Source organism: Ewingella sp. C233, from assembly GCF_055407225.1.
This window is the reverse complement of record NZ_JBUZRI010000008.1, coordinates 1-90,739: the sequence shown is the minus strand read 5'-3', so window position 1 is coordinate 90,739 and position 90,739 is coordinate 1. Positions and strand designations below refer to the sequence as shown.

At 44.9% G+C, this 90,739-nt stretch carries 90 protein-coding genes and 3 pseudogenes; 54 read left to right on the top strand and 39 right to left on the bottom strand.

Translation table 11 applies throughout. From position 1 onward, the window contains the following. Positions 1-216 precede the first annotated feature (216 nt). Positions 217-660, bottom strand: a complete 444-nt coding sequence (locus ACZRKO_RS21985) for an antirestriction protein (protein WP_414058648.1) — start codon at positions 658-660, stop codon at positions 217-219. Positions 661-1,152: 492 nt separating this feature from the next. Between ACZRKO_RS21985 and ACZRKO_RS21980 the strand changes: the two genes are divergently transcribed. Continuing rightward, a complete protein-coding gene (locus tag ACZRKO_RS21980; RefSeq protein ID WP_463739285.1) occupies positions 1,153-1,401 on the top strand; it encodes a hypothetical protein in 249 nt (82 codons plus the stop codon). Here ACZRKO_RS21980 and ACZRKO_RS21975 read toward each other — a convergent pair. The 10 genes from ACZRKO_RS21975 to ACZRKO_RS21930 all read right to left on the bottom strand — a co-directional run bounded on the left by ACZRKO_RS21975 (position 1,372) and on the right by ACZRKO_RS21930 (position 7,570). Next, positions 1,372-1,773 (bottom strand): type II TA system antitoxin MqsA family protein, encoded by a 402-nt coding sequence (locus ACZRKO_RS21975; RefSeq protein ID WP_013578313.1) that lies wholly within the window; start codon positions 1,771-1,773, stop codon positions 1,372-1,374. The two genes, ACZRKO_RS21980 and ACZRKO_RS21975, sit on opposite strands and share 30 nt — an antisense overlap. Before the next feature lies 1 nt (position 1,774). After that, complete coding sequence (locus ACZRKO_RS21970) at positions 1,775-2,071, bottom strand: type II toxin-antitoxin system MqsR family toxin (protein ID WP_013578314.1); 297 nt, start codon at positions 2,069-2,071, stop codon at positions 1,775-1,777. 94 nt (positions 2,072-2,165) lie between these two features. After that, the gene (locus tag ACZRKO_RS21965; protein ID WP_221298301.1) at positions 2,166-2,615 is read right to left on the bottom strand and encodes a hypothetical protein; all 450 of its coding nucleotides are present in this window, start codon (positions 2,613-2,615) and stop codon (positions 2,166-2,168) included. Between the two features lie 5 nt (positions 2,616-2,620). Next, positions 2,621-2,926, bottom strand: a complete 306-nt coding sequence (locus tag ACZRKO_RS21960; RefSeq protein WP_183850747.1) for a hypothetical protein — start codon at positions 2,924-2,926, stop codon at positions 2,621-2,623. A gap of 2 nt (positions 2,927-2,928) precedes the next feature. Then, positions 2,929-3,171 (bottom strand): DUF905 family protein, encoded by a 243-nt coding sequence (locus ACZRKO_RS21955; RefSeq protein ID WP_414058647.1) that lies wholly within the window; start codon positions 3,169-3,171, stop codon positions 2,929-2,931. An 817-nt stretch (positions 3,172-3,988) separates the two neighbouring features. Beyond that, positions 3,989-4,189, bottom strand: coding sequence for a hypothetical protein (locus tag ACZRKO_RS21950; RefSeq protein WP_413536331.1), 201 nt, complete (start codon positions 4,187-4,189; stop codon positions 3,989-3,991). Between the two features lie 42 nt (positions 4,190-4,231). After that, positions 4,232-4,735: an antirestriction protein ArdA gene (locus tag ACZRKO_RS21945; RefSeq protein ID WP_414058646.1), complete on the bottom strand. Its 504-nt coding sequence runs from the start codon at positions 4,733-4,735 to the stop codon at positions 4,232-4,234. Positions 4,736-5,142: 407 nt separating this feature from the next. Further along, positions 5,143-5,613 (bottom strand): hypothetical protein, encoded by a 471-nt coding sequence (locus ACZRKO_RS21940; protein ID WP_413531323.1) that lies wholly within the window; start codon positions 5,611-5,613, stop codon positions 5,143-5,145. Positions 5,614-5,831: 218 nt separating this feature from the next. After that, positions 5,832-5,966, bottom strand: a complete 135-nt coding sequence (locus ACZRKO_RS21935; protein WP_413531324.1) for a hypothetical protein — start codon at positions 5,964-5,966, stop codon at positions 5,832-5,834. Positions 5,967-7,138: 1,172 nt separating this feature from the next. Continuing rightward, a complete protein-coding gene (locus tag ACZRKO_RS21930; protein WP_119823513.1) occupies positions 7,139-7,570 on the bottom strand; it encodes a hypothetical protein in 432 nt (143 codons plus the stop codon). Between the two features lie 422 nt (positions 7,571-7,992). Here ACZRKO_RS21930 and ACZRKO_RS21925 point away from each other — a divergent pair, with 422 nt between their 5' ends. Further along, entirely contained in the window at positions 7,993-8,421 is a 429-nt protein-coding gene (locus ACZRKO_RS21925; RefSeq protein WP_119823517.1) for a helix-turn-helix domain-containing protein, read from the top strand. Between the two features lie 309 nt (positions 8,422-8,730). Here the strand turns inward: ACZRKO_RS21925 and ACZRKO_RS21920 are convergent, their stop codons facing one another. Together ACZRKO_RS21920 and ACZRKO_RS21915 are read right to left on the bottom strand one after the other, a co-directional pair. Next, entirely contained in the window at positions 8,731-9,066 is a 336-nt protein-coding gene (locus tag ACZRKO_RS21920) for an FxLYD domain-containing protein (RefSeq protein ID WP_119823519.1), read from the bottom strand. Between the two features lie 252 nt (positions 9,067-9,318). Continuing rightward, positions 9,319-9,618: a hypothetical protein gene (locus ACZRKO_RS21915; protein ID WP_119823521.1), complete on the bottom strand. Its 300-nt coding sequence runs from the start codon at positions 9,616-9,618 to the stop codon at positions 9,319-9,321. Positions 9,619-9,834: 216 nt separating this feature from the next. Between ACZRKO_RS21915 and ACZRKO_RS21910 the strand changes: the two genes are divergently transcribed. Further along, positions 9,835-10,275: a hypothetical protein gene (locus tag ACZRKO_RS21910; RefSeq protein ID WP_119823523.1), complete on the top strand. Its 441-nt coding sequence runs from the start codon at positions 9,835-9,837 to the stop codon at positions 10,273-10,275. Between the two features lie 24 nt (positions 10,276-10,299). Here ACZRKO_RS21910 and ACZRKO_RS21905 read toward each other — a convergent pair whose 3' ends face one another. Beyond that, positions 10,300-10,830, bottom strand: coding sequence for a hypothetical protein (locus tag ACZRKO_RS21905; RefSeq protein WP_119823525.1), 531 nt, complete (start codon positions 10,828-10,830; stop codon positions 10,300-10,302). A gap of 50 nt (positions 10,831-10,880) precedes the next feature. On the opposite strand from ACZRKO_RS21905, the gene ACZRKO_RS21900 reads away from it, so the two are divergent. Then, positions 10,881-11,180 (top strand): hypothetical protein, encoded by a 300-nt coding sequence (locus ACZRKO_RS21900; protein ID WP_119823529.1) that lies wholly within the window; start codon positions 10,881-10,883, stop codon positions 11,178-11,180. Position 11,181: 1 nt separating this feature from the next. On the opposite strand, the gene ACZRKO_RS21895 is transcribed toward ACZRKO_RS21900, so the two are convergent. Genes ACZRKO_RS21895 through ACZRKO_RS21885 form a run of 3 tightly spaced genes read right to left on the bottom strand, consistent with a single transcriptional unit; the run spans position 11,182 to position 13,974 of the window. Further along, positions 11,182-11,898, bottom strand: coding sequence for a hypothetical protein (locus ACZRKO_RS21895; protein WP_414058645.1), 717 nt, complete (start codon positions 11,896-11,898; stop codon positions 11,182-11,184). Between the two features lie 7 nt (positions 11,899-11,905). Further along, positions 11,906-13,108, bottom strand: a complete 1,203-nt coding sequence (locus ACZRKO_RS21890; RefSeq protein WP_414058644.1) for a ParB/RepB/Spo0J family partition protein — start codon at positions 13,106-13,108, stop codon at positions 11,906-11,908. Continuing rightward, positions 13,105-13,974, bottom strand: coding sequence for a ParA family protein (locus ACZRKO_RS21885; protein ID WP_119823535.1), 870 nt, complete (start codon positions 13,972-13,974; stop codon positions 13,105-13,107). Before ACZRKO_RS21885 ends, ACZRKO_RS21890 begins: the two co-directional genes overlap by 4 nt. Positions 13,975-14,221: 247 nt before the next feature. On the opposite strand from ACZRKO_RS21885, the gene ACZRKO_RS21880 reads away from it, so the two are divergent. From ACZRKO_RS21880 to ACZRKO_RS21870, 3 genes are all read left to right on the top strand, one after another. Continuing rightward, positions 14,222-14,521 (top strand): hypothetical protein, encoded by a 300-nt coding sequence (locus tag ACZRKO_RS21880; protein WP_119823538.1) that lies wholly within the window; start codon positions 14,222-14,224, stop codon positions 14,519-14,521. 717 nt (positions 14,522-15,238) lie between these two features. Further along, positions 15,239-16,096 (top strand): RepB family plasmid replication initiator protein, encoded by an 858-nt coding sequence (locus ACZRKO_RS21875; RefSeq protein WP_119823540.1) that lies wholly within the window; start codon positions 15,239-15,241, stop codon positions 16,094-16,096. A gap of 439 nt (positions 16,097-16,535) precedes the next feature. Beyond that, positions 16,536-17,030: a GNAT family N-acetyltransferase gene (locus ACZRKO_RS21870; protein ID WP_119823542.1), complete on the top strand. Its 495-nt coding sequence runs from the start codon at positions 16,536-16,538 to the stop codon at positions 17,028-17,030. Positions 17,031-17,443: 413 nt separating this feature from the next. Here ACZRKO_RS21870 and ACZRKO_RS21865 read toward each other — a convergent pair whose 3' ends face one another. Then, positions 17,444-18,184, bottom strand: a complete 741-nt coding sequence (locus ACZRKO_RS21865) for a hypothetical protein (protein WP_414058643.1) — start codon at positions 18,182-18,184, stop codon at positions 17,444-17,446. A 270-nt stretch (positions 18,185-18,454) separates the two neighbouring features. Here ACZRKO_RS21865 and ACZRKO_RS21860 point away from each other — a divergent pair. Next, positions 18,455-19,629, top strand: a protein-coding gene (locus ACZRKO_RS21860; protein ID WP_112169525.1) for an IS3 family transposase whose coding sequence is annotated in 2 segments (ribosomal slippage) — positions 18,455-18,713 and positions 18,713-19,629 — 1,176 coding nt in all. Because the reading frame shifts where the segments join, the coding sequence is not laid out codon by codon here. A gap of 1,450 nt (positions 19,630-21,079) precedes the next feature. On the opposite strand, the gene ACZRKO_RS21855 is transcribed toward ACZRKO_RS21860, so the two are convergent. Both ACZRKO_RS21855 and ACZRKO_RS21850 read right to left on the bottom strand, forming a co-directional pair. Further along, a complete protein-coding gene (locus ACZRKO_RS21855) occupies positions 21,080-22,132 on the bottom strand; it encodes a hypothetical protein (protein WP_414058642.1) in 1,053 nt (350 codons plus the stop codon). A 209-nt stretch (positions 22,133-22,341) separates the two neighbouring features. Next, on the bottom strand, positions 22,342-22,623 hold the full coding sequence (locus tag ACZRKO_RS21850; protein WP_119823548.1) for a hypothetical protein: 282 nt from the start codon (positions 22,621-22,623) through the stop codon (positions 22,342-22,344). Positions 22,624-22,738: 115 nt separating this feature from the next. Between ACZRKO_RS21850 and ACZRKO_RS21845 the strand changes: the two genes are divergently transcribed. The 26 genes from ACZRKO_RS21845 to ACZRKO_RS21720 all read left to right on the top strand — a co-directional run bounded on the left by ACZRKO_RS21845 (position 22,739) and on the right by ACZRKO_RS21720 (position 48,812). Continuing rightward, complete coding sequence (locus ACZRKO_RS21845; RefSeq protein ID WP_414061937.1) at positions 22,739-23,089, top strand: hypothetical protein; 351 nt, start codon at positions 22,739-22,741, stop codon at positions 23,087-23,089. Between the two features lie 77 nt (positions 23,090-23,166). Next, positions 23,167-23,505, top strand: a complete 339-nt coding sequence (locus ACZRKO_RS21840) for a hypothetical protein (RefSeq protein WP_119823550.1) — start codon at positions 23,167-23,169, stop codon at positions 23,503-23,505. A gap of 542 nt (positions 23,506-24,047) precedes the next feature. Further along, entirely contained in the window at positions 24,048-24,413 is a 366-nt protein-coding gene (locus ACZRKO_RS21835; protein ID WP_414058640.1) for a hypothetical protein, read from the top strand. Beyond that, positions 24,410-25,321, top strand: a complete 912-nt coding sequence (locus tag ACZRKO_RS21830) for a DsbC family protein (RefSeq protein ID WP_414058639.1) — start codon at positions 24,410-24,412, stop codon at positions 25,319-25,321. Before ACZRKO_RS21835 ends, ACZRKO_RS21830 begins: the two co-directional genes overlap by 4 nt. A gap of 15 nt (positions 25,322-25,336) precedes the next feature. Further along, positions 25,337-25,738 (top strand): conjugative transfer protein TraE, encoded by a 402-nt coding sequence (locus ACZRKO_RS21825; RefSeq protein WP_119823553.1) that lies wholly within the window; start codon positions 25,337-25,339, stop codon positions 25,736-25,738. Between the two features lie 12 nt (positions 25,739-25,750). Then, entirely contained in the window at positions 25,751-26,032 is a 282-nt protein-coding gene (locus tag ACZRKO_RS21820) for a hypothetical protein (protein ID WP_119823555.1), read from the top strand. A 3-nt stretch (positions 26,033-26,035) separates the two neighbouring features. Then, positions 26,036-26,665, top strand: a complete 630-nt coding sequence (locus tag ACZRKO_RS21815; RefSeq protein ID WP_413531334.1) for a TraE/TraK family type IV conjugative transfer system protein — start codon at positions 26,036-26,038, stop codon at positions 26,663-26,665. A gap of 3 nt (positions 26,666-26,668) precedes the next feature. Beyond that, the gene (locus ACZRKO_RS21810; RefSeq protein WP_119823559.1) at positions 26,669-27,463 is read left to right on the top strand and encodes a TraK domain-containing protein; all 795 of its coding nucleotides are present in this window, start codon (positions 26,669-26,671) and stop codon (positions 27,461-27,463) included. Then, positions 27,463-28,734, top strand: coding sequence for a TraB/VirB10 family protein (locus ACZRKO_RS21805; RefSeq protein ID WP_414058638.1), 1,272 nt, complete (start codon positions 27,463-27,465; stop codon positions 28,732-28,734). Before ACZRKO_RS21810 ends, ACZRKO_RS21805 begins: the two co-directional genes overlap by 1 nt. Further along, entirely contained in the window at positions 28,734-29,243 is a 510-nt protein-coding gene (locus ACZRKO_RS21800; RefSeq protein WP_119823563.1) for a TraV family lipoprotein, read from the top strand. Before ACZRKO_RS21805 ends, ACZRKO_RS21800 begins: the two co-directional genes overlap by 1 nt. A 1-nt stretch (position 29,244) precedes the next feature. Beyond that, positions 29,245-31,785 carry a TraC family protein gene (locus tag ACZRKO_RS21795; RefSeq protein WP_119823565.1) on the top strand — a complete coding sequence of 847 codons (2,541 nt, stop codon included), beginning with the start codon at positions 29,245-29,247 and terminating at the stop codon, positions 31,783-31,785. A gap of 2 nt (positions 31,786-31,787) precedes the next feature. Further along, entirely contained in the window at positions 31,788-33,809 is a 2,022-nt protein-coding gene (locus ACZRKO_RS21790; protein WP_413531335.1) for a conjugal transfer protein TraN, read from the top strand. A gap of 8 nt (positions 33,810-33,817) precedes the next feature. Next, positions 33,818-35,686 (top strand): conjugal transfer protein TraN, encoded by a 1,869-nt coding sequence (gene traN, locus ACZRKO_RS21785; RefSeq protein WP_413531336.1) that lies wholly within the window; start codon positions 33,818-33,820, stop codon positions 35,684-35,686. 159 nt (positions 35,687-35,845) lie between these two features. Further along, positions 35,846-37,438, top strand: coding sequence for a TraU family protein (locus ACZRKO_RS21780; protein ID WP_414058635.1), 1,593 nt, complete (start codon positions 35,846-35,848; stop codon positions 37,436-37,438). Between the two features lie 38 nt (positions 37,439-37,476). After that, the gene (locus ACZRKO_RS21775; RefSeq protein ID WP_414058634.1) at positions 37,477-37,830 is read left to right on the top strand and encodes a hypothetical protein; all 354 of its coding nucleotides are present in this window, start codon (positions 37,477-37,479) and stop codon (positions 37,828-37,830) included. Then, positions 37,823-38,572, top strand: a complete 750-nt coding sequence (locus ACZRKO_RS21770; RefSeq protein WP_119823575.1) for a type-F conjugative transfer system pilin assembly protein TrbC — start codon at positions 37,823-37,825, stop codon at positions 38,570-38,572. The genes ACZRKO_RS21775 and ACZRKO_RS21770 overlap by 8 nt, the downstream gene beginning before the upstream one ends. Continuing rightward, positions 38,572-39,069: a S26 family signal peptidase gene (locus tag ACZRKO_RS21765; RefSeq protein WP_414058633.1), complete on the top strand. Its 498-nt coding sequence runs from the start codon at positions 38,572-38,574 to the stop codon at positions 39,067-39,069. The genes ACZRKO_RS21770 and ACZRKO_RS21765 overlap by 1 nt, the downstream gene beginning before the upstream one ends. 48 nt (positions 39,070-39,117) lie before the next feature. Continuing rightward, positions 39,118-39,942, top strand: coding sequence for a conjugal transfer protein TraF (locus ACZRKO_RS21760; protein ID WP_413531338.1), 825 nt, complete (start codon positions 39,118-39,120; stop codon positions 39,940-39,942). Further along, on the top strand, positions 39,939-40,427 hold the full coding sequence (gene traF / locus ACZRKO_RS21755; protein WP_119823581.1) for a conjugal transfer protein TraF: 489 nt from the start codon (positions 39,939-39,941) through the stop codon (positions 40,425-40,427). Before ACZRKO_RS21760 ends, traF begins: the two co-directional genes overlap by 4 nt. Positions 40,428-40,439: 12 nt before the next feature. After that, complete coding sequence (locus ACZRKO_RS21750; protein ID WP_414058632.1) at positions 40,440-41,828, top strand: conjugal transfer protein TraH; 1,389 nt, start codon at positions 40,440-40,442, stop codon at positions 41,826-41,828. Beyond that, positions 41,828-46,138, top strand: coding sequence for a conjugal transfer protein TraG N-terminal domain-containing protein (locus tag ACZRKO_RS21745; RefSeq protein ID WP_463739284.1), 4,311 nt, complete (start codon positions 41,828-41,830; stop codon positions 46,136-46,138). Before ACZRKO_RS21750 ends, ACZRKO_RS21745 begins: the two co-directional genes overlap by 1 nt. Before the next feature lie 66 nt (positions 46,139-46,204). Beyond that, positions 46,205-46,462, top strand: a complete 258-nt coding sequence (locus ACZRKO_RS21740) for a hypothetical protein (protein ID WP_414064223.1) — start codon at positions 46,205-46,207, stop codon at positions 46,460-46,462. A gap of 82 nt (positions 46,463-46,544) precedes the next feature. Next, complete coding sequence (locus tag ACZRKO_RS21735; RefSeq protein ID WP_119823587.1) at positions 46,545-46,889, top strand: hypothetical protein; 345 nt, start codon at positions 46,545-46,547, stop codon at positions 46,887-46,889. After that, positions 46,886-47,395 carry a hypothetical protein gene (locus tag ACZRKO_RS21730; protein ID WP_414058629.1) on the top strand — a complete coding sequence of 170 codons (510 nt, stop codon included), beginning with the start codon at positions 46,886-46,888 and terminating at the stop codon, positions 47,393-47,395. The genes ACZRKO_RS21735 and ACZRKO_RS21730 overlap by 4 nt, the downstream gene beginning before the upstream one ends. A 164-nt stretch (positions 47,396-47,559) precedes the next feature. Then, positions 47,560-48,345, top strand: coding sequence for a hypothetical protein (locus tag ACZRKO_RS21725; protein ID WP_414058628.1), 786 nt, complete (start codon positions 47,560-47,562; stop codon positions 48,343-48,345). 98 nt (positions 48,346-48,443) lie between these two features. Further along, positions 48,444-48,812, top strand: coding sequence for a hypothetical protein (locus ACZRKO_RS21720; RefSeq protein ID WP_119823593.1), 369 nt, complete (start codon positions 48,444-48,446; stop codon positions 48,810-48,812). Positions 48,813-49,005: 193 nt separating this feature from the next. Here the strand turns inward: ACZRKO_RS21720 and dnaB are convergent, their stop codons facing one another. Beyond that, complete coding sequence (dnaB, locus tag ACZRKO_RS21715) at positions 49,006-50,349, bottom strand: replicative DNA helicase (RefSeq protein ID WP_119823649.1); 1,344 nt, start codon at positions 50,347-50,349, stop codon at positions 49,006-49,008. 344 nt (positions 50,350-50,693) lie between these two features. On the opposite strand from dnaB, the gene umuD reads away from it, so the two are divergent. The 4 genes and pseudogenes from umuD to ACZRKO_RS21695 all read left to right on the top strand — a co-directional run bounded on the left by umuD (position 50,694) and on the right by ACZRKO_RS21695 (position 53,735). Further along, positions 50,694-51,113: a translesion error-prone DNA polymerase V autoproteolytic subunit gene (gene umuD, locus ACZRKO_RS21710; protein WP_119823651.1), complete on the top strand. Its 420-nt coding sequence runs from the start codon at positions 50,694-50,696 to the stop codon at positions 51,111-51,113. 6 nt (positions 51,114-51,119) lie between these two features. Continuing rightward, positions 51,120-51,221: pseudogene (locus ACZRKO_RS21705) on the top strand (Y-family DNA polymerase); the annotation flags it as partial. A 384-nt stretch (positions 51,222-51,605) separates the two neighbouring features. After that, entirely contained in the window at positions 51,606-52,346 is a 741-nt protein-coding gene (locus ACZRKO_RS21700; RefSeq protein WP_413531347.1) for an SDR family oxidoreductase, read from the top strand. Positions 52,347-52,982: 636 nt separating this feature from the next. Continuing rightward, the gene (locus ACZRKO_RS21695) at positions 52,983-53,735 is read left to right on the top strand and encodes an alpha/beta fold hydrolase (RefSeq protein ID WP_413531348.1); all 753 of its coding nucleotides are present in this window, start codon (positions 52,983-52,985) and stop codon (positions 53,733-53,735) included. A 205-nt stretch (positions 53,736-53,940) separates the two neighbouring features. Here ACZRKO_RS21695 and ACZRKO_RS21690 read toward each other — a convergent pair whose 3' ends face one another. The 4 genes from ACZRKO_RS21690 to ACZRKO_RS21675 form a co-directional block, all read right to left on the bottom strand. Continuing rightward, entirely contained in the window at positions 53,941-57,024 is a 3,084-nt protein-coding gene (locus ACZRKO_RS21690) for an efflux RND transporter permease subunit (protein WP_413531349.1), read from the bottom strand. Continuing rightward, positions 57,021-58,160: an efflux RND transporter periplasmic adaptor subunit gene (locus tag ACZRKO_RS21685; RefSeq protein ID WP_413531350.1), complete on the bottom strand. Its 1,140-nt coding sequence runs from the start codon at positions 58,158-58,160 to the stop codon at positions 57,021-57,023. The genes ACZRKO_RS21690 and ACZRKO_RS21685 overlap by 4 nt, the downstream gene beginning before the upstream one ends. Positions 58,161-58,269: 109 nt before the next feature. Beyond that, positions 58,270-59,439, bottom strand: coding sequence for a sensor histidine kinase (locus tag ACZRKO_RS21680; RefSeq protein ID WP_463739283.1), 1,170 nt, complete (start codon positions 59,437-59,439; stop codon positions 58,270-58,272). Continuing rightward, positions 59,436-60,143: a response regulator gene (locus ACZRKO_RS21675; RefSeq protein ID WP_413531370.1), complete on the bottom strand. Its 708-nt coding sequence runs from the start codon at positions 60,141-60,143 to the stop codon at positions 59,436-59,438. The genes ACZRKO_RS21680 and ACZRKO_RS21675 overlap by 4 nt, the downstream gene beginning before the upstream one ends. 124 nt (positions 60,144-60,267) lie before the next feature. Here ACZRKO_RS21675 and ACZRKO_RS21670 point away from each other — a divergent pair, with 124 nt between their 5' ends. Genes ACZRKO_RS21670 through ACZRKO_RS21660 form a run of 3 tightly spaced genes read left to right on the top strand, consistent with a single transcriptional unit; the run spans position 60,268 to position 62,428 of the window. Further along, positions 60,268-61,056, top strand: coding sequence for a MipA/OmpV family protein (locus ACZRKO_RS21670; protein ID WP_414058626.1), 789 nt, complete (start codon positions 60,268-60,270; stop codon positions 61,054-61,056). A 34-nt stretch (positions 61,057-61,090) separates the two neighbouring features. Further along, complete coding sequence (locus tag ACZRKO_RS21665; RefSeq protein WP_413531353.1) at positions 61,091-61,978, top strand: ATP-grasp fold amidoligase family protein; 888 nt, start codon at positions 61,091-61,093, stop codon at positions 61,976-61,978. A gap of 39 nt (positions 61,979-62,017) precedes the next feature. Beyond that, complete coding sequence (locus ACZRKO_RS21660) at positions 62,018-62,428, top strand: helix-turn-helix domain-containing protein (protein WP_413531354.1); 411 nt, start codon at positions 62,018-62,020, stop codon at positions 62,426-62,428. Positions 62,429-62,581: 153 nt separating this feature from the next. Here the strand turns inward: ACZRKO_RS21660 and ACZRKO_RS21655 are convergent, their stop codons facing one another. Beyond that, the gene (locus tag ACZRKO_RS21655) at positions 62,582-63,472 is read right to left on the bottom strand and encodes a GNAT family N-acetyltransferase (protein WP_413531355.1); all 891 of its coding nucleotides are present in this window, start codon (positions 63,470-63,472) and stop codon (positions 62,582-62,584) included. A gap of 317 nt (positions 63,473-63,789) precedes the next feature. Between ACZRKO_RS21655 and ACZRKO_RS21650 the strand changes: the two are divergent. Further along, positions 63,790-64,143 (top strand): annotated as a pseudogene (locus ACZRKO_RS21650) (DMT family transporter); the annotation flags it as partial. Positions 64,144-64,149: 6 nt separating this feature from the next. Continuing rightward, positions 64,150-64,695, top strand: a complete 546-nt coding sequence (locus ACZRKO_RS21645) for a TetR/AcrR family transcriptional regulator (protein ID WP_413531356.1) — start codon at positions 64,150-64,152, stop codon at positions 64,693-64,695. A gap of 417 nt (positions 64,696-65,112) precedes the next feature. Here ACZRKO_RS21645 and ACZRKO_RS21640 read toward each other — a convergent pair whose 3' ends face one another. Then, entirely contained in the window at positions 65,113-65,484 is a 372-nt protein-coding gene (locus tag ACZRKO_RS21640) for a VOC family protein (RefSeq protein WP_413531357.1), read from the bottom strand. A 285-nt stretch (positions 65,485-65,769) separates the two neighbouring features. Here ACZRKO_RS21640 and ACZRKO_RS21635 point away from each other — a divergent pair, with 285 nt between their 5' ends. The 3 genes and pseudogenes from ACZRKO_RS21635 to ACZRKO_RS21625 form a co-directional block, all read left to right on the top strand. Further along, complete coding sequence (locus ACZRKO_RS21635) at positions 65,770-66,390, top strand: Y-family DNA polymerase (protein WP_414058675.1); 621 nt, start codon at positions 65,770-65,772, stop codon at positions 66,388-66,390. A gap of 75 nt (positions 66,391-66,465) precedes the next feature. After that, positions 66,466-66,834 (top strand): hypothetical protein, encoded by a 369-nt coding sequence (locus ACZRKO_RS21630; RefSeq protein WP_032242306.1) that lies wholly within the window; start codon positions 66,466-66,468, stop codon positions 66,832-66,834. A 234-nt stretch (positions 66,835-67,068) separates the two neighbouring features. Next, positions 67,069-67,668, top strand: a pseudogene (locus ACZRKO_RS21625) (DinB/UmuC family translesion DNA polymerase); the annotation flags it as partial. 71 nt (positions 67,669-67,739) lie between these two features. Here ACZRKO_RS21625 and ACZRKO_RS21620 read toward each other — a convergent pair. After that, entirely contained in the window at positions 67,740-68,537 is a 798-nt protein-coding gene (locus tag ACZRKO_RS21620) for a hypothetical protein (RefSeq protein WP_414058674.1), read from the bottom strand. Positions 68,538-68,984: 447 nt separating this feature from the next. Here ACZRKO_RS21620 and ACZRKO_RS21615 point away from each other — a divergent pair, with 447 nt between their 5' ends. Beyond that, positions 68,985-69,620, top strand: coding sequence for a DUF6904 family protein (locus ACZRKO_RS21615; RefSeq protein WP_414058673.1), 636 nt, complete (start codon positions 68,985-68,987; stop codon positions 69,618-69,620). Between the two features lie 44 nt (positions 69,621-69,664). Here the strand turns inward: ACZRKO_RS21615 and ACZRKO_RS21610 are convergent, their stop codons facing one another. The 5 genes from ACZRKO_RS21610 to ACZRKO_RS21590 all read right to left on the bottom strand — a co-directional run bounded on the left by ACZRKO_RS21610 (position 69,665) and on the right by ACZRKO_RS21590 (position 75,493). Beyond that, a complete protein-coding gene (locus ACZRKO_RS21610; RefSeq protein WP_414058672.1) occupies positions 69,665-71,068 on the bottom strand; it encodes an ISNCY family transposase in 1,404 nt (467 codons plus the stop codon). Between the two features lie 279 nt (positions 71,069-71,347). Continuing rightward, positions 71,348-72,706, bottom strand: a complete 1,359-nt coding sequence (locus ACZRKO_RS21605) for a HEPN/Toprim-associated domain-containing protein (RefSeq protein WP_414058671.1) — start codon at positions 72,704-72,706, stop codon at positions 71,348-71,350. 76 nt (positions 72,707-72,782) lie between these two features. Further along, positions 72,783-73,898, bottom strand: a complete 1,116-nt coding sequence (locus ACZRKO_RS21600) for a hypothetical protein (protein WP_414058670.1) — start codon at positions 73,896-73,898, stop codon at positions 72,783-72,785. 108 nt (positions 73,899-74,006) lie between these two features. Beyond that, positions 74,007-74,249 (bottom strand): hypothetical protein, encoded by a 243-nt coding sequence (locus ACZRKO_RS21595; RefSeq protein ID WP_414058669.1) that lies wholly within the window; start codon positions 74,247-74,249, stop codon positions 74,007-74,009. Positions 74,250-74,389: 140 nt separating this feature from the next. Beyond that, positions 74,390-75,493: a hypothetical protein gene (locus ACZRKO_RS21590; RefSeq protein WP_414058668.1), complete on the bottom strand. Its 1,104-nt coding sequence runs from the start codon at positions 75,491-75,493 to the stop codon at positions 74,390-74,392. A 782-nt stretch (positions 75,494-76,275) separates the two neighbouring features. Between ACZRKO_RS21590 and ACZRKO_RS21585 the strand changes: the two genes are divergently transcribed. Continuing rightward, positions 76,276-77,049: a tyrosine-type recombinase/integrase gene (locus ACZRKO_RS21585; RefSeq protein ID WP_414058667.1), complete on the top strand. Its 774-nt coding sequence runs from the start codon at positions 76,276-76,278 to the stop codon at positions 77,047-77,049. 104 nt (positions 77,050-77,153) lie between these two features. On the opposite strand, the gene ACZRKO_RS21580 is transcribed toward ACZRKO_RS21585, so the two are convergent. The 3 genes from ACZRKO_RS21580 to ACZRKO_RS21570 form a co-directional block, all read right to left on the bottom strand. Further along, on the bottom strand, positions 77,154-78,086 hold the full coding sequence (locus tag ACZRKO_RS21580) for a hypothetical protein (protein WP_414058666.1): 933 nt from the start codon (positions 78,084-78,086) through the stop codon (positions 77,154-77,156). A 572-nt stretch (positions 78,087-78,658) separates the two neighbouring features. Further along, positions 78,659-79,081, bottom strand: a complete 423-nt coding sequence (locus ACZRKO_RS21575) for an H-NS family histone-like protein (RefSeq protein WP_119823616.1) — start codon at positions 79,079-79,081, stop codon at positions 78,659-78,661. Positions 79,082-79,084: 3 nt separating this feature from the next. Next, positions 79,085-79,513, bottom strand: coding sequence for a hypothetical protein (locus tag ACZRKO_RS21570; RefSeq protein ID WP_119823618.1), 429 nt, complete (start codon positions 79,511-79,513; stop codon positions 79,085-79,087). Positions 79,514-79,645: 132 nt separating this feature from the next. Here ACZRKO_RS21570 and ACZRKO_RS21565 point away from each other — a divergent pair, with 132 nt between their 5' ends. The 3 genes from ACZRKO_RS21565 to ACZRKO_RS21555 all read left to right on the top strand — a co-directional run bounded on the left by ACZRKO_RS21565 (position 79,646) and on the right by ACZRKO_RS21555 (position 81,529). Continuing rightward, positions 79,646-80,344 carry a transglycosylase SLT domain-containing protein gene (locus tag ACZRKO_RS21565; RefSeq protein WP_413531365.1) on the top strand — a complete coding sequence of 233 codons (699 nt, stop codon included), beginning with the start codon at positions 79,646-79,648 and terminating at the stop codon, positions 80,342-80,344. A gap of 364 nt (positions 80,345-80,708) precedes the next feature. Continuing rightward, on the top strand, positions 80,709-81,002 hold the full coding sequence (locus ACZRKO_RS21560) for a hypothetical protein (protein ID WP_414058665.1): 294 nt from the start codon (positions 80,709-80,711) through the stop codon (positions 81,000-81,002). Beyond that, positions 81,002-81,529: a restriction endonuclease gene (locus ACZRKO_RS21555; RefSeq protein ID WP_414058664.1), complete on the top strand. Its 528-nt coding sequence runs from the start codon at positions 81,002-81,004 to the stop codon at positions 81,527-81,529. The genes ACZRKO_RS21560 and ACZRKO_RS21555 overlap by 1 nt, the downstream gene beginning before the upstream one ends. 83 nt (positions 81,530-81,612) lie before the next feature. Here the strand turns inward: ACZRKO_RS21555 and mobF are convergent, their stop codons facing one another. From mobF to ACZRKO_RS21540, 3 genes are read right to left on the bottom strand one after another with little or no spacing between them, the layout of a single operon-like run. Next, the gene (mobF, locus tag ACZRKO_RS21550) at positions 81,613-86,703 is read right to left on the bottom strand and encodes a MobF family relaxase (protein WP_414058663.1); all 5,091 of its coding nucleotides are present in this window, start codon (positions 86,701-86,703) and stop codon (positions 81,613-81,615) included. A 5-nt stretch (positions 86,704-86,708) separates the two neighbouring features. Further along, complete coding sequence (locus ACZRKO_RS21545) at positions 86,709-88,916, bottom strand: type IV secretion system DNA-binding domain-containing protein (protein ID WP_414058662.1); 2,208 nt, start codon at positions 88,914-88,916, stop codon at positions 86,709-86,711. 2 nt (positions 88,917-88,918) lie between these two features. Beyond that, positions 88,919-89,269 carry a hypothetical protein gene (locus ACZRKO_RS21540; protein WP_413531368.1) on the bottom strand — a complete coding sequence of 117 codons (351 nt, stop codon included), beginning with the start codon at positions 89,267-89,269 and terminating at the stop codon, positions 88,919-88,921. Between the two features lie 542 nt (positions 89,270-89,811). Between ACZRKO_RS21540 and ACZRKO_RS21535 the strand changes: the two genes are divergently transcribed. Genes ACZRKO_RS21535 through ACZRKO_RS21525 form a run of 3 tightly spaced genes read left to right on the top strand, consistent with a single transcriptional unit; the run spans position 89,812 to position 90,399 of the window. Further along, positions 89,812-89,988: a hypothetical protein gene (locus ACZRKO_RS21535; RefSeq protein WP_463739282.1), complete on the top strand. Its 177-nt coding sequence runs from the start codon at positions 89,812-89,814 to the stop codon at positions 89,986-89,988. Positions 89,989-90,046: 58 nt separating this feature from the next. After that, positions 90,047-90,223 (top strand): hypothetical protein, encoded by a 177-nt coding sequence (locus ACZRKO_RS21530; protein ID WP_414058660.1) that lies wholly within the window; start codon positions 90,047-90,049, stop codon positions 90,221-90,223. Continuing rightward, positions 90,223-90,399 carry a hypothetical protein gene (locus ACZRKO_RS21525; protein ID WP_414058659.1) on the top strand — a complete coding sequence of 59 codons (177 nt, stop codon included), beginning with the start codon at positions 90,223-90,225 and terminating at the stop codon, positions 90,397-90,399. The genes ACZRKO_RS21530 and ACZRKO_RS21525 overlap by 1 nt, the downstream gene beginning before the upstream one ends. Positions 90,400-90,739: the final 340 nt, after the last annotated feature.

Here is a 90,739-nt window from a genome sequence, read left to right as displayed (position 1 = left end):
ACCAGGAAGAAGAGAAAAAGCCCGGAGAGGAAGAGACAGTAAGGGAAGAGAGAGACAAGCCCCCGACACATACCGGAGAAGAGGGGCGGCGCAGCCGCCTTCTGTCTCAGGAACTGGCGGGCGCAGCCCGCTGGGGGTTTTTAAGCGCGGCCTGAGCCTTTAGTGATCACCTGCGTTTGAAACTGCCGCCCCGCGCGGGACGGCAACCCTACGAAATCAGTCAATTGCCCCGAAAATGCTGCATCCCTCTGCGTGCTCCCCTGCGAATTCGCGCAGCTTGTAATAATGACGGGTCAGCGTTTCCTGTAATGCGTCATCACCTTTTTCATAACAATGATGAATTAATGCGTTAAGCGCATACATTGTTGCAATGATCCCCGCTGCATCACCTGAAACACTTCCTTGGTAGTAGTTCGATATCACCGCCAGTTCGATAGGTTCATCAACTTGCGGTGCGAGATAGTGACCGCCACCTGACAAGTTATAAAACTGCCAATATGCGCCTTCGTAGTTCTCGCTGTTCTTCTTGAGCCAGTTATAGGCAATCTGTTCACCTTGCATAAACAGGCGACCAAACAGCGCAGGGAGAAACGCCAGACGACGGTTTTCTGACACCAGTGATGCGGTGATCGTACTGTCCTCAAATACTGTGCATGACATGTCAATGCCACATCTTTCGGAAGATTCAGGAGCGGCGGTTTTGACGTTTTGTGTGTGCATTCTTCAAGTCCCCTTCAGGTTAAATGTCATCTCTCGGTGAGTTCTTTCGCGGCAAAGGGCGAAGTAGCAACGGCGCGCGTGGGAACGCAAGGGCGCCGCAGGCGTTCATTTCACCCTTGCGTTAACCTGGGTGACGGTGCTACACCCAGCCCTCCGCGTAAGGGCTTAACGTGAGATGGATAACCGCACCCGGCAGAATGCACACACCCGACGGCGAGGAACGAGGCGGCGACCTTAGCGGCCGGTTTACCGGCCAGTGTCAGTGCGGCGGCGAAGCCGGCTGCGGGGGTTGACCTGGCCGTTGCCATCAGACCCTAGCCGTCAGGCCGGAACCCCGGAGGGATTCCGCGAAGCTTACCGGCTTGCCGGTTAGCGCAGTCGGGCTCGACGACCGGCCGCAGGTCGGGAGCCGAAGGGGGCCATGCCCTGGGTGTGGAATTTATTGGGGTAACAGCATCGCTGGCTATCGATGACCAGGAAGAAGAGAAAAAGCCCGGAGAGGAAGAGACAGTAAGGGAAGAGAGAGACAAGCCCCCGACACATACCGGAGAAGAGGGGCGGCGCAGCCGCCGCCTGTCTCAGGAACTGGCGGGCGTAGCCCGCTGGGGTGTTTTAAGCGCGGCAAAAGTCAGGGAGCGCCCCCCTGCCCACTTATGCCTGTTTGCGCACTTCATCCAATAACTCGGGATGGTGATCGAGTACGCGCAGGAGTTTGATAATAGAAGGGTGTGGCTGTGCCTTACCCTTTTCATAACGCGAAAAGGCATTCACGCCCCCGCCAAAAATCTCGCTGGCCTCTTTCTGCGTGAGTTCAAGTTTTTTACGCACCTGAATGATGTACTCAGGTTCGATGGTTTCCGCGATGACTTTGGCCTTAAATGACTTCACCTTTGCCATGTAGGCCATAGACTGCTCACGATCCATCACGACTTCACCACACGCCGGACAGTGGTCACCTTCTGCCTCGATAACTGTTTTACGGCCACGGAATGAGTAAGGGACTTTTTTGATACCAAACTCAAGTTCTGCACCGCCACAAACGGAACATTTCATATTACTTCTCCTTGAATGAGACGATCAAAACACCGTTACTGACCGTTAGTTTTAGATATACGTCACCACACGACAACTTCGGGCGGTATACGTCCTGCCAGACAGTATGATCATTATAGGTGGTCATACTTTTAAAAAAATCAGCTGCCGTTAATCCCAGGATCGCACTGCACATATCATCAAATGTCAGCCCTAAATCATCCGCGCCGTTGAGCGCCGTATTGGTCGCTTTCACCTTCCCTGCTGCAACAAGTCCCTGAACGATATGAAGGCGCGTATGTGGAGTTCTCTTTTCCATGTTCACTCGGATTATTGGTTTTTGAGAGGTAATTATAACCTCAAAGGTTAGTTTAGACTACAAATATAACCTTTGAGGTTAGTTTCAGGTGACACTATCCCCAGCGTGGTTCGACGTGGTTCGCCTTCATTGCATTTATACGCCGCACGGCTAACAGAGCCATCATCTCGCATTCTGCGAGTGATTCGGCATCATGCAGTGGCTGCACGCCCGCAAAATCTGACGACTCGGCAACGCGGGAATACAGCGAAAATGCGTGAACCCGCTCAGGCTCCGTTATGCTTTCTTCTAACGTGAATGTTTCTACATACTCGCCGTCATCGTAGATGGGGGCGATCTCCAGCTCGATGGAATGAATATGGTCATCGCCTAACACCGAATTGGTCTGGCAATTCCAGCCAACGGTGGGATCGGCGGATAACTCGTCGATCACCTCCTGTAAAAATGGCAATGCCTCAACGGTCTTAAGCAGGTTTTGCAGGTACTGCGCCGCATGGTTGCTGTAATACGCCACGTCCACCACGCCAAGAGGAACAACGTTCATCGCGTTCACTGTCCGGCCTCCGCTAACAACGTGCGGTCGAGGACATAGGTAAAATGGTCAAAATAATCACAGGCCATCACCGGTCGTCCGTTAACAAACCAGACCAGAATCCACGAAAGAGATTCTTCGCACCTGTACATCTCGGCCTGTGCGCCCGCCGGTAAGAGTCTCGGCTCGAACTTTTGGAAGAATGCCCCGTAGCAGAGGATGTGATAAACCAGATCGCCAAGCTGCGCAGGCGTACAGGTTACGGCCCCCGCTGCGGGAGCCTCAGTGCTGATATTTTGGTTAGAATTTACCGGTGTATTCATGATTAATTCCCCGCCGTCTGATTTTTTACGCCGTAGTTTTTGATGTAACGGTTAAGCCAAAATCCTGCACCGGCCTCGAAATTCCACCCACGCCACACCATCTCGCCCCCCTCGCGCACGACGAGACGAAAATCTTTCCCGTTATCGTCTTCAATCGCAACGTTGCTGTACTGAGACGCAATGGCGGTTGCCTGTTCGCGGGTAAACTCACCCTCCTCCGGTAATACACATTCCTGATCGCACATAAGCCTTTCCTTTTCGTTTGGGGTTACACACATCACCCGTTGAGTTTCTCTTGTCGCGGTTTTGACGTTTGCGGGAACCTGCTGTTTGGTCCCTTCTGGTATGCCATCACCCGTTTGAGACCCCTCGCCGCAAGGGCGTAAACGACACCGGCTGACGAAGATGACCAGGGCGAGCGGATAATTTTTGGAGGACTAACGAAGTGGCCGAGAAAAATTCTCAGCGAGTGTATTTACCCTGGACAGCGAGGAGGACTGTGTCGGTATCAGCCCAGGCGAAGGGACTTAAACGGAAAGAGGATGCCGGAGTACCAATGAGCGGGGATCCGCCGCAACGCCGGAGCGCGACAGCGAAACGGGGGTGCGCCGAAAAGTGCCGGCGGTACTCTCGCCGGTACGGTTAGCGCGCTGGCGTGAGCCAGCTGCCGATGTTGACGTACTCCCTCAGACCCTAGCCGTCAGGCCGGAACCCCGCAGGGATTCCGCGAAGCTTACCGGCTTGCCGGTTAGCGCAGTCGGGCTCGACGACCGGCCGCAGGTCGCGAGCCGAAGGGGGCCGGGGTAGGATTTTATGTCATGACTTTAATCAGCATCGAGAAGATCGGACAACGATAAACCGGCACCGAAACCTTATGCAAAATATTGGTATTAACTGAATGATTTGACCGGCCCGCGACCGTCCATTATTTATCTTCCAATCCATTACAGCGATAGCGGAGACGCGCGGCGCCGAAGGCGCAGAGCGGTCTGCTATCGCCAGGCGAAGCCTGAAAGGGGTTTTAGCCCGTTAACAGGCGGCTCCCCGCCCGTTTCTTACCGCTTACTTATTGAGTTTTTTGATCCCCGCCTGCTGAATAAAGGCACCGCCGAGATAGACCGCGTTCTGATATTTCAGATAAGCACAAATATCGTCCAAAATCTGTGTCGTATTGAGCGGGGATAATCCGGCCTCGCGGCGGCTCGCGTTAATCAACAATTTATAGTGTTTCAGCGTTTCGCGGGTTTCAGATGTCAGTTTCATTTTTTTATCCTTACGGCAGGGTTCCCCCTGCCGGTGAGTGTGTCATTCAGAAAATACGTAGCCGTTTACTAAAACCAGCCCGTTCATGAACAGGTCGCGGCCAAAAGCCTCATAATCGAAATAGCTCAGCAGTGAATCCGGCATATCATTGAGTAAACCCGTTTCATCGGCATAATTGCGCGCGTAGTCTTCCTCACTTTCAGCCTCACCCTGATACGCTTCCTGAAACGCGTCATAATCACAGGCGTTGAAATACTCGGCCCATTCAACAAACGCCTCCCCCTGCCCTTCCTCCTTTGCCTGCCGGTAGGCATCAATAAACGCCCAGTTCACATGATTTTCCGACGCCAGTCCGGACGGGATCCCTTCCCAGTCCTGAAACATCAGCTCCGGGTCTTCTTCATCGGCGTGCAGCTTGCTGCATGCCGCCAAAAAGTCTTGCTCGTCGTCAAACTCGGTCAGATCGAGCCATTTCCCGGCGGCGATGCTGCCGCAGTTGTATTTGTGGTACGTACCGACGTACACGGCTGGTGTGGTTGTGCTCATGTGCCTTTCTCCGCTGGTTGTGGGATCACAGTTCCGGCTTACGCCGTGCCGACACGACAGACGGGCGGAAAGCGGAGGATGCAGGGGCGCTACCGGAGGCCGCAGCGCAAACGAAGGAAGGAGGTGGGCTGAACGGCGGGCGAGTGAATATTGAACGAGCACGCGACGGGAAGACCGCCGAGTGTATGAGTGCGAACGGGTGAGGATAGCGGCGAAGCGCACCCTTGCATACGCAGCGGCCCGTCTACAGTGAAGGCACGGCGTTAGCCGTCGCAGCTCAGGCTATCAGGGGGGCGTTTTTAGCCGGGTTGGTGCGCGGTAGCGTGGCAACCCCAGAAAAAGCGGAGTATCACGACATCCTTATCCGCAGTCCAAAAACTCCCCCCCGTCGCCGGCGGGGAAGCGCTTTATTGTTTGGCCAGCTCGGCGGCGTAACGGAGAGAGTCCCAGTTGTAACCAATACTGGCATCGTGATTATCGGTGGCGATCTCCATTGCCCGGTGTATTTCCTCCGACGTTAACGTTTCATCTACTTCAAGAAAGTCATCCTCAAGCCAGAATGTCCCGCAACAGAGCGTATCCGCAGGGTACGCCGACAGCCTGGATATAAAGCCTTCGACCGTCACCTCCCGATGGCTGTAGCCGCTCACTACCGGCGTAAAGATTTCTCCCGCCACGTCACCCCAGCTCCAATCCTGCTGATCCGGACAGGGGCGAGTGACGTCCTGGGCGCAGATGCCCGGCACCTTTTGCAATGCCGTCGCGATCTCATCCAGGGTAATGCGATCACCGCTATCATCTTCACTGCCCAGATAGTAGCCATCCAGGTACAACGCCATCTCGCCGTTATCGAGAATCACTTTTGTGAGTTTGTGCATCAGAATATCTCCGCTTCAACGGCACCATTGCCGTGCCGCCACTAAAGACCGGCGGAAAGCGGAAGATGCAGGGGCGGAACGCAGGCCACAGCGCAGACGTTAACGGGCTGAATGCACCGTTAACGTTGAGAATGGGCGAGTATCCGGCAACGCGCACCCTTGCAGCTGGAGCGGCCGGTCTACAGTGAAGGCACGGCTTTGGTGCTTTCACACTTCAGCTACCTGGCTTTGCCCGCATCCTTTGCGGCCCCGGCGTTGCCGGGAAGTGCCGCGTGGCGGTCACGGAATACATTCGGTGCTGTAGAAAACATGCCCTGCTCTTTGGATATTTTGAGATAGTTCCAAGTAGTCATCGGTGACGACCGTAGTCAGGCTCGACCCACCTGTTGTATGTCTGCAAAATCAAAGATGGGTCTGGGCAACGTATATAAGAAAGCGACCAGCGACCGACACAAGATGTAGGGAATGGTTGGAACAGCCTGCCCTGCTATCCAATATTTACTGCCGGTCAGGTCTCGGGTCCATTTTAGGTGAGTCAACTCCATACGTGGCGGGAATTCTGCTGACGATCACTAACCAGTATATGAATAAAAAAGGGGGGAAAGCGCCTAGGAAATTAGTTGTGAGTTAATACAATAAACGTTTATATAAACATAAATCTAAACACAGTATTTATTGAAAAGGACTATTTTTGAGTCTGGATTTTCGCGTTAGAATTTTTAGTATTAGGTGCCGGCGCGTCTAACATGGAAGATACGGTGGTCACTTAACGTTTGTACCTTGTCTTCCTGCCACCAGTTTGCTCACACCTCGTATTGGGTCCAAAGATTGTAAATCACAGTAGTTATACCATTTCGCAAAGTATGTCGCCTATTCTGCAAAACCAGTTTCGATATCTCGGAATTTTGCAGTTCTCTGGCACGAATTTCTTGATGTAGTTTCCTGCAATCGACTATTGCCTAACTTATTAGTTGAAACTTCTAAAAGTATTATGGTAAGACGCGGCAGGAAATTCACATTACGTGAACTTTATACTGCAACGTTGAAATCAGAGATTTCATTAAGAATCGCTCTAATGCTTGATTCATTTTTTTGCGCATGCACAAATTTGAAAAGCCAATCCACAGTGGTTTTTGCGCATGCGCAAATATCCAAACCACGACACAGCTTTTTTGCGCATGCGCAAATTCTCTAAACCAAAATCATTCAGTACCCAAGAAAAATTAGGACGTCTTTTGCAGGATATTGATTTTTACAGATATTTTCTGATTCGCCGAAAAACTCAAACCATTGTTTTGCTGTCAGTAAGTAATGGAGTTTTAGATAGTTAATCACCTCACGACGTGACAAAATTAGCGGCTGCCCATCATCCCAACACTCCACCTCTTCGTAAACATCTGTGTATTCGTACATTGTTTTCCCCAAAAATTTACCAACCTTATTATGATACTATTTTGTATCATAATAAGGTTTTTTTTAAATCATCACCTTGATCTAATCCTTCCTGTGGCGACTGAATGAACCTTTAGCTTGCCATATCCAACTGTAAAGCCATTGCAAACTTCGACGTGCTCATCCATAGGTCCAATAGTCCAGGACTTTGTACTGCATTGGGGTAGTTGATGAGGCAATTGATCACCGCCTCTTCAATCGTATCGTATTCGCATTCACACAACGCTCCGGCATCCTGGTAGTAATGCGTGTTACGGATAGCATGAGCAGATTGCTTGGGATTAGGTGCAAATACAAATAGGCGTCTACCCGTGGCGAGCTCTAATCCATTGGTGCTTATATAGGTATTGATATGAGCTGATATCTGCTGACAATTCCACATATATATTTCATTATCTATATTATCAATATTTAAATTATTTGATTTGAAAGAAGTGACAAAAGAACCAAATGACCCTAATACGTTATCTCTGAATACTTCAGACAAGTAATCGAACTGCTCCATTTTATTATCCTATTAATTTTAACCAGCGATTAATAGTATCACATACGATTACTATTATTATTTATAAATTCACAAATTGTGAAATTTATTTTTTATTGTTTCAGTTCTGTGTTATACCTATCAGTATTAAACGACTAGGGAATTCATATGATTATACTATCAACCCTTACATTTACTGAATCTTATCAATCACATATAAAACAAAGGGCCGCGATATCGGCTACTTTTCAGCTACTTAAACGGATGAGGAAGGTATGTTCACCAGCAGTTCTGCAACAGGTCTTTCCTGGTTGTCAGTTGTACGACAAAGATACCTCAACTTGGTTGCTTCCTTTTTCCCAAAACTTAATTATTCTCACAGCACAAATAGATTTCGAGAACGAAGTTTTGATCGCCAAAAAAATTGAAGTGAAGAAGGTTGCATGAATACAGAAATCATACAAAAGCTAATTAATAGTCTGGTCACTGAATTACCTTGGCTTATGGGAATAAAAGATAACATCCAATACTCTGAAGCCCTGGAACTGGCTTCAAAACTGATTGGTGAAAAGGGCGACCATAGAATCCTACTCAAACTGGTATCTCAGTCCATTGTCGATTATGAAAAGCAATTGGCAGAAGTTATCCTATTTAATGCTGAGACAGGTGAGATGACCAGCGGCGTTCCGGCATTAAAAGTTTTAATGCAACACTATGGATTGAAAGCTGCTGATCTCCGGGAGGAGCTTGGTGTTGCATCGTTAGTTTCCCAGATTCTGAGTGGACAGCGCGCTCTGACTATCCCACATATCAAAAACTTATCTCAACGCTTTAAAGTTGATCCCATATTTTTCCTCGACCGTGGCCGTTAAACATAACCCTGGAGCCGCCAAGAAATCCTTTCTTAGCGGCCCCAGGGTTGGACAAGCCAACGGCGCGTCAGCATCCCCAGACACCATAGCTATGTACTTCATATGTGGTGGTTTGATGGAGAAACAGGCAGTCATGTACGATGTGAAATGAGCTCACAAAAGCAATCCAGCAACCTGATAGAGGGAAGGGCGCAAAGAGGGAAGCAAGAGAAGGGTGCTGATCCTAAAACTTACTGATCTTACGTCGTTAGATATCAAAAAAAACGGCCCGCTACGGGCCGAATTCTTTCTTATATCTGACTACCAGAGTTAGTCAGCAACGATTTGATCAATTAAATATTTATTAAACGTTTTAGTGGTTGGCGTTTGCCAGTTGGCAGATTGACCAGGCTCAACTGCTTTCACTACCGCTGTAATTGTATCAACAACACGACCGTGCTCATAAACGTTAATGTTGAGCTTTACGTTGTTAAGGGGTTTATCAGTAGTGTTCTTCACCACACCTTTCAGAATATAGAATGGCTGGTTATAGGCTACGGAAACGTTGGACACGGCAATCTCTTTGTCTAAGGCAGATGCAGAGGATGCGGAGGCTGAAAATGCCGTAAGGGCAGCAGCGAAAACCACAGATTTAATAGCGTTCATATAATTCATTCCTTAAATTAGTTTGCGTTAGTACTAACGTAAAAATTGTTATTAATTTATATTCGACATGTGAAGTCTATTTTTTATACAGAATTTGCTTTGTGTAGCTTTATGAAGGCTGTTCCAGGGTACTTGTCTTTAATAAGAATTTTATTATCTATGAATATTTCCTTAAGGTCATCCGAATTTGACTTAAGTTTAATAATTCCTAGTTTTCGCCGAAAACTGCTATAGCAAACATAAGTACGCTCATTATGCATGTATGCCTCCGGCAACAATTCTTGTTGGTAACATGCTGACAAGATGAGCTTTTCTTTGCAGATTCAAGTGGCTTTCATAGCACTGTCTTTCTACCAAACCTTTAGATTTAAGATACGCATAAAATTCTTGAAGGTAACTTTCATCGTTGCATGCGCGTTCGCGTTTGATGATCGCATTTTTAAAATGCTTGTCGAATGACAAAGCATCAGAAATTGTTTTACATTTAATAGCCGCTACTACTCCCGTATTATAAGTTACTTCTACGGTTCTAAATTTAACAATCACTTTCATGATTTTCTCCGGTTGTGGGCGCAATGCCCTTATCTGATATAACCTTAACATAGGTAATATTAACGAACAAGAGAAAATTCACATTTTGTGAAATTGATTTATCTTTTATTATAATGCGTCGCGTTCTCATAAATGAGTTTGGCCGGATCATACGTAGATTAGTGCCATACGCGGGTGATTACTGCTAGTATGTAATTTTAAATCTGGGATACAATAATGAATTATTTTGTTAATGACGTAACTCGTCAACTAACAATTATCAAGGGTCTTACACACGCTGAAGGTTTAATATATGCAGCCTGGGCATCTGAGAACTCTATATCGTCAGTTATCAAGGCAGAAACAGTTTGCTATGAACAGATCTCGGACGGAGAACTTATTCTTTCATATTATGGGTTTAGTATTGATACTCTAATTGAGGCCATTTTTGAACTTGTTCCAGCACGTTCTCAATCTGTCAATAACATCAAACTTTTCAAACTGTTACTGAAAAACCCTGAACTACCAAAATTACAGTGCTGCGTGCTTTCAAATAAACAAGCTACTCATTACAACAGGTTGGGGAGGGCGGTTGGGCATTACTGCCAGCGGGTGGCGGCATTGAGCGGCGGTAGAAATCCAATGAAATTATTGAGGGCTATACGCGGCGATATTTAACCCTCAATAATTGAGTAATAATTTTTACAGGCGTTCAATACGTGTTTCGAAATGATCTAGTCCTGTGCTGATCGTCACGGTGTTATCCGCGAATTTATAGTGAGTGACAAATTGCCCCTGCTGTTTACACAGGTCTCTTTCTGATTGTTGGCGTACACAGCTAGGCGTTTCACTGTAGTCGCGGAACATGTGCCTTGTGACAAGAACAGATAGGTTTAAGCCATCTTCGTCCGACATAGCTATCACTTCCTGGCTGACGCTCACTTTACCTTTCAATGGCAGAACCTTGGTCATGTCTGCCATTGCTAAATGCTTTTCAATAGTTTGAGAGCCTACTTTGTCTGTGATAAAAGAGATCATCTCTTCCAGATACTCAACCTTTACTCGCACTGAAGTGCTGAAGCAGCTGCTTAGTAGGTGTGTAAACGATTCTGGGGAGCGCGGGAGAACATTTATCAATTCCTTTGCAAAATCCCCTAAGTAAAAATATTTCCGTTGGTATGATTCTACATCACAACATACCGTTGGATTATTAACTACTTGTTCTTTCCACATTTTATGCCTCTGAGGTATTATTAATCAGTCATCCATGTGAGGATTTTTATATGAAAAAGTTAACCTTTGCCGAAAAGAAGAAACTCGAAGAAAACCTCAAATATATTGTTCTTCCGACGATCGCACATGCCGATGACTGTATTTGGATCAAATTACAATTGAAAGCTATACATGAGCGTTATCGGCAGGACATTGCCTTTCTTTATGGTAAAATTTTTTTTAAAACGCTTCATGACAGAATGATTCCAGAACTCCAAAGACAAGGTGTTGCCCGAAGTACAACAAACACCTGGTTGCGCACTATAGTGGAATCGGTAAATATCAGCAAAGGAGAAAGTAAAAAAGATTAGCTTATAATGTGAATTTAATATTACCGTTGCTAAGGCGCTCAGTTACTCCAAGATTTGTAAGCTCTTGAATTGTAGTGATTAATTTGCTCAGTAACTCTTGTTCCGTCAATTCATTTTTTGTTATGGAATCAATGTCCTCAAGCGTAAATTCGATATTAGCTTTCAATTTTTCGTCAACAATATTGAATACTTTTAATGATTGACTAATGTCCATATAAATCTGAGGTAGTGTAAAGGAGTCTAATTCATTTCCCTTGGCAAAAATTTCCACCTTCGCGGCTACATTAGGCCAGGAGCAATCTTTATGTTTCTTTCTTAAATTCCCCCGACTTTCATACATAGACCGGAAATGCATTGCCTTTTTAAACCATATCCCTTTTTTGCCCGTATACTTTGGAAGTTGTTCTGAACATGTGCTGCATTCCGCTGTTGCAAATGCCCAGAAAGCCCACTCCTGATCGCTGTAAGGAACTTTCCGATAATGTTCTAACAGTTTCATTGCACTAACAACAGCCCATAAGGGCGTATCTGTAGACCGACCCCATTCTGAAACAGTATTGTTTGCTGGAGGAGTTAACTGTTTCCGCATATCCAAACCTACCGCCGCATGAGTAAGCATCAGTATGGCTTCTGAGCGGGTGATTTCTTTCACCCGCATCATATAGCTTAGAAAAACAGAGATCGGGTAAGCCCGATCTTTGATTAGAAGTGAATACATCAATCCCTCACGAATGGTAACTGACGGACTTGAAAACGAAGTTTTCTGCTGGAACTGCCTTCACTTCACCACCGATTTGAACATAGGCGGTGCCTCCTTTACCCCTTGGGCCTGGAATAGGATTTTCATCTTCAATCTTAGTCACCAAGATGCAACTTTCACCATTAACTTCGCCAAAAATAGTTGCTTTTAGATATGCTTTTTTAGTTTTAGAATTAGTGTCTGGAGTTGTTCTTGTATCTGAATTGTCAGGGTCATTGCCACCTGTTTCTACATTTGTTTCTTGGCTACTTTCAGTGATGTTTTTGGCTGATTCATTCGGTTCTTGCTGGTCAATTCCAAAGCCGGATTCTGACGTGACAACTTCTGAATTTTGCGCATGCGCAATTTCAACATTGTTGGTTACATCAGCAACTACATTCTGGTTCGTTTCTAAACTCGGTGTTGGCGCTGTCGTGGATGGTTTTACTAGCACTGGTTGTTGAGCTAATGTCCCGCTTTTCTTCGCTTTGCGAACGATTGCACGATCCAACTCCGGTAATGCAATTAATTCTCTGAAAAGCTCAATATCGTCGTTATAAATTTCAACCAGATTAGCTAATGTTTCGACGTCTTCCGTTACTCCTGATTTATAAACTTCATTCAGCTCCATCGGCATATCTCGCAGCTTAAGTAGCCGCGACACAGCCGATGCTCCGCCGCTCATTCCAAGACGTTCTGCTATTTCAGCTTGAGTGACTTTAACACCTTCACTTTTGGCTAATTCCATATAGTTTGCGATGAAATTGGCACGGTCTGGCAAAGACATGTTATTACGTTTAATGTTGTTACTACCTTGCTCCCATAGTCTTACATGCTCAGGTTTGTTCTTAAGAGTGGCATCAGGGATAACCTTAAGCATGAAGTCTGGATTTACAAGTGCAGCTTGATTTGCGCACAGTAAGCGTGTTGCACCATGCTGCATTCGGTACCCTTTTTCATCCTTTGGATAGACATGGCAAGGCTCTTGCTGTCCAACAGTCGGGTCAAGGAAGTCTTTCGTAATTGATGCCACTAACAGAGCGTCGAACTCAGTACGCGGATTGCCGTCGGTATAGCACTCTGATGGTTTTACCAAAATAATCTGGCCAGCATTGTTATTTGTTTTTTTAGACGCCAGATTGGAAAGGTTGCTTAAAGATTTACCCAACGGATTGTTTAACTTGTTCATTTCGATACCTCAGTAAAAATATGATCCAAAACCAATTTCATTTCTTTTGCGGCCATTCGGGCATTTCCGTCTTTGTATTTCCACACCGGCTGAGCGTCACTTAGCGCTGCACTAATTGGCGCGCGATAAGGCAGCAGGGGGGTAAGATTTAGATCGAAAGACTTGAGCATTTCATAAAACTCTTTATCCCTCTTGCGCCGCGAATCATATTTATTTGGGACGATAATACAGTCAGGCATTTCGTAGCGTTCGTAGCCATAACTCTCATTGATTGCACTTATAAGAGAATCAGTGATCCCCAATACGTCGGTAACACCGTTCACTGAAATTTTGTTTAACTCACTGACTAAAACGGTAGTCGTCGAGCTCAACAACGTCGCCTGTTGCCTGTTACCTTCACTGGGAGGGGAATCAATAATGATTAGGTCGAACTGCTCACGTAATGTTTTTATTTGTTGTGCCGGATATTCATAGACGCCTTGGTCGAAGGAGATTCCATCGACATCTTTTAGATTGTGATCGGCTGGCAGAAAATAGAAATTTTCATATCCAGGTACCTGATAGATAGGCTTTTGAATACCTTCACTGGTGAACATGTCACTGGCTACGGCATAGTCAGGAAGTTCTGGAGTGGATGTTTCAAAAAATACATCCGTTAAATGTTTATCGAAATCAATCGCTAAAACCTTGAGTTTAAGGTCAACACCATGCCAAATTTCATGAGCTGCGGTAGTTGTTTTCCCTACGCCTCCCTTAGCATTGCCATTGGCAATGACAGGGCATTTTTTACGAATGTTCTCGATGACCTTACGTGAAAGGGTGCTTTTTAACACAGTCTTACGAGTAGTTGGAACTGGCTTTGCCATCTGACAAATCTCCGGTTATGGATTCACTATCCTGCGTCAGGTTCTTACCTGACGACTTAAAATATAACAGATAAGTGTTATACACCCAAGCTATTTCGACCGTAATAGCGTTGTTTTCAGCTTGCCATTTTGCGCATGCGCAAAAAAATTAATCCTCAAAGCGGTTTTAAAATTTTGATTCTACTAACCACTTAATGATACAAATATATATCACATAAATATAACAGTAAAGTGTTACAGGTTCAAAATGATCACATCCAGCAAAAGGCCTGGCAGGCCAAAAGGGAAGAACGCTCCTTTAACATCCAAAGAGCGCTATCAACGGTATACGGAAAAATTAAAAGAATCTGGTGGAAAGACCGTAATCTATCACATAGATGGTAATGAGAATGCTGCATTGAAACAGTTAAGAATAGATTTGAAGATGCCTGATGATACAAGTGAAGTTGAAGTTATCCGGGTCATGCTCATTGTTTTAAGCGGTCGGACTTACATCAGTGGTAAAAGCGATATTACAGCAACTATAGATATCAAAATGCGTTACTAGGTATTCCGTGGCAAACGGCCACCTTCAGAATTCAATGTTTTATTCTGATTTGAAAAAATAATGCCTGCTTATGCAACATGCCAATAACTTTCAGTTGATAGGGCTGTTTTTGCAGCCGGCTTCAGAGTTAAAAATACCACAGTAGGTTAAGCCGGCGGTGACCCGGCTTTGCCGGTTTAGATCCAAAAAGATCCCTCGATCCACCTCCCTCCCTGCTAAGCTATGCTGACTTTCAGCAGACATATTTGTTGATGCGACGTCCAGGTTAGCGAGCTTGCGAGCTGTATCCTGGCGTAAGCGCCGCTTGCGGCGCTGTACGGTCGCTCTAGCTCGGATCCGGGGCCCGCTTGCGGGAGCTACTTAATAGGCGTTTACGCCACAGTAGAGGAGCTGCTTGCAGCGACATCCTTATACAAAGGTTATTTCATAAATAACAGTAGTAAAGTTATACACATATCTACAGGGTGTGACCCCTAAATAATCCTATTAGATCCTTTTTAGATCCCTAACTGATCCCACTCGCCAGAAATCTATAAAAATCATGAAAATACACCACTTTTGGTGTGTCGAAGTGGGCAAATGGTGTGTCGAAGCGGGAATTTGGTGTGTCAAAGTGGGTAAATGGTGTGTAGTATTGGGTAAAACGGTGTGTCAAAGCGGGAGAACTCTCGTTTTATCCACATAAATTCATTACTTATTATACACTTGGATTAGTCTATGACAGATAAGGTTTTTATTGGTGAGGCGATTAATAAAAGAGACGAAACTGTCAACACGAAACTCACAGTTACTAACAGCGCAACTGTACAGCCTGTAGCTCTGATGCGTCTTGATGTATTTGTCCCCGCGAGCAGGCCAGGTAAAGGAGTAAAGACGACAATTGATGCGTCATCAGTTCTATCTGGGCTGGAATTTGCGAAACGGGAAGGTTACGACAACGTAAAAATCACCGGTGAACGGCTTAACATGGCCGTGGATTTCAAGGTCTGGGTGGGTATTATCCAAGCATTTTCTAAGTATGGCCTCAATACAAACACGATTAGCCTACCTTTCAAAGAATTTGCTTCAATGTGTAAGTTCGAATCCAAACGCTTCGATAAACGTCTGCGTGAAAGCATAATGAATTCTCTGACTCGCATTCGAGGTAAGACAATAACTTTCTCGCGGGATAATGCTAAAGGGGCTTCAGTTACAGGGCTACTGAAAACTGGTTCATTTGACGTCGATAAAGACATTATTGAGCTCGAGGCCGACCAACGTTTATGGGAACTCTATGCCGCTGATTATACAGTTCTTCTTCGCTATAAACCCATCAATGCTCTCATGCGGAAAGAAGCTGCCCAGGCACTTTATACCTACATTGAAAGCCTACCAACCAACCCAGTTCCAATCTCCTTCAGTAGAATACGGTCGCGATTAGCGCTGCTTTCTCCTACTAAAGAACAAAATCGAATTATCCGTATTGCACTTGAGCAACTGAAGGAGATCGGCTATCTGGTTTATTCTGAGCAACCCAAGGGGAAAGAGATATTCATCATTGTGCATAGCCGTAACCCCACTCTTAAACCAATCTGAACCCGCTGGTCAGTGAACTGGCCAGCAATAGCAAACTCTTTCTTACTTCCCCGTTCAGCAATATACAGTGCGTAATAGCAATAAAAATGTTCCCACTCTGACACACCTCCACCAATTCCCAGCGGTAGGCGACTATGCAGGAAACTCTGATATTTCTGCAACAGCTTGGAGAGTCAAATAAAGTAGCGATGGAGTGGCCACATCTAAACGACGATTGAGACGCTAAATGCCCAGAGTGACTTGATCAGGGATAGCTGATTGTTTTTTCTGATTCAGACAACTTACTAATAGTAAAAAACCGGATATTTTGGCTGGTTGCAGCTTACCCACTTTTTATGCGGGAATATAAGGTAGGCTTCATCAAAATCCCTACACATTTTAACGGCTTAATGCTTTTATAGGGAGAGAACATATTGGTTTAGTTATGAAAGGGGAAACTATGGGTGATTTATATTCGCGCGCTTTAACCGCACAAGATATGCCGTTTATCATGGACGAATTCGAAGATGGGGCAAGCATGGGCTCTTTCTCGAAAGAATTCTCAAAGGCAGGAGGAAGCAAGATTGTAGAAAAGCAAATCAGGGAGGTGATACGAAAGGGCGAAGCAGGACAATACACTGGGCATTTTTTCTATATCCTCACTCGAGAGTCTAATAAGCAAAGGATTGGCTATATCTGGCTTATGACAGTACCAGATCTGAATGGTCAACCTTGCTTGGAGATAAGGGCTATCGGTATTACTAAAGCTTTTCGCGGTAAGGGATACGCTTCAACGCTACTGTCAGATTGGATTGAAAACAATAGCCATCATCCTATGCAGGCAAAATGCTTGGCTAAATCAAAGCACATGACCGATATGCTACTGCGTCGAGGTTTTACGGTTCTTCAAACGACACCTTCCGGCTCTGTTTTACTTTTCAAGCCCCCGAGATAAATACTGAGTGCGCACACTATATTGCGAGGTTCTGTCACGTATCTGGAGAGGCCAGGAGCAGAAAAAAATGGCCATTACGCCTTGCAGTATAGCAATGAGCTTTTGGCCTAGATGCACTGATTGTGAAGTTGAAGCTGTCATGGCGTTTTAGACCCACTTGTTGGGCTAACTGTTAACTGCCCGCTGTGTTATACCCGCCGTGAAATATTTGACGGTGTTTAGTAACCGATACCCTCCCACTCACACACACCTCCGATGAAATGGTCTGTGGTATGTCTAAACTGGTAACTTCCCACTCTGACACACCCACCTTTAAATACTTTAGTCATAATGAAACTAGCAACTGCCCATTCGAATATGCCCACATCTAAGGGGTTAGAGGTCCAATGGGGCGAAAACCTACGCTAAGTTCATCATGGGCGGGTGAAACGCTTAAGCCTGCTGGCGAACCATTGTGGCTCAATTCCTTTATCTGATTCGTTGGCAAATTCAGGGAAGTTTTGCCAGAAGTTCGTTATAGCATCTGCAATTTCGACAAACTGCGCTTCACTTACCTTCAGTTCATCCGGTCGTGGGCCTATGCGCCCTCTTAGTTTTGGATATGCTGATGGGTAATACTCGGGGTATTTGCTCACCAGGTCCCTATGAGAGCGTCCTTTCCCATGCTTATAAACATTTACCAGCAACTGGCAAGCGTCCAGCTTTACATAGAATGGCTTAGCCTTGATTTTTACCCCTGCCCATTCCAGCAAATCAATCAGCAGCGGAAACTCTACATTCCAGATCAAACCGTCTATCGTAGCCGGTTGCCAGTTCCGAAACTCTATGACCATCTTCTCACGCAAGGCTTTATCAAACTGATGGAACATACCAGCGGTCAAGGCCAAGGTGATGGTGTTATGCATCTCATGTAGGGCTTGGTAATGTGAGATGCCTTCATTAAATGCAGCTTCCGCTGAATCAGCCGGGTCATCCCGCTCGGGGTCAAAATACTGGCCCAACATTTCATAGTGTGCCTGCACCGCCTCGTCAGCCTCACGCGAGATGTCATGAAATTGAGAGAGTAGCCGCTTGCGTGCCTGTAAGACATAGAACTTGTGAGGCTCAAGAATTGTGCGGCTATCAAATTTATCAAACCAGAATGTATACCCCATGATGATTACCCTATGAAATCAATATTCTTTAGGCCAGTACAATACACAACATAAGCCTATCTGGGGCAGAGTATTGGCGAGGCCGACTAACGCTAGCGTAGGCTTTCGCCCCATAGGACCTCAAACCCATCTAAGTATCTTATGGTGTGTCGAAGTAGGCAGATTCCCATTCTGACACACCCATCTTTTAGTATTTTTGTAGTGGCATAGTGAATTTGGCCACCTGAATAGAGGTGATATCATCACCTCATAGTCAAAACAGGTGACATTATGACCGGACGTAACAGACGCAATTTTAGCCCCGAGTTTCGCCTCGAAGCCGCCCAGCTTGTACTCGATCAGCATTACACCGTTGCCGCCGCTGCCACGGCAATGAATGTCGGTAAATCCACGATGGACAAGTGGGTCCGGCAGTTGAAAGAAGAGCGAGGGGGGAAATCACCCATAGCTTCACCAATGACACCTGAGCAGATTGAGATACGTGAGTTGAAGAAAAGACTCCAACGCGTTGAAATGGAAAGGGATATATTAAAAAAGGCTACCGCGCTCTTGATGTCAGACTCCCTGAACAGTTCTCATTAGTTGAGAAACTCAGGGCGCGGTTTCCTGTTGCCGTTGTGTGCAACGTGTTTGGGGTTCATCGCAGCAGCTATAAATACTGGCGGCAGCCAAAGAAGCCTGATGCCGCACGCGTGGCATTACTGGGCCTTGTTCGTGAAAGCTATCGCGAAAGTAATGGTTCCGCAGGTGCACGTAATATTGCCGCGATGGTCACCACCAAAGGCGTAAAACTGAGCCGCTGGCGGGCAACAAAGCTGATGAAAGAACTTAATCTCATCAGCTGTCAGCAGCCTGGCCATCGATATAAGAAGGCGTCTAAGGAACACGTAGAGATACCTAATTATCTGGAACGCCAGTTTGCAGTAACAGAGCCTAATCAGGTCTGGTGCGGTGATGTGACTTATATCTGGACAGGTAAGCGCTGGGCTTATTTAGCCATTGTGCTTGATCTGTTTTCCCGTAAACCGGTTGGCTGGGCGATGTCATTTTTCCCTGATTCCGCACTGACAGGTAAAGCCCTGTCGATGGCCTGGGAAGCACGGGGAAAACCGGCTAATTTACTGTATCACTCGGATCAAGGCAGTCACTATACCAGCAGGAATTTCAGACAGTTACTGTGGAGATATCAGATAAAGCAAAGCCTGAGTCGCCGGGGAAATTGCTGGGATAACAGTCCAATGGAACGGTTCTTCAGAAGCCTGAAAACAGAGTGGGTACCGGATAATGGCTACGCGAATTTTAGCGAAGCCAGCACGGCAATAACGAATTACATCACAGGATATTACAGCCAGCTCAGACCTCATCAATATAATGGTGGTTTGACGCCGAATGAATCAGAACGATTGTTCTGGAAAAACTCTAAAGCTGTGGCCAGTTTTTGTTGACCACTACATTTGTGGTGTGCCGAATCAGGTAATTTCCCACTCTGGCACACCCATTCCTCAATATGCAGTGGTGTGTCTAAGTGGGTATCCTCCCACTCTGACACACCTCTCTCTTAGTATTCTGTGGTGTGTCGTAATCGGTAACTTCAAAATCAACCATACTCTAATCCGAAACGTTCGATAAAACAGATAGGTATCTTTCTGGTCGGATACTTTCTACAAATAGCAACTGAAGGCAATAAGTATCCTACTTGCCTACTGCCAACATGGTGGGTCGTAACAGGCAATCTCCCACTCTGACACACTCTCTTTATGTAAGAGGCAAGGTGTAGTTCCTGACTTTATGCACTTTACCTTGGCTGTAAGCTGCTGTGACTGGGGCAAGCAGCTGCACACCTAATACATACACTAAAACCTTAAAGTAAGTTCGGTGTGTCGAAATGGGAGGTTTCCCACTTTGCCCCACCTTTATTAGCGAGTGGGTCACAACGGGGAAGGGTTGTTGTTGGAAGACTAATGTTCTCCCATACTAAATGTGCCTGACTCGTTTCCAATACTGACACACTGAGGTAGTTTATCTTATGGGTGTGTCAGAACCGGCAACTTCCCAATCTGACACACTGTATTAGACTTACCCGGACATGTTGCACCGGTCGATATTGATACCACGTAGAGAACGCCTTACCGTACCCTCTCTGACATACCGTCTACTGCTTCTGTGATCACACTCAATTTCAACAAAATACATCCGCAACGTTCTTCGGGCATTTTTATGGTGTGTGGAAATGGGGAAAGTTTGAACTCATGGGAAAACGAACGGATGCGTCTGTGACGCATAAAGGCGCAGAACGATAGCAACAGTAGGGTGCAAGGCGTTAATCGCGCCGTAGCCCGCCACAGGCGGTGCAATACCTCATATTGCATCATCACCATCCCGCCCTGCTAAGCCTACGGGCTCGCTGCTTTCATCTTATGGTTAGTTAGCCAGTACGCAGTGGCTGAGCGTAGCGAAGCGTATCTGCGCCTTAGTGGTGCTTGCACCACTTAGGTGGCGTTACTATGTTTATCTGCCTGCCATATATGGCAGGTGCTACCTTTTTCATTTTGCCTATCATCTGAATTTCTGGAATAGGATTGTGCCCGTAGCGTAGCTAGGGTGGTGCTCCAGGCATACCCGGAGGGTTGCCAGAAGTAATCCCTTTTTAAAGGGCTTGTTAAGTTCAGAAACTACGTTCGAATTTAATTGAATTATCAAAAGGAGTTCGAAGCTAACTGCGTAATTAAAATACAGTTTGACGGCGAAAGCGGATAACGAATAAACCATAAGGGCATTAGGGGCGAAAAGTTGAAATGATCTAATTAGAAAATGGTTGCTTTGGGGCCGAAGTGGTTAGGGAATGCAGCACTAAAACCGCCTAGCGGCGGTGATATACACATTACGAACTGTGGGTTAGTGTTGGCCGGCGCGTTCGAGTAGAAGGCTATAGTAACGTTCCTCATCGTCCTGGCGGAGAGACGGGAATTCCCTATCTACATCACTTTGGATCCTCTTAGTCAAAAACGTTGGTGATGACCCACAGGACTCCCATTTAAACCAACGGTATTTGGCACTTCTCTGACGAAGAGGGACAACGACTGATTTTTGCTCAATTGCCCCTGACAGCGCACCAATGATTTCTTGTTTTTCGTTTTGCAGTTCAGGACTGGTGATTTGCCATTTAACTTTTTTCAACAATTTTTTGAGAGCGTGTTTCTTCTCAATACTTAAATTCAGCCGTTCCAAACGTAAAAGATGACGCTCATTACGTTGCTTAAGTGTCTGGGAAAGCCCATTTTTCCTTGCCCATTGCCGGAATCGATTTAAAGAACTGCGAAGTTCATCAATGTTAATACCCTTGGAGGTGAAAAAATCTGTGGTTAAGAAAATTCGAACTGCTTTGTATTGCCCCTTATCTGAGTCCCAGTCGCGATCGACGTATAATTGTTTTAACTCTTCTGTTACTCGTAGTGCGTGGAGTGCGACATCATAAGCAAGACGACCATTTTCATATTTATGAAGCACACCCATTTGGCGGGCGATCTCTTCGAAGGGCACCATAACTTCAAACGGGTATTCGCTCTCCGGGTTAAAATCACAATTCGCGGCAAGCACAAAATGCAGTGCAGTTAATGCCTCACGACTTTCCGACCTGACACTTATGCGCATCGGTTTGGGTTTAAAATCAGGGTCAAATTGGCGAGTAAAGGGGGTGTATCCTCTTTGCCTGAGTAAGATTAGCGCGGCGTTCCTGTTCCAATCATGGGTAGTGATGCAACCGAACAATTTCGAGGCCATACCTTTTGGCGCCGAAACATTACACAACGGTTGGCTACGACGGTGAATTTTAGATTTCCCTTTACGCAGCGAGTTTGACTCACCACGTCGCGAGGAACGGTAAAGAACCGTTTCGGGAAGATTGCAATGATACAAATTTGTATCATCATGATTTACTTGAAGTTTCACGCGTAAGCCTACTATCCGATCCATGAATCGAAAGCAGCGCCGAGGGCTTTATTTTGACCAATATTTTGCTATACTGACCCTGTAAACCACAATGTTGCTTTGTTTGGCGACGAGGACAACGTTGATGGTGCTAAGGTTAGTATGCGGTCGGTGTTCGGCACTGCCGCCTTATTTAGACCCCGGTTATCGCAAGATAACCGGGGTTTTTTCTATTTATCCTTTACAACTTTTACTTCAGCACAGAGAAGCCTGTCATAGCCGGGGAATCTACTATCCAAAAAGCGGATAACCGACCCTCTCGAACTAAAGCAACGAACCTTTCGTTTTTCTTGCTGAGTATGCGTTGTAACCAACTGCGCAACATCGCCGCAGCGGGTTAAAAATTCCAGGGTGTAAGGCCGGTTAGAATCTGTATCAAATGCTATCTGGATACCAGATAGGAAGTTCTCGCTCGCCAGCTTTACAGCTGTGTCAAGTCTCCAATCGTACATAAACCAGTCCCTTACATTTCAAAACGTTTTTCAGAATACTATATTAATATTACATAGGGTAGCAGTTGGATTAAAAAGTGGTAAAATTTAGATCCAGGCAGAAAGGATGATCATCGTGAAAGACAAGTTGCAAGGGGTGAGGGGGTACAAGCAGATCTCCTTGAAAAGATTTAGTAGAACTATATCGCACAACCTGAAGCTGTTGGCTCTTTCCCGTGGCCAGAACCTCTATGAGTTGCATGATCAGATTGTTGGTGAATTTGTGTGTAGCGAAGCTAACTTGATCAAACCCATAGTAAATGAGACGTATTCTTACAACGTTTTCATAGGGCCAGAGGCTCAGGAACTTGCGACAAGTTTGTCAATGAAGCTAAAAGTTACTGAATCAGAGATTATCTATTCAGCTTTAGTCTCCTTTGCCGATAAATTACTGCTGAATCACTCTTTAGCAGCACTAAAAAAGTGAAATTAGCTAAGAGTCTTATTGTGAATCCGAGTGTTTCACTATAGAACCATCACAACAACTATAAATGGGTTAGCGGAATGTCAAAGAATCCATCCAAGAATCCTTCAGATTGGAAATTCAAGCGGTTTAGGATTGAGCCTGAACTAATATCTCAGATCGAGAATCTGGCCAATGTCCGGGGCGAACAAAAAGGAGATATTATTGCCGAAACTATGGAGTGGTTTATCAAAAATCGCTCTGATGGTACGATCTCTCCACGTTACTTTGCGAGCCCTAATGAAGCACCTTACACGGGCATTTGGGTTACCCCGGATACCGCAAAAAAAATTGATAGCATGGCGCAGACAGATAGCCAAAACTCTAACAGAGTTATTTACACAGCTATCGCAAGGTACATCGACAAAGACAAAACCTGATTTTAACCGCTCAAACGAGCGGTTTTTTTTCGTACTTTCCTGTAACCGAAGAAACGGAAGGGATCCTTCCCTAACGTTTCTTCGGTTGGACAAGCCACCGGCGCGTCAGCATTTCCTGAGTTATGCCAAACTGAAATCTTTTTGCCGTATTTCGTGCTTAACGAGATCAGGGGCGTTACTGATTTAGCTCTTCAAAAATTGACAACGCTGGACAATTCAGTTTTGAATTTCGAACGCTACATCTAAATAGCCTAGGTAAGTTAGTTACGATCGCTTTGATGATTAGTGACCCTCATTCAAATTAACCGCCTTCTCTGTTTACTTTCGATATTTCCTGCTAAGACCATCCCTGAGTAATCAAGCCGAATAAATGTCGCGTTTAAAATTCATTAAGTCATTGTTTATTAGGTATTTATTGAAAAGCCATCGTGTTCCCAACTAAGAAATTAATTTTTATCTAACCATTTATTGATTGATTTCAAATTCCGTTTATAATCCCTTCATGATACAAGTTTGTATCATGATAAAGAGATAATCAGCCGATGAAGATTAACAAGATTATGGCTTCGCTAATCGCAGTCATGGGGTCACAACTGTGTTCTCAGATTGCCCTGGCTGACCAGATTATTCAAAAACCATACGGTGCCTTTTATATCGTCAATGACCATGACGCGGAGCAAATTTTTGACCGCAATAATTTTGGCTTTTTTGTGATCCCTCCATCGGTTGATACACGTCCTGTTATCAAGCCGATGCGTAAGACCAAAAAACATAATGTTAAGAAACTGGCATCGAAGAAAACAGAACAATGTCCGCCTACAAATTGTCCTGTTAAACCACTTAAGCCCGTTACGACTGTAGAACCTGCCGAATCAATATTTTTAAGACTGGAGAGTATGAAAAAATGACTTTTAACAAGTGCCTTATCGCCGCAGCAATTGCCTTCGGCCTGACAGTAAATCTTGCGCATGCGCAAAATGACATCCCAAAAACTGATGTGTCAGCAAAGACAGAATCTGCTAAAGCGGTCGGCATTAATAAAGAACCTTTATCTAGTTCAGTTGATTTGAAAAAAGCGCAGGACCAACTGGCCACATCATTCAATGGCATGAGTGTTACCGGCTTTCATGAATCGCCAATTCCAGGTGTTTATGAAGTTAAAACAGGCGGGAATATTATCTATTTCCATCCTGGTCAAGACGGTAAGAAGGGTGTGTTGTTGTTTGGGGAGATGTACGACTCAACCGGCACAAATCTGACAGAACTCAGCAAAATGGGCAGTCTAAGTGACACGTTGAAATCAGTTCCTTTGGATACTGCTATCACTATCGGTCCTAAAAACGCTCCAATTTTTTATGAGTTTACCGATCCTGACTGCCCGTACTGCCATGCATATGACCAATGGATTAAAGAGTATTCAAAGACACACCCCGTCCAGCGAAAGCTGATTTTCATGGTAAATCCTGGGCACCCTCTGGCACGCGCCAAAATCGAGCACGTAATTTGTTCTAAAGATAAAGATGAAGCCGTGCGCTACGTCTATTCAGAAGAGCTCCCACACAACCCGGACAGTGCAGATGCGATGCAAATGGCTAAGCAGAAAGCACTAAAGACTTGTAAGGAAGCAGACCAGGTAATCGCAGAGCACGACAAAGTGCTGAAGGCTGTCGGCGTCAATGGTACTCCGTCATTCCTTTTCAATGTTGATACAAAACCTAATCTTATCGTTGGATTCAATCAGCAAAAGATTGCTGACGCCATCACCGAGCTGGAAAAACCCGCAGTAACAAAAGTCGATAAATCATCAACCAAATAAATCATGGAGTCTTATATGCACACAGCTTGCAAAACTAACTTTGCTGCCATTTCTGCCTTAACAGGCGCAGTAGAGAACGATTCAATTTGGGCAAAAGTACGCTCAGAAATGCTCAACAACTCTTTAGCCCGAAAATTAACTGTGGGTTTTGGAACGTTGTCCGCCTTGGCGATGAGTCAGGCCGCTGTAGCATTTGCCGCCCCTTCCACTGGGAGCTTTGCTTACAACATCTATGACATCGCTATCAATAAAGTCGCAAACGGACCAATCGGTTTCGTTGGCGGCGGCTGGTTGATTGCAATGGCCGCAACGAAAATGAATGAAGGATGGGTGCGAGCTCTTCCTTATGCCATCGGTGGTTCATGCCTGATCAAGATTGAAGAACTTACATCTTCATTGGGCGCAATTCTTAATTAATAGGGGGACAGGATGGAATACGGATTTAAAGAAGGGCGCCTATTTAGATATCCACACATGCCGATCCAGATCTTCTGGTTCGACCGTGACGAGTGGCTGATTCTGATCGCGAGTTATCTCGTAAGTATGCAACTAGGTGGTATTACCTGGCTTGTAGTCTTTCCCGTATCCATCCTTTCCATTTCTATTAAACGCACCAAGGGGCGTGGTTTTTTTCGACATACGCTCTATGAGTTTGGGTTAATTGAGATCCACGGTTATCCGAATTCGTCAGCCAAAAAGTTAGAGGAGTAACTAATGTTCAAAAAGGCGAAATCGGCGATGGTAAAACACTCCGGCGAGGCGATGAATAATGAGCAGAAAGACATTGCTGAAAAAAAGCAGACCCGCATCATGCTCATAATTCTTCTTGTTTTATGCGGTCTGATTTACCAGAAAGTCAGCAAATATGCATCACAGCAAACAACAGTTCTCGTTCCCTATGGCGCAAAATCAAGTGACATGCTAATCACCGGTGAGAGTGCATCTACAGGATATGTCCGGCAGCTGGCCCGCCTGATTGTTACCGACTATGGATCTGTATCTAAAGCCAGCGTGGATAATAAATATGCTGAGCTTTTGGGAATAGTCCATATCGACCGCGTTGAGGCAATGCGCGTGAAGCTGAACGAAAAAGCCAAATATTTTAAGCAGTTTAATACAGTGTCGCAAAGCATGGAGATTATGAATGACCAACCCATGACGATAACTGAAAATCCAGAAGGTCGTGATTACAAAACGGATGCAAAAATAATCTATCGTCTGGTCCTCAGTGTTGAGCAAAGAAAGATAGTCGGTGACGTTGCTAAGACACCTGAAACGCTGAAATTATCTATCGATTATACAATTGCAGAAGGCCGATTCTGGATTCTGGATATTAAAGGCTAAAATATGAAAAAGTACATCACTACATTGCTGATACTCGTATCAGCAATGTCAACTGCTGCTGAGAAAAAGACTGTTTCACAAAATGTTCAGCGTGTATTACCTGAAATATCCACGCAAATTGTATTATCTAATCGTGATGTAAACCGTATGGTTTGTGAATCTGGTGAGGCGAGCAAACCTGTTTTCAGTAAAGAGAAACCTGTAACAGTAGAAGTAAGCAAAGACCGTCGTTCATTCTGGGTGAAATTCAAATACCTGGCTGAAGGAGGGGTAAACCATTATTACTCTGAACCAACTGAGTTATATGTAACCTGCGGCACAAGTACGTTCGAATTAATTGCCATCCCTAAATATGAAGATCCCCACAAAATCTTATTAGGTTCCGACACGAAGGACCGTATTAAGGATAATCAATCAATATTTGGTGCTTTGTCATTAGAAGAAGCGGCGGTAACTCTTTCGACGAAAATCATCACGGACGGGGATGCCACAGGTAAAGGGCTACCTGAAAGTTTTCAAGTAGTTCCCGACCGGACTAGCTGGACACGCAGCATTTATGACAATCGTGGCCGACAAATTCCAGTCGAAGTAAGAAAGGAGCGTGATGTTCTGGTTGATGGTACAGGTCTGCGTGGTTCTCAATACACTATTCGCGCTCTTAACTCAGTCCAACTAAACGAGGCTATGTTTTTAAATTCTCAGTTTGGCAGCAACATATTCGCCATTACTGCTGAGAGCTTAGCTTTAAGTGCTGGCCAGCTTACAACTCTAGTTATTATTCATCGGGAGACAATGTAATGAATGATAATAAATTCCCTTTAATTGAAAAATTGAGGGCGTCATTTCATAGGCGCCCATCAGCTGAACAAAAGAAGATTAAAAAATATGGAACCATTGGTTTCACTGCCCTCGTTTTGCTCGGCATCTATTATCTGACAGGTCAGAATGATAAAAAACCTCGAGTGCCTGAAGTTAAACAAGAAGTCACCGCTGATAAAACAGCCGGGCTTATTCAAGACGATATCATTACAACTCTCAACGGGAGAATTGATGAGCAGAACCAAAATATAAAAGGCTCTGTCCAAGATGCTGTCGCTCAAGCATTTAAGGAGGGCAAATTTGGTCTTACTCCGCCACCAGGAGGTATAAACCCAAACGCCCTGAACTCTACTGAATTGACTGCCGGTCCGGAGCAGCCGGTTGGCGCTGCACCAGGTAATGCTCAGGCAAACAACCCTAATGTCACTGACTATCCGGGCATGTCGAACTATCCAGCACCTGCGGGCTACGGCGGCGATAATTCCCGAGCATCACAAAATGCACAAGATTCGCAGCAGGAAGAGAAATCTGTAATTTGGGTAGGCGATATTTCTGAAGGTAACGATGATGTTGGCCTATCCACGCCGGCTACGGATTCTGCTGAAAAAAAGAATACGATCCAGTTGCCGGTTGGATTTATGAAAGCAAAACTCCTGGTCGGCGTTAATGCCCTCACTGGGCAGTATGGTTCCGAAAACCCGCAAACACTTATGTTCCGGGTTCAGGCTCCGGCACAGCTGCCAAATTTCATCAGAATGAATCTCCGTGGTTGCTTCAATATCGCAAACGTCAGCGGCAATCTCAGCTCTGAACGGATCATCGTTCTGCCCGTTTCCATTCATTGCATGACTATGGATGGCAAATACATCGTCGAAGGCAATGTGAAAGGGTTCGTTTCCGATGCTGATGGTAAGCGTGATATGTCGGCACGAGTCGTTTCACGGGCCGGTCGTCTACTTGCAGCCACTGTATTTGCTAAATCAATTGAGGGTTTCGCCAACGTTATTGGCCAACAATCCATTCAGCAAAACACCTCCGCGCTTGGCTCAGTGAACACAATCAAACCTGGTGAAGCAACTCAGAACGCAGCTGCGACGGGCGTAGCCGGTGGTTTTACAGAGGTTTCAAAGTACCTCCTCAACCTTGCACAACAAACCTCACCGGCGCTTGAAACAGGACCCGGTAAAGACGTCATGTTGTTTATTCAAGAAACTGCCGAACTAACCATCCGTGAAGTAAGGATTAAATAATGAAACTACTTAAAATCACACTTATGGCCGTTGCAGTATCCTCGCTGTCTGGCTGTCTGCTTCCATACCACAATGATTTTGCCTGTAAGTTGGAAGACGGTTACGGCAAATGTATTTCTTCTAACGATGCTTACGATGAGGCCACGACTGGTGTCGATAAGGGACATGCAATAACGGAAGATGGTGTGGTCGATGACCCAAAGGGCTCTGCCGCTAAAACAACGGCGGCGGCGGCCCCAACCACTCCTGATCCTGCTTATCAGCAATACAAAGACCGCGTTTACAAAAAAATGGCAAAGCTTATTGAAGAGCCTCAAACACCTGTTGTTCGTCAACCAACGGTCGTTAGAACGCTGATTCTGTCATATTCGCCAAATCTTGATGACCAGACGGCATACATGCCTCGTTATGTATTTACCATGCTTAATGGCCCTAAATTCGTTATGTCTGATTACAAGCTGTCAACGGATGATACACCGCCAGGCTTTCTAATGGGGGGCAGGGGATAATATGTTAAAAGCCCTTTATAAAAGCGTGGAGAAAAACCTTCTATTAAAAAATGAAGTAACACGCTCCGATGTTCTCCAGCTGGCCAAGAGGGATCAACCCAGCGAATATTTACCTTGGCTGGCATTCATGAAACAGCTCCCCGGCCAGGATAGTGACACAAACGCATTCTTAAATTTTGATAATACCATTGGCTGGATCTTTGAACTCAAGCCTCTGGCATTTTTGGGAAACGATAAGTTAGACAAGCTCCACGGTATTGTTCGGGCACAGTTTCCTAAAGGCACGGTTACACAGTGGATTCTGTTCCCGGATCATAACCTTGATGATTCAATCCAAAGGTATCGCGACGCCCGTACAACCGATAACCCTATTACTGCAATGAACGTAGATGCAATGGAGAAATTCCTCCGCGAGGGTACCGATGGTGTTGAGAAAATAGCCAACATTCCAATTAGGAACTTCAGGTTATTTTTCACCATTAAGCACGAACAAATAATTTCGGAAGAACTGCTCGTCACCGTAGAGCAGGGCTTTGACATGGCCGGAATGGAGCCTCGTCGATGGAATGCTGATGACCTCATAAAATGGGGCTCTGAATTCTTTAATGGTACTCCAAGTAAGCGAACTTACGATCCTAGTGTTCAACTTCGTAAACAGATGAACACTTCAAATCTTGATTTCAGCTCAGACGATTCAATTTCGTTTCTTGGCCATCGTCATGGGATCTGTCTTTATCCCAATGTTGTTCCCCAAAAAGACAACACGCCTCTACGAACCAATGAGCTATTCGGTGGTTTCATGGGGACTGAAGATGATATGAAGCAAATCAAATATCCCTTCATGTACACATTGACGGTTATTTATGAAGATCTCAAAAAGAACATCACAGACAAAGCTACGCAGACAATGTTTCAGCGTGTGGGGGCTGGACTCGCGGCATCACTAAATCAACGCATTATTGAATTCTCAATCATGCAGGACAAGATTGCGAAGGGCGCCAAATTTGCTTACATAATGCCGCAATTATGGGTGTTTGCTGATACAGAAAAAGAAGTCCGCGAAGCCGCTGGTCAAGCTAAAAACCTTTGGGAAGGTTTTGATTTTGAGATGATGTATGAAACCTCAATTAAAAAAGTGATGTTTTTTACCGCTCTACCTTTTGGCCTTTACCATATAGATAACAACGTTGAAACTATTGACCGTCACTTTTATCTCGATACGGAAGATATCGCCCGTTTCCTGCCAGTACAGGGGGATTTTCGTGGAGGTGGACGGCCCGTACAATCCTATATAGGTCGAAAGGGCCAAATAATATCTCTGGATATGTTCGACAAGCGTGCGAATGCCCACAATTTCTTTGTCATCGCGGAGACAGGTGGGGGTAAGTCATTCTTGCTGAATGATATGATCGACAATTATGCCTCCATTGGTGCGAAAGTACGAATCGTTGATTTAGGGCGTTCATACGAAAAACAAACTCGTATTCGCAAAGGTCGATTTATCGACTTTAACCTGCAAGAACCTATCTGTATTAATCCCCTGGACTTTATTTATAACGACGAAGAAGACCTGGAAAAAAATATCTCGGCTGCACAGATTGTATTTGCATCCTGCGCTTACTCCTTTACAGGGAAAAGCGTCAGCGAAGTTGAAGCCAATCTTATCGACCACGCCTGCCATGCAGCAATTAAAAGCGGTGACCAGCTGCGCGGTACTGATGCTCTAATCGATTTTTTCAACACTAACAGCATTGCCACTGGTGAGGTTTCGGACAAACTACAAAAACCTCTAGCTGAAATAACCGAATCAGCCCAAAGGCTCGCCTTCCTACTCCATAACTTTAGCCGTGAGGGTGCATTTGGGAAATTCTTTACCGGTAAAACTACATTCAGCATAAAAGATGATGAATTTGTTTGTACCGACATTGAAAAACTGCGCGCTGTAAAGCAACTGTTCTTTCCGATGGTTATGAACCTGATGAATGCGGTAACACAGGATTTGTACCTCTCCGACCGTTCCCGCCCAAGTATCATTTTGTTTGAAGAGATTGCGTCGATTGTTAAAAAGACCGGCAACATTTCGATGGACGGTCTTAGCGCAATGATCGACGAAGGATACCGTCGCGCCCGTAAATATCGCGGATCAATGGGCATTGTGCTCCAGTCACCGCTCGACCTTGAAGCATTACCTGGCTTGGGTCCGGTAGTCAGGGCTAACGCCCAATGGCGGTATTACTTAGCTTCAGCCATGTATGAAGAGGCCGTTAAAAAAGGATTACTTCCAGGCATGACCGACGGTTTCCCACTGAAACTCCTCAGCAGTGTTCGAAACGCCCGCCCACGCTATGGTGAGGTATTTATCGATAGTCCTTTAGGAATGGGGGTAGCACGCCTTTGTGTTGATAAATGGCGTTACTGGATCAACACATCGGACGGTGATGACGTTGCTGCGTTTGACCGGCTTATGCTTCAGGGTATCGAACCTATTGATGCACTGATCCAGCTCTCCGGTGTAAACCCGATGATGAATACAGCGGGGTAAAAATGAACTTACTTAGGCTATTTCTGGGGGCAGCAATGCTCCCTGTTTTTTTTGCGCATGCGCAAAACCCAATCAAACCCAATGTCGCCGATATCTCAAAAAGTAAGGATCTGGCTTCATCCATTAATACCACTGTTCAGGGGCAAACAAACTCCGCTTCCCGACTTAATACCAGTCAAATAAGACCTGCTTCCGGCGATGCCACAATGACGACATATGATGGCAAAACATCCTTTAACGGAAAAGCCGTATGTCAGGGAACATCGGAATTCATGCGAATGCTCGTTCAACCTGCGGCGAATGGTGACCTGAAATTGCTAAATATCATGCAGGATACCGATATGAACGGCAGTCTCAATATGACTTCATCCCCAGGATGGAACATTTCCGTGGTATGCAGCAATGGTTTCCAGACATGTTCAGACGCTAACAATGCTGCTACCTGCAAATCTTGGGCATGGGTTGCAGACGCTCAGACGTATCAACTCGGCCGCAAAAGTGTGGCTATGAGTGATTTAGGGGGCTGCTACTGCATCAATAACAGCTGCGGTAATAATTTGGCCTGGAACAATCTGGGGCAAGTACTGAATGACTTGGGTGGGGGGGCTTCACAAGCACTTTCAAAAGCGAATCCTTGGTTCACGCTAAGCCAAATTAAAGTTGATGGAGTCTCCGCATCTTTCGTCGGGGGTGAAACCGCTTCGTGTTCTATGGGCGATTCAAAAAACTTCTTCGGTACCTCTGACGGTAAGAAGATCTTGAATTACCAGGATAACTATAACGCGATGAAAACCGATGCAGGCGATGCAACGACAACAAGCACAGCTTACAAGATGATCACTAATGGGAGCCTAAATCCAAACGAGCAATCAGACTTTCGTAATTGTGATATCACGCGTTCCGTCGCCCTCAATGAGCCTACCCTCAATGACGTGATCAGCTTTGACGGTGGAGAAGGGACCGTTCAGCAGTGTGGGGCCGATTGCTTACAGCTCGTTCTCGGCAGGTTAGGAGACGACTACTGGAGTGGTACATGTAAATATTTTGAGGTCACATCTAACTTCTTCGTGAAGCAGCCGGACCGTATTGTTAATGCCACTTTGATCAATGCTGTCTTCGATGACTGGATGCAGTTATGGGCGGGAGATAAAGTTGTTTGGTCTGGTCCTTATAATAATTGGAGCGATGCTGGCCCAGTTCCGGGAGCATGTGAATTAGGTAAATCTTGGAACCAGAATCCTAATATGGATTTTAAGCAGTATCTGAATAAAGAAGGTCAAATCTCCTTTAAAATTCGCGTGGAAGTGAGTGGTAAAGGTGAAGGTTATGCACTGGTTAGGATAAAAACAGACCTGTCCTGTAAAGAGGGCAATGAAAATGTCACCAATACCTGTACTGCTTACGAAAATGACCGAGACTGCCAACTAGTCGATGAAACAGTGGATGGAGTTAAAACATTCACCAGCAGCATTAACACCGGTCTAATCCCCCTCGCCCAAACTCAAGTAGTTCAGGGAAACTTCTGCTCAATCGCTGTTAAAAGAGACTGGTTCAAGAAGAAACGCACTTACCGATGCAACACCCGTACTGATAATAACTTCGACAACATAATTGCGCGAAAGGCTTATGTCGATAAGACAGTCACGCCTGGCGATTACAAAGACAAAATGTTTTCGAATGGGAACGTCACTTACGGAGCCGGTGAGTTGTTTTGGCCAGATATGCCAACCGTTGGTCCGTGCGTAAACATGTGCAAAACCCGCAAGCCGAAGATTGCACCCGACATGGCTATCAGCGGCCAAGTGGACAGAAATAATCAGACTGGAGTCACTAAATACGACAACTTCTATTACGAGTGCGGCAGTAACAATCAATGCCCAGCCAGCGCCGGTGAAGAAGTCGTAAAAGCTTGCCAGTGTCTAAATGAATTCGCAGAAGCCGCCGCGATCATGCAAGTCATCCGACAGGGTGGTCAGGACATGATTTGCAGCTCCGGGACTCCAAAAAAACCTGATGGTAAGTGAGAGACATAATGGAATTTATTAAAAAAATAATCAGTGCAATTTTAGTGGTCACGCACTTTGTCATGATTATTGGAGTAATGCCTGTCAGCGCTGCCGTTACACCGTCGCCGAATTACGTTTGTGGCCAAGACTTGAATAACAATGGATATCTCGGGGATGAAGGAGAATATCAGTCATGCAACATGGCAACAATAAAACATACGACGCCTGCTAATACCTCCTGTTTGTCGGGATACACCATGCTATCGACCGGCGCCTGCATGAAATATGACTACGCGCCTTTCGGTAGTCAGTGTCCAAGCGGCTATTTCATTCAGAATGGTCGCTGCCTTCAGGAACAATACCTTTCCCCTACAGCATATTGCCCTTCCGGCTATGTATCGACAGGAAGTGGATGTGCGCGTTACGACTATTCATCTCCGTCACAAAGCTGTCCCGCCGGAGGATTCATTCAAAATGGACGCTGCATAACCCAGTCTGAAATTGCACCATCAATGAACTGTCAGGGAAAGGGGAATGGTGGCATCGTATCTTATGCAGGCCAGCCCGCATGTATGAACCAATTACCTGGCAGCTGTCCCGCCAAAAATTCATCCGTGATCGCCACGCAGAATATCCCGATGCCAGGGGGCGGTGCGTGCATGATTTGGATGTATCCAAACTATATTTGTACCCAGGGTTCGTTAAGCAATGGTACGTGTCTTGTTCAGAACGATCAGGGTGTTCCACAACTCAATTGTCCTGGCGGAACCGTGCTTGAAGGTGGCCAATGTAAAAGAACGGAGAATACCGGATACAACTACCTGTGTAGCGTTGGCACACTTACCAACGGACAATGTAAAGTCGTCAACGACGGTGGGCCTGTACAAGCGGTCTGTCAGGCTGGCTATGTACCTGAAAATGGACAATGCGTTAAATCCACGCAGTCTCCAGTCCAATATAGCTGCACTCAAGGAGCATTGAACGGGACAGCTTGCTTATGGGACACACAAGAGAACTATTGTCCGATAGGTGTTAACAATTCATGCCTTAACAACAATGGGGGAGCCTCCTGCTCTGCAAATAAGTGCATTGATATCAGTACTAATAAACCAGTCGATGAGGGCAATATTGATGGTTCTATGCTGGTAAATGACGGCAAGAAAACCGAAGACGGGGTGTGCTTAGACCAGATTTTAATCTTCAGCGGCCGCGCGCAGGATTGTAAGCTTGCAGGTATCGATACAGCGTATAAAAATTGCTGCAAAAGTGAAGGGAAGGTTTTCACTGATTCTGTAGGCCCCATCAGTACTGTGGCATCTGCTGCCGGTAATATTTCAAAAGTTTACGGCGCGGCTCAAGAAGCATATACCTACTATTCTGTTGCGATGACAGCCACTGGCGATACCGCGGTTGCATCATCTATGGCAGCTCAAGGCTTTGGCAATGCCATGATCGTTGCATTTGACCCTACTACATTAGCAATTTCAGTCGCTATCTACTTTGCGATGCAGTACATGATGAAAGCCTGCGATCAAACCTCGATGGAAACCGCAATGGAGGCAGGTTCTGGGTATTGCCACGAAGTCGGCACTTACTGCAAAAAGAAAATTCCTTTACTCGGGTGTGTACAAAAAGCGACCAGCTACTGTTGCTTTAACTCAAAATTGGCCAGAATAATTCATGAGCAAGGCCGCCCGCAGCTTAAGAACTTCAATGGTTGGGGTGATTCAGGTTCACCACAGTGTAGGGGGTTTTCACCTGATGAGTTCCAAGCTCTTGATTTCGGTGCAATTGACTTAACTGAATATGTAGAAGACATGGTAAAAAATACCACTGATCAAATCCAAAGCAACGTTAATCAAATCACTCAGGATTTTTACGAAAAAACAAATTAAATGACCATGCCAAGGCATGCGCCTTGGCTTTTTTAATTGCTTATTTATCAAATGGATAATGAGATTTAATTTCAGATAAAAAATTAACCAAAATCTAGTGTGTGTCCTAATTAATTATAGTTTATGATACAAATATGTATCGTAACGAATAGACGCACCATGAAGAAATTAATCCCGCTTTTAGCTTCAGCAATACTATCGTTTTCAGCATCCGCTTCCGTCGTTGGTAACACTATCGGCCAGGTTTATGACATCGCTGAGCCTGATGCTTTGTCTGAAATAGAACAACGTGTTCAAGCGGTAGACTGGAATAAGGAACTCAATAAAAACCGTGATTCATGGGGAGCGTTTAAGGGCGTTCCTTTGCCGTATGCCAAAGAAACCCGGACACGAACCTTCGTGCCGTTTTATACCTCTGTTATCGACGTTCCTGATAAGGATGGCCGAATCATTTATCCGAAGGGGTACACCTTCAACCCACTCCAATATGTACATCTCCCACAACGCATTGTGATCATCTCACCTGGCCAGGAAGAATGGTTAAAGGGGAAACTACAAGCTACGGACATGGTGCTCTATACGCACGGGGACGTGACTAAGAAAGGTGAAAACATTGGGCGTCCAGCCTTCATTCTTGATTCAAACCTTCAGAAACGTCTCGATGTAAAAGTGACCCCTACCATTGTTGAACAAGAAGGTGCCCATTTAGTTATTAGTGAATTTGAATGGAATCCTAACCGGTCTACAGCCTTATTACGCTCGATGTCCAAAGACATGTTGTCTGCAACATCTGAGCTGATGACAACTGCTTTCAACGCTGTCATCCCAGCTGCACATGCTGAATGTAAAACCTCATTCTTAAATCCAATCACTGATATTGGGTGGAGCTGCATTTTCCCAATGCGCATTGCCGGCGTACAGATTGTTGGCGGTGAAGAAACGCCAACCAGTGGCAGCAGTCCAGTTTGTATTTGTAAGGGGGGGGCCGTTCCGACCATTGGCTTAAAAACGTCATTCTGGGAACCTAAACGCATTATAGATACGGTTTCAGATCCTTACTGCATGATGCCCTTGGGAACATCATTGAATACTCCAAAACCAGGCACGCTCTCCGGGGCGATGAATGAGAACAACACATCAAAACGAGTATTTCAGCAGACTCATTACTATATTTTCCCGGCCTGGAAAATTTTGAACATGTTCTACGACATTCCCTGCCTGGACGATGAAGGGTATGACGTCGCCATGATGACGGAGATTCTGCCTCAGTGGAATAATGACATTCTCAGCCTGATCATCAATCCTGAAGCGCTGCTTTTCGCGAATCCTATTTCGACCATTACATGTTCAGCCGATGCCGCAGCCGCCTCGTTTGGGATGCCAATCAACGCTCTGTTCTGGTGTATGGGGTCATGGGGGAATGCTTACCCTCTCTCAGGTTCAATCACTTCCACTGACTATGTAGAAGCAAATGCAGGCATAGCAGCCAGAACAATCTACATGATGGGAAGACTAGGTCTTCTTTGGAATACATCTGAGGATGGTTGTTATCGCGAGCTCGCCCCAATTTGGCGAAAAGATCGCTTCAAACTGCAAATGATGCGCCCAACACGTAGCTCAACCTGCCTGCCAATTGGACGAGAAGGATTGCTATGGACCGGTGGCAAGCACGACCCACGCAAAGACAATTTCATGTGGATGATGTTTGAAAAGAAGGATTGCTGTGTTCGCTATAGCGGCTCAGTGCTTTGACATTTTATTGCGCATGCGCAAATTAGAGGACAGGTATTATGGGTTTGCTAAATAAACATTTTTTCTCAGTTCCATTAGTAATGATCATCCTTTTTTATTGGAAGGGTGGTTTGTTCGCGAGTTTATTATTAAAAAGCTCTAACTATATAGATTTTCTTGAGATGAATAAATTAACGCTTGCTTACTACGGCACAGATTTATCTCTCCTGCCATCTTGCATATTACTCATGACCATTTATTTCAGTGCTTATACAGTGGTCATCCTTATTGAATATTCAGTCGAGTTCTACGTTCTTCTAACAAAATCGCCTGCTGCTGATATCAATAATAAAGAAGCCATGAGTGAGGAACTTAAACAGCCTGAAATCAAGGAGGAGACTAAAGATGCGTAACATTCACATTTTCCTCATGGCTATCGTGGCAACTTTCGGCGTGTATGCGGCAGGCAACAACGGCCTGTCAATAAACATAGACAAAGAAATGATGGATGAAGCCACAAAGGTCAATAAAGAAATGTCGCAGGGACTTTCTGAAGACAAGCAGAAAGTTGCAAAACAATTTGCTTCTTCAATTGCTGACTTTTCACGCAGTGCAGCATTTCAACAAAAACAACATGCTGTGAAATCTCAGGTTCTTACTGCAACTGGTTTGAAAGACGAAACAGAAACGAAAAATGGACCGACGCTAGCCGGTAACCAGCTCGTAATGTTTGTATCAAGCAGCATGCCACTGGTTACACTCCGCAACTATGCCCGCGATTTATCAAAGGTCGGGGGAGTAATGGTTATGCGTGGTACCGTCGGTGGAATCAGCAAAATGGTAGATACCGTTACCTTAACCCGTAACGTGTTGAATGCCGATCCTACTTGCGAAGGCGCTAACTGTAAAATGTGGGGAACCGAGATGCTCATCGATCCGATGATATTTCGGATTTATGGAATTCATAAAGTACCAGCGCTTATTTATCAACCTGACATGAATATTCAAAGTTATTGTGATGGCTTGGAAAAAGTCACTAAAGCCTCAAGTGTTGTATATGGAGATGCATCGGTACGAACATTGCTAGAAAGGATGAATGTAATGACTCCAGATGAAAAGGTTAAATCACTTATCTCAACTCTGGAGAATATATAATGAGATTAACTGCCTTATTGAAATTTTCCCGAGCATCACAGGAAACAAAAAAATTATTGCACACCACCACATTGGCTCTCACTCTTGCGGGAGCCTATACCCTATTTACCCATATTTTAGTCCCTGCAACACATAGTGTTCATCCGCTCGTCTTATATCGCACTGGTGATGTTGCGGCAAAGCAAAACCAATATGTGACATTCCTTCGTACCGATGAATATCTGCCTGGCGGCAAAGCTCACCTTGTCAAACGGTTGGGCTGTATTGGAGGGCAATTCCTGAGCAAAACGAGTAATCAGTTCTATTGCGATGGCACAGAAATAGCGCTGGCAATGTTGCGCGATAGCAATGGGAAGAGCCTGCCGCAGTTCAGTTATACCGGCGTTATCCCCACTGACATGGCCTTTGCTGTAGGTGACACGACAGACAGCTATGACAGCCGTTACTGGGGATTATTGAAGATCTCAGATACCGAACGCCTAGTTCCTATCTTCTAAGGTTTTGCGCATGCGCAAAAATGCCAAAATTTCAGTGTAGAGGAGTATATGTACAAGAAATTCATCACGTTGTCCGTAGCGCTGCTGGCTTTTCAAGTATCTGCCAGTGTAAGTGCTGACGACGCAGCTAAAAGTCCAAAACATGGCCTGTTTTGGTATGAAACGCCCGTAAAAACAGAAGATAAAAAGGATGAAAAGTATCCACGACCAACAATACCCACTTCTGAAGAACTTTTTAGTATGCACCCAAAGGAAATCGAGGCGTTGCTGGATAAGACCAGAGACTACGCCATCTTTAAGCTCTCTCCAGATGCTGTTTTAGATTATTACAAAGTACAAGACGCCGCACGACGTAAGTCGGCTGCATTCACCAACTTAACCGGCTATGTCATGCTTGAAAATCCGCAAATGAACTCTGCGCAGGATTACCCTATTACCAATCCAGGAACAGCGGAAAAACAGCGTGAGAAGCAAACTCTCAAATCGCAAAACCTTGTTAAAAATAGAGAAGATTATGCGCTGATCTTCTTTACCGCACCTAATTGTGGCTTCTGCGTACAGCAATCCAAAGTCTTAGAAAGTTTTCAGCGAGATACAAATTGGTATATCAAAGAAATTGATATTACTCGCCAACCTGAAGTCCGTAAGAAATTCAACATCGACCGTCCTCCAGTAACCATTCTCATTAAACGCAATTCAGAGAAAGATAAATGGATGCCTGTATCCGTAGGCGTCGATTCTCTCGATAACCTCAAAACCAGCATTTACAACATGACTCGCGTATTGAGCGGCAATCTTGACCCTCGCCAATTCTTCACTAATGAGCAGCAGCAGGACGGGTTCTTCGACCCATTGAAAGGAGCCAAGAAATGAAGACATTAGCAGCTATATCACTCAGCGTAATGATGCTATTGCCTACTCATTTTGCTTTTGCAGGTGAGGATGTTTCGGCACTGCAAAATCCTGTGCCAAATAATTCCGTGACCGAGGGGTTATTTAAGAATCGTAATAAATTCGCTTTGCTCTTCTTTGTTCAGCCTGGCTGTATTTACTGCGCAAAACAGTTAACCGTTTTGCAAGAATTTCAGAAGATGACTGGCTGGTATATCAAAACCATCGACATTACCGAAAACCCCAACGCCAAAGCGGATTTCAATGTTAGTGGCACACCCGTTCTAGTCCTTATTAAGAAAAACATGCCTCGTAATAAATGGTGGGCTCTCTCTATCGGCTTCTCTCCTTTAGACACCCTCAGTTCTGATGCGTATACGGCGATCAGGATACTTAACGGCCAAATGCCTCAAGGCCATCTTTACGTTCGCAGTCAGGCGAGCGCGACCACTCCTATTACGCAATAGTTGGGTACCCAAATGAAAGATCTCAAAGGTATTTTTATAATTTTCGTGGCGATGCTTTCCCCCGTTACTTCCTATGCTGCCAATTGGGCAGACAAATGGTTTGATAACGCAATTTATGACACGCCAAGTAGTTTCAATAGTCAGACTCGCGGCTATTACACAATGGGGGGCTTTACCGCACGCACTACAACCAGTACCGACTATCCCATTACCATATCACCACCACGACTTTCAGTAGGTTGTGGTGGTATCGATGGATTCTTGGGAGGTTTCTCGTTCCTTGACCCGGATTACCTTGTAGAGAAAGCACAGCGGGCAATGCAAGCAGCTCCTTACGTTGCATTTGATATGGCTCTCAAGACGATGTGCAAAGAGTGTGCAGATACGCTCGGCAAGGTAGAACAGTTGACTAACTTCCTTAACGGAATTCAGCTTAATGAATGTTCACTGGCTAAACCTATAGCGACCGCTGCGATCGAGCGTGACCCAATGGCGCTTCAGGGATTGTGGACTGAGATGACCGGCACAAAAAACCTAGATGAAGCGACAGACCGCATGTGGTCTGACACTACGTCGAAAATTAAAGCAGCGGACGATAAACCAATCGCAGATCTTAAGTCGATGATTTCAGGTTGCCCGGTCGAATTCCGTGATCTGATGCAACACGGCTCCATTGTTCAACGAGCAGCAGCAAAAGTAGGTATGGCCGACTACGCAGATACCATTCGCGGTTACATGGGTGATGTCTGGATAGAGTCGAAAACCACCGACAAGATCCCCGTTGCAACCAGCGTTTCAAGTTGTCCACAGAACAAAAAGTTCAGCTTAGACGACATGCTCAATGGGCGATCTTTTGTAAAGACAATCGATAAGCAGTGTGTTCCATCCGGTGCCCGTCCAGTGCGGACGGTCGTATATCAGAAAATGGAGAGCATTGTCTCTCGGATGAAAAATAATCAGCCTCTTTCAACTGAAAATATCGCATTCATTAATTCTACCAATCTCCCCGTCATGGTGATGTTAAAGCAGGCCGTAGTTACTGGTCAGGAAGAGGTAGTCCTTAACGTATTGTCAGAGCTCGTCGGTTTGTATTACAGCTATTTCATTTTTACTGACCTTTATCGTAATACCGAAAACACCTTCGACAAAGTTAATGAAATGGTTTCTTCTCCGATGTCGGACCCGAATGCAGGTTCGAAGCCTTGTCGTATGGATTTGTTTAAACCTGCGATTGCAAAGTTTGATGACCTGATCCAGCAATCACATACGGCCAGTACCAAAGTAGAAGCCGCATATACCAGCCGCCTTCAGTCCTATGTTCTTAACCAAAACTTTGCTCAGACTTTTGAAAAAATGGAACGTCAGCAAAAAAGTGACAGCGCAGCTGAAGGATTACGCTAATGAATAAAAGAACATTACTCCTACTAAGTTTATTAGTCGTTAGTCCTGCTGCTTTTGCGATGGACGCTGAATACGTTGTAATGGGGGGGTTCACAACCATTGTGAATGCCTTCACGCGTATCAAGTTCATTTTTAATGACAACCAATACCAAGCGTTGGTGACAGCGTTTGTCGTGATGGGGATGATTTCGGCCTTACTCTTAAAATCAGCAAGGGGAGGGCTAGAGTTCCTTGAAACGGGTAAAGGGCAGATGGGCGTCGGTTGGTTGGGCTTTACCATTTTGGGAACAATGATGTATTTCGGATTGGTACAACCAAAAGGGACAATCCATATTTATGACCAAAGCCGTAACCAATACCAGGCTGTGAGCGGAATCCCAGATTTTCTGATCCTTACTGCCGGTGTAACGAACCAAGTCTATCAAGCCGTAGTAGAGATCTCTAATCGGGACACAGCATCTACAACACGTTTCACCGGTGAAGGAACTCCGATCAAGATGTTACTTGGTGTCCTAAACCGGAGCGGGGCGCAATATGACTCGTACTTGCGTGAAAACATTAAATCTATGTGGAATCAGTGTGAACCCATAGCAGAAACACGCGGTTTTGATCCGCGTGTTCTCAAATCGGGTTCTTCTGTTCTTGATGTCATATCCGCATTAAGTCCTTTGCGCAATCAGGCAACTTACACCACTTGGGTAAGCCCTTCAGTTCCTTCTGGAGTGGCTGTTACTTGTGAGCAGGCATATTTGAGCCTACGTAGCGATTTAGGCAATCCTGCTGCATATAGTGCCAGATTGCAGGACGTATGTTCTAAGAACGGATACAACGTGGTTAACGCCTCGCAGCTGGCTGATTGCAAAGGTCGTATGGAGTCTGGTTTCCAAACTATTTTTGGCGCATCTGGGCTTTCCCTTAGTTCTGCAATGAGCAACATCGTGGTTTCTCAGGCTATTACCGATGCCATGATGCAAAATAACCCGGATGTTGCTACGACAATGCTGACGAACCGCGCCATGATTAATGGTGGGATGGCCGATGCACTTACTAATCCTGAGTGGCTAAGTTTCATCATGGCTGGCGTACTCGCAATCATTCTCTGTATTACCCCGATGCTTTTGCTTCTTGTCTTTACCCCCCTAATGATGAAAGCCCTTGTTCTGCTTTTCGGCCTGTGGATCTTTATCACAACCTGGCAAATTGCGGACGCAATGCTACTACAGGCAGGAACAGACGAAATTCTTACAGCAATGAGTGAGATTAAGTCGATGGGTCTCGGTATCGATGCAGTACAGATGGGTCCTTCCGCTGCGATGAAAGCAATGGCCGTAATGGCATCGGCCCGCGAAAGTGCTGTCCAGATAGCAATGTTGGTTGCCGGTATTTGCGGTGTCAGCGCCTTCGGTATTGGTGCGTTAGGTCAGAAGGCAATGGGTCGTCTTGATAAGGTTAACGAGGAAAGTGCCGAAAAGACGCTTACCCAAGAAGGTCGTGGCCACCAGTTAAACAGCATGCGTCAGGGAGCTGCAACCGAGAAAACCTTTGGGGAATTTGGCGGCAATATCGACGCCCTTAGCAACGCCTCCGCCTTCAATGATTCCCGCGATGTATATAACGCGGGCTCTCAGATAAATGCTCTGGGTGGAATGGGCAGTGCAGCCCAACGGACCGGTTCAGTTGATGCTGGCCGCGCGGTGGGTTCAACCAAAGGATATGAAGGCGGTAATGCTGGAAGCGGGTACACGATGGCTGAAAGTACCTCGATGACACAAACGGAAACCGGAGTGGGTGATAGCGCAGGACGTCGCGACTCGGCTGAAGCGCAGAATATGTCTGTTTCGAACCAGATGAGGCTTAATAGTGGTGTCACTAACACAATGCAAACAGCAGATTCTAAATCGAGCCTTGGTATAGCTGGCGGTAATTTGTCAGATCTCAATGATCAGCAAGGCTCCCTTCATAATGTTGAACGCCAAGCTCAGATTGGTGCGGCACAAGGTACTCAACAAGCTGCGGATACGACCGGTAAATCTGTTACGGACTTCTCCAAGGATAGAACCTCAGTAGACGCTACAAATGACCATGCCTCCGGACAGGGACAACTTCAAGCGGCCGGCGGCACACTTAGTGGGCTTCATTCACGTACACAGTCTGTCTCTTCAACTGAAAGCGCCCAACGTAAGGGTAATGCAGACGCCCTTCATATTGCATATGGTTCCAATGCAGGCATTGAGCAAGGCGTGGCCGAAAGCCAAGGTGAGCACTTAACCCAAAATTCTCATGATATGCGTGAGCAGAAAGCAAACGTTAAGGAAATTCAAGCTGCTACAGGTAAAAGCGAAAGCGATTCTCGTGACCTTCTTGCCGCTGGCCGTTCAGCTGAGCAAATGGGTGTTCTGGAGGGAAATGGCTACAGTCCTAAGCAGGTTCAGGAAAATACAGCTTACTCCACTGAAAAAGGTGCTGCGGTCATCGCTGGCGAGCAAACAGCATACAATGAGCGTGGCGTGCAGATGGTCGATACGGCACATCGCCGGGGTGAGATCGAAACTCATCAAGGCATTTCTGACCAAGGCGCATTCAATACTGTAAGCAAAGGGATCGGCGGCGATAAAGCGGCAACTGATGCTAAAGCGGGTGCGAATACAGTTCTGGCCGTCACGAAGCCAGAAGCAGAAAATTTAAGAGACAACCAGTTAATCACTGAAACTCAGGCTGATGCAGTTCCACAAGATGGTGTCGGTGTAGTTCACATGTCTCGACGGGAAGATGCTGAAGGCAATAACATTTCGACTGGTTCACTCCAAACGGGTAATAACACAACCGTAGATAACAGTTGGAGAAATGATAGTGGTCAGACACTCGGCACCGAAATTAGCGCACAGCAGAATCTCCAGGATTACAAATCTGTAGAAGGTCTGATTAACGCGACAGAACGGGCTAATCCTGGCTCGGCTCCATTAGTTGTTGGAGCTGAAGCGGCACGAAGCCTCTCTCCAATTCTTCAACAACATAGTAATTCAACGTCACAGCAAACAATAAGAGGTGGCGTAGACGTGGGTGATGGTGGAGTCATCGGTGGTCTTGGCAAGGTGCTGGGCGTTAAACTAAACGCCGGTGTTGGTGCTGATCATATCAGCGCAGATGGAGAGACTTACAACAAAATTGCTGGAGCATTTAGCCAAAAGGTCGGGCAATTCCAGACAGCAGCCACCAAAGAGGCAGATGTCCGAGGGATGCAAGGTGCCGACCGCGAGGAGTTTATTAATCAGACCACCGCTATCAGGACCTCTGCTCTGTATAACGAAGCATTAGCTGTAACCAAGCAAAATGCTGAATCAGCATCAAGTGGTTCCATCATAAATGATATTAGTACCCCTAAGCCAGTCGGCAGCTCTACCCAGCCGACTCAAGCAGATGAAACTGGCTTCTCACGTAATGGTGTATCAAGTCCTCAAGAAATGGTTGAACAGATGAGAAGACAGCAACATGCCGCTGCATTATCCGAGCAAACAATCAAAACATCCGATAATACGAGTCCGCAAGGGACACCAGCACATATAAGCGCAGCTACGTCAGTTAGTGGAGTGAACCCTGTGTCTGATGGAAGAGGGATGCACAACCAGAACACTACCTCTGAACAAACAGGCCATGTCGGTGACGCGCATACAACTCAAAATTCGCCAGCGACAAGTAATTCAATGACGCCAGGTTATGGCGAAAGTCGAGCTCCGGACTCAGCCTTAAATGAGAGAGGTATACATAACCCGAATGCTACCTCTGAACAAACAGGCCATGTTGGTGACGCACATTTAACTCAAAATTCGCAGGCGACAAGTAATTCTATGACACCAGGTTATGGTGAAAGTCGAGCTCCGGACTCAGCCACAAATGAGAGAGGTATTCATAACACGAATGCTACCTCTGAAAAAACAGGCCATGTCGGTGACGCGCATACAACTCAAAATTCGCAGGCAACAGTAAATTCTATGACGCCAGGATATGGCGAAGGTCGAACTGCGGATTCGAACGTGCATTTCAATGAACATCAAAATACACCTGCTACGCCAGAACAAACAGGATTGAATACAGGAGGGTATTCACAATCGGACAACAGCCAGCAATGGGCAAACCAAAACACGGGGAGAGTAGCAAAATCAGAGAATACAAGCGTTAATCAAGACGAAAGTGTATCTCAACAAGAAGACACTGGGTCTTCGCAGCACCCCCCAATTGCCGGGGGGTTAAGCGGCGCTGGAGTACCTACACAAGGAGGGACAATCGCTAAGGATCCGAAGGTTCCACGTTGAATAAAGGCCAAGGATGGCTTTCAATTTAGGTGGAAAATGTAACAGAAATATGTTATAGATTTGATAGTGGAAAATATCGCCTTAAGTTTTAAAAGGCAAGACAATCAAGGGGAACATATGAAAAAATGGATAACTGGATTTTTTGGCGACCTGCGCACTATATGGCGTGAGTTTCGCAAGGAAATAGATGATGCAAACGTTACTGAAACTGTTAATACAGTTAGTGACGAGCGTCGTAAGCCAGGTGAAGCTTTCGGGCCAGATTACAGCTACACAAAGATAAGTAATCAGCACCGCATTAATAATGGTTGGAAGTTTCCTTAAATTGCGCATGCGCAAAAAGATGCAGCATTAAATCGGCTTTTTTTTGACTTTAAATGATACATATTTGTATCATAGGTGTGATATGAAACCACTAAATGTTTTGTTTTTAATGATCATTACCGCGCCTTGTATTAGCCACGCATTAATCCTTACCCCAGAAGAAACCATTGTCTCGGAGAAAATCCGATATATGCAGGCTGTCAGCGGTACTGACAATTCAAAAATGGCGGCGCTTGTACAGACTGACCAGGCATTTACCCAATGGTGCAACCGCCTATCGACGGTTATGGATCTGAAGAGGATTAGTCGGCAAGAAGGATTTCAAACGCTATATGAGCAAGTTAAGCAGGGCAGAGCACTGGGCATGACCCAAACAAAAGCACTGCTCATCAAAGATAACCCTCTATTTTGTAAGGAAAAGGCATGAGTAATGATGTAATTAACGCGGTCGGAATTTGTGTTTTGGCCGCCTTAGTATGGTATGTGCATATTTATTTACCTCGTAAAAAGCGCAGCGACCCAGGGGAGCTGAAAGTAAAATCAGTAATGGATAACAAAGAGTGCGGATTATATCAGGCGATTAATAACACCTTCGGACGTGATTACATCATTAAAAACAACGTTTGCTTAGATGATGTTATTTACTCTCCTTCTTTAGATAAAAAACAACATTTTAGAAAATACCTACGTGGTCAATCAGTCATGTATTTGATTATTGACTATCAGCTGTCACCCGTTCTAGCTGTAACTTTTACTGAGCCAGATGATGACGTGAAATTACAATACTTGGCTAACGCGGGAATAGGGTGTTGCATCTTCGATAGAGGAGCCTCTGCGGAGTTGATTGAAAAAGAACTGAAATCCGTTCCAACCCTAAATGCAAAGCCAAATAAGGTGGCACCTGTAACACATACTTCTGTAGAACTTGGTTAGTGTACTCCTTAATAGAAATGCCTGGGTGTGTCAGCACCCAGGCATTATGTAGTTTAAGAAATGACATTAAAGTTTATATAAACGATAATTATTTCTTAGGCACAACGATATTGTAGATAGTGGTAACAACTAACATCGTCAACACAAATACAGCCTGCCAGAACATGATTGGATCAGTTTCCATAATCACTCCTTTCTTCAAGTTCAGTTTAATTATACGTTGTTTTTTGAAAACTATCCTGACTCGAAAATGTCGTGTTTTCTTTGCTTGGAATTTCTGGGAATTTCAACCCGGTAAAGCTCGTATAATACGGTTAATCCCGATTAAAAAAGCCCCCAACACGAGTAATGCCAGTCAGTATCGTCAAGCGGTGAAGCAATTTCACACAGAGGACATCAAGCCATCTCGGTATGCCGATTCGATGGCCTCCCAATCTGGTGATGCCATTTTCAATATTCCCAATCAAGTTTATAAAGATAATGCCGATGTATTCTTGAAACTCCTTTCGCTCATGGTGACTATGAACATACGAACTACCGCCAATGCATTTGCGCTTATCCTCTTAGGTCTCTCTTACTCAGCTCTGGCTAATAGCGATCTATGCTCAACAGTTACGTTTGAAGCCTTTGGGGAACCTAAGCAGACTCTCAGAGATTGTGCTGACCCCTATGAATCCTTTTGGGTAGCGTTAACGATTGATGGTAAGCGCTTTATGACCCAAGGATTAGGCTTGGTCGTGCCGCAAACGTCATCTCAACAGCGTGGTGACGAGATGCAATCCTTAACAATTCAGGTCACTAAGAATAATAATGAATATACTGTTCGCTTCCTGCGGGCGATCAATGGTCAATCAATTTACTGGTCTGGTATCATGTTGCCGGGTCATCAACAAGACGTGACCATCAAAGGGCATAAGGTTAATATCCGCTTTGAGCGTCAAAAAAACTGATATTCACCATTGGTACTCGCGACAGAACATTTCTTGTTTGTCGGTGAGTGCCATAAGTTAGAGAACATGATAATAAATATTATTTTAACGGCGAATCTATGAAAATTGTTGGTCTGTTGATTATTGCCTTTAGTTTTATGTCTGGCTCAGCGTATGCAAATGATTTGTCACCATCAGAAGATGCAGCCGTTCAAGTAAGCCAGTTTCTGAATATGCCTGGTGTTGCGGTTGAGTTGGGTGCAGTACCCGGTCATGAAGGGGCAGTTGCTCCTTTAATGCTAGGGGCTGCCCGCAAATTTAACGATCAGGCGAAAGCTCATGGCATGAACTGCGAGCAGGCTGGCCAGACTTATGGTTCTGTCATGAGTAAAATGAACGATGAGAATCCTACGCCTCATGGTGGTATTTTAGGCAGTCTTCTTTCTGCTTACCAAGCGGCAGATTGCAAAGAGCGAATTGTGAAATAAGCAAATAGAAAGGCTCCCGAAGGAGCCTTTCTATTTCGTGCTTAATGCTGGAAATTCTGTAAGGCCGTCACTCGGATGGCCAAAAACGAAGATCTGAAAATCAGGCTTCACTGGTATGCCGAATAGCTCTCCCAACTCAGCGGCTCTCATGCCGGCCGCCATGATCTCGATGTACTCAAAAGTCAGCTTGCCCCTACCCACCGGCATAGTTATCAAACCTAGCCCACTGGCCGTTAAAACAAAGGTTCACTGTACCAATCGGACCGTTACGTTGCTTTCCAAGAATGATCTCGGCTACTCCCTTATTCTCACTTCTTTCGTTGTAGACTTCATCCCTGTAGATGAACAGGATCAGATCAGCATCCTGTTCTATAGAGCCTGACTCGCGCAAATCCGAGTTAAGCGGGCGCTTATCAGCACGCTGTTCTAAAGACCGGTTCAACTGAGATAACGCCACAACTGGTACGTCGAGCTCTTTAGCCAGGGCCTTAAGCGAACGCGAGATTTCTGCGATTTCCAGTGTACGGTTACCTTCAATTTCAGGAACACGCATTAGCTGAAGGTAATCGACCATAATCATGCTAAGCCCTCCATTGTCACGGAAAACACGACGTGCACGACTACGCATTTCAGTCGGAGTTAATCCAGCCGTGTCATCAATGACTATATTATTGCGTTCAGTAAGGACACCGGCGACACCACCAATCCGCCCCCATTCATCGTCGGATAACATACCAGTGCGAATGTGGCTCAGGTCAACCTTACCGAGCGATGCAAACATGCGATTCATTAGCTGGTCTTTAGGCATTTCGAGGCTGAATATCAGTACCGGTTTTTCTTGCGTTATCGAGACGTTCTCACACAGGTTCATTGCGAAAGCTGTTTTTCCCATTGAAGGGCGAGCGGCTACTATGATCAAATCTGAATTCTGTAAGCCTGCTGTTTTCTGATTTAGGTCGAGAAATCCAGTATCAAGGCCGGTTACACCATCATGCGGCTTATCATGCAGCGCTTGCAGTTTTTCAACTGCAATATCGAGAACATCGCGAATACCGACAGGCCCGTTTTTCTTGTCTGACCGCACGGCAGAAATTTCAAATACTCGACGTTCTGCAAGGTCAAGTAACTCACCTGCCGTCAGTCCACGCGGTAAACAAGTTTGTTTGACAATATCGTTAGCCACGAACAAAAGTTCTCTCTTGACCGATGCCTCACGAACAATCATTGCATAAGCGTGAATATTCGCAGCTGAAGGCGTATTTTTAGACAGTTCGGCAAGATAGGCGAACCCACCACTCTGCTCCAACAAACCTTTGCTCTCAAGTGAGTCAGTCAGGGTAACAAGGTCGATCGGAAAATGCCTTGCGATCAAAGCATGCATCTCGTTAAAGATGGTTTTATGAACTCTCGAATGAAAATCACTGACTACCAGCAGCTCTGAGACCGTATCCCAACGCTCATTATCAAGCATCAGTCCACCCAAAACGCTAGATTCAGCTTCATGCGAAAACGGTGTGGATTGAGCCACTACAGACATAGGCAGTGTGTTGGTAAGAGGGCCTTGGTTCACAGTGATACCTGAAGATAAATAGTTGATGGAAGCGATGTATTGAAATATGAAATTGCTTAAAAATTATAGTTATAAAGTTTAAGACAATACATCAGATGATACATATTTGTATCACAAAGCATATAACAGAAATGTGTTACACACAAGAGACCACTGCATAACATCAACAGGAGGAATGGAAAGCAATAGGGAAATTATTTTCACTGATATAACAGCTATCTGCCTTAAATGACCAGGCATAAGCCTTGCCGATAGGAAAAATTGCATACATACTAAATACTGTATATAAGCACAGTAAAGAGACTCCATTCATGAAACTCGAAACATATCTCCCATTAATTGGATCTCGTATAAAGCTGCCACTTTATGGGCACACCTGCCAAGCTGGATTTCCATCCCCAGCACAGGATTATGTAGAGGCGCAGCTCGATCTCAACGAGCTTTGCATTCGTCACCCCGCAGCAAGCTTCTTCGTCAGAGCGGAAGGGGACTCAATGATAGAGTCAGGAATTTTGTCAGGTGACCTTCTCATTGTGGACAAAGCAGAAACCCCAACACACGGTGACATCGTTATTGCAGCAGTAGAAGGCGAGTTCACGGTCAAAAAACTCTGCACACACCCTGTTCTATGCCTGCAACCGATGAATCCTGCATATAAACCTATATTCGTAGAACCTGACGATTTAGAGATTTTTGGCGTCGTTATCCATGCCATTCACACTTTCAGGTAATCCGCTATGTACCTGCTTTGTGATGTAAATGCGATGTACGCTAGCTGTGAGCAGATCTTCAGACCTGACCTGAAGGGTAAGCCGGTCCTCGTCCTTAGTAACAATGATCTGAGTGGTGAGAATCGTTAGTTAATTTGATGCTATTCATGTCAGCAGCTCTGGAGTGTTGTTTGGTCTGCTATGAGCCTTGCATTCATTGGCTTGAGAGACATCCTGGACAATAAGCGTCTCGGTGCCTGCTGAAATTGGCAGATTCATCAGGAAGAACGGGAACAAGTGGGCAAATGTGATTGCGTATTAAGACCATGCCACAATGCTGGGCACAGACCAAAGCGTAGGAACTGCTGAGAACGATTAGCCCGGTGCTTGCGAACCTGGAATGCTTCAGACAAAGTTCGGAAATTATTTTAACAAGACATGACTTGGTTAATTGCGTGATTTTAACTAGAATGTAATACGGTGCATTTCTAAACATCATATTAAGGGCAAGTTATGTTACACGGGAAGAAAATAGTAGTAACCGGCGGCGGACGCCATTTTGGGAGGGCATTATCGATATGGTTTGCCAGAGAAGGCGCTGATGTTTCGCTCTGTAGTCGTAACGTGCAACAGGCCGTGGCAACGGCCAATAAGATCCAGAATGAAGGAGGAATTGCTAGGGCTTATCAATGTGATATCGCCGATATTGTATCTGTGCGACAATTTGCAGCGCTGGTGGTTGCTGACCAAAAGCCTATAGATATCTTAGTGCTAAGCGCGGCCCAATGGCTTGATGGTGCCTTAGCAAGCGGCGAAAGTGATGAAGAGATCTTCAGTACTATAAATTCGGGATTAACAGGATCTGTTTTGCTGACCAAAGCGCTTTTACCTCATATGAATCGAGTTCAAGGCAGCGATATCGTTGCTATAAATTCTTCATGCGGTGTACCTAACTTTACGGAATCAGTAGCTCATCCGGCTTTCTTTGCAGCCAAGCAAGGGCTGGGGGCATTTTGCCATAAAATCTCGAAAACTTTATCAGCTGACAATATTCGCGTTACTTCACTGTATCCACCAGATTTTGAAACCTTGGATATTGATGAAGATATTTCTCTACATGACAGAACGGGGCAGAGTTTGCTCACCGGACAATCCGTATGGCAAACATTGAAATTTGTTGTAACGCAGCCACGCAGTTGTCATATAAGCGCGATTCATTTTCAGGGACCTACTAGGGAAGATTTGATAGCGTAAAGCATGGACTCGATTAACTTAACGTTGTATGCGGATAGCAGGCAACGTATTTTGGTAAGTGAAAAATGTCTCTTCTCCACTATTGTTTCAGAAATTTTCTGAACTTCTTCCCATAAATTAAAATAGCACGATGTAAGCAACATTCTTTTTTAAAACAAAGCGGTCTGACACGACGTAAAGGCAGCTTTGCGCTAGAGGCGGACGTTATGCTTGTGCACAAATTGTCGGACAGTGTCTAGGTAAACTCTTTGGATTCAACGCATTGCCAGTGAAATTAATAGATGACCTACCAAGATTAGATTCACTGGCTATTCGTCATTTCACCGTAATGAGCGTTTAGGATTTTTTCAAAGCCATTTTTAGCACACAAATACCCGTGCAAGAAATTTGGGCAGCGATGACTGATGCAACGGATCGCGAAAAAAATTGTTCAGTCCTAAAGTATAAACTTTCTGGCAACATGCAAGGGTAGGCGTGTTATTAATGTGCGCTAGAGGAAAAGCATAAGCCTATCCAGAGCCTGTAACGAATAAAATTTTCACTCTCTGCTTTTACCAAGACAATGCAATTGTATTTTTATTGGCATGAATAACAGCTCCTAGTACGAATTGTATTTTGACTATAATGAATCAACGGATGGTAAAAATGGTTGACACGCCAATGCGCTCTTTTACATCGTCAATACCAGCTAATCCGCAAGCATGGGTGTTAGTGCATGGGGCATGGCACGGTGGGTGGTGTTGGGATAAGGTGGTTGCATTGCTACAAGCAAGGGCGCTGTTCGCCAGCGCACCAACACTTACCGGTCTGGCTGAGCGTGAGTCAGAACTATCAAGGAGAGTGACGTTAGAGACTCACGTTGAGGATATTGTTAAACATGTTCGCAGCCTACAACGTGCGGATATTACACTCGTTGCACACAGCTATGGGGGATTTCCCGCAACCTTGGCGGCCAAAAAACTAGGAGGTATAGTCAGACACCTTATACTGCTCGATGCTTTCTTACCTATTAATAAGGAGAGAGTCCTTGATCATGCCCCTCAACTAATCGACTCCTACACTGCATCTGTTTTGGCTGATAAGAAATGGCATATTCCACCGCTTCCCTCAGAGATGTTTGGTGTGGACAAAGCTGATCGCATGTGGGTCGATGCGTTACTGACGCCGCAGCCGGTCAACACTTACTTCCATGCTGCGGAGCTACCATTTACCATAGATAAGTTCAGGAAATCTTATATTCGCTGCTTACAGGCACCCGGCGATTTGCTGTCTCGATCACTTGAGCGAATTCATGCAGATTCTTCATGGAAATATTATGAAATCGATGCGCCCCATGACGTGATGATCACAGCCCCAGAACGGCTCGTTAAGCTGCTTTTACAGCTATGAATGCCCCCCTTCTCTCACGAAACTTTTAGTACCGCAGACGCCGATTTTAGATATTTCATCGAATTTCATCAAGTTTGTTCTAATAGTCAATTGCCGCCTTATTCAGCAACTCCTCACCCCAGCAATAAATTAAGAACCTAACTGGGGTGAGGAAAACTCGGAAGTTACTCCATAACCGCCACACCCATTGCCACGTTAAAGATGCTTATGACATTTCTTTGTCCTGAGCATTTTTCCAGCGTTCCGCGGCTTGCATTACCAGGCTCATAGCTGCGGGAAGAACTGTTAATGTAATAAGCGTTGCGATAATAAGCCCCCCTATAATCGCGAGGGCCATAGGTCCCCAGAATACCTGATGGGAAATAGGGAGCATGCCCAGAATCGCTGCACAGGCAGTGAGTACAATGGGGCGAGCTCTATGCTCGGCGGCTGCAACAATCGCGTCGTCGTTAGCCATTCCGTCACCGGCATTCACATCAACCTCATGGATCAGGATCACTGCGTTACGGATAATCATTCCCGCCAGCGCGATCACACCCAGCAGGGCTACAAATCCCATAGGCGTTGCGGTAGGTAACATCGTCAGAACGATGCCAATTAAACCGAACGGAGCCATCAGTAAAGCGAGGAAAATGCGCGAAAAGCGCTGCAGCTGCACCATCAGGAGGATCAACATTGCAAATAGTGTCAGTGGTAACATGGCATAGACAGATTTATTTCCTTTGGCAGACTCTGCAACTGAACCGCCTTCCTCTATAAGATAATCAGGAGGCAGTGAGGCCTGCAAACGGGAAATGACTGGCGAAAGTTGTTGCGACAGCATTTCCGCTCTCATGCCAGGTGCAAAATCGGTTTGTACCGTGATAAAAGGCAGCGTCTGACGACGCCAGATAACTGGATCATCCACGCGCCACTGTGGTTTAGCAATCTGGCCTAAAGGGATTTTCTGCCCTCCTGACGTTGTCAACATTATGTGTGAAATAGTATCAACATCCTGACGCTCTGCGTCATTTGCACGCATAACGATATTAACTAATCGATTATGATCACGAACTGTGGTGACAGTCGTGCCGGAATATAAAGTATTAAGAGTATCGGCAAGACTTTCAGAGGACACACCCACTGCCCGTGCTGCTGTCTGGTTAACCGCCATTGATATTGCACGCTCCGGTTCTCCAGCAGTCAGATTGACTTGTCGTGTTCCCGGATTGTCCCCCAATTTTGCCGCCAGCTCCTGTGCAATCATTTGCACTTTCTCATAGTCAGGGCCACTTACACGGTACTTCAGTGGCCAACCGACGGGCGGACCTAATTCCAGCGGTGATACGCGGGTAGTAATGTCGCTAAAATCCAGCGCCAATACCTTATCAAGTTCATTTTTTAACTGATCGCGTGCTTCAAGATCTTTTGCAACTACTACCAGCTGTGCTGTGTTTTCATTGTCAGTCAGAATATCTAACGGCAGGTAAAAACGTATTGCCCCTCCCCCGACATAGCTGGAGAAGTGATCAACATTTTTATTACCCCGAATGATACTTTCAACCCTCTGTGTTTGACGCAACGTCTCTGTTTGCGAAGCATTTGCGGGGAGGGTTAGGCTAACAAGAAGCTCTGGGCGGTCCGATGCAGGGAAAAACTCGCCTTGCATAAAGGTTGTGGCATACATCGCGAGTGCAAGCATCACGGATGCACTGCCCAATGTTATGAGGCGGTTTCTCAGCGCTAAATGCAAGATCCGGCGGTAAAAACGCTTCACTCTTCCAGGTTCACTGTGTTTGACCTTATGTTTGTCTGACAATAACCAGGTTCCCATGAGTGGTGAGAATAATATAGCCACAACCCATGAACTGAGCAGCGAAATCAGAACGACAGCAAACAGAGAATAACAGTATTCACCGGCGCTTGAAGCCGCAAACCCGACGGGTATGAATCCTGCAATCATGACCAGCGTGCCTGTAAGCATAGGGAAGGCTGTAGTTTCAAAAGCATAGGTGGCAGCTTGCCATCGTGTATCTCCAGCCTCCAGCCGCGAGACCATGGCTTCGACGGTGATCATGGCATCATCCACCAATAATCCGAGGGCAATAATCAAGGCTCCAAGGGATATACGCTGCAGGCCAATATCAGCAATCGTCATGCCTACGAATGTCATCGCCAGTACCAAAGGGATTGCTGCGGCAACAACCAGGCCCGCGCGCGCGCCTAGTGACACAAATGAGACAGCCAATACAATCGCGACAGCCTCCATCAATACCTTCAGAAATCCGCTGACAGCATCCTGGACAACCGCGGACTGATCGGCCACTTTAGTCATCTCAATACCGTAAGGGAGCTGGTTTTGAATGGTGTTCATCTGCTGATTAATCGACTTACCAAAGGCAAGCATATTTCCGGTTGATGCCATAGAAATAGCTAAACCAATCGCGGGTTGGCCATTTACCCGAAAAGCCAGGGCTGGCGGTATCTGTCCTTCTCTGCTTATTGTGGCAATATCGGTCAGCGGAATATAGCGATCCGAAATATGCAGTGTGATCTCTTGCAATGTCTGTTCTGAACTGAGAGCACCGCTGACCCTGAATGAAATATTTTCTTTATCACTGCGTAAAGTACCGGTTGGTATGACTGCATTTTGTGCTTTCAACGCATCGGTCACTTGTTGCAGATCAATGCCCATACCAGCCATCTTGCGCGGTGAAAAAGCAATGACAATCTCTTCTTCTTGAACACCGAGCAAGTTTATCTTGCCAATATCAGGCAGCGACATCAGGCTGCGGCGAATATTTTCAACCCGGTCGCGTAATTCGCGCGCGGTAAAACCTTCAGCAGTAAAACCATAGATCGTGCCAAAAGTATCGGCAAACTCATCATTCACAGTCACGCCCTGTGCCCCTTGGGGCAGCGAAGGGGTAATATCCTGCATCTTTTTACGTACCTGATACCAGATATCCGCAACAGAGTTGGGAGGTGTATCATCCCGAAGGTTGACCATTATTACCGACAGCCCAGCCCGAGTTTCGCTTTGTACATAGTCAAGATAGGGGATCTCCTGAAGTTTCTTCTCTAAAGGATCCGTGAGCAGGTTGACGGTGTCGTGAACATTTGCACCCGGCCACTGGGCAGAAACGACGGCTGTTTTTATCGTAAAAGCCGGGTCCTCATTGCGCGGAAGATTTTCATAACTCATCACCCCTGCGGCCATAATGAGCAACATGAAAAAGATCATCATTTGCTGATGCTTTAGGGCCCACCCGGATAAGTTAAAAGTTTGTTTCAGTGAGGGATGGCTCATTTATCCTGCTCCTTAAAGACCACTTTTTCACCCTGGCGTAATTTACTGACACCCGCAGTGACGACAGCATCACCGGTGTGAATACCCGAGGTGACAAAAATGTTTGCTGTAGTGAATTTAGTGAGCTCAACCTCGCGCAATTGCAGGCGTTGCTGTTTTTTATCCACAACAAATACAGCAGGCTTGCCTGCACTCCGTGTCAATGCGGAAGCGGGTAATACAATCATCTCTTGGTCAGATTGCTTCCATATTCCCTGCACGCTGGCACCAAGAGACAGTGCATCAGGTGGATTGCTCAGAGTGAGGCGAACTCTCCAGGTTCGGGTTTGAGGATCTGCCTGAGGACTGATATCACGAAGGCGCCCTGATGCTTGTACTGTAGGATCGGAGAGTAATGACACCGCGACCGGCGTCGCCCCTAACTTTGCAATGAGTTGTGGTGTAGGTACGTTAAATACAGCGTCACGCACGTTGCTGACGGCAAGAGTCAGCACCGTTTCACCCGTGCCTAATACTTGTCCCGCAGAAGCATTCACGCTGGTGATGATGCCGTCATCAGGTGCAATGAGGTGCGTCCATGCCAAACTTTCCCGGGCATTTTTCAGGCTGGCCTCACTGCTCTGACGACGTGAAAGGGCAGCTTGCCAGTCTGATTGGGCTGTATCAAACTGGGCGCGCGAAATGGCTCCCTTCGGCATGAGGATCCTCATCCTGTTCAGATTTATCGCCGCCACTCTTTCTGCTGCTCGTGCGCTGTCCAGATCGGCACGAGCGCTGTTAAGCTGATTTTGGGAAGTCTCACTTTCCTGAATTGCCAGTATTTGACCTGCTTTGACGCGGTCCCCTACGTCAACACTGCGGCTAAGTAATCTTCCTCCCACTCGAAAGCTCAGCACAACTTCATCATGAGAGCGGATTTCGCCCGTTTGGACATACTGATTGCCGGAATTTGAGGCTTGTGCAATAACATACTTCACAGGTCGTGCGGAGGGGGGGGAATTGTTTTGATCATGGCATGCGACCAGTGTAATCATGACCGGCACAAGCAGTAAAAATGGCCAAAGGGTGCGCCATCTGTGTGTGGCCATCAGATGGTGCATTGCCTGTTTGGCGTAATCGGTGAAAGTTTCTGTCATGACATTAATCCTGAGCGAATAAATGTCTATTGAACCGAGGTTATGTCCAGATTCCCTGTATATTTCATCAAGAGATAATCAAGAGGGTATAAACTTTTAATTAATCTCTTCACTTGTTAGGTAAGAATATCAAAATCAACAGACCGCCTCCGTCAGGAAGCACCGCACTGATTGTACCTCCGTGTGCCACACAAATACCGCGAGCAATCGAAAGACCAAGTCCGCTGCCACCGGAGTGGCGCGCTCTGGAGGAATCAGCCCGTGTAAATCGTTCAAACATCGTTGGAAGAAAGTCCAGCGGGACCCCCGGCCCGTTATCGCGAAAAGCAATGGTCAGCCCCCCTTCACTCTTTTGTAGCGAGATATTCAGATCTTTGCTCTCTGAGGCGTACCGCAATGCGTTCTCCATCAGGATCGTGAAAACCTGACTTAGGCGGAAGGCGTCACCTATATACCAACATGGCAGAACCGGAGACACTGAAATTGACATGCCCGCCGCCTCTGCCTGAGGTTTCAACCAGCCAGCCCGCTCAAGTAGTAATTCAGTAAGATTCATCTTTTTTTTGTTTAAGGTCAGTTGCCCTGCGTTTGCCAGTGATGAAAGGTGCAATTCATCAGTTAAACGACTAAGGTGCTGAAGTTGTTTCATGACCATATTTAGTTGACGAGCATCTGGAACAAAAACACCATCTAGCATCCCCTGCAACCGTCCGATAGCCGCCGTCAAAGGTGACCGGATTTCGTGTGCCATGGCCACATGCGACGCTCGGAGCTCTCGATCGTAACGTTCAAGCTGCTTTGTCATCGCATTAAAATCCTCTGTAAAGTGGATGAGTTCCGCCGGTACTTTTTTAACTATGCTGGCACGCGTACCAAACTCTCCACGAGCTACCGACCTGGCAGCTCTTGCCAGACGGCTAACCTGTGCCGAAAGAGGGCGCGCAGAACGTAATCCCAATACGACAATAAAGGGAATAACAGTCAGAACCATGACGCCAACCATAATCCAGTCAGATGAAGCTATTGTCGGATCGGCGTAACTTACTCCCCAGCCCTCATCCACAATTTGATGAAAGCGTGCCAGATTAAGTTCGGGCTGTTCGCGCAGCAGTGTAAATTCCTCCCTCACCGCTGGTGACATTTGGTGAATTATCCAAATGTTCTGTATGAAATAACGTAGCCACATGCAAAGGGCGATAACAATGACCGACCCTATAGCTAACGTCAGCACTCGGACACTAATCCAACGCCAAAGTGATTGATGCTCTTGTTTTATCATGGTTGTCTAAACCGGTAGCCGATACTGCGCACGTTAATCATCACACCATAAATACCAACGCTTTCAAGCTTCTTCCGAATATTATAGACGTGTGTGTCTACCACACGTTCGAGTGCATCGCTTTCTGGAAGGCATGATTCAAGAAGATATTGCCGTGTAAAAGGACGTGTCGGGGCACGCATCATGAGAATCAGGAGAGAGAATTCTGTCGGCGTAAATTCAATAACCCTCTGGTCACCTTCATTATCCGTCACCTTTGCACACCGCGACTCAGGATTGACCTCAAGACCCTGCCAGCGGAGTAATATATCGGTCTGCATGTTGTGCAGGTTATGGGGGTGGGCTCGCCGCAATACAGCGTGTACGCGCGCCACGACTTCGCTAGGGTTGTAGGGTTTCACCACATAATCATCTGCACCATAGCGCAGGGCGCCGATGCGGTCGGCGGTATCCCCCATGGCAGTCACCATAATGACTGGTATATCGCTTGTACGCCTAAGTGCTGAGAGGACTTCGGTTCCGTTCATGCCAGGTAGCATTACGTCCAGAAGGATCAGGTGGGGCTTCCACTTGTGTAAAATGTCTAACCCTTCCTGGCCGTCGCCGGCGATGACTACCTCAAATTTATCTCTTTCAAGGTAGGCCTTCAAGACATCAGCCGCATCAGCATCATCTTCAATTATAATTACTCGTTTTGTTTGCATTTTTCCAACCTTGACAGTTTCTTCATACATTCCCGGCAGTTTATTGACACTTCGTCTTCATACTGATTGTTCAAGACATGTCATAAATCCCTCCGGGTTAAAAAAGAGATAATAAGGACGTACTATGTTAACCAGAAAAATGCTGCTGAATACAACATGCTTTGCTGTCGCCTGTTTCATGACCTCTGTGATGGCTGACGAATTGAACGATCAACAACCCAGCCTTACAGTGGGCATTGGAGTACAAAATGCTCCTAAGTACAGTGGTTCAGATGATAGTCGCATCCAGTTTGCACCCGTGGTTCAGGCCAGAAATGGGGCGTTCTTCTTTGATTCGCTCAAAGGGGTTGGTTATGACCTACAAAACAGTAAGGGATTATATCTCGAACATACAATCGGATATGGCCTTGGCCGTAAAGACCGGGATTCCTCTTGGCGTGAGGGCTCAGACAAATTAAAAGGTATGGGTAATATCAAAGCGACAATTAATACATCAGTCGCGGTGGGCTGGTATGCATCCAGCTGGTTTTCACTGGAAGGTAAAGCAATTTTGCCACTCACTGATAGCCAGGGAGCGCAATACCAAACGTCGGTAACCTTACTTCCCTGGCAAGACGATAAAGACACTGTTTCATTACAATCAGCGGCATTATTCGGCGATGCTCGCTACATGGAAACGATGTACGGTGTGAATGACAAACAAAGTGAGGCCAATGGCTATGCCAGCTATCAGGCCTCTGGTGGGTTTTATGGCGTTAAAACTGACCTTACGTGGAGTCATCAGTTTTCATCAAACTGGTCCACGGCAGTTAGCGGTGGTTATACGTGGCTGGGCGACCACGCCGCAGACAGCCCGATTGTACAGCGCCGTAATCAGACAACCGTCTCTGCGGGTGTTTTATATACATTCTAGCCATATCTAACTCGCCGATTAAAGTGAGGGACAGATGAAAAAGATGACCTACTTTTTAAAGTCTATCGAATATAAATTAAAATTCCTAAGAACCTTTTTTATAAATGATGTCTATTATCGTAAGAAGAAACACCTACAGGAGTTTGGCGAAACGCCTAATTTCAAAATCCCAAAAAGTCTTAATGAAAAAATAATTCACAGAATGATTTACGATAAAAACCCTTTATTTACACAGTTAGCTGATAAAGTCTCTGTGAGGGATTATGTCAAAGATAAAATTGGGGATTCATATCTCATCCCCCTTTTAGGTGTTTTCGATAGCGCAGAAGAAATTGATTTCAACATGCTCCCAGAGAGATTTGTCATCAAATGCAATCATGACAGCAACAGCAGTATAATTTGCACGGATAAAATATTTTTTAATGAGGATGAGGCAAGGCGAAAGCTGTCATTCTGTCTTTCGAGGAATATGTATTATAATACTCGAGAATGGCATTATAAAAACATAACTCCAAGAATCATCTGTGAAAACTACATTGATGTTTTTTTAGGTAAAGATAGGGCATACATTCCCGAGTGCTTCAGGATACATTGTTTTGCAGGTAAGGCACATATTACGGAGGCCGATTTTACAGACAATAATAAAAATGAATATGTTAATGTGTATGATAAAATGTGGATGCTACTCCCTCTCACTATGGGCTATGAGAATAACTCTCATAATATCCCGGAGCCTTTGTCATACAAAACCATGATTGTATTGGCTGAGAAGTTGTCCGCAGATATTGACTACTGCCGCGTGGACTTCCTTTTAAGCGGAGAGGACGTCTATTTTAGTGAAATAACACTTACGCCTTGTAATGGCCGCATGCATATTAAACCTGAATCTTGGAACTATCTCTTAGGAGAGTTATGGACATAATAATCCACAAAAAATGTTGATGATAGGAGGGGCATAAACATGACTAATAATGAGAAATTTCAGTTATCAATAATAGAAGGTATTTTAACATGGTTGGATAATAATGTTACAGAATGCATAAGCATCCAACATGTATCAAAGTATTCTGGATATTCACAATGGCATCTGCAAAGAATTTTCAAGAAATATACCGGTGTATCGCTTGGCTGTTATGTTAAGAAAAAACAAATGTATTTTGCTGCATTAGATATCCTTGAAACAGATATGGATATTTTACAAGTTGCCATGAAGTACGGTTACGAGTCTCAACAAACCTTCACTCGCGCCTTCAAAGCAAACTTCCTTATTAATCCAGGTCGACTCAGACGACTGGCGTTACATGAAAAAAAAGATTTTAGAAAAAAAATCAGCAGGTACCCTACTGCTTTTTTATCATATAAATATGAATAAAGGGTAACTTATTATCCTTAAAGTATCGGAATTATTTCCTGCATCTTTACTCAGGTGGTAATAGTGAGTGATTATATCCTGTGGGTAGGGAGATAATCACTGGGCTGAAATTATAAAATGAATCATTAGATTTTGTATAAGATAGTTATTTACTCAAAAATATATAACTTTACCCAATGGCACTGCATCACACCAAAGAAGCTTATACTCCCAGTTTTTTTGGTACAATCCAAGGGTGAAAATGCACTCTTTCGATAATGTTCTACTCATTTCCTTAGCAGCATTGATATTTAGCCACATCAAAACACTCCCTGGACTCAGATAATTATATTCGGGGTCAACGCCGCCATTCGGGACGTCAAAGTAGAACCAATTCTGACATTCAGCTTTAATTATAAGATCGAAGGCGCATGGTATAGAATCTTTAATGAAAAGAATATGTCCAAAAATCATGTGCTTGAAGTGTGTCATCAAGTCAAGAAGACTTTCTCTTGTGTAACATCTAACAGTTTCGCCAAATCTCTTTTTGAAAAGCGTAATATAAATGGTAGTCAACTCTTCTGGACTGAATTCTTCCACGCTCCTCACCGTTCCCCCGGCAGCGATAAACTTATTCATCTGATTCCTTCTGTTTTTGGTTGTTTTTTTCGAAAAGGAATCTTTAACGACGCATAATTTATTCTTGCTAAGGAGATTATAAGAAGTGTTCAGCACATTTCTTTTGTTACGCATAGACAATCGGTTAGTATGTAAGGGGAGGAAGCTTTTTACCTCTCGACTTAAAGGTATAAGGACTTCATCATAGGTGATTGGGAATTTTCTCCAAACATCCAAGCCTATTTTCCCCTTATCATTTATATAACAGGCACCAACAATGACACCTCTTATTTCTAAGTGATAGAAAGTACCTTTACAATCGTAGTTTTTAATCATGTGCTCGATCAACGATGGATGCGTATTGATGCCCCCACCGTAGGTTGAGTAAGCTATTTTATAGATATCAAAATTGGATTCCACCCAACCTACTAAATTTTTCTTAAACATATTCCCCTCAATATTACAATTGCAATATCTAGCATAGATTGCTTATACTTTCTAAATTTACACCAAAATCATCAAGGTTATATTTAGGAATTATCAAGATTTGAGTAAGAGCAATGAATCATTGATTTGCCCCGGTGCATTATCTCCTGGCTCAATGTCGATGGTTGACTAAGAAAGGTTATCGGGGAGAGCCTCATTGGTAAATGAGTGCACTATGAGCATGCAAGTTTCATGTGTACAAATTATTATAATCGTGATGATTAATTAATTAGGTATTTACATACCTACCGATAGGTATGTAAAATTGGTTTTTCTCAAAAAAAGGTCTTAAAATGCAATCATTACTCTCCTATCTTGCCCTTGCAGGGGCAATCATTTCAGAGGTATGCGGAACCATGTTTCTCGGGAAATCAGAGCACTTCACGAAACTTTTTCCTTCGTTGATTTGCGTAACATCTTATGCATTGTCTTTCTATCTACTAGCTCAGGCATTGAGAACAGTCCCACTTTCTGTTGCCTATGCTTCATGGGGTGGCCTGGGGATCGTGCTAACGGCTGCACTCAGCGTAGTTTTTTTAAAACAAAGACTGGATTTGATGGCGGTTATTGGCATCAGCTTGATTGTAGCAGGCGTGGTTGTGGTCAACGGTTTTTCAAAAATGGGGCATTAATGTAACATGGCTTCTCACCAAACAAGAAAGCCAGAACATCTTAGGAGCATGCTGCTTTCTAGTGCTATAAGGCTTACTGCAAAGAACGGAGTCGCAGGAATAAGTTTAAGTCATGTCGCTGAGGCTGCGGGTGTCACGAAAGGAGGATTATTTCACCATTTTCCTAATAAAAATGCCCTGATGAAGGAGGTGTTTGATCTGTTATTACTATCATTTGAACGTGAAGTTGATAAACATATCGACGAAGATTCTTTGGTATATGGTTGCTTCACTCGCGCCTATATTAGGGCGGTATTTTCTGAAGCTGGCGGGTCGACACCATGGAAGGCTTTGTCATTCACAATATTTACTGATAGTTCTTTTTCTAAAAAATGGGAACATTGGCTTTCAAAAAAATTAGGTCTACATGGCCAAACAGATAACTCTGACGAACTGGAGATAATCAGACTTGCTGTTGATGGGGTTTGGTATGCTTCGCTATTTTCTAGCGAGAAAAATAAGAAAAGATTTATAATTCTAGAAGAGAAGCTCATTCAAAGGACCTGGCGTTGATTTTTTTAAGAAAAAGAATGTAGTCATGGCAGTTCAAATCATTTAACTATGAACTTCGGATAAATTCTTGACCTTATGTAGCCACGTTTATCATTGAAGTTATTTTTTATGGACATTTATTATCTGTTGCTTGAACTCAGTTCTATTCATCAGAACTGCCACTATTAGTTAATACCCGATAATGGCAAATTTTGGGAAAAAACAGCCAAGTGTATGGGGCGTATTCTGCCATGAAGGAGCAGCAGACATAGTACTAAGAAGAGATTCGTTCAACAGGTACCTGACGCAATTAAATCTGATTTGCACACCTGGGCAAAAGAATGAATAAGAGTTTGCCACCCTATTCGCAAAAATGCTCCGCCTCGCATGTCGGTCGCCATTTGTAGGCGACCGGTTCGAGTATAAAACTGATCTTAATTATTTCACCAGAATCTGCCCCACATCGATACGATTTCCATCCGGATCAGCGAAAACAAATGCCCGAATACCATAATCTTTATCTTGTATGCCTTTAACAATCTTGGCACCAATTTCCTGACAAAGAGTATATAAGGCATTTGCATCATCAACAAGAAGATGAGCGATAGGATAGGAAGCAGCTTTGTGCTGTGGCTGGAGAGTCAAATGTAGTTCAGCCTCTTCACGCTTTATTATCATAAAGCCCACAGGATCTCCATTTTCAAATACATCTTTGAAATTCAGTCCATTGATATAAAACTCTTTGGAAATCATGATGTTTTTAACAGGTAACACGGTTGCTATACGACCAAATGTGACAAGATGCTGCATGATCAACCTCGTGATTGTTAATCAATAGCATAGCGATGGGCGGTGCCGTAGCTAAGCGACTGGGCGGTGCCAGATAATATAATAGTTTTTGCCAGTGTGAAATTGGAACTTTTGAGGTGCTGTGACAGGGCCTTATGTACTAACGCGCCGTTATGTAATCAACGGGGAGCAGGTCAGGCCACCGATACAAAAAATAATAAAAGTTAGTAGTTAAATACTCCTTAAAATCATTAGTTTATTAATAACTAATTGTTAGTTTCATTCAGATATAATGACGGCGCGATTGTGGCCCTCAACAAAGAAGCCAAAAAGCTCGGCATTAAACGCTTTGCCCCTTACTTCCAGGCTAAGGAAATCATCAAAAAAAACCAGGTATCCTGCTTCAGCTCTAACTACGCACTGTACGGCGATATGAGTGCCAGAATAATGACAATTTTAGAGTCATTGGCTCCCGAGATAACGCCATATTCGATCGATGAGGCTTTTTTGACTGTGACTGGCATCGATTCCTGCGAGTCCTTCCTAACTTTTGGCCAGCGCGTCCGAGAAACGGTGCTAAAACAAACGGGACTGACCTGTGGGATCGGCATCGCGCAAACTCATACACTTGCGAAGCTGGCAAATCACGCAGCAAAAACCTGGCCGGCAACAGGAGGGGTCGTAGATTTGAGTGACCGTGAACGTCAGAGAAAGCTGATGGCACTTTTACCGGTCGGAGAAACATGGGGTATTGGCCGAAAGCTGACGGAGAAGCTTAATACGATGGGCATAAAGACTGTGCTACAGCTAGCCGATGCAAACCTACACCTGATGAAACGGACGTTTGGCGTAGTCGTAGGGGTCCGCTTGGAAAAAGGAAATTATCCTACGCTAAGCGCATTATTTTCACAGATGGCTACCGACTGAACGTAACGTGTGAGTCATGGTCAGAAATGTGTTAACTCTAGGAATTGACACGACTTACTGTTTGATGGGGAAATCATGTTTAGCTATCTCAAGGCTATGTATCATCAATCAAAAATTCAGGCTGAACTCAAGGCACAGATACATGAACAAACTACGGTTAATGCTATCTGTCATCACCCTGAATCAATCGAGATCATTGCGGTTTGTTCGACTGATGCGTATTACCGAAAACGTAAGGACGCTGCTTTTCTGACAACCTGTTCTGTGCTCATGCGTACTTTAAAAGATGAATCCGTACCGATGGTACTACGGAAAACAGCATGGCGATTATTGAACGAAAGATACCAACGAATTAAGTTAAATCAGGCTTATAGGATAGAAAATTTCTTGCTTGTTGCCGATTTTGAATATGCTCTCGAAGAACATGATGAACTAGCAGAGTAGTTCTAGTGAGGCGATGAATACCGACAGTTAACGTGCATGTGACTTAAACGTCCGAAACCGAACGATTGCGTACAGCATGTAGATAACGTGTACGAAAGTAAGCGAAACCATTAACGGACAGTGGGATCGTTCCGTACATCCCTTACGGTCAGGGGTTCGCGCTCAATGGAGCGAAACCTCCCGTTAAGCTTAAAACGCTTAACGTAGGATAATTTCCTTTTTCCAAGCGGACCCCTCGTAGAAAGAACGATTCGAGAACTTAATGGCACCTCCTGCATTTCGGTGGAAGAACTACCGGCCAAACAGCAGATTATCTGTAGTCGCAGCTTCGGCGAACGCATCACGCAGCTCGAAGATATGAGACAAGCCGTTTGTCAGTACGCAGAACGTGCCGCTGAGAAACTCCGCCAAGAAAGGCAATACTGCCGGCACGTAAGCGTATTCGTTCGTACCAGCCCCTACGCCGACGAACCTTACTACGGTAACAATGCCAATCAGATCCTGATGCTGGCCACGCAGGACACACGGGATATAGTTGCAGCAGCGATGAAAGCACTGGAACAAATCTGGCAGGATGGTTATCGTTATCAGAAGGCAGGAATTGTGCTAAACGACTTTTGCAATCGGCCAGGTCAAATCGACATGTTTGATGAAACTCCTCCAAGAGTAAACAGCAAGCAGCTGATGCACATTGTTGATCACATCAACCAATCAGGGCTTGGGAAGGTGTGGTTTGCCGGGCAGGGGATCGATAAGAGTTGGAAAATGAAAAGAGAAATGCTTTCGCCGGCCTATACAACGCGGTGGAGTGATATTCCAATAGTAAGAATTTGAAACTTTACTCCCCTAAAAATATAAATAACCGTGCCTGTAGAGCACGGTTTTACCGTTTTTCATATAGCAAATTAGTTTTTGAATTTTCTCTTGTAAACATCACCATTGCCAAATTTTTTTCTAAGTGCTTCAGAGAGATCATTATTCATTTCTGGGCTAGATCTTTCGATGAGTAAAGCATTTTCAATATGGGGCATTATCGCTAACTCAGTAATTATCTCGCTTGAAGTGAATGGCGTTCCAATTTGACATTCGCAAGCGAGCAAGACGAGCCCCCCCATACTTATTGGGTAATTTTTAGAAATTTGATAATTACAGCATGATTTAATATCAGAGTCGCTCCAAATGCTAGCGTAAGTAGGATCGCCTTTTACATGCAGAGCTATTTCATGCAATACACAAGAGGAAGCCCCACCATTTAAAGGCTGACTACTAGCTTTTGATATACCGCTATAAAACTGCTCCCATACAACATAGCCTTTCGATTGAGGTACTTTTTGTCTTTTTAATTGCGTGGAAAAATGAGAGACAGGTGGATTAGAATTTGGTTTAATATAGTCCCAATTATGCCGTTTTGTTTTTGCTTCAAATAAAATTATTTTCCCTACATCTATCTCATGATCAATCAATATTATTATTGCATCAACACCCCACGCCTCTTCCGCGGACTTAGTGAGTTTCTGAGAATATGTATTAATGTGAAATGGTAAAGATTTTGGAAAGTTCTGATGAATCAACGAAGTCAAATTAACTGTACAACTATTTTCGTCAGCTAGTAATTTTTGAGAGTACAATGTATGGGTTTTTTTATCTGCATCGTCAAACAACATTTCTAAAATCAATCGAGTTTCATTATCGAACAGTGGCATTACGCATCCTCATTGAGATGAATAGCTTAAATATTTATAATTAAACTAAATTTAATGCGTTTTGACACGCAAAACACATAAATAAAGTGAAAACAGGAAGGTAGGAGATGAGGCGGTCGTACAACGCCCCGTTATTCGCCGCCTATCCCAGTATCAGACACAATTACATCTGATAATTGTGAAATCATAATGTAAAGTGTATAGGAAGTTCAAGGTAAAATCAGTAATCAAACTGTGAAAAGGACGCTTTATCGCTTTAATAATAACGTTTATAATTCAATGGTTTTGTCAAACCTCAATTAAACTGACCGTTATCTGGCTCAATTCAAATGACCATTAATCATGTTCCCTTCAAATTAATCACAATATTTTGTTTAGTATCGGATGCTGAATGTAATCTTTACTGATAGTCTTTTTTAATACTGAAACAATGTGAAGATGGACGTTATGTTCCGATTTGAATTAACACCAAATAATGCCGGTTTTATTTTATGGGGGGATACGGCAGCACTGGATGAGTTACACCAATTTATCCATTACGTTGTGGAAGAAAGTCCTCTGATAAAGATTAAAGATGGCTTTATGTTGGCCCTGGCCTATGACGTCCGCAAAGCCCGAGAAGGCTGTCGTCGTGCTGAGCAGTATCAGTATGAAGAAGGAGATACCTATCAGCTTTATGGCGTGGAACTGTTATGGCCACTGGTCTTGCTTCAGTCTTCAATTCTCAGACGTTCAATGAGTTACATCCAGACAGATAAAAAACAGTTATCCATTATGTATGCATTCGAGCATATTCTGGAGTCCGCTTTACACGAATTTCTGCCGGGTAACCGGGCAGAAGTGGTGATAAAAATGGCCAGCAGCGTGTCAGATTCTGATTTTGAATGGCTTGAGGACAGCGTTGACAGTCGGTGTTGTTATTTCATCAGCCAGTCACCTGTAAACAGAAAAGAAAAACTGGATAAGATTCTTTGCTCCTTTGATTCACTCTGGAGCAAATATGCCCGTGAAAAGCCGGATACAAAAATGCTGAATACCATGAATAATACGGACTGGGTCTGGCCAGAGACTATTATCTGGTAAGCACATCATTCACTTATCGCCACGTTAAATGAATAACGGTTGTATCAGCCTGGCTTTTTGCCAAAGATTTGCTCTGAACGCGACTGAAGCTGTTTCAGGGCATCAAGCATGTCATCCTGGTTCAGTGCACGCTGTGTCTTTTTCCCGGCCGCTCTGGAACGTCGTCGGGAAGGGCCATCACCGGCAGGAACGGACTGCGAACGGGTGTCATCACGGTTGCCCTGTACCAGCCGGATAAACTCAAGTGTTCTGCCGAGACGTTTATTATCAACAATGGCACCCTGGTCGATTTCAGAGAGCCTATCGTAGGTAGAGCAGGGAAGAACCACGCCATTCAGACGCAGCTCTTTTTGCCCATCGGGGTAATGATACACATCAATGTACTTACCAATGGCACGGCGACTGTATTCGCTGTCTTCAATCAGATACAACATTTTATCGTATTGAATGGTCAATGCTTTTGAGACCTTTCGCGTCTCGCGAACAGTGAATATCAGGTCCAGGTCTTCATCGTGTTCCACGGCGCGGTGAACATCAAAATCATGTCTCGGGATTTTACCAAAGCGCCGGTTGTAATCTGCACGGTACGTTTCGGCAAATGCATTGGCCGCTTCCATTGAACTGATCCCCTGTAGCCGGAGCTCTTTCACCAGACGGTCCTGCAGCGTGAGATGCGCGCGTTCGACGCGACCTTTAGCCTCACTGGTTTCGGCGCAGATGGTCTGAATGCTCAGCTCGTGCATGGCCCGACCGAACTGCGTATGGCCATCACCGCCGGTCGCATTTTTGTTATTCACACGAAAAACACCTGCTTTATCGCTGTACAACGCCAGTGGTTTCCCGTGTTTGTCGATGTAGCGTCGCGTGGCTTCAAAATAAGAGAACGTGGACTCTGATTTGACGAACAAAAGCTCCATGATCTTGCTGGTTGCATCATCAACGTAGACCAGAGCCGTGCAGGCCGGGCCACGGCCTTCAAACCAGTCATGATCGCAGCCATCAATTTGTATCAGCTCACCAGTACATGGGCGCCGGTAACGGGGTTGAGGGATCCTGGCTGCCCGCTGTTTACGGGGAACCCAGAGACCAGCGTGCGTCATAATACGCCTCACGGTCTCTTTACCGAGGAGCAGACCGTGGAGCTCTGCGAGTTTTTCCTGCGCCAGTGTCGGACCGAAATCAACATAACGTGTCCTGATAAGTTCCAGAGCCTGATCGGCAAGTCCGGGCTTGAGCTGCCGGTTACCACGCATGCCACGTCGCCGGTTGGCCATACCGAGCGGACCTTCTTCACGGTAACGCACCAGAAGCCGGCGACATTGTCTGTCGCTGATCCCGAGGTGTTCAGCTGCCCGGTGCGTTGTCATCCGGCGCTCGATGACATCCTGGATAATTTTGACGCGATTGATCTCTTTCAAGGTAAACATTCCTGAGCTTTCTGCGTACATGGCAATCTCCCGGTAGTTTTTACTGATGAAAAACGACTCCGTGAAACTCACCATATCGCGGTCACGTGAATTGAGCTACAGGCGGACATTACTATTGAGGCGTTACAGGTTTAGCGCACATAATCATTATTATGTTAAATAAAGCCAAACTGAACAATTAGAGGAACCTGTTCCCCTCTGGGGTGAAGAGAATTAATTTTTAACTTCTTGATGCAAAATAATAAAAGCATCATGAAAAATATTTCTAAGCAACAAATTTTACTAAGCCCAGTAAATAAATTAGACTTTCTCTTCTGTCCATAGATTAGGGTAATAGTTTTTGATCTTGTCACAACGTACCCTGCCAGCAACTCTACCACATGTACCGATAACCGCCTTAAGGAGAGCCTCTAATTTGCTAGTGTCATATTCATTATTGATAAGTTTATGATCTGTAGCGTTAAGATACTTTCTGGCGTAATACTCTTTTTTATCCAGTGAACCTTGATAGGAGTCAATGTCCTCTTTGTAGTTAGTCCAGCGAATGAAGTGAGTATCATACTCACCGAAATTTAAGTCCAAATAACATTCAATTGCAGCTGCCTGGCCATTAATATTAGCTATTGCAAGTCCACCTGGACCGCGCGCGGGGAACCGTTCAAACTCAGGAAGGTCAGGTAGACACATGCAACCCATATTATCAGGGAGAATCATTGCATTTATCTTATTAAGAGCATCAACGCCTTCACTATCGTTATCAAGGACAAATACAATCTGGTTTTGGACGTCAATTTTAACCAAACCTTCTGCAAACTTCGCTAATCCTCCAGTTCCTGGAAATGGATGACGCGCCTTTACATCAATAAACCTAAAGAAGTCTGCAACACCAGGCTTTATCTGCTTAAAGGCTTTACTTAAAATATGGGCGTCTGATGTTCCTTCCGTTGCGATAAGAAAAGACTCTTCACGTCTAACCCCTGTTTTTATTTCTTCAATATGTACCCAACCATTAGAAACGATCTTACCATAGTCCCATTCTACGAATTCCGTTCTGTTTTTTTTGTTTTCACTCAATAGTCGAATTAGCGAATACGGATGAAGAATATTAATTATGCATCCAAATGCGGATTTTTCAGACCAAAAAGTATAATTGTATGGATCAAAATTCGGTATTTTTTTAATTACAGATTGCGGAAATTTGTTTTTTATTAACTCCATATTTCTTTCAGGATATTGGTAGTCTATTTCGAAATTTTCTGAGCTCAGATCGCTCAGAGAATACTGATTTAGAAAATGTTGGAATTCATCAAAGGTGTAGAGCACTCCTAATGGTTCATAATCTTTAGGGTAGCATTCAATGTTCTCCTCCCGGCCTTGTGTAATATGCTTGACTAATGTGTCGTATTCTAAGCGAATAACATCTAAACTGAACCCCAACAGCTCGACTCGGTCCGCAACCTCCGCTAATGTCTTACGCAGGACGGTAAAACTCAAAGCCTGTTCTTCACTTGGCTCCTCCCCCTTTGCTAGTTCTTCGAAGTATTCAGGCAGCACTACATGGTCGCTTTTCTGAAACAGTACACCGTGATCGGATCCCATGCAATTCTTGCTCGCGTCCAGCATAATATCAGAAACCGTCAAAGAAATTATTGTTCCCATGCTTTCACCTTATTTTTGTATATCAGTTGTTTATAAAATTCTAGAAACAAGAAATCTAAAATTTATTTTTAATTCACTATGAAAGTCTAGCCTCAGCTAGAATAAACTTCCGCTGCTCATCTGCACATTTATAGCATGCGAAGTACTCAATAGTCTTCATATCGCCAGTTACGTATTCTTCACAATGTGGACAGTGAATCGCTGACCACCCTCTGTCAAAACACGAAACGCAGCTCCATTGGCCATCAATATAAAATACAGACTTTGGATCATGCTCACATTCATGACAGCCTGCAATACATTCCCCACCTTCTTCCCACCAGTCGTCACCGGTTACATATACGTCACGACACAATGTGATTAATGCATTGGTAGTAATTTCATGAGAACACTTTGGACATTTAGTATTGTCAGGACTGAAAAATTCAAAGGGTGCTTTACAGTTTGGACAAGGCAACGTGTCTTTTACTTGCTCGACTGCAACACCCTGTGATTCGCAAACCAGGCATTGATAATCATCACCCCACCTATGAGTGTCATTAACCTTACCTGCTTCTAATCCACACTGACGACACTTCACTACTCTGATTTTCTTTAACTTTAAATTACCAATTTCTTTTGAAATTTCGTTAAAGCGGGCATTTAGAAATTCCTTCTGTTTTAGCATTCTCTGATGTACACGATCTAATTCTTTCTGGAAGTTAATAAACTCATCCTTCCATTCAACCGTGAGTAAATTATACAGATGGTGCCATGAAGACCATTGCTGAGCCACCACGCCCGCTTTATTAGCCTGTGTGCTTGAATATTCAGTATGTGCAAAGTGGACAATCTGGTTTCTATGCGCACCTAACGCCATAAAATTTTTTAGAATGTTATCATCAAGCCTAACACCCAGAATACTTTTAAGTCGTTGAACCGCATCGTTGAAGTACACAGAATTAAAATCACCAACACTAAAACTTTGTTTATTTGCCTTGCCAGGGTCAGCTAATATTAAAGTCCAGTGTTCAAGCATGAGTCTTGCCTTTAAGAAAAGCTCAATGGCCGTATAAAAATCAACGATTGAATTCTTAGGCCTTTTATCAAGGTCATCAATAGAGGATTCTAAGAAATCGATCGCATTTATTACTAAAGAATGAAAAAGCTGTTCATTACTTTGAACCGCTTGTTTGAGGATTTCGCGTGTCATATTTTCCCTTGATTTTCGATTTTATCCGCAGATGAACATTATACCTTTTGAGCCAGGGGTCCGTTACATTTTATAATATTTTGATGTTGGCTTTACCTGATGAGGTTTTCACAACCTTCCTCCATCATCATCTTTCTTTCCTGCATCAAAACCTGCGGCAAAGCGGCTAAAGATCCGCAGGTAGCAAAGGGGTATAAAACCCCAAATGTTGTTGAACCAATCGAGTTGCTCAGGAGAGCAATCTTCAGTCACATTGACGAAAAATCGAACTAAAAGAAGAAATTCAGTGCCTCGAAATAATTCAAGGCATGTTACGTTAAAATATTGCAGAATTTCGAGAATATGAACCATTCCCCTACATCATTGAAAATGAATTGCCTTCTGTGCTGAGAACAGACCAGCCTTTTACTTTGCAACGCATGCCGCGTTCACCGGCTCCCTTGGCTATTTGCTGTGTTTAATCATAAAAGAGCAAACCTGAATCCGGTATTTTATAAATTGAGATTTTTTCTTAACAAATCAAGGTATTCTTTTTCGTCATCTATAGGGGAATCACAGTTATCTATAAAAACTTCTTTCTCGTCAAATAAGAATGTCCATTCACCTTTCTTTATACGACGAACTAATTTTCGAATTGTTTTTTTAGACTCTTCCGTTTCAGGTGTATACAAATGATTTTGTATAAGATGATACATCATTTCCCCAAAGTACCGTTTGTTATAATTGGCAATTCTGATTTCCCTCTCGACAATAGCACTTATATGTACCTTTCTTTTTTGAAGATTTCCTGATGTTACATATTTTGGCTTATCCATTATCCGTGTGTTTTTTTCAGTAATTCTCGCGAATAACTCACGGAGTTGTATGTCATTTAACTTTCCAGTTATTTTTTTTAGATATTCATCAACTATTCTACTAACCAATTTAGAATCATCAATAATACAGATGATTATAAAGTCACGTAGTTTTACTAGAACACTTCCAGTACCATACAAATCAATATAATCAAATGGTTCACTCAGATTTGAAGTGTCACATTCAAAAAAGAACATACTCCCATATACGTTTTCGTCTATGGTGACCCCTGAATAAACTCTTCTGGCTATACAATATGTATGATGCAATTTTACCCATTCATATTGGTCAGAAATTTTATCTTTCTTCTTAAAGTCCGAGATGAAAGAACGGTCTCTTAAATGGGTTTTTATATAAAGTAAGCAAATCCACTGGAATATTATATCCTGATTCTCATTAAAGAAAGCATGAGAGCTCTTAACATCCCCATCAAAACCCTCGGAAACTATTTTTTCTAGACTGGTCCCCAATAATGAATTACAGTCCTTACAACATGATATTTTGTACTTCCCGTACTTGAAGGTTCTACCATTAGGTAATGTTATACTGCTTTCAAATAGTTTAAATTTTTTAAGTATCCAACGTGGAATTACATGTTCGTCATTAAACGCTTTTGTTTCTCTTTCATCACCGCAGATAAAACATGAATTGCCTTTGCAAATATATGAAGAAAAATTCTCTTTCGAGAAAAAAATAACCTTCCCATTCTCATCAATAATATTCCCATTTACTACTTTCATATTTAGATATCCATGCTTCAAATAAATACAGTTCAACAATATATGGTTACAAGGGATAGAACACTTCTACCAGTTTAAAATTTAATTATTTTTCGTTTCTTCCTGGCCATTTTTAACGATTATCCATGTCAATATTCCGATTGATTAAACTTTTTCTGTACCCTGCAATATTATACCTTTAGTGACGGGATGTTTACATTTTTAATACTTTGCAATCGTGTTCTATCTTGATAGTTTCACCGAACCAGCTCCCGAAATGCACATTTTTCCGCAATCATTAGGTGAAACAGAAGAAGTTGAATCTATTAATACTCTGACCCGCATAAATAATACCCCTGGTACTAACCCACCTGCCAACGATTAATCAATTGTTAGCGGGCCGCACTCCGTCCCGCTCCGCTCCCTGCGGAATAACGGATAAAGATCCGCAAACGCCGCACCCCGTCATTTTCGCCTATGTAGTACCTCTATGCTTTGCTACTCGCTATATGTGGGATTAGTGCGCCCTGCCCGTCAATTTCGTCAAAAAAAGGCTGCGGCAAAACGACATATAGAAAGAAACTTCCGCACAATGCGGTACAATTTAGGGTAATTATGACGGCGGGATCCTCTGGCATAATAATGGCGGATCGGTCATGCCGCGCGGCGTCTAACCAGTACGTTCGTCGGGCGGCCGTGGTGAACCCGCCTGTGAAAGTTGCGCATGCGCAAAAATGTCTTCGCCGGCGTCAGCAAAATGACAACGCTACGTGAAATCTGAGAAAGTTTTGTGAGGCAATGCTGTGGATTTTAAAAATCCCGATGATGTGAAAATACTCCCTCCCGCCATGCTGATGCCCGTCGGTGGGCCGGACTGGGCGCGGGTGTTTGCGATGCGGCAGCTGGCCATGTCCACGCCCAACGCGCCGGCGTATTTGCTCGCCCCGGAGGTCGCCGTACTGCTGAGCTATCTCCCCGACCTGCGTCAGCGCACTTTCTTTGAAACCATGTGGAATACCGGGGCCAGGCCCAACGAGGCGTTGGCACTCACGCCGGCTTCACTGTTGTTCAAACAGGCGATGCCCGCCATTAAATTGCCCACGCTGAAGCAGCGAACGCGCGGTCGCGGTCGGCCAAAAGAGTCAGAATTGCCGGTACGAGACGTGCCGGTGTGGGATGCCACCTATCGTGAAAGAATGACCTCACTGGTCGCGACGCTGAAGATAAGAGTGGAAGAACCCCTGTGGCCGGTGTCGCCGGATACCATATCGCGGTGGCTGAAGCGCGCTATCGATGCCGCAGAGCGTGACGGCGTCACGTTTTCTATCACGCCGATCATTCCCAAATCCTTCCGGCACTCTTTTGCGATGCACATTTTGTTCAACCGCATACACCCCAAAGTCCTGCAAACCCTGATGGGCCATAAGTCCTTCAAGTCCACCGAGGTGTACACCAAGCTGTTCCTGTTCGATGTCGCTGGCCAACACCAGGTGAATTTCGGGTACGACGTTGAGCAGGCGAAGCTGGCGATGATGCAGGCGGGAAATTTACCCCGCCAGATCTCGGGCCATTTCTGATGTTGTCGCGCAAAGGCTATGCCATATAGCACTTTCGTAAACCGCCAAGCCTCGCGCTAACTCACTCTAATAAAAAGGGCAGTCATATTATTGACCGCCCTTTTTTACTGATTTTTTTTGACCCTGTTCCCTAAAATGACATAACGTTCAACGCGTTCACTCAGTTGCCTGAGCCGGTTCGGCAGGTCTTTGTGAACGAAATCCTCGGGGACATCAAAGTCGTCAAAGTGGGCAACCAGATACTCATGCACTTTCTCAAGAATGGGCAACAGAGAAACATTGTGTTTGGCGTCGCGGAGCTCAGTCTGGAGACGAAGATAGTTTTCGTCCCAGGCTAAAGCATAGAGATTCATAAAATGGTCTCTTGCCACCCTGAAGTCACGCTCGTCGAACATTTCCAGGATAAAGAAAAAGCACGGGATTTTTAATGCATTGATCCTGGCCAGTTCAACGTCTCGCCGCCGCCGCAAAATTTTCAAATTGGCAAAACGTGATTTTATGCAGGCAATGGGGTTAAGCACCCTCACCTTCTCATGCTTCACCGGTTCTTCAGTATCACCCAGGGCGATTAAAAACGGTTCTGTATTTAACAAGAGTTTTTTATCGCTGAAGTCACCCAATTCAAAACCGGCTGGCCAGTCAATCACATCAACGGTGTTGGCCATTTCAGGATCTTCCGGGTCAGAAAAATATCTGCCATCTACCTGCTTAATCTCTTTCGTCTTGCTGTCTATCAGCAAGAACCGGGCGACCGAGGGGGGATTGCCTTTATCGTTTAATGAAACATCAACGTGTAAGGCATGTGCAATGGCATTTACATCATGTTTGTTTGCTGAATAATCTACGTCGATGGAGGTGACCAGTCGCTCATCCGGCAACTCTTCACCATACTGGTCATGGAAATAGGAAACCCAATATTGTACCGCCTGGCCGCCGACCGTGATCACGGCGTCACGCAGCTGGTCACCACTAGCGATGAGCTGAGTATTCAGGAGATAGGCTTGTTCGAATGGGGGAATTGATTCGTTTTCAGACATAAAAAAACCATCATTGAATGATGGTTCATTTTGCCGCAGTCTTCCTAATCAAGCAAAACTAACTGGCTGCTTAGACGAGAATTTTGAAGAGACACTGTAGCGTGATTTCGGCGCAGGTTTGTACTCACGATCACCGCGTAGAACTTCTTTTGCCACTCTGTCATAGCGGGCATGTTGTTCTGACTTAACGATTGATGGAGACATTTGACGTTACCTGAGTACAAACATTTTTGTTGGGTTGCATCAAATATACGCTGCCAATCTACCGCTTGCAATTACTTCTAAGTGTTAGCAACACCCGGCTGGCATTTGCTTCCTTCAATGCTATGACTTACTTCATATTTTCATCAGGGTATGAATTCAATTCTTTTGTCCCATTAAGTATAAAAATGAGAGAGAAGAACGGAGCCGGCAGATACCTTACTTGCAAGCAACCTGGAAGAAAGAACTATCAGGAGCAATAGTTAGGGAAGGTCAGAATGAAAAAACCCGCCAGAGATAGCGGGGAAAGGTTTGTGAAGGCAACTTAACCAGCCAAAAGGCCGAGTTCCAAAACAAAAATTTAGAATTTTTTAATCGTTGGAGATTTCGTAGTTTTTTAAACCTTCTTCACCTTCTTTTTCAACGATATCTTTCAATTTGCGCGGGTACTTACCCACTCCCTTGTAAGAGATAAGCTCACCCTTGATTCGGTAGTGACGAACCCTGCCAATGGAAGGCCGTTTAAGTGGGCGCCCATTGTTGAGCAGTTCATCGGGTTCAATCCCATCCTTCTTCAATAGTGAAAGATGCTCATCGATCATCTTCTGCCTGGCTCTTTGTTCTGCCTCTAACGCCATCTCTTCATCTTCACGTTGTTCCAGAACGCGACGACTGTCAGCATTGAGAATACGAAGAAGTTGAATGGGCATCGCCCTAAACACCTTGTTACGGCGGGTCAGATTATTGAGAAATGCAACAACGTCAGAAACTGGCATAGAAGAGTTCTTTGACATGGGTTATTCCAGTGCAGTCAGTTTATAAGGAATAAATTCATCATTATCAAGGACAAAATATTCGAGTTCAGTTGGGCGATATTCCTTTTTACGCACTGGACTAAACCACAGGTATCCCCTCTTTAGCCCTTCACCATCAATATTGACGATCAAGCTAAACGGCTCTTCACCGGCACCCGTCTTTTCACGGGCGAAAAGAGGTGAGTATAAACCTGACAATTCAATGATCTTTTCTTGATTCTGTATAAGATTTCGCTTAGCTCGATAAATTGCCGAAGACTTCATATCGGTGATTTCAGTGGCTTTAACTTTATGTACTACATGCTTAATCAATGCATTAATTAATGCAGATTTACTGTTACTCATGCGCGACATGGTTTGCTCTATGCGCTCAATTAACCTATTGGTTTCTCGTCCAAATTTTTCACACATAGAACATTTTTCCTGGTTTCGATTAATCGATCATTGCACAAATAGTCGATTATCACAATCAACCTTTTGTTGTAATATAACAGTTATATGATACATTTTTGTATCACATCAAATAAACCGAGGTTTCAACAATTGAATCCAAAAAAAATGTCATCCGCAATTTTACTTTCATTGTGTTGCTGCTCAGTTTTCGCTCAATCGACTTCAACAAAATCTCAGGTTCAAACAACAGATATCATAGTTGCCGAATCCAATGACACTATGGCAGATCCCGTATTTTCACGGCTGCTGCATCAGGAAAGCAGAGGTAGGCAGTTTGGCGCAAATGGAAAGCCGCTAACTTCGCCCAAGGGGGCTGTAGGTGTAGCCCAAGTCATGCCGTCAACCGCTCCTGAAGCTGCTCGTATGGCAGGGATTGAGTGGAACGAATGGCGTTACCGGAATGATGCGACTTACAACACTCGCTTAGGGCGGGCATATTATGAAACCCAGTTAGAGAAATATAACGGCAACCATGTTTTGGCCCTAGCTGCCTATAACGCAGGACCAAAACGAGTAGATAATTGGGTTCAGCGCTACGGGGACCCTCGCAAAGGTGAGATAAGTAACTCAGCCTTTACTCAGCTGATCCCTATCTATGAGACGCAACAGTATGTCACGGCCATATTAGGTGGCGTTCCCGATAACAGCGGATTCAAGTCTTCAGTGAAGGCTAAAAACTCCGATATTGTAAAGCGATATGAATTCCGTGATACCCATCCTGGGTTCGCTTTTAACATCGCAGTTAATCGCCCTTTCAATGCCAACACCAAACTTGTGGGAGGACTGTAATGGGATTCTGCGCTGCTTTAATTTCATCCCTGCTAGCCTCTTCTTACTACTTGATACTGTATTTAAAACCATCGCTTTTGTCTTACAACGAGCAAACAGCAGGTGTTTTAATTGCTTTTTTTTGCCTGCATATTTCACTTCGGAGAGCTTTTACAAACCATACTGCGCATGTTTTTACTTTGTTCTTATGTGCATTCCTATTTACGTTATATCGATCATTCAACGATGGCGTTCCGTTCTTGATCGCACTGATGGTTACGCACAGCCTGTTATGCATCCTTGTGTTGTTAACCGTCCCAGTTAGAACAGAAGAAAATGTGCATGCGCAAAATGATGCTGTCGATTCAAATGAAGACGAAAACGCATGAGTGGAAAACTACTGGGTGCCGGGTTGATATTTTTAGCCCTCATTGGTGGCTGTCTGTTATGGCTTTTATCCAGAAAAGGTCTCAACCACAAGGAATCTGGCACACCAAGAAGATATAGGCTTCAGCATGAATACGATAAAAAAGGGTTCACTGAAAAAGGGCAAAACGAAGGAATACAAGACGTTCCTAAAATGTCCAAATCCAAACCTGTAGAAAGCTATCAAAATGACTCTTTTTTTAATGGTCAATCTAATGGCATCGATAGTTCCTCTCCTGGAGATAAATTCTAATGAATCGAAACCTGCTATTACTAGGGTTAATGGTAGTTTTATTTGTCATCTACCCATTGTTTTTCAAGAAGAAAAACAAGCACAGTAAAAAACGAGAGTCAGCCGAAAAAGTACTTCAAAAGTTGAAAACTATCGAACATCCTGCCCAAAAACTTGCATATTTAAAGAAAATAGACCCATTTACATTCGAAGAACTTATTCTCACGGCTTTGCAAAGAAAGGGAATTGTTATTAAGCGGAATGACCGCTATACCGGGGATGGCGGGATTGACGGCCGATTTCAACATGATGGCAGCATGTGGCTGATTCAGGCAAAACGATACAACGACCGCGTAAGGCTGGAACATCTGAAAGCATTTTCTGCCTTATTGGTTGAAAACCAATGTAATGGGATTTTTGTCCATACGGCTACCACTCCAAAATCAGTAAAAGAAGCATCAAACCGCATACCTGGCTGTCAGTTAGAAATTATTAGTGGTGACAGACTTCTCGCTCTTTTTAATAGCAATATCAAAAACACATTTTAATAATCTTCTCGAGGTTCTCGATGAAAGTTCTTTGATATTTGAGGTAGGGCCGTGCGGATAACAACACGCCCTACCAACCATTCTTATAAAGTACGCTGACGGTTAAATGCCTGAACCCTCTCTCCAACCTGACGTGTTTTCTCCATGAATTTACTCTGCGTAGCTGTAACGGCCTTATCGACTGCGGATTCCAGCCTTATCAACCCGCGTGACGCGAAACTCAACCCCACACCAAACTGCTTATCAAAAGAGGCCATCTCTGCTTTATTAATTGAGACTTGTCTATCCTGTAATGCCGTCTGGCGAAACCCCGATGACATGCTCAGACTCTCGAGTAATTTTGGTTTATCGTCGGTTACGATCCTCAAATTAACAGAGGTTTTGGTCAGTGCATTATGAAGTACCTCTTGAGTAGCGAAGTGTTTCTTCCATGACTCCATTAGTGCGATGACATTCTCAAACTGCTTATCTTTTATATTAAACAGATTATGTGTGTAACCCCATTCAAGATGCTTCCACTTATCGGTATCAACTGTTACCTGTCGGCCATTACCCAGACGCAAAGCCAGGTTAGTTCCGTCGATACTCTCCACTACAGCACCGGCTTTAGACGGAACAGATTTCCCATCACCGGCAACTAAGCTGTCAGAAGGTACTGAGCGAGTGAAACGTAGTTTCTCACCAACCTGAATACTCTTGTTCTCAACATGAAAGACCTGAACCGAATTATTACGACTTCCCGCAATTTCACTAGCATTTATCAGCGCATGTTTACCATCAGTAGTGGAGATTAGCGTAAGTTCGTTGGTGGTCTTGTTGATGTGGCTAACGTTGTAGTATGCCCCTTTTTCTATACCTGGCCTGTTGCTCTCAAACATAACGACTTGGCCAACTTTATAGTTTGTAGCCGTTTGTTTCTCAAATGGGTCAAGATTGGCATTTCTGTATAATCCAGATGTAAGTTCCGCGCCGGTGAGTATTCCTTGTTTCTGAAGGCCATTGCGTATCTGAACGTCTACTTTGTTTCTGGAGAAGTAGTCTGGAATGATGACAGCCGTTTTTTCACGGTCTTCTGGACTGAGATTAAGGTACGAGCTGGCAAGAACCTCCAGCCTGACTTTCTTATCGTTTGCCGGATTGTCATTATCTCGGATTTCACTGACCATTGGGCTTACATGGCTTAATGCCTCAGTAATCTTTCCCTGTGTCAGTTTTTCTGTAGCCTCATTTATCTCGGGATTAAAGCTTTTGACTGAACGGTCGAAATTAACATTAGTGATACCTTGCTCTGACAGCAAAGTCGGAATATTCCCCCAACTCATGGAATTTTCCTGGCGATCTGCAACGAGTACCATTCTTGCTCCGGCATATCTGGCCACCTGTTGCAGCCGCAGAAGATTTTCAGCACCAATCTGAGATACGTTCTCCACCACCCAAAGCTCTTTGTCAGAATGCAAAGTCTGTTTTGCCGCTACACGTTTTTCCATTTGTTCAATATGCGCATAAATATTGCCTGCGCTTTTCATTGTGTCCTTCAGCTGCTTTACGCCATCACTGGTCGTAGAAAAACCTCTGACTCTATAGCCTCGACTTTGCGCAATGGTGCTCCCCAGTTGCCTCATGACATCACGATGCCCGCTGTGGTCACCACCAGTGATCAAGATAGACTCGTCCCTGCTTGTGAGAATGGTCAAAAGTGCGACTTTAGTTGCTTCTGATACTGGTTCATCATGGCCCTGTATTGCTCTCTCTTTTTTTGCAGCCAAGTACCTGTTAATTACAGACTTCCCAGCGATCGCAGGCAATCGGTCTTTCCCTTGCAACATGTGACGGACTATCTGTGCCTCCTGGCGGATATTGGTTGGCATGGTATAGAAGTTCTCACTATTTGGCTTATCGTGATTGATATGGGAAAGCCCTAATTCGCCGCGTGACCTCATTGTGTAGATTGCCTGTTCTACATTCCTAACGTCGTAGGTACCGAGTGTTGATTTCAGTGTCTCAGATAGCAAAGCAGTATGGCTGAACACTCCGTGGCGATTAGCCAGTTTTTGCGTGGCAAGATTCAGGTCCATATGAAGTTGTTTAGTATCCGTCTTATCTTGAGCAGAATACTCGGCAGCACGCCTCACATCGCCATGCGACAGACCGGTAAGGGAAGTAGTCTTATTAGCATCATGTTTGGCCAGTGCTTTGACAACGCCGCGAACATTATCAACGTATAAGCGAGCATCGAGGCGTGCCCTACTGAGTGCAACGTAGAAGCTGCGTTCATTAACGAGATTTCGTCGCCAGGACTCCAACTTAGCCATGACCCTATCAACCGTCTTCCCCTCAGCTTTATACGATGTCATTGCATACGTATGGGACAAGTTATGTAACTTATCGATATCGAGAGTTATTGATTTTCCCGCTTCATTTGTCAGGGTAAATTCCTTGCTGGCATGGTTTATTTTTGTAATATTGAATTCATCGCCGTTACGCACCGAAAGATTCTTACGAGATTTACTGAAACCAACTTTCTCGCCTTCCGAAAACTTAAGCTCTTCCTCTTTGAAGACATCTATAGCGAACTTGGAATCATGCGGAAGTTCGGACGGATCAAATTTTCTGCTTTGCCCATTGTCATCGACCAGAACTAGATTCTTTTTATCCTTACCAATGACACGCCAGAATTCACCAGCTTTGAACTCACCCCGGTCCTGTTGGAATTCAATAATGTGTCCAGGTTTGTAGAATCGGTTATCTGTTCGCTCTGCTTCATTTAGATTTGCGCTGATTAGTCCACGTACCCTGATTTCATCAGCCGAAAGCAACCCTCTTTGTATTAACTGGTCATGAACCTCACTGTTAAATTGTTGGCGCCCTTCGTTATCGGGAATGATCACCAATGTTTTGGACCTTTCAAGCTCTGAAAGATTGAGATAGTCTTCAACAATGTCATGTTTTTCAATATCAAAAACTGAATCACGTAACCGACTAAAAGCAGATGAAAAATTTCTATCCAATGAGTCATAGACCGCACCAAGTAGCAGCTCATTCTTTTGACGTATAATCTTCGTTACATGGGAAGTCGCCATTTTGAAACCTTGCAGCACAGCAAAAGGTCTCCCCCAATCAACCGCCTCCATCTGTTTTTTATCACCCAAAAGCAAGAGTTTTGCATCGCTACGTTCAGCATGCTCTATCATCGCTGCCAGATTGCTGGCACCGACCATGTTAGCCTCATCAACCAGCCAAACCTCTTTGGTACTGACTTCACCTTGTTTTCTGGTATAGAGAAAGGAATCAACAGTGCGAGTATTAATCCCCGTTTCGGCGGCCAATGTTTCCGAGGCTGAACCTGTGGGCGCAAAGCCCAGGAATTTGAAACCCTTTGTCTGCCCGTAGGCGATGAGACATTCCAAAAGGGTCGTTTTGCCTGTGCCGGCAGATCCTTGAATAGCGGCTACAAGATCTTTGCTGGTTGCAGCATCGGCAATAGCTGCTCGTTGATCTTCAGAGAAAGCGAACTGTGACCCAATTTCTTTTGATTTATCTGTTTCAAAGGTTGCAATAAATGCAAATATTCCCTCTTTGTCGCCAACTGCTTGTCGGGAATCCTTCCCGTTTAGCATCTTGTAAACCATGTTACGTTCTTTCTCAAAGGCAGCAGGCGTAGTAAATGCACCTTCAAAATTTCCAGTGCGAGAATGTCGCGGCAGTAGCTCCCCAGTATTAGTCATCGCACGCAAAACCTGTTCAACGTCACCTGGCATGCTATTGCCCATCAGAAGTTTGGTTGCACCTTTTATCACATCACTTTCGAGAAACACGGCTTCATCCGCTGCCAGAACCCGATACGACAAACGAACGTCATCTATAATTTGTTTAATGTCAGCAGGTGAGTGGTTGTCATCGCTCAAGAATTCATGCACCTGTGCATCCGTCGCTGCGGCAATCTCCGGGTCAGTGATATGGATAGGTGAACCTCCATCGATGGTCGATTTATCATGCAATGGGCCGCTTTTATCCTGCCCCATTGTCGGAGAAGCTGTTTCGGACAAGTTTATAGTAGGTGCGGCTTGCAGCACCGGCTGCGAATCTATGGGATGTTCTTCCGCTGTTACATGGCCATTCAAATGTAGGGGATCCGGCGACTGTGGAACTTGTTCATTGATGCGCGGATTTTTAACACTTATGGAATCATTTTTGGTAACCGCTGAGGGGTTAGATTTAGATGGGGAATCGACTACTACACGAGCTGAGACATTTTTATCCAGACGGTCTTTTACTTGTGAATGGGAACGAGAAATAACATCCTCAAGATTAGCTCCACTATCAATAACTGTTTGGTTCCAAAGTTTATGCAAGTCTTCGGGATCAAGGTGCGTCTTGGAATCTCTACTAAATAATGCAGCTTTCTCCATAGATTTTGAGTCAAAAAGACCACGTTGCTGGGCGGTAGCAAGCACTTCTTTTCGTCTCTTGGAGAATTCGCTCATTAAGCCTTCTGGCACCCCCTTGATATCCCAAAGACCTTTGTCATGATCGGTTATCTCAATGTCATATCCAAGCTTCTTCGTTAGATTGGCCAATACTGAGCGATAGACCAATCCCCCCATCAGTTGATGCTCATACATTTTTAGCGTTTCAAGACTACGCCATTGCCCATCCTGATCAGAAACAGCATTCATCACAACATTGTGCGTATGCAGCTGGGGATCATGCTTTCTTGACTCAGTGTGAACATAGCTGGCATATACCAGGTTATCGACCTTCGTATATTCAGCCTTGCCATTATTGGAAACCCTCGTTAGAGCGTATTCTTTCTCGATATATCGCATAGCCTCTTGGCTAGCTTTAATATGAGCTTCAGCTAATCGTGAGTCACCACCGACCAAAGCTATGATTGAAAGACTTTTCGGTGCGGAAAAAGTAAGATCCCATGCCGGAACATGTTCAATAACCCCGCCATCACTAATTTTTCCCAATTGTACTTCAGGGCTAATACGGCCTTCTAAGAGGCGATTAAAATCATCCGAACCTACCTCCCCTTCAAGCCCTAATATTTCGGCCCCTTTTCCTCCCCAACGGGATGTAACGCCTCCAGAATCTTTATCATAATATTGATCAGGTGAATTATAATATGATGCTGCCTGAGCTGTGTTCTTTACTTTTGATACGCTAAGCATGTTAATCACCCTCTCCCGAAGCCATCAAAAATATCGATCGATTTTTCTGTGTTTTTCGTAGTTCCTTCACTTTTTGACGGCAATGATGATTCCAATTTTTTTTGTTCATGGTCGGGTTCAATATTATTTTCACGTTCTTCTGCTAATGCGCTCAAATCAGTAAATCCACTTTCCTCTGAACCACCCTCTTCTGTCGTGTCGCTATCAGACTTTTTCATAAACATCGCTTGATATACTGGATTTACATTTCCGTTATCAATGGCCCCGTTTTGGGGAGAAGGAACGGAAGATACTGCTTCGGCAAGAATCTGGTCGGCATGTTTACCTGTGTCAGTATTTTTAGTCGTAGTGTATTTATTCCGCTGCGGTTCCCGTTTATCCATATCACGATTAATTGCCGCGATAACAGATTCAGGATCTTTCTCGTTTTCTATATTGAAAGAGTTTTCAAAATCATTATCGAGAACATAGTCTGCTTCAATAATTCCTGGGTGTAGGTCTGGCATGTTGTCATAAGGAAATCTTAACTTAGCGACTGGAAGTCCTCGGCCAAGTTTCAAGTAACATTGGTTATCAAGCAGCCCTGAGATTTGGCTTTTTAAAAGTAAGTTTTGTTCCTTATTTGAACGGTTTATTGATGTAGCATCACGCATGTCATTAGCACCATAGCTAGTGTTTTCAGTAGACTCCGTTGTCTCTTGGTCACCTAATTCCTTGGCAAGCCATTCCGACCCCTCACCCCCATTCACTCGGAATGCTGCCAGCGCTCCAATGGAGTCCATAATGACTTTGGCTTTCATTGCCCCATAGGTAACATCTAGCTGAGAATTAGATTGAAAACCGAGCATTGGTAATGCTCCAAACTTACGACCAGTCGAAATGAAATCCATAATGCTGGGTATTTCATGCAGTGTTGCAAACTCATCTAAGCCCACACCTATGAGCCTGTCATAGGAAGGCTCAAGCGTTAAGATTGATGACAAGGCAGACTCAATCATTAGTGTAAGAAGAGGCTTTAATGTGTCCTTCATATCATCACGCACAGTGATAAATACCCACGCGTCAGACTCTTCATTCCGTGCCCAATTACGAAATGAAAAACGTTTTCCCTTGGTCTTGGAAAGGTACTTGAAATTACGTGTATAGGCTGAGATAACCGCACGAACCGACCCTGCAAGTTTATCAAGTTCCAGATTCATAATGTTTCTGGCATCAGTCGTTGCAACTACCTTAATAATCTTTTCATTAGGCATCCTTAAGATGATATTCATCAAATGTTCTACATCAGGATGTTCACTACGCTTTGCCAATTCTTCAAGAAGTGCAGAGAAAAGGAGTTGTGGTGCCAGAGTCCAGAAGGGGTCACCACCGCTGTTACTGTCAGGGATCGAAGCTTTCGCCATTTTGTCGTAAATAGCAGGGTTTTTACCTTCAGCCCAAAAATCCCAAGAAGCAGACCGTTCATCAAAAACGTTCAGTATTATGTCTATACCAGGTCTGTAAAAGCGCTTCGCAAACTCACCAGAGATATCGTAAAGAACACACTTCCTTTTTTGCGCTCTCATTTGACGCAAGATATCCCTCATCGTCGTAGATTTACCGGTACCAGGGGAGCCGACCAAGGCTATACCGGAATTCTCTTGATGACTTGTTAATGGGATTCCCGCGATTGAAATCCGTGAAGGCTTACCATCTTCCTTAACTCTATCTGTCGCCGCCTCAAGTAGATTGAGCGACTCCGTTAGTTCGGCACCTCTGAGATGTTCATCCTTACTCTCTTCCCGGCCTCGATGACGCAGATATTTATACAAAGCAAAAAGAACAATGACGGCTAAAGCTGTGGCGATACAGAAAGCAATCATCAGATTATTGATCAATTGCTCGGCATGATTTTGCATCGTCTCGGAATGGACAATTTGTATGTCAGTTACGGAAACTTGTCGGCCATTTGGAAGCGTGAGAGTTGCCTTCCCATTTGGCATGTTGAAGTACTTAACGAACAAGTATGAATACCCATATTTCAGGCCCATATACCAATCCGTTTTATCGGAAAATTTATAGGTGGCTGAAAGAGCCGTAACGACAAATACGATCATCACAAACTTTATAGACCGACTGACCGTTTGATGAAGCATCCGTATAAAATGTGACAACACCTGAAAGCCAGCTACCATCTGGGATAGTGCGTTTCTCTCAGTCTTTTTATTCGACATGGTTACTCCTCAATACCAAGAAGGGTGAGTATTTTCTTAGTGTGCTCATTCGCCTTCGAGAAGATGTTCGTATGTGCAATCTCCTTAGCCTGTTCTTCAGTTAGCGACGGGTTGCTAGCCATAATTTGGAAGATAATGGAGTTCACCAAAATGTAGGTTGTTGTGAGTGTATGTTTGATGCTGGTATCAGCTTTGAACCCTGATGTTCCAGACCCATTCAGTTCTGCGACCATGACCTTCTTTGCATATTCATTAGCCGATAGCCCTCGCTTGGCAGCCATTACCTCCAGAGCATTTTCTAAATCTTCAGATAACCTGTACTGAATTTGCCTGCGTGTTTTCACTTGTCCCACTGTTGATACCTCTCTCGTAAAAAATAAGATACAAATTTGTATCATAGAAAGTTGTATACATCCATAAAACACAGGCAGGGCGCAGCGCAGAAGCCTGTTTTTAACTCTTTTTGTATCACCTTGCTGTATACCCCCGCGAAGTCAGGCGGGACGCTGGTTTGGTGGGGGGTAGTACCCTGCAATGTTTCGTTTACGAACATTGCAGGGTATACCCCCCAAAGCTAGGCGCAGCAAGGCTTTGGGGGGAGCATTGTATAATGCGTGGGGTGTGACACGATTTTCCGGGGTGCTCAACCGTCTATGTACATTTTCTTTCTGTGCCCTTCCTCTAGCATTGGGATCTGATCTGTCTTCGGTAACGCGTAAGCCTTCATTGGTCGATCACTATGGCCGGGAATGTGCCTGTATCTAAGCCTGGGAGGTTTTGAGTGAGGATCATATCCAAATTAGGCATTTTCATTTGCTCGGCAGGAGCTAGCTTTTAGAGGAATTTGTGGGACGTCTGCGCAGCAGCGTACCGCATACCGCAACGGTGCCAACCGGTGCGAAACCGTGGGACGCCTGCGCAGCAGCGTACCGCATACCGCAACGGTGCCAACCGGTGCGAAACCGTGGGACGCCTGCGCAGCGGCGTACCGCACACCGCTACGGTGCCGACTAATGCGAAGCAGTGGGACGTCTGCGCAGCAGCGTACCGCACCCGCTACGGTGCCAACTAATGCGAAGCAGTGGGACGTCTGTGAAGCAGCGTACCGCATACCGCAACGGTGCCAACCGGTGCGAAACCGTGGGACGTCTGCGCAGCAGCGTACCGCATACCGCAACGGTGCCAACCAGTGCGAAACCGTGGGACGTCTGCGCAGCAGCGTACCGCATACCGCAACGGTGCCAACCAGTGCGAAACCGTGGGACGTCTGCGCAGCGGCGTACCGCACCCGCTACGGTGCCGACTAATGCGAAGCAGTGGGACGTCTGCGCAGCAGCGTACCGCATACCGCAACGGTGCCAACCAGTGCGAAACCGTGGGACGTCTGCGCAGCGGCGTACCGCATACCGGAACGGTGCCAACCAGTGCGAAACAGTGGGACGTCTGCGCAGCGGCGTACCGCACCCGCTACGGTGCCGACTAATGCGAAGCAGTGGGACGTCTGCGCAGCGGCGTACTGCACCCCGCAACGGTGCCAATCAATGCGAAACCGTGGGACGCCTGCGCAGCAGCGTACCGCACCCGCTACGGTGCCGACTAATGCGAAACCGTGGGACGCCTGCGCAGCAGCGTACCGCACCCGCTACGGTGCCGACTAATGCGAAACCGTGGGACGCCTGCGCAGCGGCGTACCGCATACCGGAACGATGCCAATCAATGCGAATCCGTGGGACGCCTGCGCAGCAGCGTACCGCACCCGCTACGGTGCCGACTAATGCGAAACCGTGGGACGCCTGCGCAGCGGCGTACCGCATACCGGAACG

What these genes read in the sequence shown, in the direction of transcription:
- ACZRKO_RS21985 (WP_414058648.1), bottom strand. Translation starts at nt 660, where the DNA reads ATGTCATGCACAGTATTTGAGGACAGTACGATCACCGCATCACTGGTG.
- ACZRKO_RS21975 (WP_013578313.1), bottom strand. Translation starts at nt 1,773, where the DNA reads ATGAAATGTTCCGTTTGTGGCGGTGCAGAACTTGAGTTTGGTATCAAA.
- ACZRKO_RS21970 (WP_013578314.1), bottom strand. Translation starts at nt 2,071, where the DNA reads ATGGAAAAGAGAACTCCACATACGCGCCTTCATATCGTTCAGGGACTT.
- ACZRKO_RS21965 (WP_221298301.1), bottom strand. Translation starts at nt 2,615, where the DNA reads ATGAACGTTGTTCCTCTTGGCGTGGTGGACGTGGCGTATTACAGCAAC.
- ACZRKO_RS21960 (WP_183850747.1), bottom strand. Translation starts at nt 2,926, where the DNA reads ATGAATACACCGGTAAATTCTAACCAAAATATCAGCACTGAGGCTCCC.
- ACZRKO_RS21955 (WP_414058647.1), bottom strand. Translation starts at nt 3,171, where the DNA reads ATGTGCGATCAGGAATGTGTATTACCGGAGGAGGGTGAGTTTACCCGC.
- ACZRKO_RS21950 (WP_413536331.1), bottom strand. Translation starts at nt 4,189, where the DNA reads ATGAAACTGACATCTGAAACCCGCGAAACGCTGAAACACTATAAATTG.
- ACZRKO_RS21945 (WP_414058646.1), bottom strand. Translation starts at nt 4,735, where the DNA reads ATGAGCACAACCACACCAGCCGTGTACGTCGGTACGTACCACAAATAC.
- ACZRKO_RS21940 (WP_413531323.1), bottom strand. Translation starts at nt 5,613, where the DNA reads ATGCACAAACTCACAAAAGTGATTCTCGATAACGGCGAGATGGCGTTG.
- ACZRKO_RS21935 (WP_413531324.1), bottom strand. Translation starts at nt 5,966, where the DNA reads ATGACTACTTGGAACTATCTCAAAATATCCAAAGAGCAGGGCATGTTT.
- ACZRKO_RS21930 (WP_119823513.1), bottom strand. Translation starts at nt 7,570, where the DNA reads ATGGAGCAGTTCGATTACTTGTCTGAAGTATTCAGAGATAACGTATTA.
- ACZRKO_RS21925 (WP_119823517.1), top strand. Translation starts at nt 7,993, where the DNA reads ATGAATACAGAAATCATACAAAAGCTAATTAATAGTCTGGTCACTGAA.
- ACZRKO_RS21920 (WP_119823519.1), bottom strand. Translation starts at nt 9,066, where the DNA reads ATGAACGCTATTAAATCTGTGGTTTTCGCTGCTGCCCTTACGGCATTT.
- ACZRKO_RS21915 (WP_119823521.1), bottom strand. Translation starts at nt 9,618, where the DNA reads ATGAAAGTGATTGTTAAATTTAGAACCGTAGAAGTAACTTATAATACG.
- ACZRKO_RS21910 (WP_119823523.1), top strand. Translation starts at nt 9,835, where the DNA reads ATGAATTATTTTGTTAATGACGTAACTCGTCAACTAACAATTATCAAG.
- ACZRKO_RS21905 (WP_119823525.1), bottom strand. Translation starts at nt 10,830, where the DNA reads ATGTGGAAAGAACAAGTAGTTAATAATCCAACGGTATGTTGTGATGTA.
- ACZRKO_RS21900 (WP_119823529.1), top strand. Translation starts at nt 10,881, where the DNA reads ATGAAAAAGTTAACCTTTGCCGAAAAGAAGAAACTCGAAGAAAACCTC.
- ACZRKO_RS21895 (WP_414058645.1), bottom strand. Translation starts at nt 11,898, where the DNA reads ATGTATTCACTTCTAATCAAAGATCGGGCTTACCCGATCTCTGTTTTT.
- ACZRKO_RS21890 (WP_414058644.1), bottom strand. Translation starts at nt 13,108, where the DNA reads ATGAACAAGTTAAACAATCCGTTGGGTAAATCTTTAAGCAACCTTTCC.
- ACZRKO_RS21885 (WP_119823535.1), bottom strand. Translation starts at nt 13,974, where the DNA reads ATGGCAAAGCCAGTTCCAACTACTCGTAAGACTGTGTTAAAAAGCACC.
- ACZRKO_RS21880 (WP_119823538.1), top strand. Translation starts at nt 14,222, where the DNA reads ATGATCACATCCAGCAAAAGGCCTGGCAGGCCAAAAGGGAAGAACGCT.
- ACZRKO_RS21875 (WP_119823540.1), top strand. Translation starts at nt 15,239, where the DNA reads ATGACAGATAAGGTTTTTATTGGTGAGGCGATTAATAAAAGAGACGAA.
- ACZRKO_RS21870 (WP_119823542.1), top strand. Translation starts at nt 16,536, where the DNA reads ATGGGTGATTTATATTCGCGCGCTTTAACCGCACAAGATATGCCGTTT.
- ACZRKO_RS21865 (WP_414058643.1), bottom strand. Translation starts at nt 18,184, where the DNA reads ATGGGGTATACATTCTGGTTTGATAAATTTGATAGCCGCACAATTCTT.
- ACZRKO_RS21850 (WP_119823548.1), bottom strand. Translation starts at nt 22,623, where the DNA reads ATGTACGATTGGAGACTTGACACAGCTGTAAAGCTGGCGAGCGAGAAC.
- ACZRKO_RS21840 (WP_119823550.1), top strand. Translation starts at nt 23,167, where the DNA reads ATGTCAAAGAATCCATCCAAGAATCCTTCAGATTGGAAATTCAAGCGG.
- ACZRKO_RS21835 (WP_414058640.1), top strand. Translation starts at nt 24,048, where the DNA reads ATGAAGATTAACAAGATTATGGCTTCGCTAATCGCAGTCATGGGGTCA.
- ACZRKO_RS21830 (WP_414058639.1), top strand. Translation starts at nt 24,410, where the DNA reads ATGACTTTTAACAAGTGCCTTATCGCCGCAGCAATTGCCTTCGGCCTG.
- ACZRKO_RS21825 (WP_119823553.1), top strand. Translation starts at nt 25,337, where the DNA reads ATGCACACAGCTTGCAAAACTAACTTTGCTGCCATTTCTGCCTTAACA.
- ACZRKO_RS21820 (WP_119823555.1), top strand. Translation starts at nt 25,751, where the DNA reads ATGGAATACGGATTTAAAGAAGGGCGCCTATTTAGATATCCACACATG.
- ACZRKO_RS21815 (WP_413531334.1), top strand. Translation starts at nt 26,036, where the DNA reads ATGTTCAAAAAGGCGAAATCGGCGATGGTAAAACACTCCGGCGAGGCG.
- ACZRKO_RS21810 (WP_119823559.1), top strand. Translation starts at nt 26,669, where the DNA reads ATGAAAAAGTACATCACTACATTGCTGATACTCGTATCAGCAATGTCA.
- ACZRKO_RS21805 (WP_414058638.1), top strand. Translation starts at nt 27,463, where the DNA reads ATGAATGATAATAAATTCCCTTTAATTGAAAAATTGAGGGCGTCATTT.
- ACZRKO_RS21800 (WP_119823563.1), top strand. Translation starts at nt 28,734, where the DNA reads ATGAAACTACTTAAAATCACACTTATGGCCGTTGCAGTATCCTCGCTG.
- ACZRKO_RS21795 (WP_119823565.1), top strand. Translation starts at nt 29,245, where the DNA reads ATGTTAAAAGCCCTTTATAAAAGCGTGGAGAAAAACCTTCTATTAAAA.
- ACZRKO_RS21790 (WP_413531335.1), top strand. Translation starts at nt 31,788, where the DNA reads ATGAACTTACTTAGGCTATTTCTGGGGGCAGCAATGCTCCCTGTTTTT.
- traN (WP_413531336.1), top strand. Translation starts at nt 33,818, where the DNA reads ATGGAATTTATTAAAAAAATAATCAGTGCAATTTTAGTGGTCACGCAC.
- ACZRKO_RS21780 (WP_414058635.1), top strand. Translation starts at nt 35,846, where the DNA reads ATGAAGAAATTAATCCCGCTTTTAGCTTCAGCAATACTATCGTTTTCA.
- ACZRKO_RS21775 (WP_414058634.1), top strand. Translation starts at nt 37,477, where the DNA reads ATGGGTTTGCTAAATAAACATTTTTTCTCAGTTCCATTAGTAATGATC.
- ACZRKO_RS21770 (WP_119823575.1), top strand. Translation starts at nt 37,823, where the DNA reads ATGCGTAACATTCACATTTTCCTCATGGCTATCGTGGCAACTTTCGGC.
- ACZRKO_RS21765 (WP_414058633.1), top strand. Translation starts at nt 38,572, where the DNA reads ATGAGATTAACTGCCTTATTGAAATTTTCCCGAGCATCACAGGAAACA.
- ACZRKO_RS21760 (WP_413531338.1), top strand. Translation starts at nt 39,118, where the DNA reads ATGTACAAGAAATTCATCACGTTGTCCGTAGCGCTGCTGGCTTTTCAA.
- traF (WP_119823581.1), top strand. Translation starts at nt 39,939, where the DNA reads ATGAAGACATTAGCAGCTATATCACTCAGCGTAATGATGCTATTGCCT.
- ACZRKO_RS21750 (WP_414058632.1), top strand. Translation starts at nt 40,440, where the DNA reads ATGAAAGATCTCAAAGGTATTTTTATAATTTTCGTGGCGATGCTTTCC.
- ACZRKO_RS21745 (WP_463739284.1), top strand. Translation starts at nt 41,828, where the DNA reads ATGAATAAAAGAACATTACTCCTACTAAGTTTATTAGTCGTTAGTCCT.
- ACZRKO_RS21735 (WP_119823587.1), top strand. Translation starts at nt 46,545, where the DNA reads ATGAAACCACTAAATGTTTTGTTTTTAATGATCATTACCGCGCCTTGT.
- ACZRKO_RS21730 (WP_414058629.1), top strand. Translation starts at nt 46,886, where the DNA reads ATGAGTAATGATGTAATTAACGCGGTCGGAATTTGTGTTTTGGCCGCC.
- ACZRKO_RS21725 (WP_414058628.1), top strand. Translation starts at nt 47,560, where the DNA reads ATGATTGGATCAGTTTCCATAATCACTCCTTTCTTCAAGTTCAGTTTA.
- ACZRKO_RS21720 (WP_119823593.1), top strand. Translation starts at nt 48,444, where the DNA reads ATGAAAATTGTTGGTCTGTTGATTATTGCCTTTAGTTTTATGTCTGGC.
- dnaB (WP_119823649.1), bottom strand. Translation starts at nt 50,349, where the DNA reads ATGTCTGTAGTGGCTCAATCCACACCGTTTTCGCATGAAGCTGAATCT.
- umuD (WP_119823651.1), top strand. Translation starts at nt 50,694, where the DNA reads ATGAAACTCGAAACATATCTCCCATTAATTGGATCTCGTATAAAGCTG.
- ACZRKO_RS21700 (WP_413531347.1), top strand. Translation starts at nt 51,606, where the DNA reads ATGTTACACGGGAAGAAAATAGTAGTAACCGGCGGCGGACGCCATTTT.
- ACZRKO_RS21695 (WP_413531348.1), top strand. Translation starts at nt 52,983, where the DNA reads ATGGTAAAAATGGTTGACACGCCAATGCGCTCTTTTACATCGTCAATA.
- ACZRKO_RS21690 (WP_413531349.1), bottom strand. Translation starts at nt 57,024, where the DNA reads ATGAGCCATCCCTCACTGAAACAAACTTTTAACTTATCCGGGTGGGCC.
- ACZRKO_RS21685 (WP_413531350.1), bottom strand. Translation starts at nt 58,160, where the DNA reads ATGACAGAAACTTTCACCGATTACGCCAAACAGGCAATGCACCATCTG.
- ACZRKO_RS21680 (WP_463739283.1), bottom strand. Translation starts at nt 59,439, where the DNA reads ATGATAAAACAAGAGCATCAATCACTTTGGCGTTGGATTAGTGTCCGA.
- ACZRKO_RS21675 (WP_413531370.1), bottom strand. Translation starts at nt 60,143, where the DNA reads ATGCAAACAAAACGAGTAATTATAATTGAAGATGATGCTGATGCGGCT.
- ACZRKO_RS21670 (WP_414058626.1), top strand. Translation starts at nt 60,268, where the DNA reads ATGTTAACCAGAAAAATGCTGCTGAATACAACATGCTTTGCTGTCGCC.
- ACZRKO_RS21665 (WP_413531353.1), top strand. Translation starts at nt 61,091, where the DNA reads ATGAAAAAGATGACCTACTTTTTAAAGTCTATCGAATATAAATTAAAA.
- ACZRKO_RS21660 (WP_413531354.1), top strand. Translation starts at nt 62,018, where the DNA reads ATGACTAATAATGAGAAATTTCAGTTATCAATAATAGAAGGTATTTTA.
- ACZRKO_RS21655 (WP_413531355.1), bottom strand. Translation starts at nt 63,472, where the DNA reads ATGTTTAAGAAAAATTTAGTAGGTTGGGTGGAATCCAATTTTGATATC.
- ACZRKO_RS21645 (WP_413531356.1), top strand. Translation starts at nt 64,150, where the DNA reads ATGGCTTCTCACCAAACAAGAAAGCCAGAACATCTTAGGAGCATGCTG.
- ACZRKO_RS21640 (WP_413531357.1), bottom strand. Translation starts at nt 65,484, where the DNA reads ATGCAGCATCTTGTCACATTTGGTCGTATAGCAACCGTGTTACCTGTT.
- ACZRKO_RS21630 (WP_032242306.1), top strand. Translation starts at nt 66,466, where the DNA reads ATGTTTAGCTATCTCAAGGCTATGTATCATCAATCAAAAATTCAGGCT.
- ACZRKO_RS21620 (WP_414058674.1), bottom strand. Translation starts at nt 68,537, where the DNA reads ATGCCACTGTTCGATAATGAAACTCGATTGATTTTAGAAATGTTGTTT.
- ACZRKO_RS21615 (WP_414058673.1), top strand. Translation starts at nt 68,985, where the DNA reads ATGTTCCGATTTGAATTAACACCAAATAATGCCGGTTTTATTTTATGG.
- ACZRKO_RS21610 (WP_414058672.1), bottom strand. Translation starts at nt 71,068, where the DNA reads ATGTACGCAGAAAGCTCAGGAATGTTTACCTTGAAAGAGATCAATCGC.
- ACZRKO_RS21605 (WP_414058671.1), bottom strand. Translation starts at nt 72,706, where the DNA reads ATGGGAACAATAATTTCTTTGACGGTTTCTGATATTATGCTGGACGCG.
- ACZRKO_RS21600 (WP_414058670.1), bottom strand. Translation starts at nt 73,898, where the DNA reads ATGACACGCGAAATCCTCAAACAAGCGGTTCAAAGTAATGAACAGCTT.
- ACZRKO_RS21595 (WP_414058669.1), bottom strand. Translation starts at nt 74,249, where the DNA reads ATGGTTCATATTCTCGAAATTCTGCAATATTTTAACGTAACATGCCTT.
- ACZRKO_RS21590 (WP_414058668.1), bottom strand. Translation starts at nt 75,493, where the DNA reads ATGAAAGTAGTAAATGGGAATATTATTGATGAGAATGGGAAGGTTATT.
- ACZRKO_RS21580 (WP_414058666.1), bottom strand. Translation starts at nt 78,086, where the DNA reads ATGTCTGAAAACGAATCAATTCCCCCATTCGAACAAGCCTATCTCCTG.
- ACZRKO_RS21575 (WP_119823616.1), bottom strand. Translation starts at nt 79,081, where the DNA reads ATGTCAAAGAACTCTTCTATGCCAGTTTCTGACGTTGTTGCATTTCTC.
- ACZRKO_RS21570 (WP_119823618.1), bottom strand. Translation starts at nt 79,513, where the DNA reads ATGTGTGAAAAATTTGGACGAGAAACCAATAGGTTAATTGAGCGCATA.
- ACZRKO_RS21560 (WP_414058665.1), top strand. Translation starts at nt 80,709, where the DNA reads ATGAGTGGAAAACTACTGGGTGCCGGGTTGATATTTTTAGCCCTCATT.
- ACZRKO_RS21555 (WP_414058664.1), top strand. Translation starts at nt 81,002, where the DNA reads ATGAATCGAAACCTGCTATTACTAGGGTTAATGGTAGTTTTATTTGTC.
- mobF (WP_414058663.1), bottom strand. Translation starts at nt 86,703, where the DNA reads ATGCTTAGCGTATCAAAAGTAAAGAACACAGCTCAGGCAGCATCATAT.
- ACZRKO_RS21545 (WP_414058662.1), bottom strand. Translation starts at nt 88,916, where the DNA reads ATGTCGAATAAAAAGACTGAGAGAAACGCACTATCCCAGATGGTAGCT.
- ACZRKO_RS21525 (WP_414058659.1), top strand. Translation starts at nt 90,223, where the DNA reads ATGCGAAGCAGTGGGACGTCTGCGCAGCAGCGTACCGCATACCGCAAC.